The sequence below is a fragment of the Nostoc sp. UHCC 0870 genome, assembly GCF_022063185.1.
Classification (GTDB): domain Bacteria; phylum Cyanobacteriota; class Cyanobacteriia; order Cyanobacteriales; family Nostocaceae; genus Trichormus.
The window spans coordinates 779,215-894,557 of sequence record NZ_CP091913.1; the positions used below are offsets into that span (position 1 = coordinate 779,215).

Annotated in this window: 99 protein-coding genes and 1 pseudogene (2 of these 100 only partly in view); 55 read left to right on the forward strand and 45 right to left on the reverse strand. The window is 41.0% G+C overall.

The window, feature by feature from the left end; translation table 11 throughout:
* Positions 1–390, forward strand: partial view of a bifunctional phosphopantothenoylcysteine decarboxylase/phosphopantothenate--cysteine ligase CoaBC gene (gene coaBC / locus L6494_RS03340; protein ID WP_237991443.1) — the final stretch only. It extends 837 nt beyond the left edge of the window; only the last 390 of its 1,227 coding nucleotides appear in the window; the start codon falls outside the window, past its left edge; it ends in the stop codon at positions 388–390.
* Here the strand turns inward: coaBC and L6494_RS03345 are convergent.
* From L6494_RS03345 to L6494_RS03365, 5 genes are all read right to left on the reverse strand, one after another.
* Positions 382–612, reverse strand: a complete 231-nt coding sequence (locus L6494_RS03345) for a hypothetical protein (protein WP_237991444.1) — start codon at positions 610–612, stop codon at positions 382–384. The genes coaBC and L6494_RS03345 overlap by 9 nt on opposite strands.
* A 204-nt stretch (positions 613–816) precedes the next feature.
* Positions 817–1,608, reverse strand: coding sequence for an alpha/beta fold hydrolase (locus L6494_RS03350; RefSeq protein WP_237991445.1), 792 nt, complete (start codon positions 1,606–1,608; stop codon positions 817–819).
* Positions 1,609–1,796: 188 nt separating this feature from the next.
* The gene (locus tag L6494_RS03355; protein WP_237991446.1) at positions 1,797–2,498 is read right to left on the reverse strand and encodes a DevA family ABC transporter ATP-binding protein; all 702 of its coding nucleotides are present in this window, start codon (positions 2,496–2,498) and stop codon (positions 1,797–1,799) included.
* A 17-nt stretch (positions 2,499–2,515) separates the two neighbouring features.
* Positions 2,516–3,688 (reverse strand): ABC transporter permease DevC, encoded by a 1,173-nt coding sequence (gene devC / locus L6494_RS03360; RefSeq protein WP_237991447.1) that lies wholly within the window; start codon positions 3,686–3,688, stop codon positions 2,516–2,518.
* A gap of 82 nt (positions 3,689–3,770) precedes the next feature.
* Entirely contained in the window at positions 3,771–4,964 is a 1,194-nt protein-coding gene (locus tag L6494_RS03365; RefSeq protein WP_237991448.1) for an ABC exporter membrane fusion protein, read from the reverse strand.
* A gap of 824 nt (positions 4,965–5,788) precedes the next feature.
* Between L6494_RS03365 and L6494_RS03370 the strand changes: the two genes are divergently transcribed.
* The 10 genes and pseudogenes from L6494_RS03370 to L6494_RS03425 all read left to right on the forward strand — a co-directional run bounded on the left by L6494_RS03370 (position 5,789) and on the right by L6494_RS03425 (position 24,911).
* The gene (locus L6494_RS03370; protein ID WP_237995779.1) at positions 5,789–6,037 is read left to right on the forward strand and encodes a hypothetical protein; all 249 of its coding nucleotides are present in this window, start codon (positions 5,789–5,791) and stop codon (positions 6,035–6,037) included.
* A 375-nt stretch (positions 6,038–6,412) separates the two neighbouring features.
* A pseudogene (locus tag L6494_RS03375) lies at positions 6,413–13,733 on the forward strand (SDR family NAD(P)-dependent oxidoreductase); the annotation flags it as partial.
* A 67-nt stretch (positions 13,734–13,800) separates the two neighbouring features.
* Positions 13,801–17,073 carry a PfaB family protein gene (locus tag L6494_RS03390; RefSeq protein WP_237991450.1) on the forward strand — a complete coding sequence of 1,091 codons (3,273 nt, stop codon included), beginning with the start codon at positions 13,801–13,803 and terminating at the stop codon, positions 17,071–17,073.
* 55 nt (positions 17,074–17,128) lie between these two features.
* A complete protein-coding gene (locus L6494_RS03395; RefSeq protein ID WP_237995783.1) occupies positions 17,129–18,751 on the forward strand; it encodes a PfaD family polyunsaturated fatty acid/polyketide biosynthesis protein in 1,623 nt (540 codons plus the stop codon).
* 160 nt (positions 18,752–18,911) lie between these two features.
* Positions 18,912–20,276, forward strand: coding sequence for a phthiocerol/phthiodiolone dimycocerosyl transferase family protein (locus L6494_RS03400; RefSeq protein ID WP_237991451.1), 1,365 nt, complete (start codon positions 18,912–18,914; stop codon positions 20,274–20,276).
* A 245-nt stretch (positions 20,277–20,521) separates the two neighbouring features.
* Complete coding sequence (locus L6494_RS03405; RefSeq protein ID WP_237991452.1) at positions 20,522–20,830, forward strand: acyl carrier protein; 309 nt, start codon at positions 20,522–20,524, stop codon at positions 20,828–20,830.
* A gap of 175 nt (positions 20,831–21,005) precedes the next feature.
* Positions 21,006–22,883, forward strand: coding sequence for a hypothetical protein (locus L6494_RS03410; RefSeq protein ID WP_237991453.1), 1,878 nt, complete (start codon positions 21,006–21,008; stop codon positions 22,881–22,883).
* A gap of 96 nt (positions 22,884–22,979) precedes the next feature.
* The gene (locus tag L6494_RS03415; protein ID WP_237991454.1) at positions 22,980–23,990 is read left to right on the forward strand and encodes an NAD-dependent epimerase/dehydratase family protein; all 1,011 of its coding nucleotides are present in this window, start codon (positions 22,980–22,982) and stop codon (positions 23,988–23,990) included.
* Between the two features lie 381 nt (positions 23,991–24,371).
* Positions 24,372–24,608 carry a hypothetical protein gene (locus L6494_RS03420; protein WP_237991455.1) on the forward strand — a complete coding sequence of 79 codons (237 nt, stop codon included), beginning with the start codon at positions 24,372–24,374 and terminating at the stop codon, positions 24,606–24,608.
* Between the two features lie 36 nt (positions 24,609–24,644).
* Positions 24,645–24,911 carry a hypothetical protein gene (locus L6494_RS03425; RefSeq protein ID WP_237995785.1) on the forward strand — a complete coding sequence of 89 codons (267 nt, stop codon included), beginning with the start codon at positions 24,645–24,647 and terminating at the stop codon, positions 24,909–24,911.
* Positions 24,912–24,937: 26 nt separating this feature from the next.
* Here L6494_RS03425 and L6494_RS03430 read toward each other — a convergent pair whose 3' ends face one another.
* Positions 24,938–25,726, reverse strand: a complete 789-nt coding sequence (locus tag L6494_RS03430) for an ADP-ribosylglycohydrolase family protein (RefSeq protein ID WP_237991456.1) — start codon at positions 25,724–25,726, stop codon at positions 24,938–24,940.
* Positions 25,727–25,996: 270 nt separating this feature from the next.
* Here L6494_RS03430 and L6494_RS03435 point away from each other — a divergent pair, with 270 nt between their 5' ends.
* From L6494_RS03435 to L6494_RS03450, 4 genes are all read left to right on the forward strand, one after another.
* On the forward strand, positions 25,997–27,079 hold the full coding sequence (locus tag L6494_RS03435; RefSeq protein WP_237991457.1) for a class I fructose-bisphosphate aldolase: 1,083 nt from the start codon (positions 25,997–25,999) through the stop codon (positions 27,077–27,079).
* 203 nt (positions 27,080–27,282) lie between these two features.
* Positions 27,283–27,630 (forward strand): hypothetical protein, encoded by a 348-nt coding sequence (locus tag L6494_RS03440; protein ID WP_237991458.1) that lies wholly within the window; start codon positions 27,283–27,285, stop codon positions 27,628–27,630.
* 153 nt (positions 27,631–27,783) lie between these two features.
* A complete protein-coding gene (locus L6494_RS03445; RefSeq protein ID WP_237991459.1) occupies positions 27,784–28,950 on the forward strand; it encodes a pyridoxal phosphate-dependent aminotransferase in 1,167 nt (388 codons plus the stop codon).
* 273 nt (positions 28,951–29,223) lie between these two features.
* On the forward strand, positions 29,224–30,546 hold the full coding sequence (locus L6494_RS03450; RefSeq protein WP_237991460.1) for a hypothetical protein: 1,323 nt from the start codon (positions 29,224–29,226) through the stop codon (positions 30,544–30,546).
* Between the two features lie 43 nt (positions 30,547–30,589).
* Here the strand turns inward: L6494_RS03450 and L6494_RS03455 are convergent, their stop codons facing one another.
* Positions 30,590–31,561, reverse strand: coding sequence for a DUF1517 domain-containing protein (locus L6494_RS03455; protein WP_237991461.1), 972 nt, complete (start codon positions 31,559–31,561; stop codon positions 30,590–30,592).
* Between the two features lie 1,208 nt (positions 31,562–32,769).
* Between L6494_RS03455 and L6494_RS03460 the strand changes: the two genes are divergently transcribed.
* Positions 32,770–33,987, forward strand: coding sequence for a glycosyltransferase family 4 protein (locus L6494_RS03460; RefSeq protein ID WP_237991462.1), 1,218 nt, complete (start codon positions 32,770–32,772; stop codon positions 33,985–33,987).
* Positions 33,988–34,317: 330 nt separating this feature from the next.
* Here the strand turns inward: L6494_RS03460 and L6494_RS03465 are convergent, their stop codons facing one another.
* Entirely contained in the window at positions 34,318–36,237 is a 1,920-nt protein-coding gene (locus L6494_RS03465; protein WP_237991463.1) for a DUF1565 domain-containing protein, read from the reverse strand.
* A gap of 74 nt (positions 36,238–36,311) precedes the next feature.
* Positions 36,312–36,659 carry a hypothetical protein gene (locus L6494_RS03470; protein WP_237991464.1) on the reverse strand — a complete coding sequence of 116 codons (348 nt, stop codon included), beginning with the start codon at positions 36,657–36,659 and terminating at the stop codon, positions 36,312–36,314.
* 40 nt (positions 36,660–36,699) lie between these two features.
* Here L6494_RS03470 and L6494_RS03475 point away from each other — a divergent pair, with 40 nt between their 5' ends.
* Positions 36,700–37,824 carry a thiamine phosphate synthase gene (locus tag L6494_RS03475; RefSeq protein WP_237991465.1) on the forward strand — a complete coding sequence of 375 codons (1,125 nt, stop codon included), beginning with the start codon at positions 36,700–36,702 and terminating at the stop codon, positions 37,822–37,824.
* A gap of 214 nt (positions 37,825–38,038) precedes the next feature.
* Positions 38,039–38,251 (forward strand): sulfur carrier protein ThiS, encoded by a 213-nt coding sequence (thiS, locus tag L6494_RS03480; protein WP_237991466.1) that lies wholly within the window; start codon positions 38,039–38,041, stop codon positions 38,249–38,251.
* A 40-nt stretch (positions 38,252–38,291) separates the two neighbouring features.
* Here thiS and L6494_RS03485 read toward each other — a convergent pair whose 3' ends face one another.
* From L6494_RS03485 to L6494_RS03510, 6 genes are all read right to left on the reverse strand, one after another.
* Positions 38,292–38,786: a molybdenum cofactor biosynthesis protein MoaE gene (locus tag L6494_RS03485; RefSeq protein ID WP_237991467.1), complete on the reverse strand. Its 495-nt coding sequence runs from the start codon at positions 38,784–38,786 to the stop codon at positions 38,292–38,294.
* Between the two features lie 66 nt (positions 38,787–38,852).
* Positions 38,853–39,233 carry a nuclear transport factor 2 family protein gene (locus tag L6494_RS03490; RefSeq protein ID WP_237991468.1) on the reverse strand — a complete coding sequence of 127 codons (381 nt, stop codon included), beginning with the start codon at positions 39,231–39,233 and terminating at the stop codon, positions 38,853–38,855.
* Positions 39,234–39,237: 4 nt separating this feature from the next.
* The gene (locus L6494_RS03495) at positions 39,238–41,130 is read right to left on the reverse strand and encodes a hybrid sensor histidine kinase/response regulator (protein WP_237991469.1); all 1,893 of its coding nucleotides are present in this window, start codon (positions 41,128–41,130) and stop codon (positions 39,238–39,240) included.
* Between the two features lie 178 nt (positions 41,131–41,308).
* Positions 41,309–41,851: a bifunctional pyr operon transcriptional regulator/uracil phosphoribosyltransferase PyrR gene (gene pyrR, locus L6494_RS03500; protein ID WP_237991470.1), complete on the reverse strand. Its 543-nt coding sequence runs from the start codon at positions 41,849–41,851 to the stop codon at positions 41,309–41,311.
* Between the two features lie 97 nt (positions 41,852–41,948).
* On the reverse strand, positions 41,949–42,908 hold the full coding sequence (gene cbiB, locus L6494_RS03505; RefSeq protein WP_237991471.1) for an adenosylcobinamide-phosphate synthase CbiB: 960 nt from the start codon (positions 42,906–42,908) through the stop codon (positions 41,949–41,951).
* Between the two features lie 185 nt (positions 42,909–43,093).
* Positions 43,094–43,537: an Rrf2 family transcriptional regulator gene (locus tag L6494_RS03510; RefSeq protein WP_237991472.1), complete on the reverse strand. Its 444-nt coding sequence runs from the start codon at positions 43,535–43,537 to the stop codon at positions 43,094–43,096.
* 642 nt (positions 43,538–44,179) lie between these two features.
* Between L6494_RS03510 and L6494_RS03515 the strand changes: the two genes are divergently transcribed.
* The gene (locus tag L6494_RS03515; RefSeq protein ID WP_237991473.1) at positions 44,180–44,593 is read left to right on the forward strand and encodes an AbrB family transcriptional regulator; all 414 of its coding nucleotides are present in this window, start codon (positions 44,180–44,182) and stop codon (positions 44,591–44,593) included.
* A 125-nt stretch (positions 44,594–44,718) separates the two neighbouring features.
* On the opposite strand, the gene L6494_RS03520 is transcribed toward L6494_RS03515, so the two are convergent.
* Positions 44,719–46,596: a chloride channel protein gene (locus L6494_RS03520; protein WP_237991474.1), complete on the reverse strand. Its 1,878-nt coding sequence runs from the start codon at positions 46,594–46,596 to the stop codon at positions 44,719–44,721.
* A gap of 291 nt (positions 46,597–46,887) precedes the next feature.
* On the opposite strand from L6494_RS03520, the gene L6494_RS03525 reads away from it, so the two are divergent.
* Entirely contained in the window at positions 46,888–47,268 is a 381-nt protein-coding gene (locus L6494_RS03525; RefSeq protein WP_237991475.1) for a hypothetical protein, read from the forward strand.
* Positions 47,269–47,334: 66 nt separating this feature from the next.
* Here the strand turns inward: L6494_RS03525 and L6494_RS03530 are convergent, their stop codons facing one another.
* Positions 47,335–48,951 carry an ArnT family glycosyltransferase gene (locus tag L6494_RS03530; RefSeq protein WP_237991476.1) on the reverse strand — a complete coding sequence of 539 codons (1,617 nt, stop codon included), beginning with the start codon at positions 48,949–48,951 and terminating at the stop codon, positions 47,335–47,337.
* Between the two features lie 226 nt (positions 48,952–49,177).
* Between L6494_RS03530 and L6494_RS03535 the strand changes: the two genes are divergently transcribed.
* A complete protein-coding gene (locus L6494_RS03535) occupies positions 49,178–50,776 on the forward strand; it encodes a hypothetical protein (RefSeq protein WP_237991477.1) in 1,599 nt (532 codons plus the stop codon).
* A gap of 149 nt (positions 50,777–50,925) precedes the next feature.
* Here the strand turns inward: L6494_RS03535 and L6494_RS03540 are convergent, their stop codons facing one another.
* Both L6494_RS03540 and L6494_RS03545 read right to left on the reverse strand, forming a co-directional pair.
* The gene (locus L6494_RS03540; RefSeq protein WP_237991478.1) at positions 50,926–52,218 is read right to left on the reverse strand and encodes a recombinase family protein; all 1,293 of its coding nucleotides are present in this window, start codon (positions 52,216–52,218) and stop codon (positions 50,926–50,928) included.
* 83 nt (positions 52,219–52,301) lie between these two features.
* Positions 52,302–52,661 carry a VOC family protein gene (locus L6494_RS03545; RefSeq protein ID WP_237995787.1) on the reverse strand — a complete coding sequence of 120 codons (360 nt, stop codon included), beginning with the start codon at positions 52,659–52,661 and terminating at the stop codon, positions 52,302–52,304.
* A 78-nt stretch (positions 52,662–52,739) separates the two neighbouring features.
* Here L6494_RS03545 and L6494_RS03550 point away from each other — a divergent pair, with 78 nt between their 5' ends.
* Positions 52,740–52,949, forward strand: coding sequence for a hypothetical protein (locus L6494_RS03550; protein WP_237991479.1), 210 nt, complete (start codon positions 52,740–52,742; stop codon positions 52,947–52,949).
* Here the strand turns inward: L6494_RS03550 and L6494_RS03555 are convergent.
* A complete protein-coding gene (locus L6494_RS03555; RefSeq protein WP_237991480.1) occupies positions 52,946–54,535 on the reverse strand; it encodes a B12-binding domain-containing radical SAM protein in 1,590 nt (529 codons plus the stop codon). The two genes, L6494_RS03550 and L6494_RS03555, sit on opposite strands and share 4 nt — an antisense overlap.
* Positions 54,536–54,756: 221 nt before the next feature.
* Complete coding sequence (locus tag L6494_RS03560; protein ID WP_237991481.1) at positions 54,757–55,140, reverse strand: ArsR/SmtB family transcription factor; 384 nt, start codon at positions 55,138–55,140, stop codon at positions 54,757–54,759.
* 122 nt (positions 55,141–55,262) lie between these two features.
* Here L6494_RS03560 and L6494_RS03565 point away from each other — a divergent pair, with 122 nt between their 5' ends.
* From L6494_RS03565 to L6494_RS03585, 5 genes are all read left to right on the forward strand, one after another.
* Complete coding sequence (locus L6494_RS03565) at positions 55,263–55,952, forward strand: MBL fold metallo-hydrolase (protein WP_237991482.1); 690 nt, start codon at positions 55,263–55,265, stop codon at positions 55,950–55,952.
* A gap of 27 nt (positions 55,953–55,979) precedes the next feature.
* Entirely contained in the window at positions 55,980–56,513 is a 534-nt protein-coding gene (locus tag L6494_RS03570) for a rhodanese-like domain-containing protein (protein WP_237991483.1), read from the forward strand.
* A 109-nt stretch (positions 56,514–56,622) separates the two neighbouring features.
* Positions 56,623–57,465: a sulfite exporter TauE/SafE family protein gene (locus L6494_RS03575; protein WP_237991484.1), complete on the forward strand. Its 843-nt coding sequence runs from the start codon at positions 56,623–56,625 to the stop codon at positions 57,463–57,465.
* 100 nt (positions 57,466–57,565) lie between these two features.
* Complete coding sequence (gene radC, locus L6494_RS03580) at positions 57,566–58,297, forward strand: RadC family protein (protein WP_237991485.1); 732 nt, start codon at positions 57,566–57,568, stop codon at positions 58,295–58,297.
* Positions 58,298–58,545: 248 nt separating this feature from the next.
* Positions 58,546–59,667 (forward strand): site-2 protease family protein, encoded by a 1,122-nt coding sequence (locus tag L6494_RS03585; protein WP_237991486.1) that lies wholly within the window; start codon positions 58,546–58,548, stop codon positions 59,665–59,667.
* Positions 59,668–59,844: 177 nt separating this feature from the next.
* Here the strand turns inward: L6494_RS03585 and tkt are convergent, their stop codons facing one another.
* The 3 genes from tkt to acpP form a co-directional block, all read right to left on the reverse strand.
* Entirely contained in the window at positions 59,845–61,857 is a 2,013-nt protein-coding gene (gene tkt / locus L6494_RS03590; protein ID WP_237991487.1) for a transketolase, read from the reverse strand.
* Between the two features lie 628 nt (positions 61,858–62,485).
* Entirely contained in the window at positions 62,486–63,736 is a 1,251-nt protein-coding gene (gene fabF / locus L6494_RS03595; protein ID WP_237991488.1) for a beta-ketoacyl-ACP synthase II, read from the reverse strand.
* 191 nt (positions 63,737–63,927) lie between these two features.
* On the reverse strand, positions 63,928–64,179 hold the full coding sequence (gene acpP / locus L6494_RS03600) for an acyl carrier protein (protein WP_237991489.1): 252 nt from the start codon (positions 64,177–64,179) through the stop codon (positions 63,928–63,930).
* A gap of 465 nt (positions 64,180–64,644) precedes the next feature.
* Here acpP and L6494_RS03605 point away from each other — a divergent pair, with 465 nt between their 5' ends.
* Positions 64,645–65,550 carry a CoB--CoM heterodisulfide reductase iron-sulfur subunit B family protein gene (locus L6494_RS03605; protein WP_237991490.1) on the forward strand — a complete coding sequence of 302 codons (906 nt, stop codon included), beginning with the start codon at positions 64,645–64,647 and terminating at the stop codon, positions 65,548–65,550.
* Positions 65,551–65,740: 190 nt separating this feature from the next.
* Here L6494_RS03605 and lpxD read toward each other — a convergent pair whose 3' ends face one another.
* The 4 genes from lpxD to L6494_RS03625 form a co-directional block, all read right to left on the reverse strand.
* A complete protein-coding gene (gene lpxD, locus L6494_RS03610; RefSeq protein WP_237991491.1) occupies positions 65,741–66,802 on the reverse strand; it encodes a UDP-3-O-(3-hydroxymyristoyl)glucosamine N-acyltransferase in 1,062 nt (353 codons plus the stop codon).
* Between the two features lie 170 nt (positions 66,803–66,972).
* Entirely contained in the window at positions 66,973–69,135 is a 2,163-nt protein-coding gene (locus tag L6494_RS03615; RefSeq protein WP_237991492.1) for a GumC family protein, read from the reverse strand.
* A 200-nt stretch (positions 69,136–69,335) separates the two neighbouring features.
* Complete coding sequence (locus tag L6494_RS03620; RefSeq protein WP_237991493.1) at positions 69,336–70,565, reverse strand: NAD(P)/FAD-dependent oxidoreductase; 1,230 nt, start codon at positions 70,563–70,565, stop codon at positions 69,336–69,338.
* Positions 70,566–70,844: 279 nt separating this feature from the next.
* A complete protein-coding gene (locus tag L6494_RS03625; RefSeq protein ID WP_237991494.1) occupies positions 70,845–71,039 on the reverse strand; it encodes a hypothetical protein in 195 nt (64 codons plus the stop codon).
* A 374-nt stretch (positions 71,040–71,413) separates the two neighbouring features.
* Between L6494_RS03625 and L6494_RS03630 the strand changes: the two genes are divergently transcribed.
* Entirely contained in the window at positions 71,414–71,971 is a 558-nt protein-coding gene (locus L6494_RS03630; protein ID WP_237991495.1) for an SRPBCC family protein, read from the forward strand.
* 116 nt (positions 71,972–72,087) lie between these two features.
* Here L6494_RS03630 and L6494_RS03635 read toward each other — a convergent pair whose 3' ends face one another.
* Positions 72,088–72,357, reverse strand: a complete 270-nt coding sequence (locus L6494_RS03635) for a hypothetical protein (RefSeq protein ID WP_237991496.1) — start codon at positions 72,355–72,357, stop codon at positions 72,088–72,090.
* Between the two features lie 418 nt (positions 72,358–72,775).
* Between L6494_RS03635 and L6494_RS03640 the strand changes: the two genes are divergently transcribed.
* Entirely contained in the window at positions 72,776–75,649 is a 2,874-nt protein-coding gene (locus L6494_RS03640; RefSeq protein ID WP_237991497.1) for a cyclic nucleotide-binding domain-containing protein, read from the forward strand.
* A gap of 125 nt (positions 75,650–75,774) precedes the next feature.
* Here the strand turns inward: L6494_RS03640 and clpB are convergent, their stop codons facing one another.
* Positions 75,775–78,393 (reverse strand): ATP-dependent chaperone ClpB, encoded by a 2,619-nt coding sequence (gene clpB / locus L6494_RS03645; protein ID WP_237991498.1) that lies wholly within the window; start codon positions 78,391–78,393, stop codon positions 75,775–75,777.
* Between the two features lie 232 nt (positions 78,394–78,625).
* Here clpB and L6494_RS03650 point away from each other — a divergent pair, with 232 nt between their 5' ends.
* From L6494_RS03650 to L6494_RS03680, 7 genes are all read left to right on the forward strand, one after another.
* Positions 78,626–79,000 carry a hypothetical protein gene (locus L6494_RS03650; protein ID WP_237991499.1) on the forward strand — a complete coding sequence of 125 codons (375 nt, stop codon included), beginning with the start codon at positions 78,626–78,628 and terminating at the stop codon, positions 78,998–79,000.
* Between the two features lie 81 nt (positions 79,001–79,081).
* Positions 79,082–79,339 carry a TIGR02450 family Trp-rich protein gene (locus L6494_RS03655; protein ID WP_237995789.1) on the forward strand — a complete coding sequence of 86 codons (258 nt, stop codon included), beginning with the start codon at positions 79,082–79,084 and terminating at the stop codon, positions 79,337–79,339.
* Positions 79,340–79,880: 541 nt separating this feature from the next.
* Positions 79,881–80,747, forward strand: coding sequence for a ferredoxin:protochlorophyllide reductase (ATP-dependent) iron-sulfur ATP-binding protein (bchL, locus tag L6494_RS03660; protein ID WP_237991500.1), 867 nt, complete (start codon positions 79,881–79,883; stop codon positions 80,745–80,747).
* A gap of 28 nt (positions 80,748–80,775) precedes the next feature.
* Positions 80,776–81,486, forward strand: a complete 711-nt coding sequence (locus L6494_RS03665) for a DUF5331 domain-containing protein (protein WP_237991501.1) — start codon at positions 80,776–80,778, stop codon at positions 81,484–81,486.
* 168 nt (positions 81,487–81,654) lie between these two features.
* Complete coding sequence (locus L6494_RS03670; RefSeq protein ID WP_237991502.1) at positions 81,655–83,058, forward strand: ferredoxin:protochlorophyllide reductase (ATP-dependent) subunit N; 1,404 nt, start codon at positions 81,655–81,657, stop codon at positions 83,056–83,058.
* A gap of 201 nt (positions 83,059–83,259) precedes the next feature.
* A complete protein-coding gene (locus L6494_RS03675; protein ID WP_237991503.1) occupies positions 83,260–83,622 on the forward strand; it encodes a hypothetical protein in 363 nt (120 codons plus the stop codon).
* Between the two features lie 5 nt (positions 83,623–83,627).
* Entirely contained in the window at positions 83,628–84,059 is a 432-nt protein-coding gene (locus L6494_RS03680) for an HNH endonuclease (protein WP_190707667.1), read from the forward strand.
* Between the two features lie 133 nt (positions 84,060–84,192).
* Here L6494_RS03680 and L6494_RS03685 read toward each other — a convergent pair whose 3' ends face one another.
* Positions 84,193–85,242 carry an anti-sigma factor antagonist gene (locus tag L6494_RS03685; protein ID WP_237991504.1) on the reverse strand — a complete coding sequence of 350 codons (1,050 nt, stop codon included), beginning with the start codon at positions 85,240–85,242 and terminating at the stop codon, positions 84,193–84,195.
* A 193-nt stretch (positions 85,243–85,435) separates the two neighbouring features.
* Here L6494_RS03685 and L6494_RS03690 point away from each other — a divergent pair, with 193 nt between their 5' ends.
* A complete protein-coding gene (locus tag L6494_RS03690; RefSeq protein ID WP_237991505.1) occupies positions 85,436–86,230 on the forward strand; it encodes a 7-carboxy-7-deazaguanine synthase QueE in 795 nt (264 codons plus the stop codon).
* A gap of 210 nt (positions 86,231–86,440) precedes the next feature.
* Here the strand turns inward: L6494_RS03690 and L6494_RS03695 are convergent, their stop codons facing one another.
* Together L6494_RS03695 and L6494_RS03700 are read right to left on the reverse strand one after the other, a co-directional pair.
* Positions 86,441–87,085 carry a DUF3318 domain-containing protein gene (locus L6494_RS03695; RefSeq protein ID WP_237991506.1) on the reverse strand — a complete coding sequence of 215 codons (645 nt, stop codon included), beginning with the start codon at positions 87,083–87,085 and terminating at the stop codon, positions 86,441–86,443.
* Between the two features lie 77 nt (positions 87,086–87,162).
* A complete protein-coding gene (locus L6494_RS03700) occupies positions 87,163–87,720 on the reverse strand; it encodes a hypothetical protein (RefSeq protein WP_237995791.1) in 558 nt (185 codons plus the stop codon).
* 417 nt (positions 87,721–88,137) lie between these two features.
* Between L6494_RS03700 and L6494_RS03705 the strand changes: the two genes are divergently transcribed.
* The 10 genes from L6494_RS03705 to L6494_RS03750 all read left to right on the forward strand — a co-directional run bounded on the left by L6494_RS03705 (position 88,138) and on the right by L6494_RS03750 (position 98,911).
* Positions 88,138–89,214 (forward strand): amino acid ABC transporter substrate-binding protein, encoded by a 1,077-nt coding sequence (locus L6494_RS03705; protein ID WP_237991507.1) that lies wholly within the window; start codon positions 88,138–88,140, stop codon positions 89,212–89,214.
* A gap of 136 nt (positions 89,215–89,350) precedes the next feature.
* Positions 89,351–90,277 carry an amino acid ABC transporter permease gene (locus L6494_RS03710; RefSeq protein ID WP_237991508.1) on the forward strand — a complete coding sequence of 309 codons (927 nt, stop codon included), beginning with the start codon at positions 89,351–89,353 and terminating at the stop codon, positions 90,275–90,277.
* Positions 90,278–90,374: 97 nt separating this feature from the next.
* Positions 90,375–91,391 (forward strand): amino acid ABC transporter permease, encoded by a 1,017-nt coding sequence (locus tag L6494_RS03715; RefSeq protein ID WP_237991509.1) that lies wholly within the window; start codon positions 90,375–90,377, stop codon positions 91,389–91,391.
* Positions 91,392–91,456: 65 nt separating this feature from the next.
* Positions 91,457–92,197: an amino acid ABC transporter ATP-binding protein gene (locus L6494_RS03720; RefSeq protein WP_237991510.1), complete on the forward strand. Its 741-nt coding sequence runs from the start codon at positions 91,457–91,459 to the stop codon at positions 92,195–92,197.
* Between the two features lie 504 nt (positions 92,198–92,701).
* Positions 92,702–93,973 carry a glycosyltransferase family 4 protein gene (locus L6494_RS03725; protein ID WP_237991511.1) on the forward strand — a complete coding sequence of 424 codons (1,272 nt, stop codon included), beginning with the start codon at positions 92,702–92,704 and terminating at the stop codon, positions 93,971–93,973.
* Between the two features lie 557 nt (positions 93,974–94,530).
* Positions 94,531–94,989, forward strand: a complete 459-nt coding sequence (gene rsfS / locus L6494_RS03730) for a ribosome silencing factor (RefSeq protein ID WP_237991512.1) — start codon at positions 94,531–94,533, stop codon at positions 94,987–94,989.
* Positions 94,986–95,486, forward strand: a complete 501-nt coding sequence (locus tag L6494_RS03735) for a CGLD27 family protein (RefSeq protein WP_237991513.1) — start codon at positions 94,986–94,988, stop codon at positions 95,484–95,486. Before rsfS ends, L6494_RS03735 begins: the two co-directional genes overlap by 4 nt.
* A 76-nt stretch (positions 95,487–95,562) precedes the next feature.
* Positions 95,563–96,516, forward strand: a complete 954-nt coding sequence (locus L6494_RS03740) for an asparaginase (RefSeq protein WP_237991514.1) — start codon at positions 95,563–95,565, stop codon at positions 96,514–96,516.
* 446 nt (positions 96,517–96,962) lie between these two features.
* Complete coding sequence (locus tag L6494_RS03745; RefSeq protein WP_237991515.1) at positions 96,963–97,442, forward strand: group I intron-associated PD-(D/E)XK endonuclease; 480 nt, start codon at positions 96,963–96,965, stop codon at positions 97,440–97,442.
* A 41-nt stretch (positions 97,443–97,483) separates the two neighbouring features.
* Positions 97,484–98,911 carry a YcjF family protein gene (locus tag L6494_RS03750; protein WP_237991516.1) on the forward strand — a complete coding sequence of 476 codons (1,428 nt, stop codon included), beginning with the start codon at positions 97,484–97,486 and terminating at the stop codon, positions 98,909–98,911.
* A gap of 179 nt (positions 98,912–99,090) precedes the next feature.
* Here L6494_RS03750 and L6494_RS03755 read toward each other — a convergent pair whose 3' ends face one another.
* The 9 genes from L6494_RS03755 to L6494_RS03795 form a co-directional block, all read right to left on the reverse strand.
* The gene (locus L6494_RS03755) at positions 99,091–99,600 is read right to left on the reverse strand and encodes a GNAT family N-acetyltransferase (RefSeq protein ID WP_237991517.1); all 510 of its coding nucleotides are present in this window, start codon (positions 99,598–99,600) and stop codon (positions 99,091–99,093) included.
* Complete coding sequence (locus L6494_RS03760; RefSeq protein WP_237991518.1) at positions 99,600–99,905, reverse strand: type II toxin-antitoxin system TacA family antitoxin; 306 nt, start codon at positions 99,903–99,905, stop codon at positions 99,600–99,602. The genes L6494_RS03755 and L6494_RS03760 overlap by 1 nt, the downstream gene beginning before the upstream one ends.
* 121 nt (positions 99,906–100,026) lie before the next feature.
* On the reverse strand, positions 100,027–100,689 hold the full coding sequence (locus L6494_RS03765) for a Na(+)/H(+) antiporter subunit B (RefSeq protein WP_237991519.1): 663 nt from the start codon (positions 100,687–100,689) through the stop codon (positions 100,027–100,029).
* Positions 100,686–101,270: a DUF4040 domain-containing protein gene (locus L6494_RS03770; RefSeq protein WP_237991520.1), complete on the reverse strand. Its 585-nt coding sequence runs from the start codon at positions 101,268–101,270 to the stop codon at positions 100,686–100,688. Before L6494_RS03770 ends, L6494_RS03765 begins: the two co-directional genes overlap by 4 nt.
* The gene (locus L6494_RS03775; protein ID WP_237991521.1) at positions 101,263–101,541 is read right to left on the reverse strand and encodes a monovalent cation/H(+) antiporter subunit G; all 279 of its coding nucleotides are present in this window, start codon (positions 101,539–101,541) and stop codon (positions 101,263–101,265) included. The genes L6494_RS03770 and L6494_RS03775 overlap by 8 nt, the downstream gene beginning before the upstream one ends.
* Positions 101,538–101,795 carry a hypothetical protein gene (locus tag L6494_RS03780; protein ID WP_237991522.1) on the reverse strand — a complete coding sequence of 86 codons (258 nt, stop codon included), beginning with the start codon at positions 101,793–101,795 and terminating at the stop codon, positions 101,538–101,540. Before L6494_RS03780 ends, L6494_RS03775 begins: the two co-directional genes overlap by 4 nt.
* Positions 101,792–102,178: a Na+/H+ antiporter subunit E gene (locus tag L6494_RS03785; RefSeq protein ID WP_237991523.1), complete on the reverse strand. Its 387-nt coding sequence runs from the start codon at positions 102,176–102,178 to the stop codon at positions 101,792–101,794. The genes L6494_RS03780 and L6494_RS03785 overlap by 4 nt, the downstream gene beginning before the upstream one ends.
* Positions 102,175–103,608 carry a cation:proton antiporter gene (locus tag L6494_RS03790; protein WP_237991524.1) on the reverse strand — a complete coding sequence of 478 codons (1,434 nt, stop codon included), beginning with the start codon at positions 103,606–103,608 and terminating at the stop codon, positions 102,175–102,177. The genes L6494_RS03785 and L6494_RS03790 overlap by 4 nt, the downstream gene beginning before the upstream one ends.
* Entirely contained in the window at positions 103,605–103,940 is a 336-nt protein-coding gene (locus L6494_RS03795; protein ID WP_237991525.1) for a cation:proton antiporter subunit C, read from the reverse strand. Before L6494_RS03795 ends, L6494_RS03790 begins: the two co-directional genes overlap by 4 nt.
* Before the next feature lie 439 nt (positions 103,941–104,379).
* On the opposite strand from L6494_RS03795, the gene L6494_RS03800 reads away from it, so the two are divergent.
* From L6494_RS03800 to L6494_RS03830, 7 genes are all read left to right on the forward strand, one after another.
* A complete protein-coding gene (locus L6494_RS03800) occupies positions 104,380–105,525 on the forward strand; it encodes a DNA cytosine methyltransferase (protein WP_237991526.1) in 1,146 nt (381 codons plus the stop codon).
* Between the two features lie 314 nt (positions 105,526–105,839).
* Positions 105,840–107,072, forward strand: a complete 1,233-nt coding sequence (locus L6494_RS03805) for an RNA-guided endonuclease InsQ/TnpB family protein (RefSeq protein WP_237991527.1) — start codon at positions 105,840–105,842, stop codon at positions 107,070–107,072.
* A 69-nt stretch (positions 107,073–107,141) separates the two neighbouring features.
* Positions 107,142–107,822 carry a deoxyribose-phosphate aldolase gene (gene deoC, locus L6494_RS03810; RefSeq protein ID WP_237991528.1) on the forward strand — a complete coding sequence of 227 codons (681 nt, stop codon included), beginning with the start codon at positions 107,142–107,144 and terminating at the stop codon, positions 107,820–107,822.
* Between the two features lie 72 nt (positions 107,823–107,894).
* Entirely contained in the window at positions 107,895–108,938 is a 1,044-nt protein-coding gene (gene recO, locus L6494_RS03815; RefSeq protein ID WP_237991529.1) for a DNA repair protein RecO, read from the forward strand.
* Positions 108,925–110,538: an MFS transporter gene (locus L6494_RS03820; RefSeq protein ID WP_237995792.1), complete on the forward strand. Its 1,614-nt coding sequence runs from the start codon at positions 108,925–108,927 to the stop codon at positions 110,536–110,538. The genes recO and L6494_RS03820 overlap by 14 nt, the downstream gene beginning before the upstream one ends.
* A gap of 361 nt (positions 110,539–110,899) precedes the next feature.
* Positions 110,900–112,048 carry a glycosyltransferase family 4 protein gene (locus tag L6494_RS03825; RefSeq protein WP_237991530.1) on the forward strand — a complete coding sequence of 383 codons (1,149 nt, stop codon included), beginning with the start codon at positions 110,900–110,902 and terminating at the stop codon, positions 112,046–112,048.
* A 171-nt stretch (positions 112,049–112,219) separates the two neighbouring features.
* Positions 112,220–112,846, forward strand: coding sequence for a Uma2 family endonuclease (locus L6494_RS03830; protein WP_237991531.1), 627 nt, complete (start codon positions 112,220–112,222; stop codon positions 112,844–112,846).
* Positions 112,847–112,913: 67 nt separating this feature from the next.
* On the opposite strand, the gene L6494_RS03835 is transcribed toward L6494_RS03830, so the two are convergent.
* The 3 genes from L6494_RS03835 to gpmI form a co-directional block, all read right to left on the reverse strand.
* Entirely contained in the window at positions 112,914–113,819 is a 906-nt protein-coding gene (locus L6494_RS03835; protein WP_237991532.1) for a peptidase, read from the reverse strand.
* A gap of 26 nt (positions 113,820–113,845) precedes the next feature.
* Positions 113,846–114,079, reverse strand: coding sequence for a preprotein translocase subunit SecG (gene secG, locus L6494_RS03840; protein ID WP_190710024.1), 234 nt, complete (start codon positions 114,077–114,079; stop codon positions 113,846–113,848).
* A 142-nt stretch (positions 114,080–114,221) separates the two neighbouring features.
* Positions 114,222–115,343, reverse strand: partial view of a 2,3-bisphosphoglycerate-independent phosphoglycerate mutase gene (gpmI, locus tag L6494_RS03845; RefSeq protein WP_237991533.1) — the 3' portion only. Its footprint extends 477 nt past the window's final position; only the last 1,122 of its 1,599 coding nucleotides appear in the window; its start codon lies beyond the right edge, outside the window — the gene reads right to left on this strand; its stop codon occupies positions 114,222–114,224.

The window sequence follows — 115,343 nt, forward strand, 5'->3', positions numbered from 1 at the left end:
GATGTAATTGTCATGTCTGCGGCGGTAGCTGATGTTAAGCCCAAAGATTATAGCTCAGAGAAATTACCTAAGCGATCGCTCCCCCCATCTTTACCTTTAGCACCCGTCCCTGATATTGTCGCCCAGTTAGCCCAACTCAAACAACCCCATCAGTTTTTAATTGGCTTTGCCGCCCAAACTGGCGATATTGTCACACCAGCAATTGAAAAACTGCGGAGTAAAAAATTAGATGCCATTGTCACTAATCCTATTGATCAACCTGATAGTGGTTTTGGTAGCAATAATAACCAAGCAATATTTTTAGACAGTCAAGGGCAGCAAGTCAGAATTACACCCTGTTCTAAATTACAAATGGCACACCATCTATTTGATTTTGTCAGACTATGCTAATCTGGCGATCGCTAAATCACGGATGAGATTAGTTCTAGAGAACAGATAAGTGTTCACAGAATTAATTTCTTCACTGCTGAGTGCTTGTTCTCTATCAAGCTGCGTCAACAGTTGGCTGACCAAATCAGGATCGCTCAGTCTTAAAAGAGTGCTACTCTGGGTTTGTTCAACCACAGACCAAATTTGACGTAATATTTTTGAATTGATAGGGCAGACCTTCATGACAACCGCTCCTTTTATTGTGAAAGCATAAAAGTGCTATCGAGAATCTAAAGAAAATCTTAAGCTATCAAATCTAAAGAAAATCTTAAATATTACAAATATTTACTATTTAGATTTTTCCCTACTTCAACCGCACCTGCAATTCATCCCTGTACACACATATCAGACAATTCCCTCACTTATAGTTATTGCGATCGCCCTGGATTAAAAACCAGCTAGAAAATTGAGCATTGCTGTACTTACAATCTTTGGTGACTCAATAATAAAACCATGACCACCATCAATAACTGACAATTTAGCACCCAGAATACCTGCTGCTAGTTGTTCAGAAAATTTGACTGGGGTGAGAATATCTTGTTTACCTGATAACACCAAGGTAGGACAGAGAATATTTTGTAGACGATTTGTGGTATCACAACCCAGGATAGCCCGACTATGGTGATAAATGCTATGAATTTGGGGTGAAAAGGGGTAATGTACAGCCCATTCAATTAGCTGTTCTATCATATCTGCAATTGAGTAAAAATTCTCGCTAAAAATCCAGGGTAATACAACTCTTTGATAAAGGCTCATGTCTATTTTTTGAGGAAGTTCACCCCAGCTTTCAATGATGCTATTAAATCGCTCGTCACCCTTGGCTAGAGAAGATAGTAGTATCAAACTTTTAATTTTTTGGGGATAAGCTAATGCTAGTTCTTGGGCAATTTGTCCACCCATAGAATGACCTGCAATGTGTACTTGATCAATCCCTAGATAATCAAGTAATGCAGCTGCATCATGAGCCATTTCTTGAATACTGTAGGGAGTATCTGGTGCAGAACTCCGCCCTATACCTCGGTTATCTAAACGAATGATTTGATAGTGGGGGGTAAAATATGGCATGAGTAACGACCAGTAGGAATGATCGCACAAAAAACCAGAAATTAACAGTAAAGGTTCTCCTGTCCCTTTGATGTCGTAGAACAAATCAATTCCGTTTAGTTGTACTTTGGGCATATATTTCTCTGTGTCTGCGTGGTTTTAGGTTTCTTTATTTAACCACAGAGGCACGGAGAACACAGAGATAAATTTGCTTATTTTATAGTTATGCACGATTAGGTTTTGAATCACATGAGGTATTTATAGCCCCCTCTCCTTGCTTGCGGGGAGGGGGTTGGGGGTGGGGTTCTTGTGTCCCGATCGCTCTAAACTTGTTGAATCAGTCGTCCATCTTCCATGTGAATTATGCGGTCTGCAACATCTAAAATTCTGTTATCATGCGTGACCATTAAGATAGAGCAATTTTGTTCATAGGCTAATTTTTGCATCAGCGTGACAACATCTCTGCCTGTTTTGCTATCTAAAGCCGCCGTTGGTTCATCGGCTAAAACTAACTTGGGGTGACTTACTAAGGCGCGTGCGATCGCTACCCGTTGTTTTTGACCACCAGAGAGATCAGATGGATAGTAATCAACTCTGTTACCTAATTTAACAGCATTAAGCATCGCTTCTGATTGGCTACGGGCCTCACTGTTGGAAATATTTTTGTGTAATTCCAGTGACATTTGCACATTTTGTCTAGCTGTTAAGAAATTTAGTAAATTGTGCGCCTGAAAAATATATCCAATATAGCGGCGTATTTGGACTAATTCTTCATTACTAGCTTCCCTAAGTTCCTGTCCTAAAAATTTAAGACTTCCCTCTTGAACGGAACGTAAACCACCTATCAATGTTAGCAAAGTTGTTTTACCAGACCCAGATGGCCCAGTCATGATCACAATTTCTCTAGCGCGAATGGAGAGATTAATGTCAAACAAAATTTGGCTTTTTAATGTTTTACTGCCAAAGTAATGATTAAGACATTGTATGTTAATAATGGAGTCTTCTGTCGTGACGTTATCAAGCATATTTGATATATTCTGAATCAAAAAATATCTGCTGGATCGACATTACGCAATTTATTGGTAGATAGAAATCCAGAAATCAAACACATGACAACTGCAAAAATAAATATTACAATCGCCTTATCCAAGCTCATTATGACAGGTAATTTTGTCGCATCTTTGGCGATATCATACAAAATTATAGATATCAAAATCCCCGGAATATAACCTAGACTTGCTAAAATTATAGCTTGTTGAAAAACTACATTCAATAAATACTTATTTTTAAACCCCATTGCTTTTAGTGTTGCATACTCAGGCAAATGATTAGAAATATTACTATAAAGTATTTGATAAACAACAATTATGCCCACAATAAACGACATACCTACCATGAGATTAAACACAAACCCAATAGGTGTTCTCAGAGTCCAATAGCTTTTTTCTAAAGCAACAAATTCTTTACGGGTAATAACTTTTACATCTTTGGGTAATCTAGCTGATAACTGTCGTGCAATCTTTTGGGGATTAGTACCAGGTTGGATATTAATTAAGCCTATATCTATATTTTGTGCCGAACGATCTTGGAATATACGCAGAAAAGTTGAAGAACTAACAATTAAATTGCCATCAACTCCAAAGGAAGGACCTAGGCTAAATAATCCACCGATTTTTACTTTATATCCAAGTAGTGTATTATAGTTAAATATCTCAACTCTAATGTTATTTCCCTGTAAAAATTCCTGAGAAATAGGACCAAACTCAGGTCGAGAGGCTTTGTCAAAAAAAACTACGTTAGGAAGTTGTAGTAATCTTAAGCTATCTTGAATCTCTGGTAATTGGAAAATAGATTTTACGGGATTAAATCCAATAACATATATAGGGAATTTCAGTCCATTAATGGGATTTTTTAACTTAGCAAATTGTAAATATAAGGGGCTGACAGATTCTACATGATCAACACTTAATGCCTGATATAAACGCCAGCGCGGAAAGCTTTGATTGGATGTCAATGATTTATATTGTGCGCTAATCAAAACTAAATCGGCTTGGAGGTTATTATGTACCTGTGTAGCACTTTCATAGAGAGCCTCTTGAAATCCAATCTGCATAAACATTAGAACTACCACAAAAGCAATTCCAGCTAATGCCACAAGAAATCTAACTTTTTGTTTTGCTAGTTGTAACCAAGCTAGAGGGATATTGAGAATCATGTTTAAAGCCTCAATTAGTCAAAATAAGAATGCTTGGTAGAATACTTTAAAGAGAACGCAACTTTTTATAGTTAGGATAGTTCTAAATCTGAATAAGTACCTCAACTTGTAAGTCAGTAAGAGTAGAAACTTTCTGATTGTCTGCTGTACTATCAATCCGAATTCTCACATCAATAACTTTATTATCCCTATCTGCTCCAGGATTGTTATTGAAAATATTTTGTTGCCCAACTTGCAAACCAATTTCTGTAACTGTTCCCCTTAATTCTCCTGCAAAAGCATTGCTAGTAATCATAGCAGACTGGCCTAGCTGCACCTTTTGAATATCAGTTTCATAGACTTCTGCTACCACATACATTTGCTGTGTGTGACCTAAGTCAGCTATTCCTAAATTGCCAATAATTTCTCCTGCTCTTGTATGAACTTTTAAGACTTGGCCATTGATAGGAGAGCGAACAACGCTTAAATCTAGATTTGCTTGAGCTTGCTTAACTGAGGCTATTGCAGTGTCAATATCAGTTTGTGCTGCTTGCACATCAGTAGGACGGATTTCAGCAATACTATTCAGCCTGGCGTAAGCCTCGTGTAATTGCTTTTGCAGAGTTTCTATAGTTCGATTCAGAGAAGCGATCGCCTCATTGAGCTGTTGTTGCACTGTATCGACTCGTAAACGTCTAGTATCAGAGTCTGATGCTGATATTGCACCTTCTTTATATAACTGCTGATACCGTTGATTTTCACTTTTAGCATTACGCAATTCTGCTTGTAGGCGAGCTATAGTTGCTTCCTGTGCAGATACTTCTCCCCGCAACTCTGCTTCTAAGCGAGCTATAGTTGCTTCTTGTGCAGAGATGTCTCCAGCTTTTGCACCTGCTTTTACTTGATTGAGACTAGCTTGAGCTACCGAGACTTGCTTTTGGGCTGTTTCTAAGGCTGCTAGACGGGTATTATAACTGTCAAGAATGGCAACTACTTGTCCCTGACGTACCCATGCTCCTTTTTTGACTAGAACTTGTGCTACTCGCGCACCTCCTTGGGAGTCTGCGGCTGACAGCCGAATAACTTCTCCTTGAGGCTCTAATCTTCCTAAAGCCGCAATCGCAGAGATTGTAGGATAAGTTTTTGGCTCATCTGAAACTTGCAATCGAGATTTCAACTGAGAGCGTGAAATAGTATAGAGAGAAATTAACCCCGGAACTATTGCCATTACAAGCATCAAAACTATTGTCCACCCACCTAGCGGTTTGAGACTTGATTGTTTTTGTTTGTTTACCATAATCAGGCTTTTAATTTAAAAATCATCACTTTCGCGTTAATTTGCGTATAGCAATTCATCAGGATTAAGCCTTTGCTCAAGAGTGAATTGAAGCATTATTTTTCTTGGTTTTATACTTTCTAAAACAATGAATGCTTCTTTGGCATCAACAATAAACTGATTGATATTCAATTACAACTGATATGCAACAGGGTTGATACTAATTAGTTCATGTCTTTAATCATAGTGCCTAGAAGGTGGTTAATTAAAGTGACTAAATAAAATACCTTAGCCAGAGAATTTTATTTTGTATAATTTTAAACTAATAATTGGTTTGGTCTATATCTTTCGACTTTTATATTTAGGCATATTTATTATATTCGATCAATATTCCATCTTTAGATAGATGAAAAATACCATAGTTAAAATAGATTCTTAAAATATTAATCTTTATATAGACGAAATTGAATAGTCTGAAATAGATTAAACATATTTTTTCGTCGTAAATGATACGTGAAACTCAACTGAACTGGTAGATCAGCATAAAATATGATAATAATTATTTTTAACAAAAGTATTTTTTCAACACATAAGATTTTGGTAACATAAGAGGCAAATATTCATTTAATAAAACAATTAATACAAAATCCCCCTGAAATTCCACCTAATCCCATATTTCTTTTTGAGAATAATTCTGATCAATGAGAATATAGCTGGAATTACATATGCAATTTATATGCACTTTTTGGAGAATATTTTTCTAAATTAAGTTATTAATAAATAATACTTTTACTATTGGGCAACAATGCCCTATGAACTTAGAGAGAATGAAACTAAAGCGATTTATGCTTTCATTAACCAGCTTTGATCATCAAAGGCTAATGTTCCATGCAGCACGGCAAACAGTTCGCAAAGCTGAGATGGCTCGCCTGGCCTTGCATATATGGCTTAATCAACATGATTTGGAATTGGAAAAGTGGAAAGCCAAAAAAGCTGCCGAACTGGGAATTAGTGTGAGTGAACTTGAGCAGCAGTTATTAGAAATTAATGAGTCTCAGGCAATAATTACGAAGGACAAAGACAACTATGATTAAAAGTTTCATATATCAAGGCTTCTGCTTGTTTGAAATGCTCTGCTTATTTACGCCAAACCGTACTAGACAAAATCACCTAAACATTATTGTTGCTAGTAAAATTTAATCGGTTGCACACAAGTTGCACATCAATTGCCATCCTAGAATAATCAATTTAAAATAAGCGCAATTGTCAAGTGTATAGAATCACAGAGAGCAGGATATATTGGCTGTAATGACTACTCATGTTTCAGCCTTTTATCAACTCATATAGCAGCACTAAAGTTGTTTGGCAAAAGCAGTATTTTCCTTCCGCCTAATACTTAGTTACCTCATGAATAGAGGAAATTTAGTTCTCAATCAATCTAATTTTTTACGAACACTGAAGATTAAATGATGTCCGCTTCTAGAATCGAAGCTGGCTTGACACAGTTGCAAGATGAAGTGAGCAATTGTGAAAAGGCTTTGCTCAAGCTGATACAAGTGAAAAAAACTATGGTTAACAAAACCCCTCTAACTAACAATACAAATATGCAACGTCCACAGAACGATGTGGCGTTCCCACGTCCACAAACCAATATTGCGATTATTGGGATGGCTTCTATCTTCCCCGAATCGAAAAATTTGCAGGAATATTGGGAAAAGATAATTCATAAAGTAGATTGTATTACTGATGTTCCTCCTTCACGTTGGAGCATCGAGGATTACTATGATCCCAACCCTAGAACACCTGACAAAACTTACTGTAAACGTGGTGGATTTATTCCAGACATTGATTTTAATCCAATGGAATTTGGATTACCACCTAATACCCTAGAAGTCACAGATGTTTCTCAGTTGTTAGCTTTGGTGGTGGCGAAAGCGGCAATGGAAGATGCTGGCTATGGTGAATCACGCCAGTTTCATCGCGATATTTATGATCAGCTGCGCGATCGCACTGGGGTAGTATTAGGTGTAGCCATAGGTAGACAATTGGCAGTTCCCCTGGGTACAAGATTGCAGTACCCAGTCTGGGAAAAGGCTCTTAAAAGTAGTGGCTTATCCGATGAAGACACCCAAACCATCATCGAGAAAATCAAAGCTGCATATGTGCAGTGGGACGAGAACGCCTTTCCGGGAATGCTAGCCAATGTGGTGGCGGGACGAATTGCCAACCGCCTCGATTTGGGGGGAATGAACTGTGTAGTTGATGCCGCCTGTGCTAGTTCTTTAAGTGCGCTGAAAATAGCCATTAGTGAGCTAGTTGAAGGCCGAGCCGACATGATGATTACTGGCGGCGTGGACACTGATAACTCGATTCTGGCGTATATGTGTTTTAGCAAAACTCCGGCTGTTTCCCCTGGAGAGAAAGTTAAACCTTTCGATGCTGAATCTGATGGGATGATGCTGGGTGAAGGTGTGGGAATGTTAGTGCTGAAGCGTTTAGAAGATGCCCAGCGAGACAATGACCGCATCTATGCAGTTATCAAAGGTATTGGTACTTCTAGTGATGGTCGCTATAAAAGCATCTACGCACCCCGTTCAGAAGGTCAAATCAAAGCCTTACGTCGTGCTTATGAAGATGCAGGATTTTCACCTGCTAGTGTAGGTTTGATGGAAGCACACGGTACAGGTACAATGGTAGGCGATCCCACAGAATTCGCCTCAATTAAAGAATTTTTTGGTGAAAATAATCCCAAAAAACAATACATTGCCCTAGGTAGCGTCAAATCCCAGATTGGGCATACAAAAGCGGCTGCGGGTGCGGCGAGTCTGATTAAAACAATATTGGCTCTACACCATAAAGTATTGCCACCCACAATTAACGTCACCAAACCCCATCCTAAACTTGATATTGATAATTCTGCATTTTATTTAAATACAGAAACTAGACCTTGGATTAAGACTGATAATCAACCAAGAAGAGCCGGAGTCAGTTCCTTTGGCTTTGGGGGGACAAATTATCATGTTGTTTTAGAAGAATACAAACAGGAACATCAGCAACCCCATCGTTTACATCAAACGGCTCAGTCCATACTTCTATTTGCATCTACACCTGAGCATTTGTTGTCACGCTGTCACGATATCCGCAATCAATTGCAATCTGATGCTGGAGAAAGGCATTATCGAGAACTGGTTACAGCATCTCAATCTGGAGAAATTCCAGTAGCCAACGCCAGAGTGGGGTTTGTTGCTGATTCTCTCACACAGGTTAGGGAATTTTTACAAATAGCCATTGAATTACTGACAAACAAACCCCAAGAAGAATCCTGGGAGCATCCCCAAGGAATTTACTACCGCAAAACTGGGGTGTCTCTAGGGAAAGTAGTTGCGCTATTTTCTGGACAAGGTTCACAATACTTAGAAATGGGTCGGGAATTGGCGATTAACTTCCCTTGTCTACACCAGACCTATGCTCAGATGGATAGCCTCTTATCTGAAGATGGTCTACAACCTATTTCCCAAGTCGTTTTCCCTGCGCCGGTATTTGATTCGGCTGAAAAAGCTGCCCAGTTGGAAAGATTACAGCTAACGGAATATGCACAGCCAGCGATTGGGGCTTTTAGTGCAGGTTTGTACAAGATATTACAACAAGCAGGGTTGAAGCCTGATTTTGTTGCTGGACATAGCTTTGGGGAATTGACAGCACTGTGGGCGGCTGGGGTTTTGAGCGAATCAGATTACTGTTTCTTAGTCAAGTCTAGGGGTCAAGCGATGGCTGCACCCAAAGATCCCCAATTTGAAGCCGGTAGTATGTTAGCGGTGAAAGGGGATGTGGATCAGATTAAAGAACGGATTAAAAATTTCCCGCAAGTCAGTATTGCCAACTTCAATTCTCATCAGCAGGTCGTATTAGCGGGGACAAAAGCTGAAATTGCCAAAATAGAAGGGACTCTGAAAACGCAAGGCTTCTCTACCATCTTGCTTGGGGTTTCCGCAGCTTTTCACACCCAGTTAGTAGCCCATGCCCAGAAACCCTTTGCCAAAGCAATTGAGACAGTTACTTTTAACCAGCCCCAAATCCCAGTTTATAGTAATCTCACAGCCAAACCTTATCCCAGCCAGCCACAAGAGATTCAAAATATCCTTAAAGAACACCTGATGAATCAGGTCTTATTTAAGCAGGAGATTGAGAACATTTATGCTGAAGGCGGTGATTGCTTTATTGAATTTGGTCCGCGTAAAGTTCTTACTAACTTAGTGAAAGAGATTCTGAGCGATCGCCCCCATATAGCTGTAGCCTTAAATAGTAATCCTGCCAAAAATAGCGATCGCACTTTGCGAGAGGCTGTTGTCCAGTTGCGCGTGGCTGGGTTAGCTTTACAAAATATCGACTCTTACCAACTAGAAACCCAAATCCCAGAAGTTACGACTAACAAAGTCTTGAATTTCCGCTTAAATAGCACTAACTATGTTTCGGAAAAAACAAAACAAGCCTTTGAAAAATCTCTACAAATGCCGGTGAAAGTCACATCGCCTCTAAGCAACGGTAATCAAGAGAAAAAACTAACAGAATATCACCCAGTCAAATTAACCCAGTCTTCACATTCTCAAGAAAACAGTAACGATTTCCTGACGCATAACTCTAATACACAAAATGGGTTATCAGTCAATAATGGAGTGAAGATGTCATCTTCTCAAAATGGACTACAACCAGACAAATTGCTGATTCAACCTCTGGAATCAACTTCGGAAGTATCTATGAGTTATCAAAAAATTATCGATAGCTTAGAATACACACTCATAGAATTTAATCGTCATCAACGTAGTGTTTTACAGGTTCATGAACAATCTTTAAAACATCAAACAGAATATACCAAAACTTTCTTCCAACTAATGCAGCAACAGCAAGCATTGTGGGGAAATGCTAAATTCACTGAGGAACAAGCACAAACACAGCAACTAGCAATCTCCAGTTCCGAACGTAGCATGATGCGGTTTCACGATCATCAAGCTGAAAGTCTCCGCATCCATGAACAATATCTGAATTATCAGCAGGGATACACCAACCAATTTTTCCAGTTAATCCAGCAAAATAGTCTCGTATCACTGCTAGATGAGCCAGAAAATCTTGCTAACCACAGTATTGTTGAACATCATCCGGTTTTGGTAACAAACGGGGCTGTTTCTGTAGCCAGTAACGGTGTTGTCACTCACTCTGAGCTACTATCTAATGGTCATGGTCATGGTCATGGTAACGGTAACGGTAATGGTCATGGCACAAGTAACGGTGCAAATCATCAAGCACAACCAGTTCTAGAAATTATCACACCTATAGAAAATCATCCTGCAATCACGACGGTAGCATCTCCATCACCAATAGTCATTGATGAAGCTATTCTGAGTCAAACTCTGCTCAACGTTGTCAGTGATAAAACTGGCTACCCAATTGAGATGTTAGAGCTATCGATGGATATCGAAGCAGATTTGGGGATTGATTCAATCAAACGTGTGGAAATTCTCGGAGGATTACTCGAACTCTACCCTGATTTACCTAAACCAAATCCCGAAGAACTAGGACAGTTACGCACTCTCGGTCAAATAGTCGAGTATATGGGGGCTTTAGCACCAGGGATTGCAGGAGATGTAGAAACAGTCAAAGATGTGGAAGTAACATCTGATTCTTCTTCCATTCCGTCGGAAATTGACGTTATATCTTCCCCATCTTCTCTAGCTTCGCCATCGTCCCTATCCTCCATTGATTTAACTAACCTTAGTCCAACTCTACTCAACATAGTGAGCGATAAGACCGGCTATCCAACCGAAATGTTAGATATGTCGATGGATATCGAGGCTGATTTGGGGATTGATTCTATCAAACGGGTAGAAATCCTAGGAGCATTACTAGAACTATATCCCGAACTACCCAAACCGAATCCAGAAGAACTAGGACAACTGCGGACTCTAGGAGAAATTGTTGCATATATAGAGCAACAGGTTGCAGGGGCGGAAAAAAAAAATGCTGTTGATAGAGACACAACAGAATACATCTTCGCCACCTCAGCCTGCTGAAATGAAGGAGACGGGGGAAGAGTTAATCCCATCCCCCACCCCTAATTCCCCAGCTTTAATTTTTCGCAATCCCGTTAAACTTAAGTTTCTTCCTGAACCGGATGTTTTAGAGTGCGCCTTACCTGATCAACATATCGCTTTGTTGACTGATGATGGCTCATTAACAACAGCAAAACTAGCTGAGGCTCTTTGTCAGCGTGGGTGGAAAACCGTTGTCTTAACTTTTCCTCAAACCGTGATGGAGAAACAATCTCCTTTACCTGAAGGAATCAATCGGGTAGTGCTGACAGATTGGAGTGAAGAGCATCTGCAAAAACAATTAGCTGCGATCGCTACTAATTATGGTCAGATTGCTGCATTTATCCACTTGAATCCCACCAGCCACCCCCAAATAAGCGGTGTCCATTATCTGGAATCAGAAAAAGCCCTCCTCCGCCATGTCTTCCTCATCGCCAAACATCTCAAACAGCCATTAAACCAAGCCGCACTTTTAGGGCGCAGTTGTTTTCTCACTGTTGCTCGCCTAGATGGGGAGTTTGGATTCAAACAAAACACTAACTTTGGTGCAATTAGCGGCGGTTTGTTCGGACTAACTAAAACTTTGAACCAGGAATGGGAATCGGTATTTTGTCGAGCTATAGACCTCAGTCCTGATTTAAATGAGCAAACATCAGTAGAGTATATCCTTGCAGAACTTTACGACCCCAATAGATTGATTGTGGAAGTAGGATATACCGCACAGGGAAGAGTGACTTTGGTTTCTTGAGGGATTGGGGAGAAATCAAGTCAAAAGTCAAAAGTCAAAAGTCAAAATTAATTAAATAACTCCTAGGGATTGGGGACTGCGTAAAATTCTTCCTTATCGTAAATTCAAGGGTTTAAGACCCCTAGGTCTACACGTAGTATCAGTTGAGTTGGGGTTTAAATCCCTAACTCCAACTGTCTTTAATTTTGAATTTTGAATTTTGAATTTTGAATTGTTAATTTCCTTGTCTCCCTTCTCTCAACAAAAAATATTTACGTTGACAGCGAGTGAACAATGATTGATAATACTTCCGTTTTTCTTGTCAGTGGTGGTGCAAAAGGGATAACTGCTGAGTGCGTCATCAATCTAGCACAGCGTTATCAATGCAAATTTATTCTTCTCGGTCGCTCTACCCCCGAACCTGAACCGGTATGGGCTGAGGGTTGCGGGAATGAGGGAGAATTGAAAAAGCGGATTATGGAGTATTTTCTCGCCCAAGGAGAAAAGCCAACACCGGCGATGGTGCAGAAAAAGTTCCAGGCGATTTCATCTCAGCGAGCAATTACCACCACTCTCAAGGCGATTGAGGAGACAGGTGGAGAAGCCGAGTATTTGAGTGTGGATGTCACTGATGCGATCGCCTTATCAGAACAGCTAACTGGTGCAGTTGAACGTCTAGGAGCAGTTACAGGTATTATTCATGGGGCTGGAAATCTCGCAGATAAGCGGATTGAGAAAAAAACAGTTCAGGATTTTGAGACTGTTTATGCTGCTAAAGTCAAAGGTTTAGCCAATTTACTGCGGTGCGTACCACCTAACCAACTACGTCATTTAGTCTTATTTTCCTCCGTGGTTGGGTTTTATGGCAATGTAGGACAGGCTGATTATGCGATCGCTAATGAAATTCTCAATAAATCAGCCCATCTTGTTAAACTCAACCATCCCAATTGTCATGTTGTCGCCATTAATTGGGGGCCTTGGGACAGTGGGATGGTATCACCAGAGTTAAAGAAAGCCTTTGCTGAACGCAATATTCAGACAATTCCCATTGACATTGGCACACAAATGCTAGTTGATGAACTCGCACCCACAAACCACAACACCGTACAAGTAGTAATTGGTAGCCCCCTCACTTATACACCAGAAGCCTTAGATCCTCAGTTGAAAACCTATCGTATTCAGAGACAGTTAAAATTAGCAGCAAATCCTTTTTTACAAGACCATGTAATTGCCGGTAATCCAGTTTTACCAGCCACCTGTTCTATTGCCTGGATTGCTAATACCTGTGAACAACTATATCCTGGTTATAAATTCTTTAGTTGCTCCCAGTTTAAAGTATTAAAGGGCATTGTTTTTGATGGTAATCAGTCCAATGAATATACTTTAGACTTGACAGAAGTTGCTAAAACTGAACAAAATGAAATCGAATTTGATGCTCAAATCTGGAGTAAACAATCTGGAAAAATTCGCTATCATTTTAGTATTCATATTCAACTGAAAAAGCAAACTCCACTTGCTCCTACGTATCAGTTATTTGATCATGAGCAGAAAGTAACCAAGGGTAGCCAGTCATTTTATCAAAATGGCAGAGCCAGCTTGTTTCATGGATGTGCTTTTCAGGGTGTAAAAGAAGTTTTAAATATCAGCCCAGAAAAGTTAACGCTAGAATGCGTATTACCAGATTTAGAAACAAGACAACAAGGTCAATTTCCAGTACAAAACTTCAACCCTTATATTATTGATGTTCAGATCCACCCATTTTGGATTTGGACACAGCATTTTCATCAAGTCGGTTGTTTACCTTCAGAAATAAAAACTTTTGAACAATTTGCACCTATAGCATTTAATGAAAAGTTTTATATTTCCTGGGAAATAAAATCGAAGACAGAATCAGCCATAATTGCTGATGTGATAGCACACAACTTTTCAGGACAAATATATACCCGCATGACTGCGGCTAAGGGAACAATTTTACCCAGAACTTTAGAAAAAATTTAAACATAAATTTGCAATTGAATAAACACATAACACTTTGAGGAGCTAAGTGGTGGAAGAGTTTACACAAAATAAAATTACCAAAATAGCAATTGTAGGTATGGATTGCTATTTTGGTGGTAATTGCCAAGGATTAGATAATTTTGAACGCAGTATTTATGAAGGAAAACAACACTTTATTCCCGTACAGACTCAAAGATGGGAAAAGAAAATTTCCACATTAGGTGCATATATTCAAGAGTCTGAAATTCATAATCTCAGGTTACAAATACCACGAGAGGATGTAGACAATTTCCATCCTCATGAACTTTTGATGCTCAAGGTAGCTGATAATGCTCTTAAAGATGCAGGCTTGTCTCAAGGGAGCAGAATCGCAGTAATTATCACTACTTCCAAAGCACTTGCTCTGCCTCATCTACAAAGCAATGGGCAATTAGAAACTACTAAAGGTAGTGAATACCCAATTTATCTAGAAAATAAAATTGCTGACTATATTGCCAAACTGTGCAATTTTACTGGACCTACATTCACATTAACTGCTGAACAAAATTCTGTTTTCAAAGCGTTAGAAATTGCCCAAAAATTACTCACAATTAAAGAAGTAGATGCTGTTTTAGTGGGTGCAGTCGATTTGCTAGAAGGTAGTTCTAGTGTTGCGCTCCAAAATGAAACAGCAAAAGTCAATACAGGCGTAAATACTCTTAGTTACGATCAAAACGTCAATGGCTGGATGGTAGGAGAAGGTGCTGCGGCTGTGGTGTTGAAACTCCACGAAACAGCAAAACAAGATAACAATCGCATCTATGCAGTAATTGATGCTCTCAGCCTGATAGAAGATGCAAAATTCAAAATTTACTCACTTCCTCCTACCCCAGATGCTGAAGCTGTAACACAAGCTTGTCAAAAGGCTTTTTGTTTAGCAAATATCCAACCCACAGACATCAACTATTTAGAAGTTGTAGGTAGTGGTATTCCCCAACAAGATGAGTCAGAAATTCGGGGTTTACTCCAAGCCTATCGGACAGGTGAAGCCAGTCTCAGTTGTGCAATAGGTAGTGTTAAAGCCAATATCGGCCATACCTACGCCGCATCAGGAATAGTTAGTCTAGTTAAAACAGCACTCTGTTTGTATCACCGTTACATTCCCGCAGTTCCTCAGTGGACTAGTCCCAAAATGCCAGAAGTTTGGCAGGATAGCCCATTTTATGTGGCTACTGAATCGAAACCCTGGTTTTTAGAAACAGGAGCTACCAGAAGGATAGCAGCTATTAACGGCATGGAGATGGATGGGAGTTATGCTCATTTAATTTTGTCAGAGGAAATGAGTCAAACGACTTACAGCAGCAAATATTTAGAGCAAATGCCTTATTATATGTTTGCGATCGCTGCTGATGATCAAGCAACTTTATTAGAGCAAATCCATACTCTCAAGCAAACTATCGAAGATTGCTCTTCTTTAGCATCAGCCGCCAACCTCACTTTTACAGCTTATCAACAGCGTCAGCAGTCTACTTATGCTCTAGCCATTCTCGGACGGAATCAAGATGAATTAACACGAGAAATTCAACGCGCAATGGAGGGTGTTACTGTTGCTTTCGAGACAGGTAAAGACTGGCTAACTCCTCTAGGTAGTTACTTTACAGCCCAACCATTAGGTAAACAAGGTCAAGTAAGTTTTGTTTATCCTGGTTCATTCAATTCTTATATAGGATTAGCTCGCAATCTCTTCCGCTTATTTCCTGATATCTATGATGATCTAGTAATTAAGAGCCTTTATAAACGTGTCGCGAATATAGAGAAACTGCTCTATCCCAGAAGCTTGAAAAAACTTTCTAAAAAGCAACTAGAAGTTCTGGAACAGAAATTAATAGATGATCCCATAACTATGCTCGAATCTGAAGTCGGTATTGCTGGACTAATGACGAGCATTTTGAGGAATTATTTCCAACTGCAACCCCAGTCTGTCTTTGGCTATAGCCTGGGTGAAAATAGCATGATGTTTGCTCAAGGTATCTGGAATGAATTCAATCAAAGTAGTGAAGGCTTAAATACATCTCCGCTGTTTAAAACTCGGCTATCTGGCCCTAAGAATGCAGTGCGTGAATATTGGGGTTTGCCCTTAATGCCAGATGATTACCAAGACAAAACATTTTGGAGTAATTATGTACTTTTATGTCCAGTATCACGCATTCAAGAAGCTCTTAAACAGGAAAATCGTGTTTATTTGACTTTGATTAATACACCAGACGAGGCAGTAATTGCAGGTGAGACAGAAGCTTGTCAGAGAGTGATTCAAGCCCTAAATTGTCATGCTCACCATACCCCCATCAACCATGTGATTCATTGCCAGCCAATGCACTCTGAGTACAATGAACTCGTTAAAATCAACTCCTTAGCTGTTCAAAACGTACCCAATACTATTTTTTATTCTGCCGCAGAATACGCACCCATTACTCTTAACAGTCAGTCTATTGGTCACAATATTGCTAAAACTCTATGCCAACATTTAGACTTTCCCAAGTTAATTAACAGCGTCTACAATGATGGCAGCAAAATATTTATTGAAGTAGGTGTTGGTAGCAACTGTTCAAGATGGATTGGTGAAACTCTTAAACAAAAATCACATCTTGCAGTTTCTCTTAATCGCAGAGGTATGGACTCTCATACTTCTATTTTAAGGGCGTTATCCAAGCTCTTAAGTCATCGAGTGAATCTGGATTTATCACCGCTATATTCTCCTCTAAATTTAGATAATTACAAAACTAGCAACACATCCTTTAAGGTCAAAAATCAGCCCATTATCGAACATGATTTTTCCCCCTTGCTAATTAATACTGCTCCTCAACAGCAGGATGAATTACTGATATCTAGGCAGGCTGAACAAGTTAATTTTGCTGTAAATCATAACAGTATTGGATCTGTGCAAACGAACTTAAAATTTAACGTGGTTTATGAAGATATGCAAACCCAAAGTTATCAGACAAATGGTAATCAATCTCTTGGCTTATTAGAACGCGATCGCCTAGAGTCGGGCGTAACCTATCGTGATTTTAAAGCCGATGATCATCTAAAACATGAAGAAGTATTCATTCCAGCAGGAGAAGATGAGCCAAATCCTCTTAATTATGGCTTAGATATACACAAATCTGTTGATGAAAACTCTTTACCAAATTTACGTAGTCTCTACTATCAAAAACTCAAAGAAAACGTTGATAGCATGACTAAAGCTCATGCAAGTTTTTTACAGAACCGACAGGAATCTCTAAACCAAATTAGCACTATTATTCAGCAACAGCTAGCTTTGTCATACAAATTATTTGAATGAGAGGTTGAAATAAGTGATTGTCACAAATAATTCACCAAAGCACTATCATAATTCCTTGAAAATACTCAAAGGTTTTGATAGTCAAAAACAAGTTTGGCAAGGTTCATTAGATACTTTATCTTTTGACGAGAGCGGGATAAAATTAAAGATTTTGAATTTAGATAAACCATGTTATGTTCTAAGAATAGATGGAAAAATAGGTGTTACTAATGACGGTACTTGGATTCACTCTAATCATGGTAAAACTGAAGAAATAGAATTACTAATAGCCGTTCCATCTCTGACAAGTCAACAGCTAGGTGATCCAAATTTTTTGAGTTTCCACAATGTGAAATATGCCTATACTGCTGGTGCGATGGCTCATGGGATTGCTTCCGAAGAACTAGTGATTGCACTTGGAAAGCAAGGCATTTTGAGTTCTTTTGGTGCTGGTGGATTAGCTCCTGCTCGTGTTGAAACTGCTATTAACCGCATTCAACAAGCTCTACCCCAAGGGCCTTACGCTTTTAACTTACTCCACAGTCCTAGTGAACCAGCTATTGAACGCAGAGTTGTTGATTTGTATCTTAAATATCAGGTAAGAACAATAGAAGCATCTGCTTTTTTAGATTTGACTGAAAACATTGTTTATTACCGAGCAGCTGGACTAAGTTTAAATTCAGCAAATCAAATCGCCATCAATAATAAAGTTATTGCCAAAATTTCTCGGAGAGAAGTAGCAACTAAATTTTTACAACCTGCTCCTACAAAAATTCTCAAGCAATTAGTACAGCAAGGTCTAATTAGCGAATTACAAGCCAATTTAGCAGCAAAAGTCCCAGTGGCTGATGATGTCACCGTTGAAGCAGATTCTGGTGGACATACAGATAATCGTCCTCTCGTTTGTTTATTATCTTCCATCCTGGAATTGAGAGATAACATTCAAAGCAAATATTGTTATGAGCAGCCAGTCAGAATTGGCGCAGGGGGAGGAATTGCAACTCCACAGTCAGCACTAGCGGCTTTTATGATGGGGGCTGGTTATGTTGTAACTGGTTCTATTAACCAATCTTGTATTGAAGCTGGTACTTCTCAACACACTAAGCAATTGTTAGCTCAAGCTGAGATGGCTGATGTGATGATGGCCCCCGCCGCAGATATGTTTGAAATGGGTGTAAAAGTACAAGTTCTCAAAAGAGGAACTTTTTTCCCTTTACGCGCCCAAAAACTGTTTGATTTATACAAAAGCTATGAATCAATTGAAGACATTCCATTAGCTGAAAGAGATAAGTTAGAAAAACAAGTTTTCCAAAAGAGTTTAGATGCAGTTTGGCAAGAAACAGTAGCTTATCTTTCCCAACGTAACCCTGTGAAACTTGCCCAAGCAAGCAATAACCCTAAATTAAAGATGGCTTTGATTTTTCGCTGGTATCTTGGTCTATCCTCTCGTTGGTCTAATTCGGGTGAACCAGGTCGAGAAATGGATTATCAAATCTGGTGTGGGCCAGCGATGGGTAGCTTCAATGATTGGGTAAGAGGCTCATATTTAGAAATACCAATTAATCGAAAAGTAGTTGATGTTGCTCACCATATTATGACAGGGGCTGCTTTTTTATACCGCATTCAAAGTCTAAAGTTTCAAGGGCTACAAATGCCAGATAACTATAGTCAATACTTTCCATCAGAGATGAAAGTTTAGAGTTTGTCTAGGTTTACCAGTAAACTCCCAATCACGATTAACTTTCTTTAGGAAGCCTAAATAATATGTGAAAAATTTTCATTAATGTAGTAAGGTAGGGTGAACAAAATCTGTGTGTATCTCAAAAATTAAATCTGATGCCTGTAGGAGCTAAATTAATATGAGTTACGACAGAAATTTGGGGCAGCTTGAGCAAGCTATGGAAGTTTTAAATGCTCGTGCCAAAACGTGGAATGTAGTAACTATTAGTCGGATTAAGGGGTGTCTTGAAGAAGATATACTGAGATCATCTCTACACATTATTCAATGTCGTCACCCTAGGCTTAACTCACGCATAGTGAGCTTAAAAAATAAGCTTGCATTCCAAACTAAAGGAACTCATAAAATACCTTTGCGAGTTGTTAAAATTTTAAATTGTGAACAATGGACAGAAGTATTCAATGAAGAAATGAATCATGCAATACCTAGTAGCAAATATCTAATAAGAGCAGTTCTAGTTCAGGTTTTAAGTAATCCACGAGTCAATTTTTTAATAACAACTGCACATCATGCGATCGCCGATGGGTTATCATGTATCCAACTTCACTCAGAAATTCTCACTTACTATCAAAAATTTTCCACTGGTGAAGCAATCCAGCCATTGATTAACTTAACCCCTCTCCCGCCCATAGAGAAACTAATACCCCAATCGAAGCAGGGTTTAAAAGGGAAGATAAGTAGCTTGCTTTTTTTATTGAATGTGGCTTTTCAGAAAGTTTGGTATCGGCCGGATACATTAGGCTTTGAAAAATATTTACCCATCGCCAAGCGTTATAGTGAGATTGTTCATAGGCAACTTAACGAAGAGTTAACCCAACAGTTTATTAATCGTTGTCGACAAGAAAATACAACAGTGAATAGTGCTTTATGTGCTGCCATGATGTTTGCAGTTGCACAAAAATTAATTAAGGAGAATAAAAAAAATCTGCGCCTAAGTTGCTTGACATACCTTGATTTAAGAAAACACATTAAACCTGCTGTTTCTGATGAAAACATGGCTGTTTTAGCTACGTCTAACATGGGTTTATATAGCATAAATAAAACTACATCTTTTTGGCAAGTTGCACGAGAAGTAAAACAAAATTTAGACGTTAGTATCAAGCAAGGTAATATCTTTAAAATGATATTGATTGCTAAATACCTTATGGACTTTTGCTTTATCTATCCTAAAAAAGTAGCTGCTACAGTATCTGTTTCCAATGTTGGCAAAGTAAACATCCCCAAAGTTTATGGAGAATTAGAGCTAGAAGAAATCAGTTTTGCTGGTACTCATGCTTTATATGGAGGAGTCTTCATTCTCCATACATCAACTTTTCAAGGAAAGATGTTGTTAAATTTTGTCTGTTCTCGTCCTTCTATTAGTGAAGAAACAATGGAAGCTCTGGTAAATAATTTTATCAGCTACATTTTGAATGTTTCTCATTCCCAGTATAATCATTGCTTGTTTGATATCCAAGAAAAAGATTATTACCCAGTAAAACAATAATTAAACTTTTCTCTGATATTCATCTTGGTGTCAATATTACTAGGACTTACGCAACCGGCATATTTTTTATGTAGGGTGTGTGACGCTGCGAAAATATTTAAACGTAGTCATGATACTTATAGCGTCACGCACCAAGAATCGATTGTGACACTTGCGTAAGTCCTGATTACTATACTGGCAAATTTAACAACTTCAGGGTTAATTTAAATACTGCTGCTATTAGCCAATAAATTAGAGGTACATGAATGAGTCAGCATATGCCTAGTAATACAACTAATAAACTCGATTACACAGCAGAAGAAATTCAACGGTGGCTAGTCTCTAATATTGCTACACAGATGGCAATTCAACCTGATGAAATAGATCTTAAAGAGCCTTTAGATAGCTATGGTTTGGATTCTGTACAGGCAATCATGCTTGTTAAAAAAGCAGAAAAATTATTGGGATTTAACATTTCACCTATGCTACTTTGGCATTATCCTACTATTGAATTGCTGGCTGAACGGTTAGAGGAAGAATTGGCAACTTCAGAATCAGAAACTTTTCAAATTTAAATACTTTTTAACCCGCATTTCTCACAAACAGTAGGGGCTATTTGAGCGGAATCTTCATGAATGATTCGAGTATATCTGTGAACCCGCCCCTACAGACTCTGGACTGAGGTTGCAAGAATTGATGAGAGATACTGTAAATTATTTTTATTTTAAAATTTCGGGAGATTTTGCAAATATGAACGCATCAGAATTGGTAGCAAACCTGAATCAACAGGGTGTTCATCTGTGGGTTGATAACGACAAACTAAATATTCGTTCTCCCAAAGGAGTAATCACACCGGAAATTCAAGAAACATTGATTGCCAAAAAATCAGAAATTCTGGCTTTTGTACGGGAAATGGATGTTGCTACAAAATCTGCATATATACCTTTAACGCAAGGATTAAGTTTGCACACTATTGGATGTTTAATCGGAGGTTTTTCTGATAAATCAAGCGAGGATTATCAGCCACCAATCATTGATGCAAAAGTTATGGCTCAAAGGCTGATAGTGACATTTAAACCCTTACCTCCTACGTACAAAAAGCAAGAAGTATTAAAATTTCGTCAGGAATTGGAAAAGATACTCAAAAATTATGGAGTTAAAATTTTACCTTGGGAAGAAGCCACACAAGAATTTGCTTATGATATATCTATTCCTGTAATTAATCAAAAGAAAACTTTCAAATTGAGAGGAGTTAAAGCAGCAGTTAATGCAGTTATTGATGTAGAAAATCCTCCTTCATTGTTGAGAAACTTAGGTATTTTGGTAGCAGAGAATTTTTATAAATTTTATTCTCAAGTGATTTTAAAAAATCGCACAATTCCTGTGGTTAAAATCGCTAAATTGAGCAGTTGGGCAGAGGAACACGCAGCGAAATATGTGGAAGATCCTACTAATACACAAGTGATAATTATTACTGAAATAGACAATAATTTTATTAACCCTAATATATCATATAAACAAAAGATAAATATTGGATTGAAAACTTTAGTCAGGACATTTTCAGAAATTGTTATTGGAGTTTCAAATGATAAAATTTCTATATTAAATATGAACCTTTCTGACTCTATTTTTTCAAAAAATGAGATGAAAGAGTTTGTTTTGAAATCACTAATTCCTAAAGTTTTTGTCCCAATTACCCCTCTTTTACTGAGCCAATTTGAATTAGGAAAGTACAATCCTCAACAATCTAGTTATGCTGCAAACTTAGTAAAATTGGGACAACAGCTAGCATCAACAGGTTTATTTCCATCTGGTTTTAAGCTAGATGACGTAATTAAAAGAAAATCTCATCGAGATATTGTCAATGTCATAGTCAATGGCAGAACAGGTGTTTCTTATGGTTTCGTCGCCTATGCTGAACCTCCACAATATGTAGGAGCGACAGAAATAACTACAAATGAATGGGAAAATCTTTTACCTATTGAAGGGTTTAGTAATGATGAGATTCGTCGGAATGAAAACAATAGGCGTTATATCAGAATTAAAATTGGCGAAGAATATTTATTTAAGCAAATTCCTGATATTTGGTTAGTAAGTTCTCGCTCAGGTGCAAATAAAACAGATTTAAATCTCACTAATGACATTCTCCGTATTGGCTTGAAAGAAAGGTTATTCTTAGAACTACCAGAAGGTATTCAACCTGATGTTGTAGACATTAAACCTTCTTATGATATTTATGTCATGCTTGCTATTACTTTAGCGGCAGCTTTATATACACCAGAATTGATTAAAAATGGTGCGCCAATTGTCCATTTTCACGGCTACCCTGCATTTGAATGGTTTACAAATAATGAATGGTGTGTTGGAGTAAATAATCCTTCTGTACCTTGTGGTACTTATGAATCTGGGGTGTTCAATTTTCTAGGTATTTCTAGTTTAGCTAGCAATACAATGAAAACTATAGATTTAGTTAGTTTAATAGAACCAGATCATGGCACAAATTTTATAGCCAGTAATATTGACTATTTAGTTGAAAGATTAAAAACTGGGTGTACAGAAGGTCAAATTGAGCTAGGTGGAAAACATTTTGCTTCGTTGAAAAGTAACCTTAGTAAATCCCAAGTTTAAATGAATTTGAGAATTTATAAAGTATGAGACAGATTAAGCATTTATGCAAGATGTCTAATATGTAGATTTTGTTGAAATTTGAATTGTAACCTATCTATGAAACTATCAGATTGCACACTGCTCATTTCTGGAATTGATGATTTTGTTGGTTTCCGAACTGCTGAACTAGCTATAGCACAGGGAATGAAAGTTCGTGGGTTGCAAAGTTCCGCAGATAATGCCAAAAAAACACAAAATTTAGGTGCTGAGGTAATTTTTGGTAGCATTACTGATCCTGTGACTGCTCAAAAAGCTTGTCACGGAGTAGATATTGTTTTGCATACTGCTGAACTTGCCGAAGAAGTTGGTTCAATTAAGAAGTTTCGACAGATAAATGTTGATGGCACTATTAATATTTTCAATGCTGCTAAAAACGCTGGAGTGAGAACTTTTTTACATCTCTCTAGTGTGATGGTTTATGGATTTAACTATCCTAATAATGTTACAGAAGAATTTCCTCTTTCTGCCCATAATAATCCTTACTGTCTAACAAAAATAGAAGCTGAAGAAGCATTATTAAAATTAAATACATCTCCAGATGTTGGCATGATTATTATCAGAGTAGGGGATGTTTATGGGACAGGAAGTATTCCTTGGGTAGTCAGACCATTACAGTTGATGCGTCAAAAATTATTTGCCTATATCAATGATGGGAAGGGAGTCTGTAACCACGTATATATAGATAACTTGATTGATGCCATATTTCTTGCCATAGAAAAAGAAGCACATGGAGAGATTTTTAATATTACTGATGGTAAAGAAACTTCTTGGAAAGATTATTTTACTTATTTGGCAGAAATTGCAGGTTTACCTGTCGATTATCCTTGTTTGCCAAAAGATGAACTTAAAATGCTAGTAAAACTACGCCATCAAGGACAGAAACTGTTTGGTAAAAAAGCCGATATTGTCCCAGAATCTCTAGATTTTATCAGTCGCCCTTATGCTTATTCTATTGCTAAAGCCAAAACAATCTTGAATTATCAACCTAAAATTGATCTGCAAGAAGGTATGCGGCGTACTCAGGAATGGTTGCAGAAAACGGATATACTAACTTGTCGAAGTTTGTAGTAAGGACTTTAGTCCTTGAAAACTCAGGACTAAAGTCCTTACTACGAACCGTCAAAACTAACATAAGGGGTGAGAGAGTTTAATCTACTTTGCCCAAAAATGAAATATGCGTTATCTAGAGACCTTGTAGAGACGGAGCGATGCTCCGTCTCTACCCGGATTTCTCACAAGATTCTTGCAACCTCATCCCAAAGCCTGTAGGGGCGGGTTTAGCGAGATAGTCATGAGTAATTGAGCTTATCTGTGAACCCGCCCCTACTGTTTGTGAGAAATGCGGGTCTACTGCTGTAATTGTGTTGATTGATTAATTATTCCCAATAAATTAGGCACAAACAAGAAAAACGTGCAAATATAAAGAAAAGCTTAAGAGGTTAGAGACTCATGATCACTATCAAAATGATGCAGCAGCTTTGGGCTGTAATCGAGTCTACTAATGTCACTACTTTACTCCAGTTTGATGATATGGCTCTAGTACAATTGCTCCTCCAGCAATTAAAAGCCAAGCAGGGACTTGATGCACAGGCAGATAGTGGTCTTAATACCTACATAACATCTAAACTGCCTCTAATTCGAGATACTGCTGAAAGCCGATTATCTTTAGGCGCAGAGAATCATTAACGCCAAAGTTGCCCAAAATTTGCCCAATAAAATATGATGAATCACTGGCTAAGTATTGCCCTTGTAGCTTATCTAATGGGAGCGGCGATTGAGGGGGTAAGTACAGCCGGCCAGCTATCTCATTCATTGCCGGAATTCACCAAAAATAGGCAAAACCAGGGATCAGAGTCTGCTAATCCACTCAAGGAGAACTGGCGTATTTTTGTTGCCATTGCCTCTGTAAGTGTTTGTGGGGCTTGCTTTTGGCCTTGTCGCCTACTCCACCGTTTAATTAAAGGAAACAGTTCATCTGAGGACTCGTAGATAAATTTTTATATTTCTGTCAATGCTTAATTTATATAAGTATACATAAATTTCTCTGTAATATTACATAGATGTTCATTGAGATGAGATAAGGTTTGTTGAGCGATCGCTTGTGGGACACTTCCATAATATGCTTGAGCAATACCCCCTGTAATACAAGCGATGGTGTCGCTATCACCACCAATGGACACGGCATTGCGAATGGCATCTTCAAAGTCAGTTGATTCTAAAAAGGCGATAATTGCTTGGGGGACAGAACCCGGACAAGTAGCATCGTATTGATAAGTGGGGCGAATTTGGTCTAGGGTAAGTTCTAGGTTGTAACCAAAGGTCGTCTGAATATAGGATTTAATCGCTGGTTGATCATAACCTGTGCGGGCAAGAAAGATGGCTGCTGCTGTAGCTTGTGCGCCTTTAATGCCTTCTGGATGGTTATGGGTAACTTCTGCACTGTGTTTGGCTACTTTTAACACAGTCTCTAGGTCATTGAAGGCAAAGGCAATGGGACTAACTCGCATAGCTGCACCATTACCAAAGCTGTTGTATGGTTGTTTGCTGTTAGATTTTGCCCAGTTGCTAAAGTTACGACCGTACCCGGCATACTTGTAAGAACTGTAGTACCACTTGAATTGATCAATGTATTTACTACTGGTGGGGAATTGGTCGGTGTGGAGGATGACATCTGCTACCGCTACTGTTAACACCGTATCATCAGTGAAGCGGCACTGTCTGTCAAAGAGGGGGAAATTTTTAGTTTTGATACTTTTGCCTTCATAGACTGAACCAATGATGTCACCTGCGATCGCACCCAGCATATTTGTCTTTGATGTGGTAGTATTAGGCTGGTTTTTCCAGGCAAACTACACCGTTGTAGTTTGGTACACCTTCAAGACATCGCTTGCTTTTGTGTAGAAGCACATTACCTTCTATCCAATGTACTTGCAAGTGACTGGCTTAAATCAGTGTAGTATCAGTTCATCCTGGCAACTCACCTAATTGATTGTTGAGATTTACTTTATCACCATCTTTCAAGCTAAATGCTATCTTAAGGGCAAAGTCATTTGCTCAAATGAGAGGAAACTGCTATGACTGCAACGCTCTTAGAAAATACTTCTATTGAGTCATTGCTAGGGGAAGAAGCTGAAAACCTACTCACATACAAAGCCAAAGTTTCTCAAGATTTACTGCATTTACCGGGGTCTGACATTATAGATCGAGTTTGGTTGCATAGCGATCGCCATCCGCAAGTATTGCGTAATCTCCAGCAACTTTATGCTACAGGTCGTTTAGCAAATACAGGTTATCTCTCAATTCTCCCAGTAGACCAAGGGATTGAACACTCAGCCGGTGCGTCATTTGCAGCCAATCCAATTTACTTTGACCCAGAAAATATTATCAGATTAGCGATCGCCGCAGGTTGTAATGCTGTAGCTACAACCTTGGGGGTATTGGGTAGTGTCTCGCGTAAATATGCCCACAAAATCCCGTTCATTGCCAAAATAAACCACAATGAACTATTAACTTCTCCCAATCAATTTGACCAAGTATTGTTTGCTGATGTCGAACAAGCTTGGAATTTAGGCGCAGCAGCAGTAGGCGCAACCATTTATTTTGGTTCGGAACAGTCTACCAGACAAATTCAAGAAATCAGCCAAGCTTTTAAATACGCCCATGAATTGGGAATGGTGACAATTCTTTGGTGTTATTTGCGAAATAACGCCTTTAAACAAGACAAAGATTATCACGTTGCGGCTGACCTCACCGGACAGGCGAATCATTTAGGTGTCACCATTGAAGCCGATATCATTAAACAAAAACTCCCAGAAAATAATCATGGCTATGAAGCAGTAGCTAAAGCCACTGGTGAAAGTTACGGCAAAATTGATCAACGGATGTACACAGAATTAACAACCGATCACCCTATTGATTTAACCCGTTATCAAGTATTAAATTGCTACTGCGGACGTGCAGGGTTAATTAATTCTGGGGGAGCGTCTGGGAAGAATGATTTTGCTGAAGCAGTCCGTACAGCCGTTATTAATAAACGTGCTGGTGGTACAGGCTTAATTTCTGGTAGGAAGACTTTCCAAAGACCCTTTGAAGAAGGGGTGAAACTGTTTCACGCCATTCAGGATGTTTATTTATCTCCAGATGTGACAATAGCTTGAATGAGTGGTGAGTGCTGAGTGCTGAGTGCTGTTAGCGGAAGCGCGGCGTTTAGCCAGTGCTGAGTTATGAGTAGCCTATTAACTGTAGAGACGTTGCATGGAACGTCTCTACTTTTTGTTATAGATATAACCCACCTAGAGAAAGACGTTAGCTGCACTGAAAATTATCTACCTTTGTTGAAGAATGAAAGGGGTATTTTTCAATGTTGACAATCAAGAATATACTTAATCAATGGCGAAGAAAAATTGCGTTACTGGTGTTATCTGGATTGATTTGGTTGATTAGTTTACCGACTAATTCTGTTGAGGCGACTGGTTATTATTCAGTCAAAGACCACAAAACAGAAGTCGTTAAACCTTATTACACGACGAAAGAACGTCCCATAGCGCGTACAGAAACTACTAGACCTTACTATACAACTCAAAACAGGAAAAGAATCACAACTACAGGTGATGATTATATCGAAAGTGGTAAACGAGCCACAGAAGTTATACCTAAAGAATTAGGTACAGATAAGCGACAAAAAAATCCGATCAGATCAAAATATTGAACCGTGCTGGAGTCGATGACGGAGAAGCAAAAAGTAAAATAACATTAATTCAAGCCCCCGGATAAATTCAGGGGTTTGAATTAATTTTGAATTTTTAAGGCAGATTCTGGGATATCCTAAAGTAAGAGAAAGATTTGCCAAATAGAGTTAAGAATGAAGCTGGCAGCAAGAGTAAGTCAGGTAACACCTTCGCTAACCTTAGCGATCGCCGCGAAAGCTAAGGCGATGAAGGCAGAGGGTATAGACGTTTGTAGTTTTAGTGCTGGCGAACCGGATTTTGATACCCCAGCGCATATCAAAGCAGCAGCAGCAAAGGCTTTGGAGTCAGGCAAAACCAAGTATGGCGCAGCCGCCGGTGAACCAAAGTTACGGGAAGCGATCGCGCACAAGCTGCAATCTGATAATGGTCTAGATTACAAGGCAGAGAATGTCATTGTCACCAATGGCGGTAAGCATTCTCTGTACAACTTGATGGTGGCACTGATTGACCCCGGTGATGAGGTAATTATTCCTGCCCCCTACTGGCTCAGTTACCCGGAAATGGTAACTTTAGTAGGCGGGAAACCAGTAATTATCAACACAGATGCGTCTACGGGTTATAAGATTACACCAGAGCAACTGAGAACAGCGATTACACCCAAAACTAAGCTATTTGTCCTCAATTCCCCATCTAACCCTACAGGGATGGTGTACACACCAGAGGAAATCAAAGCCTTAGCACAGGTAGTAGTTGATGCAGATATCTATGTCGTATCTGATGAGATTTACGAAAAAATCCTCTACGATGGTGCAGAACATATCAGCATCGGTTCGCTCGGAAAGGAAATTTTTCAGCGCACCTTAATTAGTAATGGATTTGCCAAAGCTTATTCCATGACTGGTTGGCGACTGGGTTATTTAGCCGGCCCAGTAGAAATTATTAAAGCCGCCAGTACCATCCAAGGGCATAGTACATCGAATGTGTGTACCTTTGCTCAATATGGTGCGATCGCAGCGTTAGAAAGTTCTCAAGACTGTGTAGAAGAAATGCGTCAAGCTTTCGCTAAACGGCGACAGGTGATGTTAAATCGGCTCAACTCCATCCCTGGCTTAAGTTGTGCCAAACCAGACGGCGCATTTTACCTGTTCCCCGATATCAGCAAAACAGGTCTAAAATCTTTAGAATTTTGTAATGCGTTGTTAGAAGCACATCAAGTAGCCGTCATTCCAGGAATTGCCTTTGGTGCTGATCAAAACATTCGCCTTTCCTATGCTACCGATTTGACAACCATCGAAAAAGGCCTGGATAGGTTAGAAAAGTTTGTGTGTAGCCGTATTTAGTAATTTTAGGGGTGTAGTGGTTCGACAGGCTCACCAACTGGGTAAGGGAGCAGGAGAGAATACTAAACTCCCCACTCCCCACTCCTCACTCCTCACTCAGCACTCCCCACTTATTCCCGCGAGTTAATTAAGTAATTAATAAACTACACCGTAAATTTACTAATATCCATCAAAAAATTAATGTAGCTTTGAAAAAGCTGATTGATAGTCCTATGTATTAGGGGTAAGCTAATAACAATAAAATTAAAAACCTTAAGGGTCTTGAGAAATTATATGATCGCTAATACTTTACTTAGTCATGTCTTCTATAAAGATACTGTTAAGTTAAACTCTCAAGAGACAAATCTACCACTTTTACAGGATAAATTTTATAGTTTCTTTATAGAAAGTGTAAATACCTATTCACCAGAAGGTGTTTTACAAGAATTTAAAATGTTATTTATTGATTGTCTCCGGTCAGGCAACTTAAATAATGTGCCACCAATTCAGAAAATTTTGTTATTTAATAACGAGCATGAGTTTCGTCATACACTCAAACGCTGTTGCTACATTTTAATTAATAACTGGGCATCCAAAAGAAAACATAAATATATTCAAGAACTGATTGGTTTGTTTGAAGAATTACCTCATTGTAAAACCATAAATATTGTTCAAGAGTTACATTTATATAGGCAATGGCTAGAAAATTTTATTAATAGCCAAGATTATCAAGAACTGAAAATATTTAATTATAAAAAAGAGAATAACAGCAAAGACCACTGGAGCGATCGCTATGGTGCTTACTTATTAGTTGTTCAATCATTAGATACAGATAAACCCAAAGAACAGCAAGAAGCAGCCATCAAACTTTACAGACAGATGAAAGACAAGTATAAGTTTGATTTAGCTATGTATATAGCTCGTTCACAGTCGGCTGCATCAAGTAGCACACGTTATAACAACCCCAGTATTTTGGGTGATAACGTTCTGCATTTAATCAAAAGAATCGTGGTCAAAAAAGGTAAATTTAGTCACGAAAACCTGGCTAATATATTTCTCAAGCAAACTGAAAATCAAAGTTTGAAAGAATTTAAAACCAGTTTGCAGAAATATTTATTTTTCTCAGTTGGTAATCAAGAAATTGCATCCTTATTGCAGCAATCTTTACAAGATAAGATTTTCTCGTGGAAACCAGAATTAGATAAAGAGATAATTAACAAGAATTTATTGCTGAGAGTTTGCAATAAACTAATTGATTATCTGACCATAGAAAATAGACACGAACCTTCAGAATTATTTACTTTACTAGCTTCCCAAGGTCATCCTTTAACTCTAGTAATTATCTTGCTGAAGATTATTTTGATTTCTCAAAATTCTCGTAGTCATTTAGAAACTCGCATTGCTGATTTAATTAGTTACTATCACCATAAATCAGAAGATGAATGTCAATGGTTTATACATTTTATAGAGTTTTTTAATATTACTTTTGCCATTTATGCAGAGAATGTAGATTATAACTTACTACAAATGCAAAAAGATAAATCAATTGACGATTCACAGAAAAATGTGGATATTTACCGTGTGTTTTCTCAGGTAAAACCAGAACATCAAAAATAATGAAATACCCCATCTGACTATGAGATGGGGTCTTCTGTATTCGTTAAACCAATTTCAAATCGGGATACTCTGCAAACAAATCATCGGATGAGAGGGTATCGCCTTCAGCTTGGGGAGTCCACAACACTTCCAAAGCCAAGAGTTTATCCGCCGGAATGCTACCAATTTGTCGTAAGGCTTGACGCAAATCATCAGCACTGTTAACTGCTGGAAGTTCAAACTTGCCTAGTGTCGCCGTCAACAAGGTAACAATAATGTATTCCCCAGGTCCTTCGCTAATTAGACGAGTGGGGTTATCAAGTTCACCAGATGAGGGTAAAGCTTCTTTAGCGAGGGCTGCTTTTAACTGGTTGTTGACGTTAGAGAGAGTTTCTTCACTAAATTTGCTGCGTTCTGCTAGTGCTAGGCGGTTAAATTGACTTTCCGCAGCATTTAACTTGGCTTGTTGTGTACCAACACCTGCATATACCCAATATTCAGGATGGCGTAGCAAAGCTAGGCTAGTTTCTTGCAGAACTTGTGTACGTCCCTCTGGGGAATTAGTATCAGCAGTTTCCGCAATACGGTTAAGTTCTGGTTGTAAGTCTCGCGCTTGAGCGAATAAACCAACTTGTAAGCGATTCACGCTGATAGAAGGGTTGCTGTTGTAGCCGACTTCTTCACCTTCACCACCGGAGACACGACGGAAACTTTGGACTAGGAAGTTAGCGATCGCCAAGAAAATTAAGATAGTAAATAAACCGCCAAATCCTCCGCCAATACCCCAAAGCGGAAGCAGGAAAGGAAAACCAAAACCACCACCCCCAGGATAATACCCGCCACCGCCTCCAGGCGCGTAGGTGCGTGGGTTATAAGTACGGCTAGAAGGCATTCTAAAAGAACCACCACCAATTCTGCCACCACTACGGGCAGCTAATGCACCATCAGCATGGCTTAATGCTAAAACTAATACTAAGCCTAGGGCAAAGACAGTCTTTAACAGTGGTTTGATAGCTTGTTGTAGTTTTTTAGACATAATCACAGTTGCTTGAAAAACGCTATTGCTTAATTATTTTTTCTCTACTCAGAGCCTTGAGGTGTATATCAGATACCAACTCATCATCAGCAGTGAGTGTTTGATTGGTAGTACGGCTACATATCCAATCTACCGCGTCTTATCTGATGTAATCAGCAAACCGCAGAGGGATTTCTGTAGTGCATAACCGTACCTCAGAATTTATTCCTTTTGAAGGAACTTTGGGTTTAATTAATGATTAGTATGTCTTGGTACATGATTAGGGCATACCGAAAGTGAATTCTGCTCTTTGCTACGCAACGTTATCGCGAAGGAGAGAAAATCACCTCTGGCTTAGATACCACAAGGAATCTATTGTAACAAAGTGTAGGGGTTTAAGATGATAATTATAATTTTCTCAATCAAGATATGATTTCTAGGATTGTTATCTAATTTTTCTTTTCAAAATACCAAGATGCTTTGTAAATTTTAGTAATTATTTATCGTAAATTCAAGGGTTTAAGACCCCTACGTCTACACGTAGTATCAGTTGATTTGGGGTTTAAATCCCCGACTCCAACTGTCTTTAATTTTGAATTTTGAATTTTGAATTGTTAAGGCAATTGTTCCCAGAAAACAGTCAAAATTATCACAATAAAAAGCAACTTATATAATTAACAAACACTTCACAGAAATAACAATAAATTTTCTATATTTCATATTCTAAAATATAGTTGTAACCTTTGTCAGTTCCTTATTTTCTGCTCCTAGTACAGCATAGCGTAAATAAAGTAATATAAACCACCAACTAAACCTACCGATATCTCAGTCACAGCCAGTTTGATGAAGGATTGTAAAAATTTTTGACAAAATTGTGTAAATACTTAGATTTTCGGGTTTACCTGTTGGCTAAAACAAAAAAAGAAGAGAAAATTTAGATACTAGCGTCAGTAGATCCTTCAGTACAATCATTCACACACATGGAGGTAGTAAAAAAAGTTAAAAAAAAGAATGCTTATTTTATAAACTGTTCGACTATTTCCGATGGTGACTTTAGTTAAGCTGCGTTGTAGCAGTATGAACAACCACAGCCATTTCACCGATGAATTTAAATTTTTGCTGCCGCGTAGTGGTACTAGCTCCAGGCTATTCTAAATTTTTCAATTACTTCGCCTTAGTTGCAGTTTGAATACTTTCAACTTATTTGCAGTAAATCAATCAAAATCAACATGGAACACGTCTCGCAACTGGCAACCAAAATCAAAGAAAAAACTGCATCCCCGGATATTTTAGTCATATCGCGTCTTTTTTTGCCCAAGGAAGCGGTGATTGGAGAATATCTCTACAATCGCTGTCTGCAAGATCCGGAGCAGGTAATTGTTTTGACTGCTAGTTGTGCAGGTGATCAAGTATTTGACCAAGCGCAACAGTTTCCTGTGTATCGCTGGCCTAATCCGAGATATTGGTTGGGTGGTTTTCTCGGCACTTATTTGCAACCTTGCTTTAATTTAATTTGGTCATTTATATTAGCAATCAAACTCTATTTTCGCTATCACTACCGCTACATTGAATGGGGTCATAGCTATGAGTTTCCAGCGTTGTTGCTGTTGAGCTATATTTTACCTGTGCGCTTTTTTATTTACTTGCACGGTCAGGATGTGGTACGTGTTTTACGTAATCCCTTATGGCGATCGCTATTTAAACTTACTCTCAAACGAGCTGAAGGCATTGTGTGCAATAGTTCCGCCACACGAGATTATCTCAGAAACACCCTCCGCGTGCAAACACCCACCCATGTAATTCATCCTGTAGTCAGACCAGAAAAATTTGGCTTGGGGAATAACTCCAGAAATCTAGAGGAATTACGTTCACAGGTGCGTCAAACTTACAACATTCCCCCCACAGCAGTAGTCATTCTTTCAGTAGGAAGCTTAGTAAAACAAAAAAGCTTCGACTGTGTAATTGAGAACCTACCACTACTTTTAACAATTGGTGTAGATGTTCATTATATAATCTGCGGTCAAGGTGCTTGTGAATTAGAACTGAAATCTCTAGCGCAAAGATTGCGGGTAGATAAGCGGGTACACTTTGCTGGATATGTACCCCATCAAGAACTAGCAGGCTATTATGCAGCCTGTGACATCTTCGCCATGCTGACATTATCCAAGACACCAATTAGTGCATTAGCAGGTTTGGGAATTGTCTATCTAGAAGCGAGTTATTTTGGTAAACCTGTAATTGCTTCCCGTCACGCTGCTTTAATTGACGTAGTACATCACGACGAAAACGGTCTGTTGGTTAATCCTAAATCAGGTTACGAAGTATTTCAAGCGTTCAAGCAATTGTGCCAAGACCAACAACTACGCGATAAACTTGGCCGCCAAGGTAAAGAATTAGCCAAGCGCAGAACTCTACACCGTTCGTTATATATGGCGAATGGGGAGTAGTCTTCCCTGTTTACTGTTCATTAGACCTCTTGCAAAAGTCCGAAAATCAGATGTGTCATTCTCAATGAAATGTATAATCTTCGAGATGTTTCGCTTCGCTCAACATGACAGATTCAGCATTTAGGCAAGAGGTCTATTGTTACATCAATACCAATTATTTTTTGTAGTGGCGCGTCAAGCCTTAAATGTTGCAATATATTTTGGATAAAATTGAGAGAAATCAATGTTTTCTACTTTTTTTTTATGCACTATTTGAGCCTTGACACGCCAGTAGGGTGCGTTGTCGCATAGCGCAACGCACCATCCCAGATTTTCGGTGTGTTAGGACTATTAATTCAAGGGTTCAACGATGGTTTTTAAGCCATTGTTGCTGAGTATTTTCAGCATTTCATCGGCGTTATTGCGATCGCTAAACACACCGGCTTGCATAACTCTGCGACTTTGCCAAATGGTGGGGAAAGCTCCAGGTGCAAGAAATCTGACTAATTCCTGTTCTCTGTCGGTTAACGCCTCTACTACCACCCGATAACGCACACCTGGGGATGTAGAAGATGAATAATTTCCTGCATAACTAGTTGTATAAGTTTGCGGTGCTGATACTTTTGGCATATTCCGCGTATTACCTAGAGGAATATCGCCATTAGGAACGGGTAACAGGTCATTATTTCTCATAGCATTAAATTCTACAACACCAGTACCCTGTACAGGAGTAACTTTTAATGCGGGATTTGATTGTTGTTGTCTAACTTCTGGTTGAGATGGCGAGAGGTTCACCGGCCATAACTGTTCTTGATTCGTAACAGTTTGTGTTGATGTATCTGTTTGAGGGGCAACAAATTCGATGGTGTTGCGATCAATCTGCACATAATTAAACTGCGCGGCCTGCGCTGGTACAGCTGGTAATGGAGTCGTTTTTCTCGTGGCTGCTACTGGCGTTTTACGTGTGCTGTTTCTAGTGGAGACTCTGCTGGGAATGGGTGCAGGGATTTGTTGATTGTATCTGGGTAAAGTCAGGGGTGTATTAGCTGAGGTTAGAGGTGATAACTGACTTTGACTTTGAGTTTGATTTTGCGCTGTCGGCTCATCAGATACACCAGGAGCAGCAAAGATAATTTCGCCGTTAGCCGCTACTGGCTCAGTATTAACTGGGGTAGCAGCTTGAGCCTGAAAAGTTACTTGACCAGCGATGCGTTGATTATTAATAGTATTACCAACTGCAACGATGACCTGTTTCGCCGCACTAGCGTTAATGTCATAGCGTTTATTATCACGAAATTCATTACCGCCTGCTTCTGTGGCGTTACCCAAATCTGGCATTGCTTGTGCGATCGCCACTAAACCATCTTCTTGACTATTTTGAATTAAATTTTGCCTTAAAATAGGACGAGCCTTAGCTTGGACAATGATCCCAGCACGATTATTGTTAATTTGATTGCCTACTAATACTGGCGCGGCGTTTTGAGTAATATTAATCCCGAAACCAGTTTGCACAAATATGTTTTCCCGGATTTGGGGTTGGGATGTACCACTGATAGTAATCCCGTTAGCTCCATTCCGCTCAAAGTAATTCTTCGTAATTGTTGGCGCACCTTTACCAGCCACAGCAACACCATCCTGGGTATTACCTGTAAAAGTATTTGCTGTAATTACGGGATTACTTGATTCAATCCACAAACCGTAACCACGGGGGTTAGAGTTGGTGACAGTCACCCCCATTAACTCAGCTTGGTTAGCACCAACGATAGTAACGTTCTGTCCACCAAAACTGCGGCTAAGGAATTGCCCACCGCCTTGAATAATTATCCCCTGTCCCTGATTAGCCGCATCCCCTTGAATCACTACACCAGCTTTGAGCATCAGGGGGAATACTTCTCCTGTATCCGTATTATAAGTACCAGGAGCTAGCTTAATCACTGTGTTAGTCTTAGCAACTTCCAAAGCTTGGGTAATTGTCCGCCAAGGGGCATTTTCACTACCATTGCCTGCTGTGTCATCTCCGATACTGGGGTTGACAAAGAGGACATTAACCTGAGAAATTGTTCTTTCATCCAGGAGCATTTGATTTGATACAGGTTGTACTTGAGCAACAACGCTACGCAGGTCTAGGCTGAGTAACGTTATGCTTACCACACCCAGGGCGCATAATAAAGAAAGACCAGAAATTGGATACCTTGCTAACACCATCAAAGATGGCTGAGATCGCAAGTTGTTTAATCTAGGGTATTTTAGCGACAAAATGAGGGAAATCATCTTCACACCACTCCTTAGAACTAATAATAAGTTTTCATACTTTCAACTATTCGGTATGTCGATTATGTTATCCGCTATATTGACCAATTGGCTATTTTGTATACAAAGTAATTAATACAGGTGACAGGTGATAGGTGATAGGTGACAGGTGACAGGTGACAGGTGACAGGTGACAGGTGACAGGTGACAGGTGACAGGTGATAGGTGACAGGTGATAGGTGACAGGTGACAGGTGACAGGTGATAGGTGACAGGTGATAGGTGACACGAAATCAGGAAAAGAAATAATTGTTTGACTTTTTTCTCCCCAATCCCCAATCCCCAATCCCCAATCCCCAATCCCCAATCCCCAATCCCCAATCCCCAATCCCCAATCCCCAATCCCCAATCCCCAATCCCCAATCCCCAATCCCCAATTCCCAATCCCCAAAGAGCAAATCAATATCCGAGGTAGATTGCAACGATGAAAGAGGCTGGCTATTACGATGAAAGCGTCAATAATGGGGTTGTTGTAATGGTTACAGCCCAAAGCCAACAAAAGCATATGCAGCAAGTTGTCTACCGCATTTTAGATGCTAATTTAGACCGCGCTCGTGAAGGCTTGCGAATTATTGAAGAGTGGTGTCGGTTTGGTTTGAATAATTCTCCAATGGCTGGGGAATGTAAGCACCTACGCCAAGAGGTGGCTAGTTGGCATACTGCGGAGTTAAGGTCGGCGCGAGATACAGCAGGCGATATCGGTACTGAGTTAAGTCATCCTCAAGAGGAACAACGCTCTGGGATAAAATCTCTGTTACAAGCTAATTTTTGCCGTGTCCAAGAAGCTTTGCGGGTAGTGGAGGAATATGGCAAGCTTTATCACCCCAGCATGGGTAAGGCTTTTAAGCAGATGCGTTATCAGGTTTACACCCTAGAAACTAACTTGATGGGTTACGAGCGTCATCAACTGCTGTGGCGATCGCATTTATATCTGGTAACATCCCCCTCAGATACTTTACTAGAAACGGTAGAAGCCGCTCTAAAAGGTGGATTAACTCTACTCCAATACCGCGATAAAGACACCGATGACACAGTGCGTCTAGAACAAGCTACCCAGCTACGGGAATTATGCCATAGCTACGGTGCTTTATTTATTATGAATGACCGAGTAGATTTAGCTTTGGCAGTCGATGCTGATGGTGTACATCTAGGACAGCAAGATATGCCAATTGCTATTGCTCGTCAATTACTCGGCCCGCAACGCTTAATTGGTCGTTCTACAACTAATGCCGAAGAAATGCAAAAGGCAATTATCGAAGGTGCAGATTATATTGGCGTAGGGCCAGTATACGAGACTCCCACGAAAGTAGGCAAACCTGCGGCTGGTTTAGAATATGTCCGTTACGCTAATCAAAATAGCACCATCCCCTGGTTTGCCATTGGGGGGATAGATCCCAATAATATCAATGATGTGATTGATAGCGGAGCAGAAAGGGTAGCGGTAGTGCGATCGCTCATGCAAGCCGAACAACCTACTCTAGTAACCCAATATCTACTCTCCCAACTCCATCGGGTTAAGCCAGAAGAGTCAAGAGTCATTAGTCATTAGTCAAAAATACATCCTCTAAAAGCTAGGATGTTTAGTATCAGTAATTTCCTAGCGTGGTAAAACTTACTAGAGGTATCTTGCAAACGTGGAAAGTTCGTTTTAGTTTTCTTTTTGACTAACGTAATTAAGCCTTTAATCTGCCTCTCAAGTTAATTTTACCGTTCTAGGTAATTTCTTTCATTTTGAATTTTGAATTTTGAATTTTGAATTTCTTATGTCTGGTCAAATTACCTTGCAAGTAAATGGGGAAACTCATAATTGTGTTTCCCAAACCCCTTTACCTGATTTACTCCAGCAGTTAGGGTTTAATCCCCGATTGGTGGCGGTGGAGTATAACGGCGAAATTTTACACCGCCAGTTCTGGGAACAAACTACAATACAATCAGGCGATCGCCTAGAAGTCGTGACAATCGTTGGAGGCGGTTGAGAATCCTCCCGCCGCTATATACAGGTCATCCTCTGGAATCTTAACAATTTTCTGCTGACTGTTCACAAGCCCCAATACTCACCCAACTACTAGAACCATCAAGCCAGTGTTCCTTTTTCCAAATAGGGGCATTATGTTTCAGGGTATCAATAGCATAACGGCAAGCTGTAAACGCCTCACCTCGATGGGGACAACCTACCGCCACTAAAACGCTAATTTCCCCAATTTGCAAACGTCCGACGCGATGGTGAATTACCACCCGATTAACATCAGGCCAGTCAGCACGAATATCAGCCGCAATTTGATAAAATACTTGTAACGCCATTGGTTCGTATGCTTGGTATTCTAGAGAAACTACAGGCTTACCATCCGTTTGATTACGAACCATCCCACTCATTACCACTACTGCACCATTAGCTGGGTCATTGGCTTTTATATAGATTTCATCAATAGATAATGGCGCAAAAGTGATAGCAAAGCTATCTTCATTTCTTGGTTTAATAACAGCAGATTTAGTTGTAAGACTTGATTTCATAATATTATTAATATAAAAAAATATTAACTAAAACTTAGAAATTTAAACACATCAGCAGATTTTTATTTATCTCACAATTGGGCTACCATGATGATGTACTAAATACCATTTACCACCCAAAAGTTGAAATAAGTTAGTAGCTATTGAGCTTGCTTCTAGTCTTCTGCCTCCAATCACTTGTAACACATTCTCTACTAATACTAAGTAAGCAAAATTATCAGTTAATTCCGTACTAATTATATCAGGATTAATTTCTAGATAGGCTGTATTTTTAAATATCTGTTCCCAAGAAGTACGAATTTCCTGCCAACCCCGCAAAGCATCGCGCCCAGGATGAATACAACAGCTACCAGTACCTTTTGACCAAACATGACTCATGGCTTCTATATCTTTTTTTTCAAAAGCTCTATAAAAGGCGGCATTCGCTGCTAAAACTTCAGATTTCATGGCGTTAAGTTTTATTTTTAACTGTACTGATTGTTTGCAATAATTGGTTAGTTGTGTAAGGTTTGGATAAAAAAGCTTGGATACCTGTGTTATTGGCTGCACTCACTTTATCATTAGTAACCAGTCCACTGACAGCAATAATTTTGACTTGGGGATTAATTTTTTGCAATGTGCGAATCGTAGTGAGTCCATCCATTGACGGCATGATCATATCTGTCAAAACTAGAGATATGTCTTCTTGATATTCTACATACAAAGCTATAGCCTCAATTCCATCATTGGCTGTAATAGCTTTGTAGTTATGACTTTCTAAAGATGTTTTGGTAATATCTCTAATTGCAGCTTCGTCATCTACAACTAAAATTAATTCTCCATTCCCAGGCGGTAATTTTAGGTCTGCTACTTCTATAGTTTCTTTAGCTTCTTGTGCTGGAAGATAGACTTTAAATTGAGTGCCTTTCCCTGCTTCTGTGTTGACATTGATAAAACCACCATGACTTTTAATAATACCAAGAACAGTAGAAAGACCAAGACCTGTACCTTTACTGATTTCTTTAGTAGTAAAAAATGGCTCAAATATCCGATCTAATATTTCTGAACTAATGCCAGTGCCAGTATCTGTAACTGTTACAACTACATAGGGGCCGATTTTGGCATCTAGATTCATCCTGGTGTAATTTTCATCTATTAAGAAATTCTCAGCCACAATATGCAACATCCCACCATTTGGCATCGCATCACGGGCATTGACACACAAATTCATCAGCACTTGATGTAGTTGGGTGGCATCACCAGAAACAGTCCAAAGATTTTGTGATATTTTGGTGACAACTTCAATTGATTTGGGATATGTCTCTTGAATTATTTGTTTAATTTCGAGAACTAAGTGCTTTAGTTGTAACAGGGTACGCTCACCTTCAAGACCACGAGTGAAAGAAAGTACCTGTTTAACTAAATTTGCTCCCCGTTTAGCATTGTTAATTAATATAGGTACTAGTCTCAGGGAACGCTCATCTTGAATTTGAGACTCTAATAGTTGTGCTGTCATCAAAATTGGAGCTAAGACATTGTTAAGATCGTGAGCAATACCACTGGCGAGAGTACCAATACTTTCCAATCTTTGAGCGCGGAGAAATTGCGCTTCTAGGTGCTTTTTTTGGGTAATGTCTGTATTCACAACTAGAATTGATTGGGGTTGCTCTGCAAATTCTCGTACTAGTTGCCAACGGCTTTCAACAATGATATCTTTACCATCTCTGGTTTTTTGGTGTAACTCTCCTTCCCAGAAATGATGATGTTTAAGATGTGCAAGTGCTATTTGTAACAGTTCTAAGTTGGTTTCTTGCCAAAGTTCTTGTGTTTGTTTACCAATCGCGGCTGCTTTTTTCCAACCATAAAGTAATTCGGCGGCTTGATTCCAAAATAAAATTTGTCCGTCTAAATTCTGGACAAAAATGGCATCTTTCGTCACATCAAGTAAAGCAGCTTGTTGCCTAATTGTTTGTTCTGTGTGTTGGCGTTCAATCGCATAACGGATAGAACGTTCTAGTAAAGGTGCATTCAGTTGGCTTTTTTCGAGATAATCTACTGCACCTGCTTGCATAGCTTCTAGGTCGATTGCTCTGTTTCCTTGACCGGTGAGTAAAATCATGGGAGCATTGCAACCATTGCCAATTGCTTCGCGGATTAATTCTAGTCCACTGTATGCTCCTAGACGGTAGTCTACAAGATATATATCATGTTGACCTTGCGCGATCGCTTGTTGAGCCGCTTGATAGTTATCTAACCATTCCAATTCGCAACCAGTTACTTGAAATTCACTAAACCAATGACAAGCTAAGATATAATCGTTTTCATTATCGTCAACTAATAAGACTCTAATTATATTTTTGTCCATTGCTGCCTCCGGTTGCTTCTAGTGGCAGTTCTCCAACCTCAATCAAGCATTTTGCTGTCAATTGTTTCATTACATAAACGCAGGATCTCAAAGGTTTTAACTTGATGGTGGAGTAAATATTAGATTACCAATGGTGGGCATTTGGCATCAACAGTCAACAGTCAACAGTCATTAGTCACTAATAACCAATTAACTCTACGGCATCTTTGCTATCCCAATCTTGCAAATAAACTTTCACAACTTCTTCTTTCGCAGTTGGTAGCTGCTTACCTACAAAATCTGGATGAATTGGTACTTCTCGATGACCTCTATCAATCAACACAGCTAAACGAATTACTTCTGGTCTACCATATTCGTTGACAGCATTCAACGCAGCCCGAATTGTCCGTCCTTTAAAAATCACATCATCCACTAACACAACCGTCTTTCCTGTCAAATCGAAAGGGATGTTGGTTTTTGCCGGAGTTCGCAAGCCAATTTGGTCAAGATCATCCCGATAGAAGGTAATATCTAATGCTCCCACTGCTACATCTATACTTTCCAATACCTCAATTTGACGTGCTAATAGTTCAGCTAGGGGTACTCCACGGGTATAAATTCCAATCAATACCAATTGGGATAAATCACGGGTTCTTTCAATAATTTGAGAAGCCAAACGCGTTAGTGTCCGGCGTAAATCTTCTGAAGAAAGGATTTCAACAACTTTGGTAGGGGTAGACATAGTGTTTATAGAGGGAGGAGGGGGAGCAGGAGAAGATAGGGAGGAAAAAAATCATGCCCAATTCCCAATTCCCTACCTAATATTGATCATTATGTGTTTAGATTAGCAAAAGTATAGCGATCGCAATTCCCAACCATAGTAAAAAGCAATATCTAGTTAGTTGTAAAGCATGGTCAATGTGAGTTGCTTTGATGGGATGAATGGAATCACCTAACAGTGGTTTCGGTTTGGGAACTCCCCGATACCAATTTGTGCCTCCCATTTGTACACCTAAAATCGCTGCATAAACGCACTCACTCCAGCCTGAGTTGGGACTGGGATCAGCAACTGCATCTCGGCGACAAATACGCCATACATACAAAGGTTTTTTTGATAATAAGCCTAAAGTTAGAACTGTGAGACGACAAGGCAACCAAGTTAAACAATCTTCTAACCGCGCACTAAACCATCCAATATAGGTATAAGGTAGTTCTCGATAACCCACCATTGAATCAAGGGTACTACTAGCTTTGTATGCCAACGCTAGAGGAACTGCCCCGACACCGGGAATACAAGCACCAATAATTGCATAAAAAAGTGGAGCAATAACCCCATCGGTGGCATTTTCTGTGACTGTTTCTAAAACTGCGCGTAAAATTTCTGATTCTGGCAGGTTTTCGGTATCTCTGCCTACATATTTACTCAAAGTTTGGCGAGCTAATGTTAAATCTTTGGCTGTTAATGGTGTTAAAACATCAACTGCGGCATTTCGCAAACTCCTAAAAGCAAAACAGCTAGCTAAAAGAATACTTTCAGTTGCGATCGCTAACAGTGGATGTAACCATCTCGCTACTTGAACTATTAACCAACCTACACCACCGCTACCAATGATTAAAACTAAGGCTAGTATAATTCCAGCTATCCTTTGTGTGTGAGATTGGCGACACAGTTGCAGAAAAAATTTACTCAAGCGCGAAATTACCCACCCCATCACCTGCACCGGATGAGGCCAACCCCAAGGATCACCTATTAAGTAATCTAAAATTGCCGCAATGAGGAGAACAATAGCTGATAACACTTTTGACAGGTGACAGGGGACAAATCAATTCAAAATTCAAAATGACGCTCTCTACGAGACGCTGCGCGAACGATGACTCGCTCTAAGCGAAGCTATGCCGTTGGCGAAGCCTCTCGAAGAGAAGGCTTTACGCTGCGCTAACAAAATTCAAAATTAAAGAACCTCTGGGGACTGGGGGCTGGGGACTAAACTACAAAACTGGCTTCTTCTCCTAGAGATGCTTGCCAACTACGAGCATCGTAATATAAATCTGCCAGAGTAATACTGTACAACGCCTCTTTGAGTTTTTGATTAAGTCTTTGCCACAGGCTAAATGTTACCCAATCTTCTGTTTGTGCTGGAGTGGGGCTGTGATGGGGTAAATTTGTTACGGTTTCACCCACTGCTTCTAAAATTTGTCCTATAGAGATTTGTACTGGTTTCTTTGCTAGTTGGTAGCCGCCAATGCTACCCCGAATTGATTTCACAAGTCCCGCACGACGCATTTCTATTAGCAACTTTTCTAGGTATGGAGCTGGGATATCTTGGCGTTTGGATATCACTTTCACTGATGCAGGCCCATAATCTGGTTGTAAACTCAAGTCAAGCAATGCCTTGACGCTGTAATGTCCTTTAGTAGTTAGTTTCATGGCTATTAGTCATTAGGGACTTCCAGATAAAAAAATATCCAAACTGTAGGGTGCGTCAGTATAAATAATTTCTGAGTATAGTTAGGTTCTATCGCACTGACGCACCCTACCCAACCATCAATTGCGGATAATTTATTTTTTGGTGTTCCCTTAGTTCATACTCATTAGTCAACAGTCCATAGCAATAATCTAACGTCAGTTGCGTGAGTTTCAGGGTAATGGCTGGTAATGAGTACGTGAATAATTTCTGCCGAATTACCAATTAGCAATTAGCAAACCTAGATACCACATCATCTTCACTAGCAACTTGGGTTAACTAATGACTATTGACTAAGGATCAGTTTTGCTTATCACTTTACGCTCCAATGATCAATCTCAGTAAATAGATAAGTTTCTTTGACCCAGTTTAGAAAACTTAAATAAATATAGTTTAGCAGCGATCAACAAACTAAATATAGTTATCAGCATTCTCAAAAATAGATTGTCTTACCAATATTGGAAATTTTGCAACATTTTTACCTGTGAGTGTAATATACTTGGCTAGGCTGAGATAAAAACTAAAGGATAATGTTCCTATTAGCTCAAGTCAGCTAAAATAAAATTGATTCAACTACTTCAACCATTGATTTTTGCCCTAAGTTGATGCCTAAACAGAAAAAAATTGAACCACTACTCGGTGAAGAACTTCTCAAAAAAGTCAAAGAGCTAGAGAGCCTTAGCAAAGAAGATAAAGCGAAGCAGTGTGGCTACTATACCGTTACTAAAAATGGTGTTGAGCGTGTTAATATGATGAAATTCTTGAATGCCCTAATTGATGCTGAAGGCATTCAGCTAGACAGCGCACCCAATGCCAATGGACGCGGTGGACGCAGTGCTAGCTATAGAATTAGTGTGCAATCAAATGGTAACTTGTTAATTGGTTCAGCTTACACCAAACAGATGAACCTCAAACCAGGCGATGAGTTTCTCATTACTTTAGGGAAGAAGCACATTCGTTTGCGACAAGTAGATGAAGATGAAAAGCTAGGTGTGGAAGCTGAAGAAGCTACCGCATAATAAATAATCGACAGTCAATAGTGTATAGTCAATAGTCGATAGTCGATAGTCTAAAGCCTCTATAGCAGAGTTGTAGAAGCATTTAATTTAGTCATGACTAATAGCTATTGACCAATGACTAATGACTATTGACTATTTAATAACCCATAAATTGCTTTACGTGTGAATGCCAATTCACAGGTTAGTGCAATTTGCTCTCGATCTAACAAACCTAAAATCAGATCATGGTTATCTTGTGCAACCACTGGTAATTGATGCAAACCTCTGAGAGTCATTCGATCAAAAGCCTCAGATAAAGGTTCATCATGCCAAGCGTAAAGAATTTCAGTGGTACAGATATCTATGACGGTTTGGCTGGCTAAATTACTCTGACTTTCTGTGGAGGAATTAGAGTAACTTTGCCATAGAGAAAGGGTACGATTGAGGTCTTCTAGAGAGAGGATACCAACTAATTGTTCGGCTTCATTAATTACTAAAGCACTACGTGTGCGATCGCGGGTCATTTCTTTTGCTGCTTCTAACACCCCTAAACTAGCAGGTAGTTTCTTCGGGCAATAAAGCATAGCATCCTCTACTAAAATTTGCTGTAAAATTTCTACCTTTTCGTCTTTCAATTCCGCAAGACCAATTTGTTGCAGGTTGGAATTAGAGTTAGCATTTGGTTTGATCCGCTCTACTAACCATACACTCAAACTCACAGCCGCCATCAAAGGTAGAACAATTCTATAGTCGCGGGTGAGTTCAAACAGCATTAAAATTGCAGTTAGTGGCGCGCGCACACTCCCAGCTAGCACTGCTGCCATTCCTACCATTGCATAAGCCGGGGGTGCGGCCATATATTCACCAATGCCGGGAACGATGAGGGGGAGAATTTTGGCATATGCTGAACCCAAAGAAGCACCAAGAAACATGGCTGGTGCAAACAAACCTCCCACGAAACCGCTACCTGCACTAATCGCAGTCATTAGCAATTTCACTACCAGTAAGGCTAGAAGTAAATCTGGCGAAAATTCCACATCTTGTAGCATGGCTTGGATAGTGCCATAACCAGTACCCAAGATTTGGGGAAATTGCAAAGCCACTGCACCGACAATTACACCACCAAGAATAGGATGAATTGGTTGAGGAATTTTACCTAAAAAATTCACGCCAGGAACTGAACCAGCAAAACAAGCTTTTGCCAGACTAATTGATTGTGTATAAACTAGGGAAACTAAACTAGCTCCCAAACCCAAGCCTAAATAAATAGGTAACTCTAAAGGACTGCGGACTTGGTACACAGGCAAAGCAAAAGCGGGTTGCGCCCCCAAACCAATTTGAGCAATTAAAGCTGCAACCACTGCGGCTAGTAAGACAATACTCACCGCAGAAGTAGCAAAAGATGTCGTCCCCATAACTACTTCTAAAGCAAAAAATACCCCGGCGATTGGGGCATTAAAGCCAGCCGCTAATCCAGCCGCCGCACCAGCCCCCAACAATAACCGCCGCCTCTCTTGTGAGACTTGCAGGATTAAAGATAGCAACATCCCGAAATTAGCACCAATTTCCACACTCGGCCCTTCTGGCCCCAAAGAAGCACCACTGCCTAAAGAAACCGATGCAGCTAACATTTTGGTGACTGGCCGCAGTTGTCGCTCAATCTCCGTACCATCAGAGGCTGCAATCAAAGATGATAGTCCAGGGCCAAAGTCTTGTGTGCGCCAGCGCATGAACCCTACAACTAATCCCCCCAAAGTAGGGACACAAGCTAGAGTCCAAGAACCCCAAACCCCGATCGCACCCATGAAATTTTCTAGCAATAGATCATGGATTAACTCGATCAAATAGTGAAACGTCACCACACCCATACCAGTACCACCGCCGATGAGCAGAGCTAAAAACAGCACGACGGTTTCGGGAGACAGTTGAAAACGGTTAACGAGATGTAATAAACGGCTAGAAGGTATAGGCAAGGCAAGTTGTTCCTTTGCCTTCCCCACCTCGGCAGGAGGCAATAGAGTCATGGAAAAAAGAGGTAAATGTAGGAGTAAGTTTAAATTTTTATCTGTTACTTCTTATTGTCAGACATTATTTATCAACCAGACAAGTAGATTGCTTTAGTTAAAAAAATTTTTGCTACTCCAAATTTTTCTGGAGATAATGGTTAAATAGGAGAGAACTGATGGTTAATACAATATGGATAACTAAGTGTGTAATTAATGACTAAAATTATACATACTTGCCAATTTTATTCAGTATGACTTGAATATAAGCATATTAGTAGAGCGCGTAAATGGACTAAGCGGACGAGGTAGATGAATACACACACCTTTGATAATCATTATTTTACTTGCCCAATTTGCCAAAGACATAGTAGGGCAAAAGTGTTTAGCACTTATATTGGTTTATTTAGTTGTCCTTATTGTCAAGAAAAATTAGTAGTTTGTCAAAGCGGACATTATGTCCGCGATCCGTTTGCGCTAAATCAAATGATGATTTGTTCAGCACTACGTCGTCAAAGCAGTCCTTTAGCCAGAATTATCCGCGATTTTGTTCTGTTTAAGCGTCCTTTAGTAGCTTTTGCGGTAAGCAGTGCCATTGTCTTCGGGATGATTGCCATTACTCAAAAAGGCACAAGTGACGAACCACAACAGCTAATACCAGTAGAGGAGATTGAAACAACTGGGAAGAGGTAGAGGAGCAGGGGGCAGGGGAGATTTTACCCCAATCCCCAATCCCCAAATCCCCAATCCCCAATCCCTTTACAACCGTTTGGTGTCTTTGGTGATGAGTTTCCAGCCTTCGGCTTCATCAAGGGGTTTTATGGTATCTAAGTGGAGGCTTTTGATAGCAGCATCGTTGACAAGTAAGTAGGGTTGTCTGTCGTATTGCCAAGAATGTTGTAGTCTATCAACAGAAGCGGGAATGATAGTGCGATCGCTATAAAAGTTTAATGATGGGCGATAGTGGGGGAAAGATGTATAAATATTGGTGACGTTGGGATTGACGCGGTTAATCATTTCGGCTACTGGTTTGACTCGATAGGCTTCCAACAATTCCCAAACCCAGTAGTTAGATTTCATTAACAGTAATAGGGAAATATAAGTTCCCCAAAATAAAATCTTGAGAAATTGACCATCACCGCGTTCTGCCAAAATCGCCGCTAATATCATCGTCAAAGCAACAGCTGCAAAAATTAGCTGTAAGTCGGTTTTGGGATGTGTTCCCCAACTAAAGTAAATGCTGCCAAAAGATGCTGCGACAGCCAAAATTGATAAACCAGCTACCCAAGTCCGGGGATAGGTGGAAAATAAAGGTAATTTTTCTATTTCTGCTAACTGAGTGCCAAAAGCTAAAGCTAAACAGGGGTAAATTGGCAAGATGTACCAAGAATATTTAGCACCCATCAGGGAAATCAGCAGTAAATAAACGCCACACCACACTAGTATGAGTCTTGCCCAACTAAGATTGCGATTTTCCCAAACTAAATTAGCAGTCTGTGGTAAAAAAATTAACCAAGGCCAAGTCCATTTGAGCAGTTCTGTCAGATAAAACCAAGGTGCTTGGGAATTCTCTGGGGTAAATGTGCTGCGGTTGAGGGATTGATTAAACAAGTCATTTTGGAAAAACTCGTTACCATAGCGCAGTATTTGCGCTACATACCAACCAGCTACAGGCAGCATCCCCAAGCCAATTGCTATCCAGAGATAGCGGTTATTGAGTAACCGGGGTGTATCCCAAAACAAAAAGGCGATCGCCACAGCACCTAGTAAAATACCTGTAACCCCTTGAGTTAGGCAAATTAGCCCAAAACTTAAGCCTATACCTAAGCAGTAGCGTAAATCTCGGCGCGATCGCAATATGCACAAGATCATCACCAACAAAAAACTTACCACTACTCCATCTAACATTGCTAGCCGTCCATGACGCACCACAGGTAGCATTGTTAGATACACTAAAGCACTATAAATCGCTGCCCAACGATGGCGAAATATCTCTCGACTCAGACAATACAGTAAAGGTACTGACAAAGCTGTAATAATTGCTCCCGGTAAGCGCGTTGTCCACTCACTCACGCCGCCTATAGAGTAAGCACCAGCAATGAGGATGTGCAGCAAAGGCGGCTTGTGATAGTAAGCGTCTCCGCCTAAAGTCGGGTATAACCAACGCATCTCATTGGCTGGGGCGCGGGAAATTTCCTTGGCAACCTGTGCCACAGTCCCTTCATCCCAATCCCTCAGAGGCAAGTCTCCCAGATTAACGCTAAACAATAGTAAGGCTGCTATCAGCAACACTACTAGCCATAACCAGTCAATCCATTTTTCAGCCGTGCGGTGCTGTTTTTCTAGATGACCCCAAATAAAGCTTCCTTCTCGCATATTCTATGATCATCATTTTACTAAACTTAGTTGTTGCCACCTAGTAACAACCTTTTTGCTGAACAAATACTAAATTCCAAGGTTAGCTCAATTTTCTCTGGACAGCGATAATTTTTTAGAAAATTGTCTGAAATTTGATTCAATTTATTTAACAATTTTTTTTTGCTAAAAATGATACAAATATTGCCAACCAGGATGTGCTATTTACCAGTTAAGGAATTTGTCAATGACACTACCATTTATACTTGATGTCACCATTGGATTAGTCTTTATTTACTTAATTTTAAGTTTATTAGCCGCAGAAATTCAGGAATTAATTACTACTGTATTACAATGGCGGGCTGTTCATTTAAAGAAATCAATTGAGATTCTCATCGCAGGCGATGTTAGCCAGTCAGAGGAAGACAGCATCATTGAACTAGTAAACGATTTATACAATCATCCTTTAATTAAAAGTGTTAATCAAGAAGCGAAAGGATTTCTCACTATTCTACCTCGTAAGTTAATTTGGTTTCTATCTACTCTTCCCATCAAATTATCTCTATCTGGAAGAAAGCGGGATATCAGCATTTTTGGATATGCCAAAAATGAACAAGGAGAAACCAAAGGCAAAAAACATAGTGCGCCTTCATACATTCCTGGTGATACCTTTGCTACTACCTTGATGGAAACTTTGGGTATTCCTAAACTGGTACAAAAGTTAACTGAATCAAGGTTAATGAATTTCTCTTACCAACAATTGCATGATGTACAAAGTATTTTAATAAAATTAGGTGAACAGCTATATAATGCAGATAATGAAGTGCTGAAATTTTTAGACAATATTGAGCAAGATTTTAGACAAAAATTAGAATACGAATTTAAAATAATTATTGCTGATTACCAAAAAGAAAAAACAGATTTAATCACTAGTATGAATCGCATGGCAAGGAGTTTAGATAGATTTATCGAAATATTTGCATTAGATATGCCAGATAATCAATTGATTTACAAAGCTCTCCAGCGATTGAAAGTTTTGAGAAAAGATAGTTTTGCAGATATTGAACAAACTATTTGTTTACAAGGGTTAAAACCCAATATTAATGAAGTTGTGCAATTAATTAATGTAGGTAGTGAAATACAGCAAGAGTTTATCAATGAATTTAAAGATAAAGATAGTGAAGCTTATCAAACATTTAAATCTCTTTGCCAAAAACTAGAAAATTTCAGTAAACAACTACCACCATGCGTAGTAGACAATATGGCGACATTGGCAAAACGCGCTCAATTAAAAGCCAAAACAACAGAAGAAGGTGTTAATATACTCCGCCAAGAAATTGCAGAAACCTTTGATAATTCAATGGAAAGAGCCTCTGGTGTTTATAGACGAAATGCCAAAGGTGTAGCATTATTAATTGGTTTTAGTATTGCGGTGATTGCCAATGCTGATACATTTCATATTGTGAGTATTTTATCTAAAGATGCAACAATTCGTACAGCAATTGTCAGTAATGCTGGACAAGTAGTGCAAACAAATAGCGTTAATTCACCTGAAGAAATAAAGCTGCTGAGAGAACAAACAAATAATCTTTTGGAAGAAATTATTTTACCAATTGGTTGGAACAAGATGAACTTAGAGCAGCAGATGGGTTTGACATCAGATAAGAAAAATCCTTTGTTAATTAATAGTTATTTAACGATGTTTTGTGGTTGGTTGGTCAGTGGTGTGGCAATTTCAATGGGTGCGCCTTTTTGGTTTGAGTTAATTGGTAGGGTTGTGAATGTGAGGAATTCTGGTAAGCGTCCTAAATCTTCGGTGAAGTCAGAAGTTGGGGATAATTCGTAATTCGTAATTCGTAATTCGTAATTCGTAATGGACTAACGTCCCGCTCCGCTCTAAGCGCAGCTATGCCGTAGGCTTTACGTAATTCGTAATTGTTAGCCAGTAATGGACTGACACAAATAATAACAAATATGGATAATAGCGTTGTCAGGTTAAAAAATAAAAATTACCTGCAAATCCCAATCTTGATTTTGCCGGACAATCTCGATTTGTGTGATGAATTCTCGAAAGTAAAATCGTCGTTCTGCTTCTGATAAATCTAGCCAAAATTGGGGAATTGACACCGCCTGCGCTACAGATAATAAATTGACTGGGGGGAGAGTGGCTAACTTGGCTTGGAGTGTAGAGATTTCTGTACGGAGTTTGTAAGCCCTTAACTTTGCTGTTTCTGTATCTAAAACACCAGTTTCTATGAAAGTAGGTAACTGTTCGAGGATTTCTTGCTGACGAGCGATCGCATCTCCTATACTACTCTTAACTCCATCTAACTGGGGCGAATTCAACCCGGCTACGGCTGGGGCTAAATCACAGCACACCTTTTCAATGGTGCGTTCTAAAATTTCTTGGTAAGCAATAGCCCGACATTTGGGACTTTGTGGACAACTAATGGGGCGTAAATATAGATATTCCTGATCTTGATGGCGTTGAGTTACACGGGTAATTGTCGTGTGTGACTGACACTGCTGACAGACAACCAACCCCGCCAAAGAACGCGGCGCACTAGCCGCGCGAGATGGTAAACGACTATTCCGGCGGAGAATTCGGTCAACTTGGGCGGCTTCTTCTCTAGAAATGATCGCAATATGGGTATCAGAGATAATTTCCCCATTGTGATAAGCCGTATCACCCCGATAGACGTGATTAGTCAACCACCGCTTACCAGTAGTCACAGAAATTTTCTTACCATACTTTTTCCCTAAATGACGCACAGCACCCCTAAGAGAACCGTAGAGTAAAAAGTGATCGAAAAAATCCTTCACTACTGGCGATGTGCTGCGATCTATGGTGTATTTACCCTTACCCCGGCGATAACCGTAGGGCGGTTTACCGGGAGGTGGTGCAGCCTCAAGACGATTACGGGCGTGTCCTTGACGGATGCGCCGGCTACGTTGCTGGAGTTGAATTTCATGGAGTAATTTCAGTAAATCTGCACGTAGATGAGAAGTTGCTGAGTTGTAGGCTTGTTCTGTAGCGATGACAGCCACACCCATAGCTTCGAGTTGCATTAGGCGATCGCTTACTTCCTCTACATTATCCCCCAATTCTTCCAAACGACGCACCAGCAGACAATCTACTGATTCAGTTTTGCAGTCTATTAGTAGTTGTTGCAACTGCGATCGCATACCCAAATCCGCATACACCAAATCCACCTCTCGTCCCCAATCAATTGACACGGGAGAGGTTTCTAATAAAGGATCAGTGTAAATGTAGGCAATACTTTTCAATAGTCAATAGTTATTAGTTCTTTCTTTACTCCCCCTATCCCCTGTCACCTGTCACCTATCCCCTGTCACCTATCCCCTGTCACCTATCCCCCACTCAGTTCAATCACATTCCCATCTGGATCTTTGACAAAGATAGCAGCACGACCAGAAGCACTGGCTTGTATGGGATAATTTTGATGGAGTAATTCTTGTTTGGCTGCGTCTAAATCTGCAACCGAGAAAGCAACGTGGGGATTGCGTCCCCATTTGTCGTTGGGTTTTTCTGTCGGTACATCGGATGCAACTATCAGGTGGATTTGATAGTTACCCACTTGATACCATGCACCAGGATATTTTAAAGTGCGGTCGATTTTGGATAACCCCAAAACCTGTCCATAGAACTTTTCCGCCCGTTCTAAGTCAGTCACGAGAATAGCTGTGTGGAGACTCTGAGTAATCTGCATCATTAGTAAAGTGCGATCGCGTTTATTCCATTTTGACCTATTCGCACCCATACCATTAAACCTTATAGAGACGTAGCATTGCTACGTCTCTACTCAACACTCAACACTCAACACTCAACACTCAACACTCAACACTCAACACTCAACACTCAACACTCAACACTCAACACTCAACACTCAACACCGGCTAAACGCCGCACTACCGCTAACAACACTCAGCACTCAGCACTCAGCACTCAACACTCAGCACTCAACACTCAGCACTCAGCACTCAGCACTCAGCACTAACTCACGACAGCTTCAGCCTTAGCCTCTACTACAGGTACATAGGGGGTTTCTGCACCTTGGGCTAAGTATTCCGCTAGTTGTTTTTCAATTTCGTCGCGCACAATTTGACGATATTCTAGAAAATGCTCGTTGTGGGCGCAAGCTGAAATGTAATGTTCAACAACTCCAGGGTTATGCTTGAGGATGCTAAACAGGTGATGCCAGAATTTCCAGCGAGTTTCTCGTTTAATGCCTTGTCGCCAAATTACAATCAATAAGGCTTTAATTACTACCAACTCTGGCATCTTGAATGGTGTTTTGTAACGTGGCGCACCCAACATCAGGAAACAACGATAGGTGCGATCTAAATATTTCACAGGATCATATAAAGCACAGAAAGCTTCAACATACTCTCTAGCAATATCTTCTAAAGGACGGGTAGCAATAAAATTCATCAACGTAGTTTGGTTGATGTTACTTTCTTGATTTTCCCGTAATCTGCCTTCTTTCTTCAGGCGATGCCATAATGCTGTGTTGGGTAAGGCTTGCAACATAGCGAAGGTGGTAGAAGGAATTGCAGCTTGTTCAGCAAACCTGACGATGCGATCGCCTGCGCCTGCTTTTTCACCATCAAATCCAATAATAAACCCAGCCATTGGGCGTAACCCAGCTTTGATGATGGTTTGCACTGCATCAGTTAAAGAACTCCGAGTATTTTGGAATTTCTTCGTCATTTGCAAGCTATCTTCATCTGGGGTTTCAATTCCCAAAAATACGGCGGAGAAACCAGACTCAACCATTAAATCTAGCATTTCTTGGTCTTGTGCTAAATCAACGGAAGCTTCAGTATCAAATTTAAACGGATACTGGTGTTCTGCCATCCAGACTTTTAACTCTTTCAGCAACAGCTTCACATTGCGCTTGTTACCGATAAAGTTATCGTCTACCATAAACACACCCCGCCGCCAACCCAATTCATAGAGGTAGTCTAACTCTGCTAATAGTTGGGCTGGATTTTTGGTGCGGGGTTTGCGTCCATACAGCACAATAATGTCGCAGAATTCACACTGGAAGGGACAGCCGCGAGAAAACTGCACTGACATCATGTCATAAGCATTAAATTCTAGTAAGTCAAAGCGGGGTATGGGTGTGCTTGTTACATCTGGTTTTTCGGCAGTGCGGAATTTCCCAGAGGTTTCCCCTCGTTGAATTGCTTCCACAAACATAGGTAGGGTGATTTCCCCTTCATCCAAAATCAGGAAATCTGCCCCAACATTCTCCACATCATGGGGTGTAGATGTGGGATAAGGTCCACCCACAGCCACCAACTTACCGCGTTGCTTGGCTTCTTGGATTTGTTCTAATAAATCTTGTTTCTGGACAATCATCGCGGAGAAAATCACGAGATCCGCCCACGCCCATTCTTCCTCTGTGGCTGGACGAATGTTGCGATCCACCAGCTTAAATTCCCATTCTTGGGGTAGAATCGCCGCTACTGTGACTAAACCCAATGGTGGTAACAGCACTTTGCGATCGACTAAAGCTAGAATTTTTTCGTATGACCAAAAGGTTTTGGGAAAAATTGGATATACCAGTAGAACACGCATCTCGTATCAATCCTCACGCTTTGATTGTGATCCCAATTTAACGAAAATAATTACTAATTGACTTTTAAGTAGATTGGCTTTAGTGTACCTCTATTAGTTTTTACTGTGCAATTAGTGGTAAAAAATATTGAACCACAGAGACACTAAGACACAGAGAGACTCAAAGCAATTTCTCCGTGTCTCCGTGTCTCTGTGGTTGAAAAGCTTGATACATGAAAAAATTAGCGGCGATCGCCTAGGTTAGCGCGTAGCCCATCGCTAGTGGCTAATGCACTATTTTCCAGTTGCTTTATTTGTTGTGAATGTTGTGCTAATCGGACTGAGAGACTCTGACAAACTAACTCGCACAAATCAAAAATAATTGGGTCAGCAATTTCATAAAACACACTCACGCCTTGTGGTTGACGCTTGATAATACCTGTCTGCGCCAAAATTTGCAGGTGCTTAGAAACATTAGCTTGTTTGAGTTGCGTAATTTCCATAATTTCACTGACATTTTTTGCACCTGTTTTCAACGCGCACAAAACTTGTAAGCGACTCACTTCAGATAAAACTTTGAAATACTCTGCAATGGGTGTGAGTGTCGTAGGAGACGATTCGAGCATAGTGCAATCAATTTCAGTAGATTTTTTGTTGACACTAGCTATTGTACCATGTTTATATTATATTACTATATAGTAGTATAGTAGCTAATAACCAAACAGATGATTGTCTAGGAGTTGAGACTATGTTTTTTCGACAACTATTTGATCCAGAAACCAGCACTTACACTTATTTGATTGCAGATGAGATCAGCAAGACAGCAATTTTAGTTGATCCAGTGCTAGAACAAGTCAAACGCGACCAAAAGCTAATTGAGGAACTGGGTTTGACCCTGCGTTACTGTTTAGAAACCCATATCCACGCCGATCATATTACTGGTTCAGGGAAACTGCGGGAGTTAACAGGATGTCAGAGTATTGTACCTATGGGGGCGAATGCGGTCTGTGCTGACCGAAAAATTCAACATGGTGAAGCCTTGGAAATTGGGCCAGTTGTGATAGAAGCGATCGCCACCCCAGGACACACTGACAGTCACATGGCTTATTTGGTCAACAAAACCCATTTGCTAACAGGGGATTCTCTACTGATTCACGGGTGTGGACGCACAGATTTTCAAAGCGGTAATGCAGGAACGCTTTACAACAGCATTACCCAAAATTTATTCACCCTACCTGATACCACACTCGTTTATCCAGGACACGATTATCGAGGACACATGGTTTCAACTATTGGCGAGGAGAGAAAATTTAATCCTCGGTTTGTTGGACGCGATCGCTCAGATTTTATCAAATTGATGGGTAATTTAAACCTACCCAATCCGAAAAAGATTATGGAAGCAGTACCAGCCAATCAACTCTGCGGCCAAGCAGTCTAATAAATTCAAAATTCAAAATGAGGAATTATGACACAAACTCAAAAACTCGCTGAAATTGATGCAGTCACACTCAAACAATGGCTGGACTACAACAACGTCTTACTAATTGACGTGCGCGAACCTTCAGAATATGCAGAAGAACATATCCCTGATGCAAAGTTACTTCCTCTCTCTAATTTGCAGCCGAACCAAGTAACCTCACAAGGAGAACCCATAGTTTTATACTGTCGTTCTGGGAATCGTTCCGCCCAAGCAGCCAAAAAGTTGATCGCAGCAGATATGAACAACGTCTATCATCTGCGAGGAGGACTACCAACTTGGAAAGCCGCAGGTTTACCAACCGAAATTAATCCTCATGCGCCAATTAGCATGATGCGACAAGTACAAATTGTTGCAGGTTCACTAGTTGTCATCGGAACTGTGCTTGGTGCATTTGTCTCACCTTGGTTTTTAATTTTAAGTGGCTTTGTAGGTAGCGGATTAGTCTTTGCTGGGGTGACAAATACCTGTGCAATGGGAATGTTACTGGCGAAACTACCTTATAACCGCCAGAAGCCTTAATTAGGGGACAGGGGACAGGGGACAGAAAAAAAGTGTGTAATTAATACTGTGTAATTACGTAGGGCTTACGAATTACGAATTACGAATTACGAATTACGAATTACAAATTATGACTTGGATACTCGGTCATGTTTTTGCCATTGTTATTGGTATTAGCTTAGGGTTACTGGGTGGCGGTGGTTCGGTTTTGGCTTTACCTGTGCTTGTGTATGTCATGGGAGTCGCGCCGAAAAATGCGATCGCTATGACTCTAGTCATCATTGGTACAGTCAGTATATTGGGATTAATCCCCCACTGGCGAGCCGGAAATGTCTTGCTAAAAACAGCCTCTATTTTTGGTTCAGCAACAATGTTGGGTGCTTTCTTCGGCGCGAAGTTAGCCACCCTAGCATTTATTACCGATACTATACAAATGTTGCTGTTTGCACTGTTAATGCTGGTGGCTAGTATAGTCATGATTCAGCGTAGCGCAGGTACTAAAAAATCTGATGACCTTACACCTTACCCGCCACCAGTCTGTAAATATTGCTGGTTGTGGTTGGTGAGTGAGGGAATTGTTGTTGGTGTGTTGACGGGGTTAGTTGGTGTGGGTGGAGGATTTGCTATTGTTCCCGCCTTAGTGTTACTGGGTAAAGTGCCGATGAAAGCAGCCATTGGTACATCATTATTGATTATTACCATGAATGCGATCGCTGGATTTATCGGCTATTGGGGAAACGTCACCTTTGACTGGGGTTTAATGTTGTCTTTTATCTTGGCTGCTAGCGGCGGGACTTTTATCGGTGCTTACTTGTCTCAGTTTGTACCTGCGGCGCGGTTGCAAAAGAGTTTTGGTTATTTTTTACTCACGGTGGCTGCGTTTGTGATGTTTCAAAACCGTGATACATTCTGGCAATGGCATACGCCCAAAAGTACAGCGTCGGCTAACGTGCAGAGACAATATCATCTCTAAAATTTAAAGATTTCCTCAAGATAGGATAATTGCGATCGCAAACAGGGCATAACTAAAAATAGTTGCATCCATCTATAAGTGGCTATTTTTTAGTTGTTTTATGACCTATTGCCTGAGAATTGCTGATATACCTGAAAATGAACGTCCCCGCGAACGTTTAATGAGTCACGGCCCCAAAATTCTAGCCACAGCCGAGTTGATAGCAATTCTTTTAGGGACTGGACAAGGGCCAGGTAAACTCTCAGCCGTAGGTTTAGGACAATATATTTTACAAGAATTGGGCAAACATCAACGTGACCCCTTAGCAGTGTTGCGAGAAGTAACACCTGCTGAATTAATGCAAATACCTGGAATTGGCCCTGCTAAAGCCACAACTATTTTAGCCGCGATTGAATTAGGTAAACGGGCTTTCCACTCTCGTCCCTTAGACCGTACACCCATTGATAGCCCAATTGTAGCGGCGGCGGCTTTAAGTCAAGATTTAATGTGGCAAGCACAAGAACGTTTTGCTGTCCTATTATTAGATGTGAAAAATCGTCTACTGGGTACACAAGTAATTACCATCGGTACAGCCACCGAAACCTTAGCCTCTCCCCGCGAGATTTTTCGAGAAGTAATTCGTCAAGGCGCAACACGGGCGATAGTCGCCCATAATCACCCTTCAGGAAACTTAGAACCCAGCCCAGAAGATATAGAGTTAACGCACCAATTGTTATCAGGGGCGCAATTATTAGGTATACCGTTGCTAGATCATTTAATTTTGGGTAATGGTAATCATCAAAGTTTACGAGAGATTACCACCTTATGGAATGATTACCCCCAAGGCGATTAAGCAATTAAGCGGCTGCTCCAAATAAATATTGACTCACTACTCACTACTCACTACTCATTACTCACTACTCACTACTCATTACTCATTACTCAGCACTCAGCACTCAAAACAGTTTTCCTGATAACCGCACCTAATCAGCCGGACACTACTACCATGACAAATATTAAATTTGCTTAATACTTCGTTACAATGAAAACAACGAGAGGGTTAAAAAACAACTCTCGCCGTTAAAATCAAAGGTAAACGACATGAACGGCACAATTCGCGTTGGGAATCTCTTCGGTATCCCCTTTTATATCCACCCGTCGTGGTTTCTGGTTCTAGGATTAGTCACCTGGAGTTATAGCGGCGGACTAATGGCACAATTTCCCCAATTGTCCGGGGGATTAGCTTTAATATTAGGATTGACGACAGCGTTGTTATTGTTTGCCTCTGTCGTCGCCCACGAGTTAGGACATAGCTTTGTCGCCTTACGTCAAGGAATTAGTGTAAATTCAATTACACTATTCATTTTCGGTGGTTTGGCTAGCTTAGAAAAAGAATCGAAAACCCCAGGTGAAGCCTTTTGGGTAGCGATCGCTGGGCCTTTAGTCAGCCTGCTGTTATGCGGTATCGTTACAGTAATTGGTATTACCAGCCCCATATCCGGCCCCGTAGCAGCCATTCTCGGTGTTCTAGCATCTGTAAACCTAGCCTTAGCCTTATTTAACCTCATTCCTGGCTTACCCTTAGATGGCGGTAATATCCTCAAAGCCATTGTCTGGAAGATTACAGGTAATCCCTACAAAGGTGTGACATTTGCTAGCCGAGTTGGACAAATCTTTGGTTGGGTAGCGATCGCTTCTGGTGTAATTCCCCTATTCTTCTTTGGTAGCTTCAGCAACTTCTGGAACTTGTTAATTGGCTTCTTCCTATTAAGAAATGCTGGTAATGCGGCGCAATTTGCTAAATTCCAAGAAAAACTCACAGGATTGACAGCAGAAGACGCGGTTACACTTAATAGCCCAGTTGTTTCAGCCAATATCAGCCTCAGAGAGTTTGCAGATCAGCAAATTGTTCAAGGCAATAACTGGCAAAGGTTCTTAGTCACCAACGATGAAGGACAATTAGTAGGTGCGATCGCACTTCATGATTTACGCACTGTCAATACAACACTGTGGTCAGAAACACAAATCAAAGACGTGATGCGATCGATTGAATCCACCACCATCCCATCAAATAAACCATTACTAGAAGTAGTCCAACTACTCGATCAACAAAAATTATCTGCACTACCCGTCACTCGTGATAACGGCGTGCTAGTCGGAATATTAGAAAAAGCTGCGATTATTCAACTACTGCAAAGTGGTACTCAACCAACCCCTGCATAGATTTCTCATCGAAAAAACGCTCCTTCTCTCAATTCCCTCAGAATTTCTGGGGGATTTTTTTGTATAAAGAAGTAGGGTAAAGATGTTTATAATTCCCTCTCTTTTCCCCTCTCTTCTGCATTAAAAAAAGGGGGGACAAAACGTCCACCCCAAAGTTAAGAGAATATTCCGTTGCTATTAACCCAACAATTTTTTAGCTGTAGCTAACACATTATCAACGCTAAAGCCAAACTTCTCTAAACAAACGCCGCCGGGAGCAGAAGCACCAAAGCGGTCAATTGTCACAGTATCGCCTTCACTACCTATGTATTTGTGCCAACCGAAGCTACTAGCAGCTTCTACAGCCAAACGCTTGGTGACAGCTTTAGGTAAAACAGATTCTTTGTAAGCTGCATCTTGTGCTTCAAATAAATCCCAAGCACTCAATGAAACTACACGGACTTTCTTACCTTCGGCTGCAAGTTTCTCAGCTGCGGTGACACAGAGGTTCAACTCTGAACCAGTACCCATGAGGATGATATCGGGTGTACCATCGCACTCTACTACTACATATCCACCCTTAGCTACGCCTTCAATCGATGTACCGGCTAAGTTGGGGACATTTTGACGGCTAAACGCCAACAAAGTAGGAGCGTTATTCTTCGCTCTTTCAATTGCGACTTTGTAAGCACCAGAGGTTTCGTTACCGTCGGCGGGGCGAATCACTGTCAGGTTAGGAATCGCACGTAAAGAAGCCAGGGTTTCAATAGGTTGGTGGGTGGGGCCGTCTTCACCTTGTCCGATGGAGTCGTGAGTCATCACCCAAATCGAGCCAGCTAGAGACAGAGCAGATAAGCGGATAGCAGCCCGCATATAATCGGTGAAGATTAAGAAAGTCGCACCGTAGGGAATTAAACCTGAACTGTGCAACGCCATCCCATTACAGATTGCGCCCATACCATGTTCCCGCACACCAAAGTGGATGTTGGGGTTTTGGTATTGTCCTTTCTGGAAGTCGCCCTTACCTTTGATTTCGGTCAGGTTGGAGTGGGTTAAGTCAGCTGAACCACCAATCAGTTCAGGTAAAACCGCCGCCAATTTGTTGAGACAGGTTTCTGAGTGCTTCCGGGTGGGTAATCCTTTATCTTCGGGGGTGTAGGTAGGTAGTACCTTATCCCAACCGTCAGCTAGTTTACCGCTTAGGTAACGCTCAAATTCAGCCGCTTCTTGGGGATACTTAGCCTTGTAGTCAGCAAAGGTTTTGTTCCATTCAGATTCGTAGCCAGCACCGCGTTCTACAGCTTTGCGGGTATGGTTGAGGACATCTTGTGGAATGACAAAAGGTTCATGTTCCCAACCCAAATTTTTACGGGTTAATGCTACTTCGTCTCCACCCAAAGCAGCACCGTGAATACCAGCAGTATTAGATTTATTGGGAGAACCGTAACCGATAGTAGTTGTCACCTTAATCATGGTGGGTTTATCGGTGACAGCTTTCGCTTCTTCAATAGCTTTGTGAATTGCGTCTAAATCGGTGTTACCATTTTCGACGTGCAGGACTTGCCAGCCGTAAGCTTCAAACCGCTTAGAAACATCTTCAGTAAAGGCAACATCTGTAGAACCATCAATAGAGATGTGATTATCGTCGTACAGAGCGATGAGTTTACCTAATCCCAAGTGTCCAGCGAAAGAAGCCGCTTCACCAGAAATGCCTTCCATGTTGCAACCGTCACCTAGAATTACATAGGTGTAGTGGTCAACAATCTTGGCATCGGGTTTGTTGAATTTAGCTGCGAGGTGAGCTTCTGCGATCGCTAAACCCACACCATTGGCAATACCTTGACCTAGGGGGCCAGTTGTCACTTCCACGCCTGCGGTCATGAAGTTTTCAGGGTGTCCGGGGGTTTTGGATTCCCACTGCCGGAATTGCTTGATATCTTCAATGCTGACGCTGTCGTAGCCTGTCAGATAGAGCAGGGCATACTGCAACATCGAACCGTGACCAGCAGACAGAACAAAGCGATCGCGGTTAAACCACTTGGGGTTTTTGGGGTTAAACCGCATAAAGCGATCCCAGAGTACGAAAGCCATCGGAGCTGCGCCCATCGGCAGTCCTGGGTGTCCCGATTTTGCCTTTTCTATAGCATCAACAGCTAAGAAACGAATCGAATTAATACAAAGTTCTTCGAGGGATTGGGTTGCAACAGCCATAATCTCTTATTTTTAACGACGGGTTTGTACTCTTGGAGCTACTCTTAACGGGGTAGTTTTTAACAGTTATCAGTTATCAATGATCAGTTATCAGCAGTAAATTTTATATTGATAACTGTTGACTGTTAACTGTTAACTGCTGGAAGTTCCCCTACAGTATCATCATCCCATTCCCAATTGTGCATGGACAAGCGGGGTATCCTGAGTTTCTGGTAATTAATCAAGCCAAAAACCAGGTCAACTTGAACCCTTAGCTGATTGGGGAATGACATTTACGATACTGTTGTTGTTTTGATTACGGGATAGCCGATACAGATGATGATTTCAGCTTCTCAGTAAGAATGGAAAACTTGAAAGTCAAGAAGAAGAATTCAGAACTCAGGAATCAGGATGCAGAATAGAAAAATTCAAGATTTCTGAACTTTGGATTCTGGATTCTTCATTCATGTTTTAGATTATAAGCAAGTCGATTACTGACATTATCTCCTAATTTTTGAACTATTCTGTCCCCTGAATTCTGAATTCTGAATTCTATTCTGAGTGCTGTTAGCGGCGCGGGGCGTGAGCAGCGTACTGAGTCAGGACTTTTAACTTTTGACTTTTGACTTTTGACTTTTGCGTAGCGGTGCTAGGCATATTTTCTAAAAGCTAGGGTGACATTATGACCACCAAATCCAAAGGAATTGGATAAGGCCACATTAACTTTGAGAGCGCGGCTAACGTTGGGTACGTAATCTAAATCACACTCTGGATCAAGGTTTTCGATATTGATTGTAGGTGGAATGCGATCGTTAGCTGTAGCTAAGACTGTGGCTACAGCTTCAATACCTCCAGAACCACCTAACAGGTGTCCTGTCATTGATTTAGTCGAACTGACGGCGATTTTGTAGGCATGATCGCCCAAGGCTTTTTTAATCGCGGCTGTTTCTGTGGAATCGTTAGCTGGGGTGCTAGTGCCGTGGGCATTGATATAGCTGACTTGATCTGGGGTAATGCCTGCGTCTTTCAGTGCCAATTGGATGGCTCTAGCTGCGCCTTCACCGCCAGGGACAGGGGAGGTAATATGGTACGCATCACAGGTCATGCCATAACCAACGATTTCGGCATAAATGCGTGCGCCACGGCTGAGGGCGTGTTGTAACTCTTCCAGAATCAAAATTCCCGCACCTTCACCCATGACAAATCCATCGCGATCGCGATCGAAGGGACGGCACGCATGAGTGGGGTCATCGTTGCGAGTGGAAAGGGCGCGTGCAGCCGCAAAGCCAGCTACAGATAAAGGCGTAATTGCCGCTTCACACCCACCACAAATCATGGCTTGAGCATAACCGCCTTGAATCATGCGAAAAGCGTCCCCAATGGCGTTAGAACCTGCGGCGCAAGCAGTCACAGTACAGTTATTTGGCCCTTTAGCACCAGTGTGAATTGCTGTCAGTCCTGCCGCCATGTTAGCGATCATCATGGGAATCATGAATGGACTACAGCGATCTGGGCCACGGTTTAGGTAGATGGTTTGCTGGTCTTCCATGACCTTAATACCGCCTACACCAGAACCAATAATAACTCCTACCTGTTCGGCGTTGAGTTCATTAATAACTAACTTGGCATCTGCAACTGCTTGTTTGGCTGCTGCGACTCCAAATTGGGAAAATCGATCCATGCGCTTGGCTTCTTTACGATCCATGTATTCATGCGGATCGAAATTTTTCACCTCACCAGCAATGCGACAATCATGGCTAGAAGCATCAAAGAAAGTGATGTAGTCAATGCCATTACGTGCGCTTAACAATCCTTCCCAATATTCAGCAGGTGTGTTACCAATCGGTGTAATCGCGCCAACACCAGTTACAACAACGCGTTTACGATTATAATCTGTCATGACTCAGTAAAAGATGGCGAGAAAGTTGCAAAAAAAGTTCTGAGTAGTGAGTGCTGAGTGCTGAGTGCTGAATTCTAAATTCTGAGTGCTGAATTCTGAGTGGAAAATTTCACTCAGCCGTAGTGTACCGAGTTCCGAGTTAGAAATCTCACTCATTACTCATTACTCAGCACTCATGACTCAGCACTTTCTTAAGCGGATGCGGCAACTTTGCTGTTGATGTAATCCACTGCTTCTTGAACGGTTGTAATTTTTTCGGCGGCTTCATCGGGAATTTCGATATCAAATTCTTCTTCCAAAGCCATTACTAATTCCACTGTATCTAGGGAATCTGCCCCTAAATCGTTAGCAAAATTTGCTGTTTCGGTAACTTTTTCCTCGTCAACACTAAGTTGATCGACAATGATTTTCTTGACTTGTGCAAAGATTTCTGCCTGGCTCATATATAAAAATTCCTTAACCAACTGCGATAGTCTGCTCTTTATGGGAGACATGGCTTTGAGCATATACATCTTATCGGAAAGCGCGATCGCCCGTATACGTCCTTGTCCAAAATAGGAATAGAGTGATGTCAGTGCTGAGTGCTGAGTGCTGAGTGCTGAGTGCTGAGTCCTGAGTTGTGAGTCCTGAGTTGTGAGTCAGGAGTTACGAGTCAGGAGTTACGAGTCAGGAGTTACGAGTCAGGAGTTACGAGTCAGGAGTGAGATTCCCCACTCAGCACCGGCTAAACGCCGCGCTACCGCTAACATTACTCACAACTCATAACTTTTTTTAATACTGCTTGTTATCAATTCTGACTCAATTTTTGGCGAATCTCTAAAAAAAATACATTCCCTCCTCAGTATCTCTGGTGAGAGGTGATAAAACAGTTATCATCGGGGCAGTTGCCCTAAACCAAACTTATTTTTATGCTATCTCAGACACTAAAATATGCTTACTTTCCTGGTTGTGTAGCTCAAGGTGCTTGCGGGGAATTATACCAGTCAACTCAAGCCCTGACTCAAGCATTGGGTATTGAACTGATTGAACTAAAAAAAGCTGCTTGTTGCGGTTCAGGGACATTTAAGGAAGATTCGCAACTTTTAGAAGATACCGTTAATGCCAGAAACATCGCCCTAGCAGAAGCCTTAAATTTACCCCTACTGACTCATTGCAGTACCTGTCAGGGTGTAATTGGTCATGTTAACGAACGCTTGCAAGATTTTCAAAGCAGTAACCCTGATTATGTCAAGCAAGTCAATGGCTTGTTAAACAAAGAAGGCTGTCTACCTTATCGCGGTAAAACAGAAGTTAAACATATCCTCTATGCGCTAGTCAGAGATTATGGTTTAGAGGAAATTAGCAATCGTGTCACCCGTAAGTTATCTGGGTTAAAGTGTGCCGCTTTTTATGGCTGTTATCTCCTCCGCGCCCAAAAGCCTATGCCCGATGAAGACCCTTACAATCCAGAAGCAATGGAAAATGTCTTTCGGGCGGTGGGTGCAACACCAATTTATTATCGTGGTCGGACTCAATGTTGTGGCTGGCCTCTTTCTAGCTATGCGACTACCCAATCTTTCCAGATGGCTGGGATGCACATTCAAGACGCTTTAACTGCTGGTGCTGATTGTTTAGTAACCCCTTGTCCTCTGTGTCATCTAAATTTAGATTCTCGTCAACCAGAGGTAGAAAAAGTAATTGGGCAAAAATTAGGTTTGCCTGTGTTACATTTACCCCAGTTAATTGCTTTGGCATTAGGTGTTAGCCCTAAAGAATTGGGTTTAGAACGGCATATTGTTTCGACAAAACCCGTTTTAGAAAAGTTGGGATTTTGAGCAATTGGGGATTGGATGAATCAATTCAAAATTCAAAATTCAAAATTCAAAATAAAAAACAGTCAAAAGTCAACCAATTTTAGATTTTGAATTTTAGATTTTAGTAGGGGCGAGTTCACAGATATCCTCAATTATTCACGATGATTCGGGTAAACCCGCCCCTACTTCACTTTAATTTTTAATTTTTAATTTATTTCTCCCCACTCTCTATTCCCTTAAACTGACGTTGCAGTTGTCTAAAAAATTGATACATTTCTGGCAAGCGGCTGTAAATACCAGCAACTTTGAGATATGTCCTGTGGGGAACAGCAGGAGTACCGGAAACAACGTCTCCTGGTGCAACATCGTGGAGGATACCGCTTTGAGCCGACGCAATTGAGCCATCACCCATTTTCGCTTGATTGGCTATTCCGACTTGTCCAGCTAAAATCACACGATCGCCTAATTGTACTGCTCCAGCCATGCCAGTTTGAGCAGCGATCGCACAACCTGAACCAATTTGACAACCATGAGCAATCTGCACTAAGTTATCAATTTTGGTATCGTACCCTATCCTGGTTTCCCCGACGGCTGGGCGGTCAACGGTAGTATTACAACCTATTTCTACACGATCTTCTAAGACTACATAGCCGGATTGCTCCATTTTGAACCAACCAGTCCGGGTTGGGACAAAGCCAAAACCCTCTGCACCAATGACAGCACCGCTATGAATGACGCAATCTGCACCGATTTGGCTACGTTCTTCGATGGTACAGTTAGCGTGTAAGGTGGTGCGATCGCCTATCTTCACATCGGGATAAATGACGACGTTGGGATGAATAATCACACTGTCACCGATTTCTGCTCTTTCCTGAATCACAGCATGGGGGCCAATGTAGACATTTTCACCAATTTTTGCTGTGGGGTGAATGACTGCTGTAGGATGAATTGCTGGGCTGGGACAGTATGGTTGATAAAATATAGCGATCGCTTTGGCAAATAACAATCTTGGTTCTTTTGTCGCTACCCAAGCTATCCCTCGTTCTTCTGCTTGAGCTTGTATCGTTTGATCATGAGGCAAAATTAAAGCACTAGCACTTGTCGTATGAATAAAAGAGGCAAATTTTCCACCTTCTACGTAGCTTAAAATACCAGTTTTTGCGTCTTCAATGGCCGCTACCCCTATAAGTTCTGGGTCATGATTTTGATTGATGTTCAGACTATGGTCGATGGCAATTTCACCGAATTGGTGTATGATTTCGCTGAATTTCATATTTGCGTATTTATTTAGTAGTTTTCTCGGTAAAAGCAAGATTATACAAATTTTGCAGCAATGCAATTATGCTGGGGCAGACCAACAGGGAAAGCCTATCTCTGCTACGCAATGCTACCGCGAACGTACCTTTAGGTCGAGGAGTTGCAATATTTTCACCTCAAATCGTTCTAGGAATCTCTTTTACTACTTCCTAGCAAGTTCAACCGCCTTAAAGGACTAGATAGGAAGGATTGCTTCTCATCAATGGGATAGCGATAATATTTTTCTGTCTCGGTTGTCATACCATTGACTACTAATCCCAGAATGGGTATCCGGTTTTGATTGAGTTCTGATACTGCTCTTTGCAAAGATTCTTTGAGTGTGACGCTGGGGCGTGTAGTCATGATGACTCCATCACTATATTGACTCAGGGTGGAAGCATCAGCACAAACCCCCAGAGGCGGCGTGTCAATAATGACTAAATCGTAGTGTAATGCGGCTTCAGCTACTAGGGACTTCATTGCTTGTGATTCCAGCAACTGCGAAGGTCTACCATGTAATTCACCACAAGTCAAGACAAAAAGGTTCTCAATATCTGTTGACTGTGCTGCACTTAGTAATGATCTATTCCCATTAAGGACATCGGTAATCCCTGGTTTGGGAGGTAAGTTAAACAGTGTATGCTGCACAGGTCTACGCAAATCTGCATCGATGATGAGTGTGCGGCGAGATAGCATGGCTGCAACAGCACCTAAGTGTGACACCACGACTGATTTACCTTCTCCAGAAATGGTACTGCTTACCACGACAATGTGCAATTTGTCAGTGTTGCGAAACTCTAAATTTTTGAAGAGCATCCGGTAAGGCTCAACTAAGCCTACATCGTCTAAGAATTTTTCGGCTGGTTCGAGGGTGAGCTTGGTAGCAGGGAGGCGTGGTAAAATTCCCAGTAGTGGTAACTTAAGTAGTTCCTCTGCGTCTGCAACATCATAGAGTCTGTTATCCATTAACTCTAATAGCAGCACTATTCCAGTAGCTAGAATACTACCAAAGAACATAGCGATAACTAACACAACCGATCGCTTGGGATAGGCAGAAGCAGTTGGGGCTTGAGCTACTTCGATGATTCTGAGGTTACTTACCTTTTGCACTTCCGCAATCCGTGCTTCTTCTAGCTTGCTTTGTAGCAATTTCAAAGACTCGGCCGCTTCCTCCCGTTGGCGGGTAAGCATGGTGAGTGGTTGTTGTCTGAGAGGTAATATTGTTAAACGAGCCTGGAGGTCAGTTCTCATAGACTGAACTGCTCGGAGCTTATTTTCAACTGCCAGAAGCTCCACTTCGTTAGTAATTAGTTGAGTGGTAAGATTTTGACTGATTTGATCAGATGCCACATCAGCAGAAGAGACGCTTTGATTTTCCGGTGAGACCCGACCCACTTGCTCTGCATATAAACTCCGAATCTGATCTCGCTGTCCTATTAGGGATAAAACTCTGGGGTGATTCTCTGTAAACTGTAAACGAGCTTCTATGAGTTGAGTTTCTAATTCTGTTAATTTAGCTCTTAAGGCTTTGAGTTGTTCATCTTGACCGCTACGTACTGATGTATAGGCGTTGTTGATGTTTTTAGTAGCAGTAAGTTTTCTCAGGGAATCATGCCGCGATCGCGCTTCTTGTACTTGAGCTAATAATATCCGTTCTTGGTCTTCTATATTCTTTAAACTCTCGACTAAGCTCCGAGTTTGGTCAGTATCTGCAATAACACCACTTTGCTGTCTATATTTAGACTCCGCCACTTCTGCTTTTTGCAGGCGATTACGAGCTAGTGGTACTTCTTTTTCGAGAAATTGCCTGACTTTAGTAGCTTGTGAGCTAATGACTTGAATATTTTCCTCAACCATCGCTTGAGAAACAGCATTTAGCACTTCAGCTGCAAACTCAGGATTTTGGTTATAATAACTCACTTCCAGAATGTTAGTAGCCGGTAAAATGCTGACCTTCAAGGAAGAAGTAATATCTGTAGGTTTTATCTGAATTGGATTGGCACTATTTTTGTTTTGGGAAACAAGCTTTTCTATCGCCTTATCCAAAACCGCCTGTGATTTGACTAACTCTGCTTGATCTGCTAGGGAGTGACTACCACGTCCTACAACTGAAGGTTGTGTTAAATCACGTCCTAATTCTGAAATGTTCACACCTTTGGCATCAACCATCAATCTCGCTGATGTTTCATAAAAACGCGGAGTTACAGCCAGGTAAGCAACTGATGCGCCAATCACAGCCGCTAAGGTAGACAAAGCTGGCAAACCTCTGCGTTGTAATACTGCTAATAAGGTTGAAATACCTTTTCCCATTAACTATACCTTCATTTATTTCAAATCGGACTATCCAGCTTGGTTAAATAGTATTAACTGCTGAGTATGATACCTGATGACACTTGACTTTATGAAAAATAGGTGACAGGTGACAGGTGATAGGGAAAAGGGAAAAGGGAGAATTTTTTCTCAGTTCCCCATTCCCTATTCATTACTCATTACTCATTACTCAGCACTCGCTACTCAGCACTCATCGCATTTCCTGCCAAATAAGCTGTTGTCCAAGCACTTTGAAAGTTAAATCCACCAGTCACGCCGTCTATGTCAAGAATCTCTCCAGCGAAGTAAAGTCCAGGAACTAGCTTACTTTCCATAGTTTTGAAGTTGATTTCTTGAAGATTCACACCGCCACAGGTGACAAATTCTTCTTTAAAGACTCCTTTACCCTCAATTAAGTATTTTCCCTGTGTCAGTTCTTGTACTAACAAATTTAAAGTTTTATTAAGTAATTCTGCCCAACGGTCATCTGTGGTGATACCTACACGATTAATGATGTATTGCCAGAGACGATGAGGTAAATCAACGCCACGATGCAAGGCGATCGCTTTTTTTCCCCATTCATTCTTAACGGCTAAGATTTTTTGCCGGACTTCTTCTTGTGTGAGTTCGGGAAACCAGTTTACTAATAAACTAGCTTGATAGTGGTGTTCGTGCAGCAGTCTTGCACCCCAAGCCGAAAGCTTCAGCACAGCCGGGCCACTTAAACCCCAGTGAGTGATGAGTAATGGCCCTGTTTGTTCTAGTGGCGGCTGCTCCCCAACACATAACCGCAAACGTACAGGGTTAACACTAATCCCAGCTAACGCCCGCAGTTTTGCTTCAGGGATATTGAATGTAAATAATGATGGGACTGGGGATTCGATATGATGTCCCAATTCTTTGGCGATTTTATAACCGATGTGACTACTACCGGTTGCTAAGAGCAGGCGATCGCATCTAATTATCTCACCGGACTTTAAACTTACCTCAAATTCATTACTGAGTCGTTTGACACCAACTACAACTACCCCAGTCCAAATTTCTACACCCTCGGCTGTGGCGGTATTCATCAGACAGTTCACAATTGTTTCTGAACTATCTGTAATGGGAAACATCCTACCATCAGCTTCTGTTTTAAGTTGCACTCTGTGGGCATTAAACCAAGCTACGGTATCTTGAGCTTGAAAGCGGCTAAAAGCACCACGCAAAGCTTTACCGCCCCTAGGATAATTTTGTACTAGTGTTTGTGGTTCAAAGCAAGCATGAGTGACGTTACAGCGTCCCCCACCAGAAATGCGGACTTTAGCCAACGGTTGACGACTGGCTTCGAGTAAAGTAATTTGGGCTTGAAGGTTGGATTCGGCACAAGCGATCGCCCCAAAAAATCCTGCGGCCCCACCGCCGATAACTACAATTTTTAAAGGTAGCAATTTTTAAAACATCTCTACATGATCATCTACTATCTAGGCTAGTACAGAAGAAACATCAGGGACAGGGGACAGGGGACAGGGAACAGGTGACAGGTGACAGGTGACAGGGAAATTTTCAGAGTGAGATGTGTTGCTTTCACTGGTGGTTAGTGCCGTGTGCAGTATTGTATTATTGGTTGATTTTGTTCTGGTCTGTAAATATCTTTAACAGCAGTTCATCATCAACACACCAGTCTGATTGCATAAAAACAATCAAACAAAATCTATTTCGATATATATTTAGAAACGCCACCATGTTTTTTGGACATAGGAAATTAGACCTATGGCGATCGCCCCCAGCAATAATAGTAAAATGACCCCCCCAGGAATAAAGGTGATCAGACCAAAGCCCCTGAGTAGCCAGACAGCTATACCAATGCCCAGAAAAACACCAAAAGCTTGAGTTAATAGGCGGTTTAAGAAAGATTGATTCATGCTATTTACCTCTCAATTTACAATTTTCTGTTCATTGACAGAGTAACAAGAATTGTCATAGATTTTTGCCGATGCCAATGTCTATAGAATATTGTATATAGATAGGATTTGTGACCTTTGAGGATTTCTAGGATAAATTTTTTGTAAAGCACTAGTCTGATTTTTGATACTACTTAAGTGTAAATTAATATTTGTAGTGAGAAATACGGATTTTTTCGTCAAATTTCAGAATAATTACAACACATAATTAATTCCAAAACCCTGGTGTAGGAAACTAGAATTATATATTGATGAGGTTGTACTTCACCCCGTTAAAGGGTTTGTAGTCACAACCTATGCAGATGGTGATGTTGAGGAGTAAGGGAAAGAAATTTATGTCTGTAATCGATATCTCAGACCCGGTGATGACAGGTTCAGGTATAACTTGGAATCAAGAACAGCAACAGCTAATGTTGCAGGGTGAAATTTTAGTCCAATCGCGATCGCATACTGTCTTTGGTGGTGCAGTCAGTGCTTGTATGTACTTACCAATGGTGCGATCGCAGGTATGGCAACAAATCACTGATTACCCCCGTTGGGTACAATACTTTCCAGACATTACTAAAAGCGAAGTTTTACAACGGGGTGAAGTCAAACGCCTGTACCAATCCGCACAGAAAGCATTTTTATTTTTGACCGCTCAAGTAGAAATTTACCTCAACGTTGTAGAAGTGCTAGGACAACAAATTCAATTCCGCATGGAGAAAGGTAGTTTTGTTGAATTTGCTGCTAATATTGAGTTAAAAGACTGTGATCATGGGACTTTACTAGCTTATAGTGTCCAAGCTATCCCAAATATTCCCATCCCGGCGATGTTTATTCAACAAGCCATGAACTTTGAATTGCCTGCAAATATGCGTAAAATGCGACAAGTGATTTGTCAAAATAGATAATAATGTCCCAGGTACAGGCAATTTTATAATTTTGAATTTCCCGTACCACTTCGTGGAAACAAGCTACAGGACGCTTTCTCTAGGGCAAGAAAAAGCGTCTTAATATTTAATTAAACCTAAACTTGAGTTAATTCCAGCAACTTTCTTTGTTTTGATAAACTCAGCGAATCATTATATAAACTAGGCTCACTTTCAAACCATACATGAGTTAATTCATATTCAGTAAATTTATAACCAAGACTAGCTGCAAAATTCACTATTTTGGTTGTGTCCCAATGCCAACTGCTTAACAGACCTCTGTTACAGCATTTATTAAAGTATGCTTCATAAATAGATGTTTCTGACATCAAAACTTCATAAAAAGCATTAACTTGCTGTAACGACATAATATTTTATCCCCGAAATTTTTATTTTTGTATTTAATAAGACCTACATTTATTCACTGGAATATTCCGGTTTGAACCTCCCAGCATTAAAAAGTCTTTATTTATTTGAAAAAATAAAATTAATGGCATAAAAATTCATCTAGCCTCAGTAGAAATTTTGTTGAAGCTTTAGTATCTTTATTTACTATAAAATCTTGTAAATACCTAGTAATTAGACAGTACTGTCACTTAATCTTAATGTATATATTTTCAAGATTTCAACGGTATTTAATGTATATATTCTCAAACTTAAAACTGTACAAATAAGCACAAATATCAGCCAGTAACGAGCAATTAAAACAATTTTTACTCAAGCTTCTTTTTGGTTAAAATCTCCATTAAAGTGTTTTAACCGACATTCTGCACCCAAAGCTGTCACATGAAAAACGAATCTTTTTTTAACCAAAATTTATCTATGCTTGCGTTTGCACAACTATCTGAGCGGCGAATGCACTGGATTCGTTGGATACTGACAATCGCATGGCTTTTCATCATTGCATCGTTATTCTACGATCCTTGGACTCCGGCACTGACAACACGCAATCATCCTTGGAGTCCTTTACGGTTGCCAGATGAGTGTATTGCAGTACAAGGAAAATGCTTAGTTGAACAGCCCTATCCTTTAGCTACTACTTTGTTTTGGGGGGCGATCCTTCCTGCTGCGATCTTCATTCTCTTGGTGTTTGGACATGAAGTATGGCGACGTATTTGCCCCTTATCCTTTTTGTCTCAAATTCCTCGTGCATTGGGTTGGCAACGGCAACTCAAACGGGAAAATGCAAAGACAGGTAAAATTCGCTACGAGCTGGTAAAAGTGAAGCAGGATTCCTGGTTGGGGAAAAATTATCCCTACATCCAGTTTGGCTGGCTCTTTGTGGGATTATGCGGACGGATTTTGTTTTTTAATGCAGATCGCCTGGTGCTGGCATTGTGGTTACTATTAACGATCGCGCTTGCCATCACCGTTGGCTATCTCTACGGTGGTAAATCTTGGTGCAATTACTTCTGCCCAATGGCCTCGGTGCAGCGCATTTATAGCGAACCCGGAGGTTTATTCACCAGTAAAGCTCATACCAGCGATCGCATAATTACTCAATCCATGTGCCGTACAGTTTTACCGGATGGCAAAGAACAGAGTACCTGTGTGGCCTGTCAAAATCCCTGTATTGATATTGACTCTGAGAGAGCCTACTGGGATGGTTTGAACAAATCTGAAGAATCAGTACTGCGATACGGCTATGTAGGGTTAGTAATTGGCTATTTTGTCTACTACTATCTGTATGCCGGCAATTGGAACTATTACTTCTCCGGTGCATGGGCGCGGCAACCTGATCAACTAGCATCTTTATTGAGTCCTGGATTCTATCTATTTGGACAAGCGATTCATATTCCCAAGCTGATTGCTGTTCCTCTAACGCTAGGTGGTGCTACTGTGATCAGCTATCAGTTGGGTTGTTGGATAGAAAAAAGAGCAAAAGCTTATACCCGGAATCGCAGTCTGAAATTGAGTGCAGAAATCATCCGACATCGAATTTTTACGCTTTGTACCTTTGGAATTTTTAATTTTTTCTTTATTTTTTCTGGTCGTCCTCTAATTCAACTTCTGCCACTTTGGGGTCAATACATTTATGATTTGGGTCTTGTCTTGCTAAGTACGCTTTGGGTCTATAAAACGTGGCAACGCAGTTCTGACCTGTATTCGAGAGAGAATTTAGCTAGTCGTTTCCGCAAGCAGTTAGAGAAATTGCAGCTGAATATTTCACAGTTTTTAGAAGGACGTTCCTTAAGTGATTTAAACACCCATGAAGTCTACATTTTGGCACGAGTTTTACCAGGCTTTACCAGACAGAAGCGGCATGAAGCTTACAAGGGCGTTGTTCGAGAATCATTGGAAGAAGGATATGTTAACTACTCCAGTAGCTTAGAAGTTTTACAGCAATTGCGGCAGGAATTAAGTATTACCGATGATGAACACCGGGAAGTATTAGAAGAACTTGGTATTGAAGATCCAGAACTACTCAATCCCTCTCGTAAACGAAGTTTGGAGAATCAAATTCGCTTGAGTGGCTATCGCAAATCGCTGGAGCGACTGATATTATTGCAGAAAAAACAAATTGGTAGTTTCGGAAGCAGTGGTTTGAATACGCTTATGGGAGAAAAAACAGCCGAAATTAGTGCTTTGGGTCGCCAATATTCAATCACCGCTCAGGAAGAAACTTGGATTTTGAGCGGAATTTCTCCAGAAGCCGGAAACCTCCGTAGAGCGGAGTTTTTGCTGGCTCAATTACCCCCTTTAATCTCCTGCTATAGCGCACTCCATCAACCGATTCTACATAAGCATAGAGACGTTTTGATGCTATTGCGAGACAGCATTCATCATAAACAGGAATTGATTGTGCGAAGCATTCTAGGAATGCTCGAAACACTGCAAGCTGATGCAGTCGGCATCTCTCTTGCCAAAGCTTTAGGACAGTTAGCTCCAGTGATTTTGGCAGAGCTATTGGAACTTAAGAACTGGAGGGATCAAGTGCATCCAGATGTCTTGGAGAGTTTAACTTCACTACAAGGACAATCCAGTAGTTGCTCGCTAGATTATTCTCCCGAAGTAATCTTGGGGTTTTTAGAACCCCTGCTCTATGATCATAATCCCCTGATTCAAACAGCCTGTCTTTACATCATTGCCCAACTTGACCTTCAGCAAAGTAAGGCGATCGCCCGTGATGTTTGCAATGACCAAAACTCACCTTTATTTCGAGAAACTGCGAAAATTCTTCTATCCCTATCTGAGAAGGATCTACCTCTTACAAGATTTCCCATGTTAGAGAAAGTGGTGCATCTATTCAACAGTGATTTCTTTCACCGAATGCACAGCGAAACCTTAATTGCCCTGGCCAATCGCGCCGAGGTAAGAACCTACTCCACCAACGAGGTGATTACAGAAGCAGGCGACATTTGCCGAGAACTGCTGCTGTTAATTGAAGGAAATGCCAAAATTCACTTCTATATAAACGACCAAGAGGTGCGAGTAGAGAAACTTCATCCAGGGCAAACGCTAGATGAGTTAGAGGTCTTGGCGCATAGCGACTCAAACAACACCATCATTGCTGACGATAAAATCACGCGCATTTTGGCAGTTTCTGTTGATACCTTTGATGATTTTCTGGATCTTGATCGCGATTTTGCTCGCCGTGTTTTGGAGATGGAAAGTCGTCAACTCCAGAGATTTATGCAATCGTTTCAAACTTTAACATAGAGAGCGGGTAAGGGTTGAAAGTCGCCTCTCTTCCCTCCCCTAAGAACCCCTTGCATAATTAAGCATAACCATTGCTGCTGCAACATCCCTATTACATTGGTAGTTACATTTTTCGCAATCTTCACCTAACTACTAAACACCTCGATAGGTAAACGGCTAAAAGACAACCTCTCATTCTGCACATCGACAAAAATCGTATCCCCGTCATTAAACTCACCGCGCAAAATTGACTTAGCAATTTGCGTTTCCAACTCGCGCTGAATCGCCCGCTTCAGTGGACGCGCCCCAAACACTGGGTCATATCCTACTTCAGCTAAAAAGTCAAGGGCAGCATCAGAGAGTCGCAAAGACATCTTACGATCGCCTAATCTTTGTCTCAATCTCTCAACTTGTAACTGGACAATCTGCCGTAGTTCTCTCTTATCCAAACCGTGGAAGATAATAATCTCATCAATCCGGTTGAGGAACTCAGGACGGAAACTATTTCTCATCGCTTCCATCACCCGATGACGCATTTCATCGTAGCGGGAATCATCCCCAGCCACATCGAGAATGTACTGTGAACCAATATTGCTAGTCATAATAATAATTGTGTTCTTAAAGTCCACAGTATGACCTTGGGCATCGGTAACACGACCATCATCAAGAATTTGCAGGAAAATATTAAACACATCGGGGTGTGCTTTCTCAATTTCGTCAAAGAGAATCACGGCGTAAGGACGGCGACGAATGGCTTCAGTTAGTTGTCCCCCTTCTTCGTAACCTACATAACCAGGAGGCGCACCAATTAGCCGAGAAACGGCGTGTTTCTCCATATATTCCGACATATCAATTCGCACTAATGATTCTTCAGTGTCGAACATATACGCCGCCAACGCCTTGGCTAACTCAGTTTTACCTACGCCTGTAGGGCCAAGGAAAACAAAGCTGGCTGTGGGACGATTCGGATCAGCCAAACCAGCCCGCGATCGCTGAATCGCATCGGCTACAGCTGTAACTGCTTCCGATTGTCCAATCACACGGTTATGGAGTTCGTCTTCTAAGTGCAGCAGTTTCTCTTTCTCAGATTCCACTAACTTGCTGATGGGTATCCCCGTCCACTTAGAAATAATTTCCGCAATATCAGCTTCGGTGACTTCCTCCCGCAACAGAGATTTACCTGTACCTTGGGCTTGGGCCAGTTCCCGTTCTGTAGCTTCCAATCGCCGGTGCAAGTCGGTTAAAGTGCCATATTTCAACTCCGCCGCCCGGTTGAGGTCGTAATTTCTCTCTGCTTGTTGAATTTCTAAGTTAACTTTGTCAATTTCTTCTTTGACAGACTGAAGTTTATTGATAACATCCTTTTCAGACTGCCATTGGGTATTGAGGGTTCTTTGTTCCTCTTTAAGATCCGCCAGTTCTTTTTCCAGTCTTTCTAAACGCTCGCGGGAAGCTGGATCACTTTCTTTTTGCAAAGATAGTTTCTCCATTTCCAACTGCAAAATCTTGCGGTCGATTTCGTCGAGTTCTTCCGGCTTAGAGGTAATTTCCATCTTCAGCCTAGCGGCGGCTTCGTCTACCAAGTCAATGGCTTTATCAGGTAAGAAGCGATCGCTAATATACCGACTAGACAATGTAGCAGCAGCCACCAAAGAACTATCAGAAATTTTTACCCCGTGGTGGACTTCATACCGTTCCTTCAACCCCCGCAAAATCGAAATTGTATCTTCAACGCTGGGCTGACCTACATAAACTTGCTGAAAGCGTCTTTCTAAAGCGGCATCTTTCTCTATATATTTACGATATTCATCTAAAGTTGTCGCCCCGATACAACGCAACTCACCCCGCGCCAACATCGGTTTTAACAAGTTACCCGCATCCATTGCGCCTTGAGTTGCACCCGCGCCGACAACGGTATGAATTTCATCGATAAATAAAACTATATTCCCGCCAGATTCAGTGACTTCCTTTAATACAGCTTTCAGGCGTTCCTCAAACTCTCCCCGGAATTTTGCCCCCGCAATCAAAGCACCCATATCTAAAGAAATTAACTTGCGGTCTTTGAGAGATTGGGGAACATCACCAGCCACAATACGCTGTGCTAAACCTTCCGCGATCGCAGTTTTACCCACACCCGGTTCACCAATCAACACAGGATTATTTTTAGTACGGCGAGACAGAATTTGGATCGTGCGGCGAATCTCATCATCCCGCCCAATGACTGGATCAAGTTGACCTTTGCGGGCTGCTTCAGTGAGGTCGCGCCCGTACTTTTCCAGTGATTGGTACTTCCCTTCTGGATTTTGATCAGTCACTTTCTGACTCCCACGAACTTGTTTAATAATATTTTTTAGATTGCTTTCGTCTAACCCGAATTCTTGAAATAAACCCTTACCCAAGCGATCGTCTTTAGCGTAAGCCAGCAATAAGTGTTCAATAGAAATATATTCGTCTTTAAAATCTTTACGATATCCCTCAGCACGGTCTAAGAGTGTATCCAAACTCCGCCCCAAGTAAACAGAAGTGCTGTTACCTGAGACTTTCGGTTGACGTTGGATAAATTGTTCAGTGCGATCGGTAATTTTTTGTAAGTTCACACCCGCTTTAGTCAAAATCCCGCCAGCCAGACCTTCTTGTTCCAGCAAGGCTTTCATCAGGTGTTCGCTTTCTATCTGCTGCTGTTGATGCTGTTTAGCAATGTCAGGAGTGTGGGCGATCGCTTCCCAGGCTTTTTCTGTAAATTGGTTCGGATTAGTCGGTTGCATAGGCTGATTGAGGAACGTAGACGCGCAAATGCAGATAGAACAATAGTTATTCTTTGTTCTTATATGGTTATTTTATGAATAGTCGCACAACTAGCTAGATCGGTCTTCACGTCTTCATCAGGTAGTAGTATTACCTTTTCTCTCTTTCCTGTTAATTCTCCACGTCAAGAGAAAATTTTTCTTACCCAATCCCCAATCCCCATAATCCCAAGTTGCATAGTGGTTACTAAAGATGATAGATCCTTATGACTTTGAAGATGATGAATTTGACTTTGAGGATGAAGATGTATTTAAAATGAAACGTCTGCGAGACATGACAGAAGGAGAAAAATTGCAGCGATTCAAAAGATTTTTCGACAGTAGCAGCCGCGCCATGTTGCAAAACTGCCTATTTCGCATCGTCAATCATGAAGATGGTACAGGCACATTAGAAATTCTCTGTCCCAATGAAATCGTTCAACAACGCCTCAGCAAAAAAAAGCGCAAAATCACCAACAACATAGATACCTGTTGGCATCATATTAAATCCTTTTCCCTATGTATCGAGCAAGAAGGTAAACTTTACTGTCAAAAATTCACCCTCAATGGCGACTTGATCACACCTTAAGTAAAGCATTTCATGACTCCGCGTACCTCCGCGCACCTCCGCGCATACCTCCGCGTTCCTCTGCGTTTAAAATCTCAACCCATGCCTAAAAAACAAAAATTTCCTTACCTAGTAGGTTCTAAATGGACAGCAACCACAAAAATAGACGGTTGGAGACACTTTCAAGTTGTCAACCGCAAAAATCAAGCTAAATGGGTTTATGCGGAGATGGTAGCGGCTTGTGATCCTAATGTCCGTTTTTGGATCAACGCCAAATTATTGCAAGATGGTTTTCAGTGGCAAGCTGGATGGCAATCCCTCAAAGAAATAGAAGCACTTGAAGCTGAACCGAAATTTTAGTCAAGCCTAGATAATATTGGAAAAATTAATATTTTTTTACAAAAAACTTCTATTTCGCTAATCTACATCAGGTCAGCAAACTTTAGATATAGGTATAAGGGGGAGAATAGTTTATTGATCCCTGAGATTTTGCTGTATACCGCTCAGATCACTATATAATTTGCGATCGCCTCCAAGCCAATCAAGTCTAGCCATATCACAATGCTCATCCCAGTCAACTAAATCTATGAAAAATCTTGATAATACGTTATTTTTTCTTTTGTGTTTTGTTACTAATTTTATATATTAAAGACTACAAAAGTTTAAAAATCTGCTTTTTTAAGCAAATATTAGATTTATATATATTTATAAGCTATTATGATTCCAATAAATTTTCATAACCCCATTTAAAGCCGTTTTTTATATTTGCACCCCCTTTCTTTCTCGTGAAATTTCGTCAATAATCACATTCACATACCTCACACATCGCCATCGATTGGCTAGGTGAAGGAAAATGTTTTAGCCACGAGTTTCATAAAAAAACGATAAGAGGCAAACAAAAGTGAAATTAGCAGTTTACGGAAAAGGTGGGATAGGCAAGTCTACAACTAGCTGTAATATCTCCGTCGCCCTAGCCAAACGCGGCAAAAAAGTGCTGCAAATTGGTTGCGACCCCAAACACGACAGCACCTTTACCCTGACTGGATTTTTAATTCCTACAATTATTGATACCCTACAAGAAAAAGACTATCACTACGAAGATGTCTGGCCAGAAGATGTCATTTACAAAGGCTATGGTGGCGTAGACTGCGTAGAAGCTGGTGGACCACCTGCGGGTGCTGGCTGTGGTGGTTATGTCGTCGGCGAAACAGTGAAATTACTGAAAGAACTCAACGCCTTTGATGAGTATGATGTGATCTTGTTTGATGTTTTGGGTGACGTTGTTTGTGGCGGTTTTGCCGCACCCCTCAACTATGCCGATTACTGCCTGATCGTTACCGATAATGGCTTTGATGCCTTGTTTGCCGCCAATCGCATTGCAGCTTCAGTCCGGGAAAAAGCACGGACTCACCCACTGCGTCTAGCTGGATTAATCGGCAACCGTACCTCCAAGCGCGACTTGATTGAAAAGTATATCGAAGCAGTACCAATGCCAGTTTTGGAAGTATTGCCATTAATCGAAGATATCCGGGTGTCTCGCGTCAAGGGTAAAACTTTGTTTGAGATGGCAGAATCTGACCCATCTTTAAACTACGTTTGTGACTTCTACCTCAGCATTGCTGACCAAATTCTCGCGCGTCCTGAAGGAGTCGTACCTAACGATTCTCCAGATCGTGAATTATTTTCTTTATTATCCGATTTTTATTTAAATCCGCATAAACCACAGGTTGCTAATCCTGAAGAGGAATTAGACTTGATGATTGTATAAATCATCTAGTTTCAGGATGGGGGTCAATATGGCTTTCTTTAATAGCTTTACAGATTCGATTAGACAGAAGTGGTTGCAGTTTTTCCAAGCCAATCGTGATTGGATAAAACTCCACATGCAAGTGGAATCAGTGTATACACCTGATGGTGGGAAGCGTCCGCCTTCTTACCTCATCCTGGGGGTTCTGAATGCGCTAGAACCGAAATTAGCGCAGTTAATGTTTCCCTTTGCCAAACTCAATCCTGATGCCGATACCTTAATTGAGGTACTGGATTTAAATTTTGACCCAGACATTGCTCTCGGTAACAGTGTAATTCCTCAAGACGAACGAGATCATCATCAACACCAGTCAAATCTGCCAATGGAAGATAACAATGATGATGAAAGCTTCATTGTTTCTCACACCAATGGTTTTAGTGAAGATACGGATTCTCAAACGCTGATAGTCGGCAACATAGAAGATACCTTCAATGAACTAGAAGCGATCAGCGAAGAAGAAGACGATTTTGATGATGTGTCTTTTGATGTTGCAGCTGCATCAGTCGAAAATTTGCAAGATCAAATGCTTGAGGATCTGAATACACCTGATGAAAATGCTTTCAGTGACGTGTTATCAGATGTCTGGGGTGATGAAACATCCTTGCAAAAGGATGAAGAAAGTAATGATTTCATGGGGGAAGAATTACCAGCAGGCGTTTTTGATGAATCAGAAATTGCCCGTCTCTTCCCCAACGCATAAATATTAACGTTGCTGTTGAATTTAGGGATTGTTAGTTGGTGCTATGTGCCACATACTACAGCGTGAGGCAGTGGGGAGTAAGGAGTAAAATTTATTACTTACAACTCCCCCCTTAGATGCTGACCCTATTTTCACCTGCCTTTAAATATAAAGGGGAGAAAAACCAAAATGACCGTCGCGCAAGAACCAACAGCTTTAAACTTTGAGTGTGAAACTGGAAATTACCACACCTTTTGCCCAATTAGCTGTGTGGCATGGTTATATCAAAAAATAGAAGATAGTTTCTTTTTAGTGATTGGAACTAAGACTTGTGGGTATTTCCTCCAAAACGCGATGGGGGTAATGATTTTTGCAGAACCCCGCTATGCAATGGCAGAGTTAGAAGAAGGGGATATTTCGGCACAACTGAAGGACTATGAGGAGTTAAAACGATTGTGCGAGCAAATTAAGCGCGATCGCAACCCTAGTGTAATTGTGTGGATTGGCACTTGCACCACTGAAATCATCAAAATGGACTTGGAAGGTCTAGCACCACAGTTAGAAGGCGAACTGGGGATTCCCATTGTTGTGGCGCGTGCTAACGGCTTAGATTACGCCTTCACCCAAGGGGAAGACACCGTTTTAGCTGCAATGGCTAACCGTTGTCCTAGTCAAGTTCCTGTAACGGAAAATGAAAAAAGCGAACGGAACGGCATTCAAAAGCTGCTCAATTTTGGGAAGAAAAAAGAAGATGTAGCTCAAGAAGAATCAGAGTATGTAAATCATCCCCCCTTGGTTCTCTTCGGTTCGCTTCCTGATCCCGTCGTCACTCAGTTAACTTTAGAACTGAAAAAACAAGGTATCAAAGTTTCCGGCTGGCTACCCGCAAAACGCTTCACAGAATTACCAGTGCTGGAAGAAGGATATTATGTCGCTGGTGTCAATCCCTTCCTCAGCCGTACTGCTACTACCTTAATGCGCCGCCGCAAATGTAAACTCATCGGCGCACCCTTCCCCATCGGCCCTGATGGTACTCGCGCTTGGATTGAGAAAATCTGCTCGGTATTTGGTATTACTCCCAAAGGGTTAGATGAACGGGAAGCGCAAATTTGGGAAGGTTTGGAAGAATACGTAAAATTAATTCGCGGTAAGTCTGTATTTTTCATGGGTGACAACTTACTAGAAGTCTCATTAGCACGGTTCTTAGTGCGCTGTGGGATGACTGTTCAGGAGGTTGGTATCCCCTATATGGATAAACGCTATCAAGGGGCTGAGTTGGCAATGTTAGAGAAAGCTTGCCATGAAATGGGCGTACCTGTCCCCACGATTGTAGAGAAGCCAGACAATTACAACCAAGTGCAGCGAATTTATGATTTGAAGCCAGATTTAGTAATTACTGGTATGGCGCACGCTAACCCCTTAGAGGCGCGAGGGATTAATACTAAATGGTCTGTAGAGTTTACCTTTGCTCAAATTCACGGTTTCACTAATGCGCGTGACATTTTAGAGTTGGTAACTCGTCCACTACGTCGTAATAATGAGTTGAAAGATTTGGGTTGGGATAAGTTGGTTAGGGAAGAAGCGAAGATTTAGATTTTAGTTTTGAAATAATTATTTTAGAGGCGAACAAAGTTCGCCTTTTTTGATTTTGTCAAATCACAATACAGTTGGTGTATCAACCAATTTACAGCTTCTATTATTCCATCATAATCATTTTCACTCGCACATCACCATAATCTACATCCGTAACTAAATACAGATACAATCAAAATTAAACGTCTCATCTAGCAGCACATGGCAGAAATTGTCACTCTTCAACTTTCTGAGACATTGGCACAAAAAGCCAAGGCGATCGCCGCTTTCACACATCGGCGTTTAGAAGATGTATTACTAGAATGGATTAACCGCGCCATTACTGAACTACCTGTGGAATCACTACCTGATGAGCAGGTTTTGGCTTTGTGTGATATGCAAATGGAATCTGAGCAACAAGAAATTTTCAGTGATTTATTAGCACGTCAACGAGAGGGACAGTTAACTAATTCAGAAGTTATTCAACTGGATGAACTCATGCAAGTTTACAGACGCGGCTTGGTAAGTAAAGCCAAAGCTCTAAAAGTAGCTGTTGAACGTGGTTTGAAACCTCCACTTAACTGACGGCAATGGCTAGCTTTTATATTCCTGTAGAGATAGAACGTCGTGTCCGTAAAGCTGCTCGGAATCGCTGTGGCTACTGCCTGAGTCCCCAACATTTAGTCATGGCTCGTTTAGAAATTGAACACATTATTCCTATTTCTAAAGGTGGTAGCAATGAAGAGTCAAACTTATGGCTAGCTTGTCCATTATGCAATGCCTACAAAAGTAATAAAACTACAGGGGTAGATCCAGAAACAGGTGAAACAGTAAGATTATTTAACCCCCGTACTCAAGTTTGGTCTGAGCATTTCTATTGGAGTGAAGATGGCTTGCGTATTGTCGGTAAAACATCAACGGGTAGAGCGACGGTTGTAGCTTTACATTTGAGTAATGATCCTGATGCTTTAGAAGTGCGTAGTTATTGGGTAATTGCTGGTTGGCATCCACCAAAAGACTGATATTAAATGAAGATATTTGATTAATAGAACATCAAAAAATATGCCCGAACTTACAATCAGCTTGGGCATAATTATAGATAAATTTTTATTGGTAGTTACAAACTATAACAAAATTACCAATGCAAATAATTGGTTAACAAGCACCACTATTTCTATTAAATAGAATAGTAACAGTCTTGAAAATTAACTGCAAATCATACATTAAACTCCAGTTTTTTTGATATTGCAAATCTAAGCGAATTACATCTTCAAAACTGCTGACTTTAGACCTACCGTTAACTTGCCATTCTCCAGTCATACCGGGTTTAACATCCAAACGCTGCCACTCTGGAACTTCATAGCGTTCTACTTCATCGGGTGTGGGTGGTCTAGTCCCTACCAAACTCATGTCTCCTTGCAAGACGTTCCAAAATTGCGGGAATTCATCTAGGCTAGTGCGACGTAAAAACCTACCTACCCGCGTAATTCTGGGGTCATTTTCATTTTTGAAAAAAGCACCCTGTACTTGATTTTTAACTTGAGATTTTTTCGCCTCTGCATCAACACACATAGAGCGAAATTTCCAAATTTTAAAGCGTTTTCCCATCCAACCACAGCGAATTTGTCCAAAGAAAATGGGGCCGGGATCATCGATTTGGATAGCCACTACAATAGGGATAAATAAAATGCCTGTAATTACCAAACCCACCAAAGCACCAATAATATCTATAAATCGTTTCATCCAAGATGCGACAGATGGATGAGTCGTTGGTAGTTGCTCTACTTTGCGAGCAGATCCCTTCTGCTTGTCTGTGGTATTATCAGCTTCTATTGGTAATGCTTCGCTATTAGACTCAATAGAGAAAACCTTATCTAATCCTGTGAGGTTTAGCACCGCCATAACCTGGGGGGTAACATTCCGCAGGATCATTGCAATTCCTTTTTCTTGGGTAGTTTTATAACTACTCACTAAAGCCCCTAAACCACTACTATCCATGAAAGTAGTTTGCTGAAAATCAATAATGATTTGCTGGGGATGGGTATTTTCTTTGGTTAAATCTTGGCAGGTTTGCTTAAAGCTAACAGCCTCAAGCACGCTTAACCGCGCAGATACCTGCACTATAACCGTTTCATTTAGGGAAGTAACTAGAAAATTTACCTCATTGGGTTGGCTAGTCATGAAGCTCTGCACTTTCGTTGCCATATAAATTTAATCTGCCAAACTTTATTCTGTCCTAGAAAATCACCTAACCTCATGTTAAATAAGCAGTCATAATGACTCATAGTAAGTTTTATAGGATGAGTTAGAGATTGCCTGCACCATTCACAATAGAACAAGAAGTGAAAAATATACTTGTTGTTGCACTGATGCAGCGCGATCGCGTTGCTACTATCCTATGACTGCTAATACTACGGCCGAACCTACTGCACGTCTGATTGAGGTCTTTTCTGCTATTCAAGGGGAAGGACTGAATGTCGGGACACGTCAGATTTTTATTCGCTTTGCTTTTTGTGACTTACGTTGCCACTTTTGTGATAGTGTCCATACTTGGAATGCACCTGATAATTGTAGGATAGAGCGATCGCCCGGATTCCGAGATTTTGAAACTCACCCTAACCCTGTTCCACTCCCAATCTTATTGGCATGGATTGAACGGCAAAATTTACCTTCTCTACACGATAGCATTAGCTTAACTGGAGGAGAACCTCTTCTTCATGCAGGTTTCTTAAAGGAATTTCTGCCCCAACTGCGATCGCTTACTGGTCTACCCATATACTTAGAATCTGGCGGACATCGCCCAGAACAATTGGCAATGATATTACCCTACTTAGATTCTGTAGGTATGGATTTAAAATTGCCCAGTGTCAGTGGTGAATCCTATTGGCAAGAACATATGAAGTTTCTACAAATTTGTTATCCACATCTAGAAACTTTTATTAAAATAATCGTCTCTCAGCATACAGATGTGGCTGAATTGGAACAGGCTGCTTTGTTAGTGGCAGATGTCAGTCCTGATATTCCCGTATTTTTACAACCTGTTACACCTTTAGCTGAGTCTGAGCAATTAACCAAAACCCCTATCCTTGCTCCTACTCCAGAACAGGTTTTAACTTGGCAAGCTTTGATGAGGCGGGTTTTAAAACACGTTCGCGTCGTACCTCAGACACATAAAATGCTCAATCAGCTTTAACAGTTATCAGTTATCAGTTATCAGTTATCAGTTATCAGTCAAGAGTGATGTGTTTATCGTTGGTGAAACACCACACCAATTGGTGGTCGGCGTTGGTGGCGGGTTTAAACCTACGCCGATACGCATTGATAACTGTTCACTGTTCACTGTTCACTGTTCACTGATTTAAATCATGGGGTGGGTATTGTCCACCCAAGTGAATTTTGCAAACTACATTCCGCCTTCATCTGTGGTTCTAGATTTAGCTTTGGCTTTGTTAGCACTGCGCTTGAGAGCAGACAATCTGGCTTCATAGCGAGAGCGTTGACGCTTGCCAGGTGTATTATCGATCATGGTTTTTAAGGCACTGCCTAGACTCTTGTAGGCATTAGGGAGACTATAACCAAAACGAGTTGCTAGAGCGATCGCTTTCTCATCCGCATCCAGCAATTCTCTCATTTGCTTTTCGCCATTGTTCTTTTGATATAGCCGCCAGCCTGACACGCCACACAGTGCCAAAGCTAACACTAACAATAATCCATCCTGCACCCACAACTCACCTACAGCACCACCTAAACCGATGGCTAAGGCTGCCATTTCCCAACCATCTTTGGGAATTGTGTCATTTTGAATCCGGGCGACTTCATGCCAGAACAGCAAATTACGCTGATCCATTGCTAGAGCGTCCCATTTCACCAAGTCAATTTGAATCTCTACCTGGTCTTTACCAATTTCTTCGCTGCGGATCAGGGGTGGATTGACCTCAGTTGTGCCTTCAACCGTGACCCAACTCTGCAATTCTGGCGGTAGTAAGCCTTTTAACCGCCGGAGTTCACTCATTTCCGCTTTGGCTGAGGAGGTTGCATAGGATGTCATAAAATCCAGCCCTAGAAAATTTCAGTATATAGTGAGGGTATCACTTTGGAGTATAGCTATTTAAGTGATGTTTCGTCTCACTCTGTAGGAAAACTTCCTCGTCTCTTCCTCGCTTCCATAGCTTTTGCTAGCAATTCCAGTAATCCCGGTGCTTCTTCCTGGATACTCAGTAAAATTCTTTCCCCAAGTTCTATATTCCCCGGATCGTCTCCTGTGGCCATGACCTCTTGCAAACGGGGGATGGCTACATTGTCAACGATTTGGATTAATCCACTCAGACAACGATGAAATTGTCTTTCTGTGAGAATTGAGTCTTCCAAAGGAAATTCAATAATGGCACGGATTTCACCATCAGATGGATCATATTCCCATTGCAGCATTTTTGTTTCCCAAGAAATAGCCAACATCGTCTGTAAGATTGCTCCTTTATAGGGATGATCTTGTACTCCTGGGAGGACTTGAGGCGCAAATAACCGAAAAAATTTGCCCCCTTCATCTAATTGGACAACTATGAGAAAATCTTCTAAGTTATCCGCTTCTACACCTGTGATAATCCTATCTTCACCTTCATCAAGACGGTAGTCCCAGCCTAGTTTGTCTAAGTAATTAGCAATCTGCTTGAGGTTAGCTCCCATAAAAGCCTCTTTAATTAACGGTGGAGCATCTTTCACCAGAACTAGTTTAACCCCTTAGTGGCGATCGCTCAGGTTGAATTAATGAAAAACAAGATTCCCGGCTTATTTAATAAGTCGGGGATCTATGACTTTTGCTGTTCCGAATGGAATGCTACTATCAAACAAATAAAATATCGTGACATCACTTGTATTTTCAAATTTATAAAATTTTATTGACTAATAATAAAATCGGCACTTTTGATATTTATATATTGGTATTGAAAATAAAAATATAAATATAGAAAACTATAAATATTTTTTCTCTGCATGAAAGTGCAACATTAAGTGCTAAAAAAGTTTTATATTACAGGAATATATTTGTTTTAATACAAGTATGGTATTCACAAATACATTTTTAGCAGCAATAATCTTTGAAGTATGAGGAAATCAGCTTTAATCTTGGGGGCATCCTTAATTTTTGCTACTACTGCCTGTGGTGGAAACACAGTACAATCAACCAATGCAAGTAGTACATCAGCAAGCGACGATGCTCGCCCCACCGTAGGTGATCGCTTGGAAACCGTTAAAAGCCGTGGTCAGTTGATTTGCGGTGTCAGTGGCGAAGTACCAGGGTTTAGTTTTGTCGGAACTGACGGCAAATATAATGGCATTGATGTAGATGTCTGTCGCGCCGTAGCCGCAGCTTTATTTGATAATCCAGATGCAGTAGAGTTCCGTAACCTCAACGCCAAAGAACGATTTACAACTTTACAAGCAGGGGACGTAGATATCCTCAGCCGCAATACAACTTGGACACTGAGCCGCGCCACGTCAGTAGGTTTAGAATTTGCGCCTGTAGTCTTTTATGATGGTCAAGGGATTATGGTTCGCAAAAATAGTGGCATTACATCTTTAGCAAACCTCAAAGACAAAGCCATCTGTGTACAAACAGGTACTACCACCGAGCAGAACCTAGCAGACCAAATGCGGAAACGAGGTATTACCTACAAACCAGTCGTATTTGAAGATATTAACGTTACCTTTGCCACCTATGCTGAAGGTCGTTGTGAAGCCGTCACCGCCGATCGCTCCGCTTTAGTTTCTCGGCGTACAACTCTCCCCAAACCAGACGATAACGTCATTTTAGATGAAGTAATTTCTTCCGAACCCCTTGCGCCAGCAGTTGCTAAAGGAAATAGCAAATGGCGTGATACTCTCACCTGGGTAGTTTATACCTTAATCAAAGCCGAGGAGTTGGGTATTAATTCCCAGAATGTAGAACAATTCGCTAGCAGTGAAGACCCAGACATCAAGCGATTTTTGGGAACTGAAGGTAATTTAGGCGAGGGGCTAGGCTTACCCAAAGACTTTGCAGCCAAAGTGATCAAACACGTTGGTAATTACGGTGAAGTTTACGATCGCAATCTCGGCCCTCAAACAAAACTCAACTTACCTCGCGGTCTAAATCAACAGTCAGCAAAAGGGGGACTTTTGTATTCTCCACCGTTTAGGTGACAGGTGAGAGGTGACAGGTGACAGAAGAGCAGGGGGAGCAGGGGGAGCAGTACCGCTTCGCGGAACTCGCAGGGTGGGGTAGAAGTTATTCAATTTTGAATTTTGAATTTTGAATTTTGAATTGGAGCGAAGCGACTTGACTAATTCCAAACCCCCTTTATGGCGTGATGATCGCTTTTGGCAGATTACTGGGCAAGTAATTGCTGTACTTTTAGCATTAGCTATAGTGGCGATACTATGGGGAAACCTTAATCGCAACTTACAACAATTAGGCATTCAATTTGGATTCGGATTTCTCAACCAACAAGCATCTTTTGATATTGGTGAAACGCTAATTTCTTATCGACCAACTGATACTTATAGTCAAGCCTTATGGGTAGGACTGATTAACTCATTGCGAGTAGCAGTGTTAGGAATCATCTTCACAACCATTATTGGTGTCATGGCTGGGATTGGTAGGCTTTCCGATAACTGGCTAGTGCGGAACATCATGTTAGTTTACGTCGAGATTTTCCGCAATACGCCATTACTGTTGCAGTTGCTATTTTGGTACTTCGCTGTTTTTTTGAGTTTTCCCAGAATAGAAAATAAAATTACTCTGTGGGGATTTTTAGGAGTAAGTCAAAATGGCATAGAATTACCCTGGTTTAACCTATCTCCAGAATTCGCGGCTTTACTTTTGGGGTTAACCTTTTACACTGGTGCGTTCATTGCAGAAATTGTGCGGGGTGGGATTGGGTCAGTCTCTAAAGGACAATGGGAAGCAGCGCGATCGCTAGGATTAAAACCCAGTTCGATCATGCGCTTGGTAATTTTACCCCAAGCCTTGCGAGTAATTATTCCCCCACTTACCAGTCAGTATCTCAATCTCACCAAGAATTCCAGTTTAGCGATCGCGATCGGCTACCCTGATCTATATTTTGTCGCTTCTACCACCTTTAACCAAACCGGGAAAGCAGTAGAAGTCATGTTACTAATGACCCTTACCTATCTCACCCTCAGTTTGACTATCTCCCTGATGATGAATTTATTCAATCGCAGAGTCCAGATTAGAGAGAGGTAACGGGGATTGGGGACTGGGGATTGGGGACTGGAAGGTAGAGAGTCACCAATGACTAATGACTAATGACTAATGACTAATGACCAATGACTAATAAATAATGATTAAACAACTAACTTGGCTACGTAAAAATCTATTTAGCAATTGGTATAACAGTTTATTAACAGTTGTCTGTTTAGTATTGCTATTTTGGGTAGTGCAGGGAGTCCTAATTTGGGCAACTACTCAAGCACAATGGGCAGTAATTCAAGCAAATTTACATTTATTTTTAGTTGGTAGATATCCCCAAAGCCAATATTGGCGCATTTGGATTGTCTTAGGAATTAATGCTACTTTAGGTGCTATAACTGCGGGTGTATTTATTGGTAAAAAAAAGTTTCCTATTGCTAAACTCATAGCACCTTGGCTTTCTTTTATATGGTTGCTATCTTTCCCCATTATTTTATGGTTAATTGGCGGTGGATTTGGTTTGCAATCCGTCTCTAGTAATTTATGGAATGGATTGCTACTTACCTTACTCATGGCCGCAGTTAGTATTGTGCTTTCCTTTCCCATTGGCGTTTTACTTGCTTTAGGAAGAACTAGCAATTTACCTGTAGTCCGTTGGTTTTCTATCTTATATATTGAAATCGTTCGAGGCGTTCCCCTCATTGGGATTCTATTCCTCGCCCAAGTCATGTTACCCTTATTTCTCTCAGCAGACGTGCGTTTAGATCGGGTATTAAGAGCGATCGCTGGTTTGGTATTGTTCAGTGCTGCTTACATGGCGGAAAATGTGCGCGGTGGACTCCAGGCTGTTTCCCGTGGACAAGTAGAAGCAGCCAAAGCACTAGGATTAAATACACTTCTAGTAGTTATATTTATCGTTTTACCCCAAGCTTTACGCGCAGTCATTCCCGCCATTGTAGGGCAATTTATCGGCTTATTTAAAGACACTTCTCTACTATCTCTTGTTGGCTTAGTAGAACTTACAGGTATTGCCCGTTCCATATTGGCACAGCCTCAATTTATTGGTCGTTATGCAGAAGTATATTTATTTATTGGTTTGATTTACTGGCTGTTCTGCTATTCTATATCACTGGCTTCTCGACGTTTAGAGAAACAGTTGAGTCAATAGTTATTAGTCATTAGTTATTCTTGCCTACACTCCGCATTCCCTAAGAAAATTTAAGGTTAAAAGCTATGAGCGAACAAATACCCGTAATTATTGCTGAAGATGTTCATAAATGGTACGGAAAATTTCATGCTCTCCAAGGTGTGAGTTTAACAGTCTATCGCGGAGAAGTTGTAGTATTGATGGGGCCTTCTGGTTCAGGAAAATCAACATTTATCCGCACATTTAACGCTTTAGAAGAATATCAAAAAGGCAAAATTAACATTGATGGAATTACCCTCAGCCATGACTTGCGAAATATTGATGCAATTAGGCGAGAAGTAGGGATGGTATTTCAGCAGTTTAATTTATTTCCCCATTTAACAGTGCTGCAAAATATTACCTTAGCTCCTATTTGGGTACGTCGCTGCAAAAAAGCCAAAGCCGAAGAATTAGCAATGCAGCTATTAGAAAGAGTCGGAATCTTAGCCCAAGCGCACAAATACCCAGGACAACTATCCGGTGGACAGCAGCAACGGGTAGCGATCGCCCGCGCTTTAGCCATGCAACCTAAAATTATGCTATTCGACGAACCCACGTCCGCACTAGATCCAGAAATGGTCAGAGAAGTTTTAGATGTCATGCGAAACCTAGCCAGCGAAGGAATGACAATGGTAGTAGTCACCCATGAAGTCGGATTTGCCCGTGAAGTCGCCGACAGAGTAGTCTTAATGGATAGTGGCTACTTAGTCGAATCCGCCACCCCCGACAACTTTTTCACCAACCCACAAGAAGAACGAACCCGCAAATTTCTCTCACAAATTCTCTAAACCTCCGCGCTACTTTGCGCTTCACTTCGCGCCCCTCTGCGTTTTAATTCCCTGCTTACTCACAATTTCCGAAATTAGAACTAGTTTCACTGGAGTTAAGTAAGAGATAATCAGGAAAAAGCACTGAGAAACATTATTTGTGCCTTCGCCGTCAACTTATTCATTGATTTAGGGAATTCACTTAATTTTACGTAAACTTTACAAATATCTGCTAATTTATGCTCAAAACTTTAATTAATTACAAGAGAGTTTATGCTTGTATCTTAAGGTAAGTTAATATAAGTAATTATTTCATAATAAAAGTAATAATTACATCATCACTTACTTAAGCGATCAACAACAATATTTACCGAATCTTTAAAGAAAAATACTGACAAAAAAAGAAGGTAAAGACAAAATTAAATATAGATGTCTTAACAGACGCTTTCAAGCAAAGAGCGATCGCCATTAAAGACAAAATTTTTCATGATGTAAAAATAGCCAGGGACTTCTGACTAATTTGTTATGCGGATTTTAATCTACTCTTACAATTACTATCCAGAACCAATTGGGATTGCCCCACTGATGACGGAATTAGCAGAGGGACTGGTTAAACGCGGACACCAAGTTCGTGTAGTCACTGCCATGCCTAACTATCCTGAGCGGCAAATTTACGAAGGATACCGGGGTAAATTTTACGTCAATGAGTCCAAAAATGGTGTTCAAATCCAACGTAGTTTTGTTTGGATTCGCCCACAACCTAAGCTGATAGATCGAGTGTTACTTGATGCTAGTTTTGTGACGACTAGCTTTTGGCCTGCTCTTTTTGGCTGGCGGCCTGATGTCATCCTGTCAACATCGCCATCACTACCCGTCTGTGTGCCGGCTGCACTGTTAGGATGGCTGCGTGGTTGTCCTGTAGTCTTAAATCTTCAAGACATCTTACCGGAAGCAGCTATCCACGTCGGATTACTAAAAAACAAGTGGCTGATCAAAATCTTTTCCGTCTTAGAAAAATTTGCTTACCGCAGTGCGACTAAAGTTAGCGTGATTGCTGATGGGTTCGTAGAAAATTTACTTTCTAAAGGCGTACCACAACAAAAAATAGAGCAAATACCTAATTGGGTTGATGTAAATTTTATTCGCCCCTTACCTAAAGAAAACAACTCTTTCCGCGCTACACACAACCTCAAAGACAAATTTGTAGTGTTGTATTCAGGGAACATCGCTTTAACGCAAGGCTTAGAAACTGTAATTAAAGCGGCGGCGATGTTACGCGACGTTCCAGAAATAGCCTTTGTGATAGTTGGTGAAGCCAAAGGCTTGCAGAGACTACAAAAGTATTGCTTAGATTGCGGTGCGGATAACGTCTTATTACTACCGTTCCAGCCACGTGAATATCTACCACAGATGTTAGCAGCCGCAGATGTTGGTTTGGTAGTGCAGAAGAAAAACGTGATTTCCTTCAATATGCCATCGAAAATTCAAGTTTTACTGGCTAGTGGCAGAGCAATGATTGCTTCTGTACCCAAAAATGGGACAGCTGCCAAAGCAGTTAGACAAAGTGGCGGCGGTATTGTCGTTCCCCCCGAAGACCATGAAGCTTTAGCAATGGCAACTTTAGACCTATACAAACATCCAGAAAAAGCCAAAACATTGGGTTATAACAGCCGGAAATATGCTACGGAGCAATATGCTTTTGAGCAGGCTTTAAATCAATACGAGAATTTATTCTACTCCGTAACTGCGGACACTCAAACAGTGGAATCAAAAGTAGTTTCTAAGCAAGAAGTCTAAGTTTTTCAAGTAGCTTTACTTATTGCCTACATCAGCAAAAATAATATTCCTTTAGGGCATATGGATCAGAACTTGTTGATTTCCTATGTCCTGTTTTGCGTGTGACTAAAGGCAAACTCACGCTGTCGATAGTTGCTATCGTCTTTTGAGAGAGCAAGGTACTCCACAAGCAAGTATAAATCATACTTGAGGCTGAATCTGTTCAAGTCAGTTATGCTATATACTGTTTTTAGCAGATTTTATAGAATTAAGCAGCAGTGATAGTGATTTATTCTTCGCTTGATGAGTCTGTTATTTGTCTTAAAAAAGACATCGCCACCCAAGTATTACTTCTGGATGATTGGATCGGTTTGATAGGTAGCCTTTGGTGGATGGAACGCCACAAAAATCCCATCTGTAAAAGGCTCTCATCAGTGTTGCAATATATGAGCCAATCCCATAAACACCTGTTTTTTTGTTAGTATTCAAAAAAACCAACATACACAATTATCGCTTGGTTGTGGTTTGTCAGTAATTCTCAAAAAACGTAACAAAAGGGATAAAGTACCTGAGGTTTAATGTCTGATTATTTCCAAGGAAATTTACCATTACAATCCGTCTCTGCCACTAAGAGTGCAGTCAAAAGTTCAGTAGGTGAAAATGATGAGAGTGGAAAGCTTGCTCTCACGATCGCCGATGCTGCATCAGATCGCAAAGCTGGTGACATTTTAGTGCTGAAGGTAGGAGAGGTCTCGTACCTAGCAGATTATTTTGTGATGATAACTGGCTATTCTAAAGTGCAAGTGAGGGCGATCGCTCAAGCAATTGAAGCAGAAGTCGAAAGTGAGTGTCACCGCCGTCCTTTGCGGACAGAAGGTAAAGCTGAAGGTAGCTGGGTATTACAAGATTACGGCGACGTAATTGTACATATTATGATGCCAAAGGAACGGGAATTTTATAATTTAGAAGCATTCTGGATTCATGCAGAACGTATTTCCCTTCCCAACTCGCAAGAAGGTGGTGATAGTCCCCTATGATGAATTCCTCACTGGCAAATTGCCCAGTACCTACAGAACAACAGCCGCTAAATGAGTACGAAGAGCTAAAAACCTCTTGGCTATTTCGTGACTGCACCTTAAATGAGCAGCAGTATATCAAAAAACTGGTTTGGATTTGGGCTTTATCATGGTTGATAGCTGGGCCAGTAGCCGCAGCTAGCTTTCCCCCAACCAAACAGCTAGCTCATTTTCTGCTGTGTGGTGCAGCTGGGGCCAGTGTGGGGGTAATTTTGGGATTAGTACGTTTGTATCTAGGCTGGCTATATGTACGCGATCGCCTACACAGTACGACTGTATTCTATGAAGAATCAGGTTGGTACGACGGTCAAACTTGGCTCAAGCCACAGGAAGTTCTGAACCGCGATCGCTTGATTGTCACCTATGAAATCAAACCTATTCTCCAACGGTTACAATTTACCTTTGCTGGCTTGGCGGGAATGTTTCTTACTGGTAGTATAGTTTGGCATTTGTTTTAAATAGTCATTAGTCACTAGCTAATGACTAGGGACTAATGACGACTAACTAATAACTAAAAAGTGATAGATTTAACCCATGACAATGGGAAAACGAACTCAAGCAGCAGCACTGGAAGTCCGGTTGTTGCGGGAAGGTATTATTGAATCGAGGCATATAGTCCAGGCGGTTGTATGCGACGAACGGGGACGAGTGCTAACTGTTGCTGGCAATGCAGAAACAGCTACCTTTGTCCGTTCAGCACTAAAACCATTTCAAGCACTGGCTGTCACCACTACAGGCACACTGGAACGTTATGAGTTAAGCGATCGCGACTTGGCTATCATTACCAGTTCTCATAAGGCAAGTATCGAACAAGTACGACAGGTATTTAACATCCTGTGGCGAGCCGATCTTGACCCCTCTGCCCTCCAGTGTCCCATCCCCAAAGACAAGCGCAGTCCTCTAGAATATAACTGTTCTGGTAAACACGCTGGGATGTTGGCTGTTTGTCAACAACGTCACTGGCCTTTGAATAATTACTTGGAACGCAAGCACCCAATCCAGCAATTAATTGTCGGTAAGGTCGCTGAATTGCTGCGGATGCCCGCCGAAGAATTTATCAGCGCACATGACGATTGCGGCGCACCCACCTATCTAATGCAACTAGGTCAAATAGCTTCCTTATATGCGTTGTTAGCCTCTAGCACTAACTTAGATATGGAGCGTATTATCCGCGCTATGACCCACCATCCATCAATGGTGGCAGGTGATGGCGAATTTGATACAGAACTGATGCGTCTCACCCCAGGAGAACTGGTAAGTAAATCTGGCGCAGAAGGAGTTCAGTGTATTGGCAGACTCGGTGAAGGCATGGGATTGGCAATTAAAGTTATGGATGGTTCTAAACGAGCCAAATATGCCGTCGCGATTCACTTGCTGCAACAGATGGGCTGGATTACTCCCAGCGCGGCCGAAAGCTTGGCAGAAAAGTTTATGAACCCAGGCAAATACACGCGTCTAGAGGTTGTTGGAGAATTATCGTTTTTATAGTTGCCAAACTTGAGATTTCGCGTTATAGTAAAGAAGTCGAAGAGCGACGCGGGATAGAGCAGCCTGGTAGCTCGTCGGGCTCAACTGGCAAAACTGATTACGCGCTTATTAGTTTGTTTTGCAGTGGGCGGTACATGGAGAAACTCATGTGCGATTACCTGTCAAACTCGGGGAAGCCACTAGCGCGGTAATCCCGAACCAAGCTCTGGAAACAGAGAAGGTGTAGAGACTGGAAGGCAGGCACCCTAACGATAATGCCGAGGGTGAAGGGACAGTCCAGACCACAAACCAGTTAATCTGGGCAACGAAAGTTGTAGATGGTAAGCATAACCCGAAGGTCAGTGGTTCAAATCCACTTCCCGCCACCAAATGAAAAATAAAACCCTGTAATTTTTAAAGATTATAGGGTTTTGTTTTATGCTGATATAAGCTATCTCGTCTAACGAATGGACACAAAACTGAGGGGAGACATAGCAGAACAAGCTGCTGTTCTTAATGCCTTAAAGCGTGGCTGGGGTGTCTTAAGACCAATTGGAGATCGGTTAGCATACGATTTGGTATTTGATATAGAGGGAATTCTAATTAAAATCCAAGTAAAATATGCTTGGTTGCATGAGGCATCTGGTAATTATGTTGTAGACAATCGCCGCACTAAAACAAATCGCCGACTCATGCTGAGAGCAGCATATCAGCCATCAGACTTTGATTTTGCCCTAGCCTACATAGAACCACTTGATATATTTTATGTCTTCCCGGTAGATGTGTTTATCGGATATGGTAGCGAAATACACCTTGTTGAAACTGAAAAACGACAGCGTAAACCTCGTTCAGCAAAATATCGTGAGGCTTGGGAGTTAATCTTACAGGCTGTAGATAAAGAAAGTTTTGTCTTTTCACCTGTACAATTCGGTGAAGCAGGGTTTTGATCTATTCTTGAGTTGGGATCTTCCAAAAAGCGCGGAGAATCATGGTTGTGAAGTTACAGCGACCAATTTTAGTCGGAGGATTGGGTATATCCTTTTCCTTATGGATGGTGCAAAGTTGGCATCATTCAATTATGCAGGTAGGTGAGCTAAGTTTATTAAGTCTCTTAGCGGTTGGTGGTGGTTTGTGGCTGTGGAAGCGCAAGTTCCCGCAAGAAATTGCCGAACAGCCAAGTGGTATGATTACAGATCGGGAAGCAGCAGTTAGTGCGATCGCTAAAACTGAAACAGTAATTAACCAGTTAGCGCAAGAAGCAGAGAACCATCCAGCTTTAGAGACACTGAAAACAAAGTTAGCCGAACTACCTCTAGAGTTAGACAGACAAGATTTGAGATTAGCTGTCACTGGTGGTAAATCCGTTGGTAAAAGTACCTTAATTCAGGTGCTACAGTCTAGCAATTGGCAAGAAACACAGCAAAAAGTCACATTGCAAGAAACAGCACCTTTATTGCGAGAAATAGAACACTCTGATGCTGCTATTCTCACAGAAGTAACAAAATCAGATTTGGTTCTGTTCTTAACCAACGGTGATTTGACTGATTCAGAATTTCAAGCCTTGCAGCAATTAAAAGCAGTCAATCAGCCACAAGTCTTAGTTTTCAACAAACAAGACCAATATTTGCCAGATGAACGTGCTAGCATCTTGCAGTCATTAAAACAGCGAATGCAAGATAATGTAATCGCTGTTGCAGCTTCTCCCGTGGTTGTAAAAGTGCGGAAACATCAGGCTGATGGTACTGTGCAAGAGTGGATGGAACAGCCAGCACCAGATATACAGCAGTTGACGCAGCAATTAAATGAAATTTTGGTGCAGCAAAGTCAACCGTTGGTGTGGACAACTACCACCAGACAGGCATTTTTGTTGAAAGCTGAGGCGAAAAATTGTTTGAATAGGGTAAGATGCGATCGCGCTACGCCAATTATTGAACAATATCAATGGATAGCTGCGGCTGCTGCTTTTGCTAACCCAGTTCCCGCACTCGATATTTTGGCCACGGCGGCGATTAATGCTCAAATGGTGATGGATTTAGGTAATATCTATCAGCAGAAGTTTTCCCTGGAACAAGCGCAAACTGTAGCGGGAACAATGGGAAGTTTGATGCTGAAATTGGGTTTAGTGGAACTTTCTACTAAAGCTATTAGCACTGTTCTCAAAAGTAATGCTGTCACCTTTGTTGCTGGTGGTTTAGTGCAGGGTGTGAGTGCTGCTTATCTAACTAGAGTAGCTGGTTTGAGTTTAGTTACCTATTTTGAGCAACAGGAAATTGCTTTAGATTCTGGTAATAGTCTGAACTTAGATAAATTGCGTCAAACCTTGCAAAATGTCTTCCAACAAAATCAGCAGTTAGCTTTTCTGCAAGGTTTTGTGAAGCAAGGAATGAAGCGGTTAGTACCAGAAGTTGTGGGATAATTTCGCGCAAAGGCGCAAAGACGCAAAGAGAAACTTTACGCCTTTGCTTAATAACCTGAGTTCTGGTTAGACATTACAAATTAGATCAGAATAATAAGACGCAAGAGAGTTTTACAGGCAACAGAAAATGTTGTTATGTAAAGCTCTGAATTAAGTATAAGTAAAAATTATATGAGTAGTTAATCTTTAAGACTGGCTTGAATATCTTTTATAGTTATCATTAGGGTTAATGGTTCTATTGGTGATGCTTGAAATCTATGTTTTAAATAAAAATTTTTGGCTTCTTCATCTTTAGCATGAACCAAAATACATCTAATACCAACTATTTCAGTTACTTTTAAAATCCGAAAAATAGCATCTCGTAATAAGCCAGAACCTATGCCTCGACCTTCCCATTTTATGTCTACAGCTAATCTACCAATAAGCATACAAGGTATAGGGTCTGGTGCATTTCTTTTCGCTTTGCTAGTAGCTATTACATGAGCTACAGAGGAAGTTGCTAAACAGTAATAGCCGATTACTTGATTTTTAATAGTAACTACATAAGTTCTGGCTGTGTCTCCCTCATTTTTTAAAGCTTTTTCCTTCAGCCATTGATTCAGAGCTTCTGATTTAGAATTAAAATCTAATACATTATGCTCATTAGTAATTAGCTGAGGAGGATTAATAGTTTTGGTTTGTTTAATCATTAATCCCAAGGCGATTTAGTCGATAAGAATTTACGAAGTTCTTTATCCGCTTGAGGTGGTGAATCCAAAATCGCCAGGAATTCTTGATATTTTTCTTCGTCTAAGGCAAAGAAGGTGTTGCCACAAATGACATTCTCCGCTTCTCGACAGGCTACTTCTAACATAAAGTCAGAACGGCTCTTGCCAAGAATAGATGCGGCATAATCAATTAAATCCCGTTGTTGTTCTTGAACTCTAATATTAATTACTTGGTTACGACCAAGGTTATCCATTTTAGAACGGGAAACCATTGTTTCTCTATCCATGTTTATGTCACGCTGCTTGGGATTGCCTAATTGAGCAAGTTCACTTTGGCAACGCCTAATATTTAATCTAGACTATTGTATATACAATGTCAACACATGGTAGTGATAATTTCCCAGCCTTTTACAACAATCCTCGATAACGGATAAAAATCAAAACTACCGCCCAAGAACCCAAGGCGACTTTGATGGCGACGATGATATTTAATATGGGGAGAATACCACCACTAAACAAAGCCCCTAATTCTCCATGTGGTAACTCGTATCCTGCTAGAGTAATTACCGAGAGAACTATAAAAACTAATACCGAAACCTTCTCCCAGGTGGCGGCGTGCCAACGTTGGTAGATTTCCTGCATCCAGGGGTAAGATGAGGTTATGGCTATTAGTCCGATCGCAGTTCCACCTGCTACCCCAGCCGCAAAACCACCGCCAGGACTGAGATGTCCGCGAATCGCTAGTTCAATACCCACTAAGGCGGTGATTGTTGCACCCAAACGCGCCAGAACAATAGATGGTTGGTCTTTGAACTGATACATTGTGCAGGACGGACTCTCATTGGCCAGAAGAAAGTTTACACCCAAGATGGCGATCGAAAATACAACGACTTCAAAGATGGTGTCGTATAAGCGATTGCGGAAAATAATCCCTGAGACTGCATTGGGAACACCACTATCTTTGACGACCAATTCGACAATAGAAATCTGTGACGAATCGATATCAGGATGGGGTAGAACCAGAATTTTGACGTACAGTGCTATCCCCGCTACGATGTAGATCCATTTCATGAATGCTGCTCCTGTAAGTCTGAAACGTTTACATAGGACAGGATTGTTTGTGGTGTAGAAAGTTCGGTTTGCATGATGTCATAAAGGCGTTGGATTCTGGTTGTTGTGTGATAGGGTTGCATTTTTTCCCCATCTCCTACGCCGTTCTGCTGACTTTGTGCTGTAGAAATACAAGTAGCGTGAACTTCTTGATCGATTAACGCCCTCTGCAAAGCTTGGGTATTCGTGTAAGGAACGATTTCTAAACGCAGATAGTGTTTGTTAACAACGGTACGTAGATTATCGATGATTTTTTCACAATCTCTATCTTGTGCCTCAATTGACTCATCTTGGATCACCCCCAGACGCATCACCATTGATGAACGTACCGCCACTGCATAGAGGGTAGTTGCTAGCATACTCCCCATCAAGGCTTCAGTTAAAGCCACATCTGCCGCGCCTAAAATCGCATCTACTAAGGCGGCGACTGCACCCAATACGCCACGAATGACTAAAGCATGGTATGGATTAGTTTGAGTTACCAACATCCCACCAGCTAAGGGCAGTAGGGCAATAATTATATAGATATAGCTATCATTCATGTTCACCCTCTTCATAGGAACAGTGCGCCAATACGTAACCCAACATGGTATTCCAGACTGCTAAGGAGATAATGCCAAGGATGAGCAACGGCCATTCACTGGGTATCTTCAGCAGCAATCCCACGATCATCAGCATTGAGCCGAGAGTGTCAGCGACGGAAAGACCATGCAGTTTGTATAAGACTGAGCGATCGCTAATTAGATGAGTAGTTCCCCAAAACCAGAAAATCAGACCGATGAATATACAGGTATAACTAAGAATGTTGATCATACGTCACTCAATCGTTTCAGTATTTGCGCTAGTAGCATTAAGCCAGCATTACCCACACTCAAAATAATCACCGCTACCACCCCAATCATCCAATCATCGCGGAGAACAGATACGAACAAGATCATGATGGCTATCTTGCTGGAGATGCTGCCAAAAGCCAACATGATCTGCCAGATATCATCACTCTTCCAGGTTTCATAGATGGGGATGAGTAAGGCCACAATCATGGCAATTATGACTATTTCCAGGTTCATGGTTTTTTCTTCCTCCGTTGAATCTGGTGGACTTCGTACCAAGCATCTTCGCGGTAATTCACGACAATGGTTTTGGGTGTAAAGGTAATGATGAAGATATCCAAAAAGATGAGATTCGGCGATCGCTTGGGCTTGACTCGTTCCAGAATCATATCTTCCTGTTTATGGGGACGGAACATGATTTCAAAGGCTTCAATATAAGCCACTGGAATCGCCACAATGGTTTTAACTAATACCTGTAGCCAATCTTTCAATTTTTCAGGAGATGTGTAACCGCGTGGTAGTAACAGGGCAATGGCTACACCGATGAGAATATTTGTCAAACTCACATTAGCGGTGAGTAGAAGCCAAATTACCATTCGTAAGATGAAATGCCCAATCATGCTAACGCCATCCAAAACAGTAGGATTAAAATCAGACTCATCATGCCAATGAGATGGTCGAATTGCTCAAGTACACGAGGTAGAGATACTGCTACCCGTTGAAAAATGAAAGTATAAGCTAACCAGCCTCCGCCAATGATGGCGATCGCTTTGGTAATGTCAGCAATGTTATATGCCTGTAGGTAGATGACATTAGCTGCAACTAGCCCAGTAATCAACAATGCCACTGCTGGCCAAAAACCAGGTTTTACCAGTTGTTCCCCCTGTTGGGTATGGGGTAGGAAGATGAATTTGGCAAAGGTGATGGCTGTTCCTACTGCTGCTACATTCATGGCGATCGCTTGCCAGGGTAGCAGATTCTTCATGGTTAACACCTTCGCCCCAAAGCCACATAATAAGGGCAAGCCGGAAATGGAGAGGCTGGCTATGACTAAGATGATCCAGATTTTGGTATCGATTGGCTTTTGTTGCAGTTCCTTAAAGTTGCGACTGGGTAAAGCACCTGCTGTTAGGAAAAGTGAGGATTTAACCAGTCCGTGGGTTAATGTATAAAAACCACCTACTTCTGGTGCGGCGAGTATCCAGCCCAATTGCGATATCGTACTCATTGCTAGCATCCGCTTGCTATCCTTTTCTAAGACGGCAAAGGATACTCCCATCAAAGCCGTCCCTACACCGAAAATTCTGACTATGGTATCAATTTCTGGGGAAATAGCAGCGCAGCGCAATAATGGTAAAACGCTGGCTTTGACGACAACTCCCGACAGTAAAGCTGATACTGGGGTGTCGGATTCAGAGTGAGTTAAGGGTAGCCACAATCCTGAGACAAATATCCCAGCTTTCCCCAATAGTCCTAAAAATATGAGGGCGATCGCTTCTGGTGGTGAGTCTTTTAAACCTGCATAAGCAAAAGAATGATGTGTTTGATAAACCAGTACCGCGCCTACCAGATAAAACAGCATGGCTGTGTTGCTGACAAACAGATAACGTAAACCCACCCAAATTGAGCGATCGCTGCGGGGATAAGCAATTAACAGAAAAGCTGCAATCCCGCTTACCTCTAAGGCTACGTATAAACTAATAAAGTCCGCACAGACAAAGGCTGCATTCAGGCTACCATGCACAATAATCATCTGGGCATAAAAAAAAGCCTTCTTATCACTGCGCCAACAGTAGATAATTACCGCAGCCGTCACTATGGCATTGGTTAAGATAAAGTAGCCGCTTAATTGATCTACTTCCAACGTCACACCAAAATTATCGAGTAACTTCAGTGTGAGGGGTGTTGGCTCGACAAACAACTGCAACGCATAGGCGGCGGAAGCAATAGACCCCCACAGTGTCAAATGGCGGTTGAGTTTGGGGACTAGAAAAATCAAGAACCCCAGAAAAAATGGTAGTGCAATCCAGGCGATCGTAATGGCAGTCATGGCGTATTATTCTTCTCAATCTCGTTGGTTTCCAATGTGGGATTATCCCGCGCCAGCTTCATAACACCGACCAGCATTAATGCTTGAATTGAAAAGCCAATGACGATCGCTGTCAAAATCACCGCCTGGGGAACTGGATCAGAGTACGCAGCATTTGCAACTTTGCCAACAATCGGGGAAAACAAACCATCTCGTGATGCAATCAGCACGTAATAGGCGATAACCCCGGTACTCATGACATCCATTGAGATAATCTTCATCAACAGGTTCTTTTTAAGAATGATGCCGAAAAATCCGCATAATATTGTGGCGAATATAAAAGCTTCTAACACGGGTATTATCTGTTGAGTAAGGGTAGAGCGTAATTATTTTTGCAGGAAAAGAGTATCAAGAGTACGAAAGGGAGTGCCTTTTTTCGGTACTAATTGAGCAACCTAAGAAGATTTTCTGGACACATACATTACTTTCGGGGCTTCACTTTGCTATTTATTAAGAATATGTGATCTTGGGTATCTAAAGCAAGAGATTGAACTAATTCTAAGATTCTCAAAAACAAGCTCTTAATTCTCCAAATCTTACCATTAATCAACATCTCTGCTATCATCAAAAGAACTTATGTAAATCATTGGAGATTGCCAAAACACTTAAATTACCGTGCTTTTGTTAATACTGTAAGATTATAGTCCATGATTTTTTGAATACCTGCGAACTATTTTTACTGCACGATTTCTAGTTAATTAATAACTTTTATTATTCATATAAAATATAAAAATGAGTTTTTCTCCTTGTATTTTTTCCTTCTTCTCTGGTTCAGGGTTTCTAGATTTAGGTTTTGAAACTAGTGGTTTTAATATCGTTTATGTCAATGAAATATTTTCCCCATTCATGGCAGCATATCGTTATTCACGGGAGGTGCTGAAATCACCATTGCCAGAATACGGATATCATCATGGAGAAACAGCAGATGTAAATAAACTTATTGATGGGTTAGAAGCACAGCGTCTTGGGGAATTAGTGCAGGATTGTCGTAAGTTAAATAATATTGTGGGATTTATTGGTGGTCCACCTTGTCCTGATTTTTCTATTGGGGGGAAAAATCGGGGCTATTTAGGAGAAAATGGCAAGCTTTCGGCAGCTTATGTAGAATTAATCTGTCAGAATTCACCAGATTTCTTTTTATTTGAGAATGTTAAAGGTTTGTGGCGAACAAAGAAACATCGTTTGTTTTTTGAATCACTGAAACTACAGTTACAAGATGCAAATTATGTATTAACAGAACGGTTAATTAATGCTATTGAATATGGTGTACCTCAAGATAGATCCAGAATTATTTTATTAGGCTTTAAAAAAGGGTTTATAAAAAATATAGGTATAAAAATTAGTAATTATTCTGGATTATCGGAAGTGTATTTTCCTTGGACAAGTCAAATTGTATATCCTAAAGAAAAAATTTTTGCTTACCCTTGGAGTCAATATGAACCATTTCAAGAGGATTCTGTAATTCCTTGTCCTGATGGTATTCCTCAAAAACTTACAGTTGAATATTGGTTTAGAAAAAATAATGTTTCAGAGCATCCTAACGCGAAGCATTACTTTCAACCAAGAGCAGGAATGAAAAGATTTACCAGTATTGCCGAAGGAGATGATTCTAAGAAATCTTTTAAACGGTTACATAGATGGCGTTATTCTCCTACTGCTTGTTATGGCAATAATGAAGTCCATCTACATCCATATAAAGCCAGGCGAATTTCTGTGGCGGAAGCTTTAGCAATACAATCTTTACCTGAAAATTTTGTTCTGCCAGAAAATATGTCACTTACGAATATGTTTAAAACTATAGGTAATGGTGTGCCATATTTGGCATCGAAAGCGTTAGCTCAAACAATTTTTGATTTTTTAGCCTCTGGAGGTTACTAAAATCACTTCGGTTGAATGTTAATTAAAATACTGAATTTTTACTGTAATACTCAAGAATTTTCTATATCTAATAACCGGGGTTCTGAATTTTCGCAATTCTCACAAATTAAATAGGATTGCCATAGGACTCAGCCCTTTGTCAGTTTTCAGGCTACACTCGAAATAGATGTGATTTAATTTATCGAAAATTTGGGTTGAAAACCCCGTCGTTCTACGACGGCTTTATCCTTTTGTGGTAGCATAATGTGGTTAATTGGTCGTACCACTTTGTAGTTCGCGGTAGCGTTGCGTAATATCTTTGCCAGGGGAAAGCCATGATTGTTTACGAGTTTAAGGTTAAGGGTAAAGAAAAGCAATATCAGGCAATCAACGAAGCAATTCGTACCAGCCAATTCATTCAAAATAAGTGCTTGTGCTATTGGATGGATAACAAGGATTCAAAGGTAGATAAGTATGCTTTGAATAAATATTGTGCTGTATTAGCTGCGGAATTTCCTTTTGCTGACAAACTCAACTCAATGGCTAGACAATCTGCTGCTGAACGTTCTTGGAGTGCGATTTCTCGGTTTTACGACAACTGTAAAAAGAAGGTCAAAGGTAAAAAGGGGTTTCCTAAATTTAAGAAAAACTGCCGTTCAGTTGAATACAAATCAACGGGATGGAAGCTAACTCTTAATCGTAAGTCGATAACTTTCTCAGATAAGAAAGGGATTGGTACTCTGAAGCTAAAAGGGACTTACGACCTTAATTACTACGACATCAAGCAGATTAAGCGTGTCCGTTTGGTACGTCGTGCTGATGGGTACTATGCTCAATTTGCAATTGACGCTGATGTTAGGATAGAAACTCAACTCTCACATCAATTAGTGGGTATTGACTTGGGATTGAAGTATTTCATTGCTGACAATAAAGGCAATGTAGAACCATCCCCCCAGTTCTACCGCCAATCAGAAAAACAGTTAAATCGTGCTAACCGCAAAAAGTCTCAGAAGTTCAGCAAAGACAAAAAGAAACGATCACAACGGCAATCCAACAATTACCACAAAGCTAGAAATAGATATGCTCGTAAGCATTTAAGAGTAAGTAGGCAACGAAATGAGTATTGCAAGAGATTAGCATACTCCGTCATCCAATCTAACGATTTGGTAGCCTATGAAGATTTAAATGTCAAAGGGTTGGTACGTAATCGACATCTAGCTAAATCAATTAGTGATGCTGGTTGGTCAACTTTCCGCCTGTGGTTAGAATATTTTGGTCAGAAATATGGGAAAGTAACAGTTGCTGTTCCTCCCTATAATACGAGTCAAAATTGCTCTAACTGTGGCGAGAAAGTGCAGAAATCTCTGTCTACAAGGACTCATGTTTGTCCACATTGCGGATATGTGGAAGACAGAGATATCAATGCAGCAATCAACATTTTGAGATTAGGACTCAGTACGGTAGGGCATACCGGAACTTACGCTACAGGAGATTTGCCCTCTTGGGCGATTGGCCGCGGCCTGTCGTCTAACGGCGAGTCTGTGAATGTAGAATCCCCACGCCTTTAGGCTGGGGAGTGTCAAAAGAAGAATCTTGTTTTTTATAAACGTTTATAATCTTCATTGGTAAAAAATACGATGGCAGCAGACTATCCAGACATTGATATTGCGCCATTGATCGATCATGCCCTGTTAGACCCAACAGCAACTCCAGAGCAGGTTGAGCAATGGTGTGAACAAGCAGACAGATTTAATTTTGCGTCAGTTTGTGTTTATCCCGTTTATGTAAAACAAGCCGCAGAACTTCTGCATGGCAAAAAAACTAACGTTTGTACGGTAATTGGTTTTCCCACGGGAGCAACAACTGCGGCTGTCAAGTTGTATGAGGCGCAAGAAGCTGCGGAAAATGGGGCTACAGAGTTAGATGTAGTGATCAATTTAGGTTGGGTAAAAATTGGGAACACTGAGGCAATTCACCGAGAAATTGCCGAAATTTGTGAAGCGACAGGACAGACAGTGAAGGTAATTTTGGAAACTAACCTCCTGACGGATGCGGAAAAAAAACTTGCAGCCGAAATCGCGATGGATGCAGGAGCAGCATTCTTAAAAACCAGTACCGGTTGGAGTGGTGGAGCGACTGTAGCAGATGTGCGGCTGTTGAAGGAAATAGCACGAGACAGAGTAGGAATTAAAGCCTCTGGGGGGATTAGTACGGTTGAGCAAGCTTTAGACTTAATATTAGCGGGTGCTACTAGATTAGGCACATCCCGTAGTGTCGATTTGATCCACCAGCGCAATCGCATGGGAAAAGGTGGATAGTTCATGCTGTTGTTCTTCTGTCATTTGTTTTTTGTCTTCACTCATGACAAATGACTAAATCATCAATAAATAATGAGTAGAACCTATAAAGCAACGGGGATTAATCTCAAAACCCAGGTGCTGGGCGAATCAGATAGAATAGTGACAATATTGACACGAGAATTCGGTTTGATTCGAGCAGTTGCCCCAGGCTCACGTAAGCACAATTCTAGTCTTGGTGGTAGAAGTGGGATGTTTGTAGTTAATGAACTACTGATTTCCAAAGGGCGATCGCTCGATAGAATCACTCAAGCACAAACAGTAAAAACTTATCCAGGTTTGTCCCAAGATTTGGGAAAATTAGCTGCTAGCCAGTATCTAGCAGAAATAGTTCTTTGTCAGGCATTGAGTGAACATCCCCAAGAAGAACTATATGAATTACTTAATGAACATCTCCAGCGTTTGGAGGCTTTACCTAAAACACAGCCATCTAGCATCCTCGCCAGCCTAGCTCATGCAGTTTTTCACCTCCTAGCATTAGCAGGACTCCCCCCACAAGTTCAAGCCTGTTGTTTAACTCAACGCTCCCTGACTCCAGACCTAACAAATCCCAATTGGCAGGTAGGTTTTAGCATCCCCACGGGTGGAATTATTTGTTTAGAAGCTTGGGACAATTTGCGAAAAGAAGCAAACAGGAGAGCAAGGGAAGCAGGGGAGCAGAGGAGTAGGGGAGCAGAGGAGCAGGGGAGCAGAGGAGCAGGGGAGCAAAGAAGAAGAACTTTGACCCAATCCCCAATCCCCAATCCCCAGTCCCCAATCCCCAGTCCCCAATCCCCAATCCCCAATCCCCAATCCCCAATCCCCAATCCCCAACCCCCAAAACCTGACTACCAAACAGTTATACATCGCCAAGAAATCCCAGTAATTTCTGTGCGTTTAAATTCTATTGAACTTAATATGCTCCAACAGCTCTCACAACCAGAGATAATGCAAATTAGCACCACCAGAGATGAAAGCTGGTTATCTGTGGAGCAGATTTTGCGCCAGTATGCTCAGTATCATTTAGGTCGCCCTATTCGCTCCGCTACTCTAATCGATTCTTATTTTGCTGCCAACCATCATGATGCAACCGTCTGATTTTGATAAGAAGATTCTGCCGTTGTCACCCACTCACGCCAGAACACAGAATAGGGCATCAGCTCCAACTGCGCCAAATTATTTGAGTGTTGTTCCTCATTCTCTTCCTAGTCACACTAATAACCAAGAGAAGTCTTCACCAGACATTTCTACACAAGATAAAAGTTGGACATCGGAAATCCCAAAAACTGATTTACCAGAGTCATTAACTGATATTGAATCAGATGATGCTGGTAGCCAAAGGAATGGATATAGTAAGCCAGTGTCCACTAGTGCAGATAATTCTGGTGGTGGTGGGGAAGCAACATCAGGAGGAACTACTGAACAGCAGGGGTTTGCAGCTGTGTTCAAAAACCCCAATTTCCTTGCGCTTTGGGGTGGTCAGGTTTTTTGCCAACTCGCCGACAAAGTTTATTTGGTACTGATGATTGCTTTGATTAACTCTGAGTTTCAAGGCAGTAATCAAAGTATCAGTGGTTGGGTGTCAGCATTGATGATGGCTTTTACTATCCCCGCCGTGCTGTTTGGTTCGGTGGCGGGTGTATTTGTAGATCGGTGGTCAAAAAAAGCTGTGTTAGTAGCTACCAATGCTTGGCGCGGTATTTTGGTGTTAGTGATTCCCTTACTGTTGTGGTTGACTCATGATTGGCAACCCATAGGCATAATACCTGTAGGCTTTGCCATCATTTTAGGCGTAACTTTTTTAGTATCTACATTAACCCAATTTTTTGCCCCAGCAGAACAAGCAGCAATTCCTCTGGTGGTGAAGGAACAGGATTTACTTTCAGCTAATTCCTTATATACGACAACGATGATGGCATCGGTAATCGTAGGGTTTGCGGTGGGAGAACCGCTATTAGCCGTGGCGGATAGTATTTGGGCACAACTGGGTGGTAATAATGGATTTGGGAAAGAACTTTTAGTTGGTGGTAGTTATGCGATCGCTAGTATTATTCTGCTACTGTTAGCAACTAACGAAAAAACCCACGCGCCTGAAACTGAATTTCCTCACGTATTTTCTGACTTGCAAGATGGTTTGCGCTATCTCAAAGAAAATTCTCGTGTCCGTAATGCTTTACTACAATTAATGATTTTATTTTCTGTGTTTGCAGCCTTAACAGTTTTAGCTGTTCGCATGGCAGAAATTATTCCTAACTTAAAAGCTTCTCAGTTCGGCTTTTTACTAGCTGCTGGCGGTGTGGGAATTGCTGTGGGAGCTACAATAATTGGTCAGTTCGGTCAACGCTTTTCTTATAGTCAACTGAGTTTATTTGGTTGTATTGGGATGGCAGCATCTTTGTTGGGTCTATCGCTGTTTACGACCCAACTATGGGCTGTGTTACTTTTGGTAGCACTACTGGGTGTATTTGGGGCTTTGGTAGGTATCCCCATGCAGACCGCTATTCAAACCGAAACCTTGCCCGAAATGCGTGGTAAAGTCTTTGGTTTACAAAATAATGTCGTTAATATTGCCTTGTCTCTACCCTTAGCATTAGCAGGGGTAGCAGAAACCTTTGTTGGTTTAAGAGCCGTGTTTATGGGATTATCTGCGATCGTCATTTCTGGCGGTATTTTGACTTGGTATAACTCCCGCGATTAATATCAGATACTTAGCCAAAGTGATGCACCAGTGAAAAGCTGAAGTTAAAGGCGATCGCGCATTAACTGAAAGCGAAAGCTTTCATGCTAAACTTATCTCAGGAAAATCTGATGATAAACTTGCTGGTTATGAGTTTAATATTAGCCAGAAAACTTTGTTAGCAATGTACTTTCCTGTACAACTGAGAAACACAATAAATAAGGCTATAAATGATCTGCTTTAGTAAACCTAAAGTTTTGCTTTATAGCTAATTTATAGTGAAAACATATACTAAGTAAACAACCAGCAAGTAAAAACAAGATAGCACAAACCAAAATCTAAAATAAATAATCAACCCCGATCTTCTGATAGCTAATAAAGAATGCGTATAGCCTGGATTGGAAAAAAATCACCCTTTTGTGGCAACGTCACTTACAGTAGAGAAATTACCAACGCCTTGTTAGATAGAGGGCATCAAGTTAGCTTTCTCCACTTTGCTCAAGAAGACTCTGAAGCCCACAATTGGCCAAATTGTCAGGAAGTTTCCTTACCCTTCCTTTATAAGTCACAGGTTTACACCATACCCACTTTCACAGCCACAAAGGTATTAACTGAGTCACTCAGGGAAATTAAACCAGATATTGTCCACGCTTCTTTGACTTTATCTCCCCTTGACTTTTTTCTACCAGAAATTTGTGACCAATTAAATTTGCCCCTCATTGCGACATTTCACACACCATTTGCAGGTAAAGGTGCAAAGCTAATCTCAGGAACACAACTTTTGGCTTATCAACTCTATGCACCTTTTTTAGATAACTACCATCGGGTAATTGTGTTTTCTCAAATTCAGCGAGAATTGTTAGCTAATATGGGTGTGCGAGACAAAAAAATCGCAGTTATTCCCAACGGTGTAGATATTGATAGATATTCTCCTGGACATTCTACAGTTAAAGCAGAATTTAAAGCAGAACGTTTATTTGTTTATCAAGGAAGACTAGCCCCAGAAAAAAATGTAGAATCACTGCTGAGAGCCTGGAAGCAAGCCAATATGGCGGCGGGTAGTAAGTTGTTAATGGTTGGTGATGGCCCTTTAAGAACTTCTTTAGAACCATTTTATGGTGCTGACTGCGGCGTTATTTGGTTAGGCTTTGTGGCTGATGAAGAACGGCGGATCAACATTTTACGGGGTGCAGATGGATTTATTTTGCCTTCCTTAGTAGAGGGTTTGTCCCTATCACTTTTAGAGGCGATGGCTTGTGGGTTAGCTTGTATAGCTACCGATGTAGGCGCAGATGGGGAAGTATTGGAAAAAGGCGCAGGGGTAGTGATGAATCCTAAAACCGTGCGATCGCAGTTACGCACGCTGTTACCATTATTCCAAGACCATCCTGAGCTAACAACCCTACTGGGACAAAAAGCTAGAAAACGTGTATTAGACCTTTACACTCTCAGTAAAAATATTACTCATTTAGAAGAACTTTATCGAGAAGTTTTAGCACAGCGACCTGTAAAACTCAAATGGGGAGCTTAAATCAATTCGCAATGGGCTAACGCCCCGCTCCGCTAACGCAATGGACTAACGTCCCGCTCCGCTAACGCAATTACGTGTTGTAACGGGGATTTACACTCCGCTACAACACTTGCGGCTTGATAGAAGCTGGGGATTTGAACCCCTACATTTTGTTAAACCAACGTAGAAACAATGGCACAATCTCTAGAAAAAGTATTTACATTTGATGAATTTTTAGATTTTTTGGCAACACAACCAGAAACTGTTCGCTATGAATTACACGATGGAGATATCATTCAAATGCCTCCACCACCAGGGAAACATGAACAAATAGTAGCATTTTTAACAATGATTCTAGGCTATGAGTGTCTTCGTCTCAAACTTAATTACGGTATACCTAAAACAGCTACAGTAAAGCCAGAAAATAAAACATCAGGGTACTATCCAGATGTTTTATTAATGAATTTTTCTAACTTGAGAAATGAACCACTGTGGGATAAACAATCAATCCTTAGTCAGCGAGATTCAATCCCATTAGTAATTGAAGTTGTCAGTACTAATTGGAGAGATGATTATCATAAAAAGTTTGCTGACTATGAAGAAATGGGTATCCAAGAATATTGGATTGTGGATTATGCAGCTTTGGGTAGTAAGGAGTTAATAGGCGACCCCAAACAGCCAACAATCACAATTTACTCTTTAAGTGATGAGGGAGAATATCGTGGTAAACAGTTTAGAGGAGATGACCGTATAGAATCCCCAATATTCTTAGATTTAAATCTAACGGTTGAGCAAATTTTTCACTGTGTGATTGAGTGATGAAAGAGCGATCATCAATGATGGCTCTATTAAAAGGAATTGTCTCTAAATTTGTTTTGCGATCGCCTTATTTTTGAGAAATTTCTAAAGCCCAACCCAAACTAGTTGGCTGCTGATAAACTCTTTTCAAAGTATTTACATCCCTAGTAGAAATTGGTGGTGAATTACGCACTTGCGAAAAGTACAGTGCATCAGTTTCTATTGGACTATGACCCCAAATTCCCAAAGCGTGACCGAGTTCGTGACGGGAAGCAGCTAAAAGATAACGACCAGCCTGGCTGGGACTTAATAAAATGCTGAAGCGGTGTAATAAAACATCATTCCTAGTGTATAACTCGTAGCGAGTAAGAGCAGAACGCGCACGAGGAATTTTATCTTCACGGGAAAACTCCAGAGGTGGGGTTTTGCGCTCAATTGTAATATCGGGAATTTCTGGCTGTTCTACTACTTTTAAAGGCAAATAATCATTCCACTCTTGGACAGTTTGTAAGACACTATCAACCCATACTTGAGCCTGTTGGTGATTAATTCCTGTTGGTCGTTTTATATATACTTTCACAGGAAATTTTGACCACACTAAATAACCTACTTCGGTTTTTGTGACTTGGGAGAAGTAGTCACCGCTATTTGTGCTGTCTTCCCATTTTGTGAGTGTAGGCGGTAAGGGATGGATTTGGGTATGAGATGGAGTTTCTCGCTTGAAATTAGTACGCTTTAACCCCACCCCTAACCCCTCCTCGTAAACGGGGAGGGGAACTTTGGCTTGAGCCAAAACGGGTTGGGGTAGAGGCTGTATAACAACAACATGAGAATTTCTAGAGTCAAGTGGTTTTGTTAATACAGCAAAAAAACAAACCTTAGTAAAAATAACTAGCAGCCCTGTGCTGATAGCTAAGACAAGGGCTGCTAATAACTGCTTTGTCATTAAATTTTTCAGGGTATTAGGTTTTGGGTATTGAATCTTATTTCCCATTTACCTAACTCCTACTGACTTGATTTTTACTTAGTTAGCCAACCAGCACTTAACACCACTGTTAAACCCATGAAAATTACTGTCAACGCCCAAGTAATGCGGTTTAAAGTATTTTCTGCGCTTTTGGTGCTGCTAAATAACTGGGCTTGTCCACCGATCGCACCAATACCATCTCCTTTAGGGCTATGAAGTAATACTAAAATAATCAGACCAAGGGCAGAACCAGCCCAAATAAATTGCACGATACTAGTAACTGTCATAACAAGAATCTCTTTGATCAGAAGTTTTAAAACAAAGTCAGAAAACAGTCAACAACTTAATGTTAACTGTTTTCTCGTAGCTCACAGGTTAGATTAAAACCTGATTTTCCCCTGTCACCTGTCCCCTATCACCTGTCCCCTCCTATAATCCTACTGGCATAGGAGTACGAGAGCGTTGCACGTCATATTCTGCTGTTTGTAGCAGCGATCGCCCGGTCATCTCTGGTGGTTGGGGTAGCTGTAAAATCTCTAGAATGGTGGGGGCTATGTCGGCTAGTTTGCCATCGCTGCGTAGTTCGACATTTGTACCACATCCAGGGATTTTGACTTTCTCTCCTTCCACTAAAATTAACGGTACAGGGTTAGTTGTGTGAGCCGTCCAGGAATTACCTGCTTCATCTAGCATATACTCGGCGTTGCCGTGGTCGGCGGTGATAATTGTTGTCCCGCCGGCTTTGCTCACACCTTCTAACAGACGACCTAAACAGCGATCTACTGTTTCAACTGCGGTGACAGTAGCATCCATTTGCCCAGTATGCCCTACCATATCTGGGTTAGCGTAGTTAATCACCACGAGAGAGTAGATACCCTTCTTAATGGCGGCGATCGCTGTATCGGTGACGGCTGCTGCTGACATAGCCGGTGCTTTGTCATAAGTCGCTACCATTGGACTGCTGACTAATTCCCGGTCTTCCCCAGCAAATGGTTCTTCTAAGCCACCGTTGAAGAAATAGGTGACGTGGGCGTATTTTTCGGTTTCGGCGGTGCGAAACTGCTTTAAACCTCGGTTGGCGATGACTTCACCCAGAATATTACTCAAGTTCTGCGGCTCAAAGGCTACAGATACTGGTAAATCAGAATCGTACTGCGTAAATGTCACAAAGGACAGAGGTTTGATTTGTTTCCTAGCAAAACCTGTAAATTCAGGACTGACAAGGGCTTGAGTGAGTTGTCTGGAGCGATCGGGGCGGAAGTTAAAGAATATCACGCCATCTTCTGGGGCGACTGCACCAGGAGCGAGACGAACAGGTATGATAAACTCATCTGTCACCCCTTCAGCATAGGATGCTGTGAGGACATCTACAGCTTTGCGACCATCCCCCGCGCCATCTTGGGTCATGACATCGTAGGTTTTTTGGACTCGATCCCAACGGCGATCGCGATCCATCGCGTAGTAACGACCACTGAGAGTAACTATGCGTCCAATTCCTACACTGTCTATGTAATCTTCTAAGGCTGTGATTGCCTTGATACCGTCTGTTGG

Excerpts from the sequence above, each read along its gene's own strand:
- L6494_RS03345 (WP_237991444.1), bottom strand. The coding sequence starts at position 612 with ATGAAGGTCTGCCCTATCAATTCAAAAATATTACGTCAAATTTGGTCT.
- L6494_RS03350 (WP_237991445.1), bottom strand. The coding sequence starts at position 1,608 with ATGCCCAAAGTACAACTAAACGGAATTGATTTGTTCTACGACATCAAA.
- L6494_RS03355 (WP_237991446.1), bottom strand. The coding sequence starts at position 2,498 with ATGCTTGATAACGTCACGACAGAAGACTCCATTATTAACATACAATGT.
- devC (WP_237991447.1), bottom strand. The coding sequence starts at position 3,688 with ATGATTCTCAATATCCCTCTAGCTTGGTTACAACTAGCAAAACAAAAA.
- L6494_RS03365 (WP_237991448.1), bottom strand. The coding sequence starts at position 4,964 with ATGGTAAACAAACAAAAACAATCAAGTCTCAAACCGCTAGGTGGGTGG.
- L6494_RS03370 (WP_237995779.1), top strand. The coding sequence starts at position 5,789 with ATGCTTTCATTAACCAGCTTTGATCATCAAAGGCTAATGTTCCATGCA.
- L6494_RS03400 (WP_237991451.1), top strand. The coding sequence starts at position 18,912 with ATGAGTTACGACAGAAATTTGGGGCAGCTTGAGCAAGCTATGGAAGTT.
- L6494_RS03405 (WP_237991452.1), top strand. The coding sequence starts at position 20,522 with ATGAGTCAGCATATGCCTAGTAATACAACTAATAAACTCGATTACACA.
- L6494_RS03410 (WP_237991453.1), top strand. The coding sequence starts at position 21,006 with ATGAACGCATCAGAATTGGTAGCAAACCTGAATCAACAGGGTGTTCAT.
- L6494_RS03415 (WP_237991454.1), top strand. The coding sequence starts at position 22,980 with ATGAAACTATCAGATTGCACACTGCTCATTTCTGGAATTGATGATTTT.
- L6494_RS03420 (WP_237991455.1), top strand. The coding sequence starts at position 24,372 with ATGATCACTATCAAAATGATGCAGCAGCTTTGGGCTGTAATCGAGTCT.
- L6494_RS03425 (WP_237995785.1), top strand. The coding sequence starts at position 24,645 with ATGAATCACTGGCTAAGTATTGCCCTTGTAGCTTATCTAATGGGAGCG.
- L6494_RS03430 (WP_237991456.1), bottom strand. The coding sequence starts at position 25,726 with ATGCTGGGTGCGATCGCAGGTGACATCATTGGTTCAGTCTATGAAGGC.
- L6494_RS03435 (WP_237991457.1), top strand. The coding sequence starts at position 25,997 with ATGACTGCAACGCTCTTAGAAAATACTTCTATTGAGTCATTGCTAGGG.
- L6494_RS03440 (WP_237991458.1), top strand. The coding sequence starts at position 27,283 with ATGTTGACAATCAAGAATATACTTAATCAATGGCGAAGAAAAATTGCG.
- L6494_RS03445 (WP_237991459.1), top strand. The coding sequence starts at position 27,784 with ATGAAGCTGGCAGCAAGAGTAAGTCAGGTAACACCTTCGCTAACCTTA.
- L6494_RS03450 (WP_237991460.1), top strand. The coding sequence starts at position 29,224 with ATGATCGCTAATACTTTACTTAGTCATGTCTTCTATAAAGATACTGTT.
- L6494_RS03455 (WP_237991461.1), bottom strand. The coding sequence starts at position 31,561 with ATGTCTAAAAAACTACAACAAGCTATCAAACCACTGTTAAAGACTGTC.
- L6494_RS03460 (WP_237991462.1), top strand. The coding sequence starts at position 32,770 with ATGGAACACGTCTCGCAACTGGCAACCAAAATCAAAGAAAAAACTGCA.
- L6494_RS03465 (WP_237991463.1), bottom strand. The coding sequence starts at position 36,237 with ATGATTTCCCTCATTTTGTCGCTAAAATACCCTAGATTAAACAACTTG.
- L6494_RS03475 (WP_237991465.1), top strand. The coding sequence starts at position 36,700 with ATGAAAGAGGCTGGCTATTACGATGAAAGCGTCAATAATGGGGTTGTT.
- thiS (WP_237991466.1), top strand. The coding sequence starts at position 38,039 with ATGTCTGGTCAAATTACCTTGCAAGTAAATGGGGAAACTCATAATTGT.
- L6494_RS03485 (WP_237991467.1), bottom strand. The coding sequence starts at position 38,786 with ATGAAATCAAGTCTTACAACTAAATCTGCTGTTATTAAACCAAGAAAT.
- L6494_RS03490 (WP_237991468.1), bottom strand. The coding sequence starts at position 39,233 with ATGAAATCTGAAGTTTTAGCAGCGAATGCCGCCTTTTATAGAGCTTTT.
- L6494_RS03495 (WP_237991469.1), bottom strand. The coding sequence starts at position 41,130 with ATGGACAAAAATATAATTAGAGTCTTATTAGTTGACGATAATGAAAAC.
- pyrR (WP_237991470.1), bottom strand. The coding sequence starts at position 41,851 with ATGTCTACCCCTACCAAAGTTGTTGAAATCCTTTCTTCAGAAGATTTA.
- L6494_RS03510 (WP_237991472.1), bottom strand. The coding sequence starts at position 43,537 with ATGAAACTAACTACTAAAGGACATTACAGCGTCAAGGCATTGCTTGAC.
- L6494_RS03515 (WP_237991473.1), top strand. The coding sequence starts at position 44,180 with ATGCCTAAACAGAAAAAAATTGAACCACTACTCGGTGAAGAACTTCTC.
- L6494_RS03520 (WP_237991474.1), bottom strand. The coding sequence starts at position 46,596 with ATGACTCTATTGCCTCCTGCCGAGGTGGGGAAGGCAAAGGAACAACTT.
- L6494_RS03525 (WP_237991475.1), top strand. The coding sequence starts at position 46,888 with ATGAATACACACACCTTTGATAATCATTATTTTACTTGCCCAATTTGC.
- L6494_RS03530 (WP_237991476.1), bottom strand. The coding sequence starts at position 48,951 with ATGCGAGAAGGAAGCTTTATTTGGGGTCATCTAGAAAAACAGCACCGC.
- L6494_RS03535 (WP_237991477.1), top strand. The coding sequence starts at position 49,178 with ATGACACTACCATTTATACTTGATGTCACCATTGGATTAGTCTTTATT.
- L6494_RS03545 (WP_237995787.1), bottom strand. The coding sequence starts at position 52,661 with ATGCAGATTACTCAGAGTCTCCACACAGCTATTCTCGTGACTGACTTA.
- L6494_RS03555 (WP_237991480.1), bottom strand. The coding sequence starts at position 54,535 with ATGCGTGTTCTACTGGTATATCCAATTTTTCCCAAAACCTTTTGGTCA.
- L6494_RS03560 (WP_237991481.1), bottom strand. The coding sequence starts at position 55,140 with ATGCTCGAATCGTCTCCTACGACACTCACACCCATTGCAGAGTATTTC.
- L6494_RS03565 (WP_237991482.1), top strand. The coding sequence starts at position 55,263 with ATGTTTTTTCGACAACTATTTGATCCAGAAACCAGCACTTACACTTAT.
- L6494_RS03570 (WP_237991483.1), top strand. The coding sequence starts at position 55,980 with ATGACACAAACTCAAAAACTCGCTGAAATTGATGCAGTCACACTCAAA.
- L6494_RS03575 (WP_237991484.1), top strand. The coding sequence starts at position 56,623 with ATGACTTGGATACTCGGTCATGTTTTTGCCATTGTTATTGGTATTAGC.
- radC (WP_237991485.1), top strand. The coding sequence starts at position 57,566 with ATGACCTATTGCCTGAGAATTGCTGATATACCTGAAAATGAACGTCCC.
- L6494_RS03585 (WP_237991486.1), top strand. The coding sequence starts at position 58,546 with ATGAACGGCACAATTCGCGTTGGGAATCTCTTCGGTATCCCCTTTTAT.
- tkt (WP_237991487.1), bottom strand. The coding sequence starts at position 61,857 with ATGGCTGTTGCAACCCAATCCCTCGAAGAACTTTGTATTAATTCGATT.
- fabF (WP_237991488.1), bottom strand. The coding sequence starts at position 63,736 with ATGACAGATTATAATCGTAAACGCGTTGTTGTAACTGGTGTTGGCGCG.
- acpP (WP_237991489.1), bottom strand. The coding sequence starts at position 64,179 with ATGAGCCAGGCAGAAATCTTTGCACAAGTCAAGAAAATCATTGTCGAT.
- L6494_RS03605 (WP_237991490.1), top strand. The coding sequence starts at position 64,645 with ATGCTATCTCAGACACTAAAATATGCTTACTTTCCTGGTTGTGTAGCT.
- lpxD (WP_237991491.1), bottom strand. The coding sequence starts at position 66,802 with ATGAAATTCAGCGAAATCATACACCAATTCGGTGAAATTGCCATCGAC.
- L6494_RS03615 (WP_237991492.1), bottom strand. The coding sequence starts at position 69,135 with ATGGGAAAAGGTATTTCAACCTTATTAGCAGTATTACAACGCAGAGGT.
- L6494_RS03625 (WP_237991494.1), bottom strand. The coding sequence starts at position 71,039 with ATGAATCAATCTTTCTTAAACCGCCTATTAACTCAAGCTTTTGGTGTT.
- L6494_RS03630 (WP_237991495.1), top strand. The coding sequence starts at position 71,414 with ATGTCTGTAATCGATATCTCAGACCCGGTGATGACAGGTTCAGGTATA.
- L6494_RS03635 (WP_237991496.1), bottom strand. The coding sequence starts at position 72,357 with ATGTCGTTACAGCAAGTTAATGCTTTTTATGAAGTTTTGATGTCAGAA.
- L6494_RS03640 (WP_237991497.1), top strand. The coding sequence starts at position 72,776 with ATGAAAAACGAATCTTTTTTTAACCAAAATTTATCTATGCTTGCGTTT.
- clpB (WP_237991498.1), bottom strand. The coding sequence starts at position 78,393 with ATGCAACCGACTAATCCGAACCAATTTACAGAAAAAGCCTGGGAAGCG.
- L6494_RS03650 (WP_237991499.1), top strand. The coding sequence starts at position 78,626 with ATGATAGATCCTTATGACTTTGAAGATGATGAATTTGACTTTGAGGAT.
- L6494_RS03655 (WP_237995789.1), top strand. The coding sequence starts at position 79,082 with ATGCCTAAAAAACAAAAATTTCCTTACCTAGTAGGTTCTAAATGGACA.
- L6494_RS03665 (WP_237991501.1), top strand. The coding sequence starts at position 80,776 with ATGGCTTTCTTTAATAGCTTTACAGATTCGATTAGACAGAAGTGGTTG.
- L6494_RS03670 (WP_237991502.1), top strand. The coding sequence starts at position 81,655 with ATGACCGTCGCGCAAGAACCAACAGCTTTAAACTTTGAGTGTGAAACT.
- L6494_RS03675 (WP_237991503.1), top strand. The coding sequence starts at position 83,260 with ATGGCAGAAATTGTCACTCTTCAACTTTCTGAGACATTGGCACAAAAA.
- L6494_RS03680 (WP_190707667.1), top strand. The coding sequence starts at position 83,628 with ATGGCTAGCTTTTATATTCCTGTAGAGATAGAACGTCGTGTCCGTAAA.
- L6494_RS03685 (WP_237991504.1), bottom strand. The coding sequence starts at position 85,242 with ATGGCAACGAAAGTGCAGAGCTTCATGACTAGCCAACCCAATGAGGTA.
- L6494_RS03690 (WP_237991505.1), top strand. The coding sequence starts at position 85,436 with ATGACTGCTAATACTACGGCCGAACCTACTGCACGTCTGATTGAGGTC.
- L6494_RS03695 (WP_237991506.1), bottom strand. The coding sequence starts at position 87,085 with ATGACATCCTATGCAACCTCCTCAGCCAAAGCGGAAATGAGTGAACTC.
- L6494_RS03700 (WP_237995791.1), bottom strand. The coding sequence starts at position 87,720 with ATGGGAGCTAACCTCAAGCAGATTGCTAATTACTTAGACAAACTAGGC.
- L6494_RS03705 (WP_237991507.1), top strand. The coding sequence starts at position 88,138 with ATGAGGAAATCAGCTTTAATCTTGGGGGCATCCTTAATTTTTGCTACT.
- L6494_RS03715 (WP_237991509.1), top strand. The coding sequence starts at position 90,375 with ATGATTAAACAACTAACTTGGCTACGTAAAAATCTATTTAGCAATTGG.
- L6494_RS03720 (WP_237991510.1), top strand. The coding sequence starts at position 91,457 with ATGAGCGAACAAATACCCGTAATTATTGCTGAAGATGTTCATAAATGG.
- L6494_RS03725 (WP_237991511.1), top strand. The coding sequence starts at position 92,702 with ATGCGGATTTTAATCTACTCTTACAATTACTATCCAGAACCAATTGGG.
- rsfS (WP_237991512.1), top strand. The coding sequence starts at position 94,531 with ATGTCTGATTATTTCCAAGGAAATTTACCATTACAATCCGTCTCTGCC.
- L6494_RS03735 (WP_237991513.1), top strand. The coding sequence starts at position 94,986 with ATGATGAATTCCTCACTGGCAAATTGCCCAGTACCTACAGAACAACAG.
- L6494_RS03740 (WP_237991514.1), top strand. The coding sequence starts at position 95,563 with ATGACAATGGGAAAACGAACTCAAGCAGCAGCACTGGAAGTCCGGTTG.
- L6494_RS03745 (WP_237991515.1), top strand. The coding sequence starts at position 96,963 with ATGGACACAAAACTGAGGGGAGACATAGCAGAACAAGCTGCTGTTCTT.
- L6494_RS03750 (WP_237991516.1), top strand. The coding sequence starts at position 97,484 with ATGGTTGTGAAGTTACAGCGACCAATTTTAGTCGGAGGATTGGGTATA.
- L6494_RS03755 (WP_237991517.1), bottom strand. The coding sequence starts at position 99,600 with ATGATTAAACAAACCAAAACTATTAATCCTCCTCAGCTAATTACTAAT.
- L6494_RS03760 (WP_237991518.1), bottom strand. The coding sequence starts at position 99,905 with ATGGATAGAGAAACAATGGTTTCCCGTTCTAAAATGGATAACCTTGGT.
- L6494_RS03765 (WP_237991519.1), bottom strand. The coding sequence starts at position 100,689 with ATGAAATGGATCTACATCGTAGCGGGGATAGCACTGTACGTCAAAATT.
- L6494_RS03770 (WP_237991520.1), bottom strand. The coding sequence starts at position 101,270 with ATGAATGATAGCTATATCTATATAATTATTGCCCTACTGCCCTTAGCT.
- L6494_RS03775 (WP_237991521.1), bottom strand. The coding sequence starts at position 101,541 with ATGATCAACATTCTTAGTTATACCTGTATATTCATCGGTCTGATTTTC.
- L6494_RS03780 (WP_237991522.1), bottom strand. The coding sequence starts at position 101,795 with ATGAACCTGGAAATAGTCATAATTGCCATGATTGTGGCCTTACTCATC.
- L6494_RS03785 (WP_237991523.1), bottom strand. The coding sequence starts at position 102,178 with ATGATTGGGCATTTCATCTTACGAATGGTAATTTGGCTTCTACTCACC.
- L6494_RS03790 (WP_237991524.1), bottom strand. The coding sequence starts at position 103,608 with ATGACTGCCATTACGATCGCCTGGATTGCACTACCATTTTTTCTGGGG.
- L6494_RS03800 (WP_237991526.1), top strand. The coding sequence starts at position 104,380 with ATGAGTTTTTCTCCTTGTATTTTTTCCTTCTTCTCTGGTTCAGGGTTT.
- L6494_RS03805 (WP_237991527.1), top strand. The coding sequence starts at position 105,840 with ATGATTGTTTACGAGTTTAAGGTTAAGGGTAAAGAAAAGCAATATCAG.
- deoC (WP_237991528.1), top strand. The coding sequence starts at position 107,142 with ATGGCAGCAGACTATCCAGACATTGATATTGCGCCATTGATCGATCAT.
- recO (WP_237991529.1), top strand. The coding sequence starts at position 107,895 with ATGAGTAGAACCTATAAAGCAACGGGGATTAATCTCAAAACCCAGGTG.
- L6494_RS03820 (WP_237995792.1), top strand. The coding sequence starts at position 108,925 with ATGCAACCGTCTGATTTTGATAAGAAGATTCTGCCGTTGTCACCCACT.
- L6494_RS03825 (WP_237991530.1), top strand. The coding sequence starts at position 110,900 with ATGCGTATAGCCTGGATTGGAAAAAAATCACCCTTTTGTGGCAACGTC.
- L6494_RS03830 (WP_237991531.1), top strand. The coding sequence starts at position 112,220 with ATGGCACAATCTCTAGAAAAAGTATTTACATTTGATGAATTTTTAGAT.
- L6494_RS03835 (WP_237991532.1), bottom strand. The coding sequence starts at position 113,819 with ATGGGAAATAAGATTCAATACCCAAAACCTAATACCCTGAAAAATTTA.
- secG (WP_190710024.1), bottom strand. The coding sequence starts at position 114,079 with ATGACAGTTACTAGTATCGTGCAATTTATTTGGGCTGGTTCTGCCCTT.